The 113040-nt window shown below is 63.3% G+C and carries 114 protein-coding genes, 1 other RNA gene and 1 pseudogene (2 of these 116 only partly in view); 39 read left to right on the forward strand and 77 right to left on the reverse strand.

Annotated features, from left to right (window positions below):
- The 4 genes from hisG to RS897_RS05060 all read left to right on the forward strand — a co-directional run.
- Positions 1-647: the 3' portion of an ATP phosphoribosyltransferase gene (hisG, locus tag RS897_RS05045; protein WP_315835495.1), read on the forward strand. 331 nt of this gene lie to the left of the window's left edge; the window shows 647 of its 978 coding nt (coding positions 332-978); its start codon lies beyond the left edge, outside the window; the stop codon is at positions 645-647.
- Positions 648-802: 155 nt separating this feature from the next.
- Complete coding sequence (locus RS897_RS05050) at positions 803-1849, forward strand: glycosyltransferase family 2 protein (protein ID WP_315835496.1); 1047 nt, start codon at positions 803-805, stop codon at positions 1847-1849.
- On the forward strand, positions 1846-2700 hold the full coding sequence (locus tag RS897_RS05055) for a ChbG/HpnK family deacetylase (protein ID WP_315835497.1): 855 nt from the start codon (positions 1846-1848) through the stop codon (positions 2698-2700). The genes RS897_RS05050 and RS897_RS05055 overlap by 4 nt, the downstream gene beginning before the upstream one ends.
- 102 nt (positions 2701-2802) lie before the next feature.
- Complete coding sequence (locus tag RS897_RS05060) at positions 2803-3738, forward strand: DUF2076 domain-containing protein (protein ID WP_315835498.1); 936 nt, start codon at positions 2803-2805, stop codon at positions 3736-3738.
- Between the two features lie 219 nt (positions 3739-3957).
- Here RS897_RS05060 and RS897_RS05065 read toward each other — a convergent pair whose 3' ends face one another.
- From RS897_RS05065 to RS897_RS05075, 3 genes are all read right to left on the reverse strand, one after another.
- Complete coding sequence (locus RS897_RS05065) at positions 3958-4281, reverse strand: addiction module antidote protein (protein WP_315835499.1); 324 nt, start codon at positions 4279-4281, stop codon at positions 3958-3960.
- A 2-nt stretch (positions 4282-4283) separates the two neighbouring features.
- Entirely contained in the window at positions 4284-4580 is a 297-nt protein-coding gene (locus RS897_RS05070) for a type II toxin-antitoxin system RelE/ParE family toxin (RefSeq protein ID WP_315835500.1), read from the reverse strand.
- 327 nt (positions 4581-4907) lie between these two features.
- Positions 4908-5714 (reverse strand): L,D-transpeptidase, encoded by an 807-nt coding sequence (locus RS897_RS05075; RefSeq protein WP_315835501.1) that lies wholly within the window; start codon positions 5712-5714, stop codon positions 4908-4910.
- 327 nt (positions 5715-6041) lie between these two features.
- On the opposite strand from RS897_RS05075, the gene RS897_RS05080 reads away from it, so the two are divergent.
- A complete protein-coding gene (locus tag RS897_RS05080; RefSeq protein ID WP_315835502.1) occupies positions 6042-6797 on the forward strand; it encodes a protein phosphatase CheZ in 756 nt (251 codons plus the stop codon).
- Between the two features lie 105 nt (positions 6798-6902).
- On the opposite strand, the gene RS897_RS05085 is transcribed toward RS897_RS05080, so the two are convergent.
- Positions 6903-7430: a hypothetical protein gene (locus RS897_RS05085; protein ID WP_407654437.1), complete on the reverse strand. Its 528-nt coding sequence runs from the start codon at positions 7428-7430 to the stop codon at positions 6903-6905.
- Between the two features lie 413 nt (positions 7431-7843).
- Between RS897_RS05085 and RS897_RS05090 the strand changes: the two genes are divergently transcribed.
- The 4 genes from RS897_RS05090 (at position 7844) to RS897_RS05105 (ending at position 12822) form a co-directional block, all read left to right on the forward strand.
- Positions 7844-8140, forward strand: a complete 297-nt coding sequence (locus tag RS897_RS05090; protein ID WP_315835503.1) for a co-chaperone GroES — start codon at positions 7844-7846, stop codon at positions 8138-8140.
- Between the two features lie 152 nt (positions 8141-8292).
- Positions 8293-9939, forward strand: coding sequence for a chaperonin GroEL (groL, locus tag RS897_RS05095; RefSeq protein WP_315835504.1), 1647 nt, complete (start codon positions 8293-8295; stop codon positions 9937-9939).
- Positions 9940-10126: 187 nt separating this feature from the next.
- Positions 10127-11332 (forward strand): hypothetical protein, encoded by a 1206-nt coding sequence (locus RS897_RS05100; RefSeq protein ID WP_315835505.1) that lies wholly within the window; start codon positions 10127-10129, stop codon positions 11330-11332.
- Entirely contained in the window at positions 11323-12822 is a 1500-nt protein-coding gene (locus RS897_RS05105) for a phytoene desaturase family protein (protein ID WP_315835506.1), read from the forward strand. The genes RS897_RS05100 and RS897_RS05105 overlap by 10 nt, the downstream gene beginning before the upstream one ends.
- Before the next feature lie 3 nt (positions 12823-12825).
- Here the strand turns inward: RS897_RS05105 and RS897_RS05110 are convergent, their stop codons facing one another.
- Positions 12826-13242 carry an META domain-containing protein gene (locus RS897_RS05110; RefSeq protein ID WP_315835507.1) on the reverse strand — a complete coding sequence of 139 codons (417 nt, stop codon included), beginning with the start codon at positions 13240-13242 and terminating at the stop codon, positions 12826-12828.
- 158 nt (positions 13243-13400) lie between these two features.
- A complete protein-coding gene (locus RS897_RS05115) occupies positions 13401-15065 on the reverse strand; it encodes an L-lactate permease (protein ID WP_315835508.1) in 1665 nt (554 codons plus the stop codon).
- A gap of 295 nt (positions 15066-15360) precedes the next feature.
- Between RS897_RS05115 and RS897_RS05120 the strand changes: the two genes are divergently transcribed.
- Positions 15361-17103, forward strand: coding sequence for an ABC transporter ATP-binding protein/permease (locus tag RS897_RS05120; RefSeq protein WP_315835509.1), 1743 nt, complete (start codon positions 15361-15363; stop codon positions 17101-17103).
- Between the two features lie 145 nt (positions 17104-17248).
- Here RS897_RS05120 and RS897_RS05125 read toward each other — a convergent pair whose 3' ends face one another.
- The 6 genes from RS897_RS05125 to RS897_RS05150 form a co-directional block, all read right to left on the reverse strand.
- Positions 17249-18586 carry a chloride channel protein gene (locus RS897_RS05125; protein WP_315835510.1) on the reverse strand — a complete coding sequence of 446 codons (1338 nt, stop codon included), beginning with the start codon at positions 18584-18586 and terminating at the stop codon, positions 17249-17251.
- A 205-nt stretch (positions 18587-18791) separates the two neighbouring features.
- On the reverse strand, positions 18792-19754 hold the full coding sequence (locus RS897_RS05130) for a TorF family putative porin (protein WP_315835511.1): 963 nt from the start codon (positions 19752-19754) through the stop codon (positions 18792-18794).
- A 507-nt stretch (positions 19755-20261) separates the two neighbouring features.
- A complete protein-coding gene (locus RS897_RS05135) occupies positions 20262-20621 on the reverse strand; it encodes a hypothetical protein (protein WP_315835512.1) in 360 nt (119 codons plus the stop codon).
- 178 nt (positions 20622-20799) lie between these two features.
- The gene (glcF, locus tag RS897_RS05140; protein ID WP_315835513.1) at positions 20800-22116 is read right to left on the reverse strand and encodes a glycolate oxidase subunit GlcF; all 1317 of its coding nucleotides are present in this window, start codon (positions 22114-22116) and stop codon (positions 20800-20802) included.
- A complete protein-coding gene (locus RS897_RS05145; protein WP_315835514.1) occupies positions 22113-23348 on the reverse strand; it encodes an FAD-binding protein in 1236 nt (411 codons plus the stop codon). Before RS897_RS05145 ends, glcF begins: the two co-directional genes overlap by 4 nt.
- Before the next feature lie 14 nt (positions 23349-23362).
- A complete protein-coding gene (locus tag RS897_RS05150) occupies positions 23363-24856 on the reverse strand; it encodes an FAD-linked oxidase C-terminal domain-containing protein (RefSeq protein WP_315835515.1) in 1494 nt (497 codons plus the stop codon).
- Positions 24857-25412: 556 nt separating this feature from the next.
- Between RS897_RS05150 and RS897_RS05155 the strand changes: the two genes are divergently transcribed.
- On the forward strand, positions 25413-25766 hold the full coding sequence (locus RS897_RS05155) for a c-type cytochrome (RefSeq protein WP_407654530.1): 354 nt from the start codon (positions 25413-25415) through the stop codon (positions 25764-25766).
- A gap of 162 nt (positions 25767-25928) precedes the next feature.
- Here the strand turns inward: RS897_RS05155 and RS897_RS05160 are convergent, their stop codons facing one another.
- Positions 25929-26624, reverse strand: a complete 696-nt coding sequence (locus tag RS897_RS05160; RefSeq protein WP_315835517.1) for a TetR/AcrR family transcriptional regulator — start codon at positions 26622-26624, stop codon at positions 25929-25931.
- Positions 26625-26805: 181 nt separating this feature from the next.
- Between RS897_RS05160 and RS897_RS05165 the strand changes: the two genes are divergently transcribed.
- Positions 26806-27834, forward strand: a complete 1029-nt coding sequence (locus RS897_RS05165; RefSeq protein WP_315835518.1) for a hypothetical protein — start codon at positions 26806-26808, stop codon at positions 27832-27834.
- Here RS897_RS05165 and RS897_RS05170 read toward each other — a convergent pair.
- Positions 27831-28148, reverse strand: coding sequence for an AzlD family protein (locus RS897_RS05170; RefSeq protein WP_315835519.1), 318 nt, complete (start codon positions 28146-28148; stop codon positions 27831-27833). The genes RS897_RS05165 and RS897_RS05170 overlap by 4 nt on opposite strands.
- Complete coding sequence (locus RS897_RS05175; RefSeq protein ID WP_315835520.1) at positions 28141-28872, reverse strand: AzlC family ABC transporter permease; 732 nt, start codon at positions 28870-28872, stop codon at positions 28141-28143. The genes RS897_RS05170 and RS897_RS05175 overlap by 8 nt, the downstream gene beginning before the upstream one ends.
- 407 nt (positions 28873-29279) lie before the next feature.
- On the opposite strand from RS897_RS05175, the gene RS897_RS05180 reads away from it, so the two are divergent.
- The gene (locus RS897_RS05180; RefSeq protein WP_315838529.1) at positions 29280-30740 is read left to right on the forward strand and encodes an amidase; all 1461 of its coding nucleotides are present in this window, start codon (positions 29280-29282) and stop codon (positions 30738-30740) included.
- Positions 30741-30810: 70 nt separating this feature from the next.
- Here RS897_RS05180 and ftsH read toward each other — a convergent pair whose 3' ends face one another.
- From ftsH to tolQ, 11 genes are all read right to left on the reverse strand, one after another.
- Positions 30811-32733 carry an ATP-dependent zinc metalloprotease FtsH gene (gene ftsH / locus RS897_RS05185; RefSeq protein WP_315835521.1) on the reverse strand — a complete coding sequence of 641 codons (1923 nt, stop codon included), beginning with the start codon at positions 32731-32733 and terminating at the stop codon, positions 30811-30813.
- A gap of 269 nt (positions 32734-33002) precedes the next feature.
- Positions 33003-34055, reverse strand: a complete 1053-nt coding sequence (tilS, locus tag RS897_RS05190) for a tRNA lysidine(34) synthetase TilS (protein ID WP_315835522.1) — start codon at positions 34053-34055, stop codon at positions 33003-33005.
- A gap of 40 nt (positions 34056-34095) precedes the next feature.
- A complete protein-coding gene (gene ybgF / locus RS897_RS05195) occupies positions 34096-35106 on the reverse strand; it encodes a tol-pal system protein YbgF (protein WP_315835523.1) in 1011 nt (336 codons plus the stop codon).
- A gap of 153 nt (positions 35107-35259) precedes the next feature.
- Positions 35260-35769: a peptidoglycan-associated lipoprotein Pal gene (gene pal / locus RS897_RS05200; RefSeq protein WP_315835524.1), complete on the reverse strand. Its 510-nt coding sequence runs from the start codon at positions 35767-35769 to the stop codon at positions 35260-35262.
- 353 nt (positions 35770-36122) lie between these two features.
- A complete protein-coding gene (locus tag RS897_RS05205; protein WP_315835525.1) occupies positions 36123-37448 on the reverse strand; it encodes a dicarboxylate/amino acid:cation symporter in 1326 nt (441 codons plus the stop codon).
- A 224-nt stretch (positions 37449-37672) separates the two neighbouring features.
- Positions 37673-38356 carry an N-acyl amino acid synthase FeeM domain-containing protein gene (locus RS897_RS05210; protein WP_315835526.1) on the reverse strand — a complete coding sequence of 228 codons (684 nt, stop codon included), beginning with the start codon at positions 38354-38356 and terminating at the stop codon, positions 37673-37675.
- Positions 38357-38613: 257 nt separating this feature from the next.
- Entirely contained in the window at positions 38614-40947 is a 2334-nt protein-coding gene (locus RS897_RS05215; RefSeq protein ID WP_315835527.1) for a putative bifunctional diguanylate cyclase/phosphodiesterase, read from the reverse strand.
- A 191-nt stretch (positions 40948-41138) separates the two neighbouring features.
- Positions 41139-42452, reverse strand: coding sequence for a Tol-Pal system beta propeller repeat protein TolB (tolB, locus tag RS897_RS05220; protein ID WP_407654531.1), 1314 nt, complete (start codon positions 42450-42452; stop codon positions 41139-41141).
- A gap of 57 nt (positions 42453-42509) precedes the next feature.
- Positions 42510-43448 (reverse strand): protein TolA, encoded by a 939-nt coding sequence (locus RS897_RS05225; RefSeq protein ID WP_315838530.1) that lies wholly within the window; start codon positions 43446-43448, stop codon positions 42510-42512.
- A 16-nt stretch (positions 43449-43464) separates the two neighbouring features.
- Positions 43465-43923 (reverse strand): protein TolR, encoded by a 459-nt coding sequence (tolR, locus tag RS897_RS05230; RefSeq protein WP_315835529.1) that lies wholly within the window; start codon positions 43921-43923, stop codon positions 43465-43467.
- A gap of 77 nt (positions 43924-44000) precedes the next feature.
- The gene (gene tolQ, locus RS897_RS05235; RefSeq protein ID WP_315835530.1) at positions 44001-44714 is read right to left on the reverse strand and encodes a protein TolQ; all 714 of its coding nucleotides are present in this window, start codon (positions 44712-44714) and stop codon (positions 44001-44003) included.
- Between the two features lie 355 nt (positions 44715-45069).
- Here tolQ and RS897_RS05240 point away from each other — a divergent pair, with 355 nt between their 5' ends.
- A complete protein-coding gene (locus RS897_RS05240; RefSeq protein WP_315835531.1) occupies positions 45070-46005 on the forward strand; it encodes a DUF817 domain-containing protein in 936 nt (311 codons plus the stop codon).
- The gene (locus tag RS897_RS05245) at positions 45995-46618 is read left to right on the forward strand and encodes a ribosomal maturation YjgA family protein (protein ID WP_315835532.1); all 624 of its coding nucleotides are present in this window, start codon (positions 45995-45997) and stop codon (positions 46616-46618) included. Before RS897_RS05240 ends, RS897_RS05245 begins: the two co-directional genes overlap by 11 nt.
- Here RS897_RS05245 and RS897_RS05250 read toward each other — a convergent pair.
- Positions 46555-47547 carry a Na+-dependent transporter gene (locus RS897_RS05250; RefSeq protein ID WP_315835533.1) on the reverse strand — a complete coding sequence of 331 codons (993 nt, stop codon included), beginning with the start codon at positions 47545-47547 and terminating at the stop codon, positions 46555-46557. The two genes, RS897_RS05245 and RS897_RS05250, sit on opposite strands and share 64 nt — an antisense overlap.
- 273 nt (positions 47548-47820) lie before the next feature.
- Here RS897_RS05250 and RS897_RS05255 point away from each other — a divergent pair, with 273 nt between their 5' ends.
- Complete coding sequence (locus tag RS897_RS05255) at positions 47821-48480, forward strand: DUF6498-containing protein (RefSeq protein ID WP_315835534.1); 660 nt, start codon at positions 47821-47823, stop codon at positions 48478-48480.
- A 29-nt stretch (positions 48481-48509) separates the two neighbouring features.
- Here RS897_RS05255 and RS897_RS05260 read toward each other — a convergent pair whose 3' ends face one another.
- The 12 genes from RS897_RS05260 to RS897_RS05315 form a co-directional block, all read right to left on the reverse strand.
- The gene (locus tag RS897_RS05260; protein ID WP_315835535.1) at positions 48510-49313 is read right to left on the reverse strand and encodes a phosphate/phosphite/phosphonate ABC transporter substrate-binding protein; all 804 of its coding nucleotides are present in this window, start codon (positions 49311-49313) and stop codon (positions 48510-48512) included.
- The gene (locus RS897_RS05265) at positions 49313-50317 is read right to left on the reverse strand and encodes an ornithine cyclodeaminase family protein (protein WP_315838531.1); all 1005 of its coding nucleotides are present in this window, start codon (positions 50315-50317) and stop codon (positions 49313-49315) included. Before RS897_RS05265 ends, RS897_RS05260 begins: the two co-directional genes overlap by 1 nt.
- A gap of 2 nt (positions 50318-50319) precedes the next feature.
- The gene (locus RS897_RS05270) at positions 50320-51288 is read right to left on the reverse strand and encodes a Bug family tripartite tricarboxylate transporter substrate binding protein (protein ID WP_315835536.1); all 969 of its coding nucleotides are present in this window, start codon (positions 51286-51288) and stop codon (positions 50320-50322) included.
- A gap of 202 nt (positions 51289-51490) precedes the next feature.
- Entirely contained in the window at positions 51491-52498 is a 1008-nt protein-coding gene (locus tag RS897_RS05275; protein WP_315835537.1) for an LLM class flavin-dependent oxidoreductase, read from the reverse strand.
- Between the two features lie 181 nt (positions 52499-52679).
- Entirely contained in the window at positions 52680-53738 is a 1059-nt protein-coding gene (locus tag RS897_RS05280; protein WP_315835538.1) for a hypothetical protein, read from the reverse strand.
- A gap of 106 nt (positions 53739-53844) precedes the next feature.
- Complete coding sequence (locus tag RS897_RS05285; protein ID WP_315835539.1) at positions 53845-54507, reverse strand: sulfite oxidase-like oxidoreductase; 663 nt, start codon at positions 54505-54507, stop codon at positions 53845-53847.
- A 24-nt stretch (positions 54508-54531) separates the two neighbouring features.
- Positions 54532-55785, reverse strand: a complete 1254-nt coding sequence (locus tag RS897_RS05290) for a bifunctional alpha/beta hydrolase/OsmC family protein (protein WP_315835540.1) — start codon at positions 55783-55785, stop codon at positions 54532-54534.
- Between the two features lie 88 nt (positions 55786-55873).
- Complete coding sequence (locus RS897_RS05295; protein ID WP_315835541.1) at positions 55874-56026, reverse strand: hypothetical protein; 153 nt, start codon at positions 56024-56026, stop codon at positions 55874-55876.
- 61 nt (positions 56027-56087) lie between these two features.
- On the reverse strand, positions 56088-56810 hold the full coding sequence (locus RS897_RS05300) for a helix-turn-helix transcriptional regulator (protein WP_315835542.1): 723 nt from the start codon (positions 56808-56810) through the stop codon (positions 56088-56090).
- A gap of 208 nt (positions 56811-57018) precedes the next feature.
- A complete protein-coding gene (locus tag RS897_RS05305; protein WP_315835543.1) occupies positions 57019-57516 on the reverse strand; it encodes a DUF2852 domain-containing protein in 498 nt (165 codons plus the stop codon).
- A 110-nt stretch (positions 57517-57626) separates the two neighbouring features.
- Positions 57627-58304, reverse strand: a complete 678-nt coding sequence (locus RS897_RS05310; protein WP_315835544.1) for a TetR/AcrR family transcriptional regulator — start codon at positions 58302-58304, stop codon at positions 57627-57629.
- 157 nt (positions 58305-58461) lie between these two features.
- Positions 58462-59166, reverse strand: a complete 705-nt coding sequence (locus RS897_RS05315) for a glutathione S-transferase family protein (protein WP_315835545.1) — start codon at positions 59164-59166, stop codon at positions 58462-58464.
- A gap of 111 nt (positions 59167-59277) precedes the next feature.
- On the opposite strand from RS897_RS05315, the gene RS897_RS05320 reads away from it, so the two are divergent.
- A complete protein-coding gene (locus RS897_RS05320) occupies positions 59278-59610 on the forward strand; it encodes a winged helix-turn-helix transcriptional regulator (RefSeq protein WP_315835546.1) in 333 nt (110 codons plus the stop codon).
- Here the strand turns inward: RS897_RS05320 and RS897_RS05325 are convergent.
- The gene (locus RS897_RS05325) at positions 59588-60265 is read right to left on the reverse strand and encodes a TetR/AcrR family transcriptional regulator (RefSeq protein WP_315835547.1); all 678 of its coding nucleotides are present in this window, start codon (positions 60263-60265) and stop codon (positions 59588-59590) included. The two genes, RS897_RS05320 and RS897_RS05325, sit on opposite strands and share 23 nt — an antisense overlap.
- A gap of 97 nt (positions 60266-60362) precedes the next feature.
- Here RS897_RS05325 and RS897_RS05330 point away from each other — a divergent pair, with 97 nt between their 5' ends.
- Positions 60363-61007 carry a glutathione S-transferase N-terminal domain-containing protein gene (locus RS897_RS05330; RefSeq protein ID WP_315835548.1) on the forward strand — a complete coding sequence of 215 codons (645 nt, stop codon included), beginning with the start codon at positions 60363-60365 and terminating at the stop codon, positions 61005-61007.
- A 54-nt stretch (positions 61008-61061) separates the two neighbouring features.
- Here RS897_RS05330 and RS897_RS05335 read toward each other — a convergent pair whose 3' ends face one another.
- The 10 genes from RS897_RS05335 to RS897_RS05380 all read right to left on the reverse strand — a co-directional run bounded on the left by RS897_RS05335 (position 61062) and on the right by RS897_RS05380 (position 68189).
- Positions 61062-61625, reverse strand: a complete 564-nt coding sequence (locus RS897_RS05335) for a TetR/AcrR family transcriptional regulator (protein WP_315835549.1) — start codon at positions 61623-61625, stop codon at positions 61062-61064.
- Between the two features lie 14 nt (positions 61626-61639).
- On the reverse strand, positions 61640-62107 hold the full coding sequence (locus tag RS897_RS05340; RefSeq protein WP_315835550.1) for a nuclear transport factor 2 family protein: 468 nt from the start codon (positions 62105-62107) through the stop codon (positions 61640-61642).
- Between the two features lie 216 nt (positions 62108-62323).
- Positions 62324-62788, reverse strand: coding sequence for a tol-pal system-associated acyl-CoA thioesterase (gene ybgC, locus RS897_RS05345; protein ID WP_315835551.1), 465 nt, complete (start codon positions 62786-62788; stop codon positions 62324-62326).
- 2 nt (positions 62789-62790) lie between these two features.
- Positions 62791-63201, reverse strand: a complete 411-nt coding sequence (locus RS897_RS05350; protein ID WP_315835552.1) for an NUDIX hydrolase — start codon at positions 63199-63201, stop codon at positions 62791-62793.
- The gene (ruvB, locus tag RS897_RS05355) at positions 63198-64244 is read right to left on the reverse strand and encodes a Holliday junction branch migration DNA helicase RuvB (RefSeq protein WP_315835553.1); all 1047 of its coding nucleotides are present in this window, start codon (positions 64242-64244) and stop codon (positions 63198-63200) included. Before ruvB ends, RS897_RS05350 begins: the two co-directional genes overlap by 4 nt.
- Positions 64241-64654 carry a cytidine deaminase gene (locus RS897_RS05360; RefSeq protein WP_315838532.1) on the reverse strand — a complete coding sequence of 138 codons (414 nt, stop codon included), beginning with the start codon at positions 64652-64654 and terminating at the stop codon, positions 64241-64243. The genes ruvB and RS897_RS05360 overlap by 4 nt, the downstream gene beginning before the upstream one ends.
- 37 nt (positions 64655-64691) lie before the next feature.
- Complete coding sequence (gene ruvA / locus RS897_RS05365; RefSeq protein ID WP_315835554.1) at positions 64692-65309, reverse strand: Holliday junction branch migration protein RuvA; 618 nt, start codon at positions 65307-65309, stop codon at positions 64692-64694.
- Positions 65306-65815, reverse strand: coding sequence for a crossover junction endodeoxyribonuclease RuvC (ruvC, locus tag RS897_RS05370; protein WP_315835555.1), 510 nt, complete (start codon positions 65813-65815; stop codon positions 65306-65308). The genes ruvA and ruvC overlap by 4 nt, the downstream gene beginning before the upstream one ends.
- 25 nt (positions 65816-65840) lie before the next feature.
- Positions 65841-67214 (reverse strand): magnesium transporter, encoded by a 1374-nt coding sequence (gene mgtE / locus RS897_RS05375; RefSeq protein WP_315835556.1) that lies wholly within the window; start codon positions 67212-67214, stop codon positions 65841-65843.
- Between the two features lie 228 nt (positions 67215-67442).
- A complete protein-coding gene (locus RS897_RS05380) occupies positions 67443-68189 on the reverse strand; it encodes a YebC/PmpR family DNA-binding transcriptional regulator (protein WP_315835557.1) in 747 nt (248 codons plus the stop codon).
- A gap of 221 nt (positions 68190-68410) precedes the next feature.
- Here RS897_RS05380 and RS897_RS05385 point away from each other — a divergent pair, with 221 nt between their 5' ends.
- Together RS897_RS05385 and RS897_RS42230 are read left to right on the forward strand one after the other, a co-directional pair.
- Positions 68411-70165 (forward strand): methyl-accepting chemotaxis protein, encoded by a 1755-nt coding sequence (locus RS897_RS05385; protein ID WP_315835558.1) that lies wholly within the window; start codon positions 68411-68413, stop codon positions 70163-70165.
- 77 nt (positions 70166-70242) lie between these two features.
- On the forward strand, positions 70243-70698 hold the full coding sequence (locus RS897_RS42230; RefSeq protein ID WP_407654532.1) for a DUF695 domain-containing protein: 456 nt from the start codon (positions 70243-70245) through the stop codon (positions 70696-70698).
- Between the two features lie 258 nt (positions 70699-70956).
- Here RS897_RS42230 and RS897_RS42235 read toward each other — a convergent pair.
- The 6 genes and pseudogenes from RS897_RS42235 to RS897_RS05415 form a co-directional block, all read right to left on the reverse strand.
- Positions 70957-71331: pseudogene (locus tag RS897_RS42235) on the reverse strand (DUF4304 domain-containing protein); the annotation flags it as partial.
- A gap of 7 nt (positions 71332-71338) precedes the next feature.
- Positions 71339-72160 (reverse strand): TIGR00282 family metallophosphoesterase, encoded by an 822-nt coding sequence (locus tag RS897_RS05395; RefSeq protein WP_315835560.1) that lies wholly within the window; start codon positions 72158-72160, stop codon positions 71339-71341.
- A gap of 1 nt (position 72161) precedes the next feature.
- The gene (locus RS897_RS05400; protein ID WP_315835561.1) at positions 72162-72743 is read right to left on the reverse strand and encodes a 5-formyltetrahydrofolate cyclo-ligase; all 582 of its coding nucleotides are present in this window, start codon (positions 72741-72743) and stop codon (positions 72162-72164) included.
- A gap of 37 nt (positions 72744-72780) precedes the next feature.
- Positions 72781-72941: non-coding RNA, 6S RNA (ssrS, locus tag RS897_RS05405), on the reverse strand.
- Positions 72942-73056: 115 nt separating this feature from the next.
- On the reverse strand, positions 73057-73440 hold the full coding sequence (locus RS897_RS05410; protein ID WP_315835562.1) for a cell division protein ZapA: 384 nt from the start codon (positions 73438-73440) through the stop codon (positions 73057-73059).
- Entirely contained in the window at positions 73437-73763 is a 327-nt protein-coding gene (locus RS897_RS05415; RefSeq protein WP_315835563.1) for a DUF4164 domain-containing protein, read from the reverse strand. Before RS897_RS05415 ends, RS897_RS05410 begins: the two co-directional genes overlap by 4 nt.
- 303 nt (positions 73764-74066) lie before the next feature.
- Here RS897_RS05415 and tkt point away from each other — a divergent pair, with 303 nt between their 5' ends.
- From tkt to RS897_RS05455, 8 genes are all read left to right on the forward strand, one after another.
- Complete coding sequence (gene tkt, locus RS897_RS05420) at positions 74067-76055, forward strand: transketolase (RefSeq protein ID WP_315835564.1); 1989 nt, start codon at positions 74067-74069, stop codon at positions 76053-76055.
- A 172-nt stretch (positions 76056-76227) separates the two neighbouring features.
- The gene (gene gap / locus RS897_RS05425) at positions 76228-77235 is read left to right on the forward strand and encodes a type I glyceraldehyde-3-phosphate dehydrogenase (RefSeq protein ID WP_315835565.1); all 1008 of its coding nucleotides are present in this window, start codon (positions 76228-76230) and stop codon (positions 77233-77235) included.
- Between the two features lie 93 nt (positions 77236-77328).
- A complete protein-coding gene (locus RS897_RS05430) occupies positions 77329-78525 on the forward strand; it encodes a phosphoglycerate kinase (protein ID WP_315835566.1) in 1197 nt (398 codons plus the stop codon).
- A gap of 124 nt (positions 78526-78649) precedes the next feature.
- Positions 78650-79678, forward strand: a complete 1029-nt coding sequence (locus tag RS897_RS05435) for a class I fructose-bisphosphate aldolase (protein ID WP_315835567.1) — start codon at positions 78650-78652, stop codon at positions 79676-79678.
- Positions 79675-80379, forward strand: a complete 705-nt coding sequence (locus RS897_RS05440; protein WP_315835568.1) for a thiamine phosphate synthase — start codon at positions 79675-79677, stop codon at positions 80377-80379. The genes RS897_RS05435 and RS897_RS05440 overlap by 4 nt, the downstream gene beginning before the upstream one ends.
- Before the next feature lie 44 nt (positions 80380-80423).
- On the forward strand, positions 80424-81542 hold the full coding sequence (locus RS897_RS05445; RefSeq protein WP_315835569.1) for a tetratricopeptide repeat protein: 1119 nt from the start codon (positions 80424-80426) through the stop codon (positions 81540-81542).
- An 88-nt stretch (positions 81543-81630) separates the two neighbouring features.
- On the forward strand, positions 81631-82422 hold the full coding sequence (locus tag RS897_RS05450; protein ID WP_315835570.1) for an inositol monophosphatase family protein: 792 nt from the start codon (positions 81631-81633) through the stop codon (positions 82420-82422).
- 239 nt (positions 82423-82661) lie between these two features.
- Positions 82662-83135 carry a hypothetical protein gene (locus RS897_RS05455; RefSeq protein ID WP_315835571.1) on the forward strand — a complete coding sequence of 158 codons (474 nt, stop codon included), beginning with the start codon at positions 82662-82664 and terminating at the stop codon, positions 83133-83135.
- On the opposite strand, the gene RS897_RS05460 is transcribed toward RS897_RS05455, so the two are convergent.
- The 8 genes from RS897_RS05460 to RS897_RS05495 all read right to left on the reverse strand — a co-directional run bounded on the left by RS897_RS05460 (position 83107) and on the right by RS897_RS05495 (position 90467).
- Entirely contained in the window at positions 83107-84132 is a 1026-nt protein-coding gene (locus RS897_RS05460; RefSeq protein WP_315835572.1) for an SAM-dependent methyltransferase, read from the reverse strand. The genes RS897_RS05455 and RS897_RS05460 overlap by 29 nt on opposite strands.
- 40 nt (positions 84133-84172) lie before the next feature.
- Complete coding sequence (locus RS897_RS05465; RefSeq protein WP_315835573.1) at positions 84173-84973, reverse strand: DUF1295 domain-containing protein; 801 nt, start codon at positions 84971-84973, stop codon at positions 84173-84175.
- Between the two features lie 87 nt (positions 84974-85060).
- Positions 85061-85792: an aspartate/glutamate racemase family protein gene (locus RS897_RS05470; protein ID WP_315835574.1), complete on the reverse strand. Its 732-nt coding sequence runs from the start codon at positions 85790-85792 to the stop codon at positions 85061-85063.
- Positions 85793-85868: 76 nt separating this feature from the next.
- Entirely contained in the window at positions 85869-86750 is an 882-nt protein-coding gene (locus RS897_RS05475) for an ABC transporter permease (RefSeq protein ID WP_315835575.1), read from the reverse strand.
- Between the two features lie 4 nt (positions 86751-86754).
- Positions 86755-87642: an ABC transporter permease gene (locus RS897_RS05480; protein ID WP_315835576.1), complete on the reverse strand. Its 888-nt coding sequence runs from the start codon at positions 87640-87642 to the stop codon at positions 86755-86757.
- A 68-nt stretch (positions 87643-87710) separates the two neighbouring features.
- Entirely contained in the window at positions 87711-89033 is a 1323-nt protein-coding gene (locus tag RS897_RS05485; protein WP_315835577.1) for an ABC transporter substrate-binding protein, read from the reverse strand.
- 82 nt (positions 89034-89115) lie between these two features.
- Positions 89116-90108: an ABC transporter ATP-binding protein gene (locus tag RS897_RS05490; RefSeq protein ID WP_315835578.1), complete on the reverse strand. Its 993-nt coding sequence runs from the start codon at positions 90106-90108 to the stop codon at positions 89116-89118.
- 2 nt (positions 90109-90110) lie between these two features.
- Complete coding sequence (locus RS897_RS05495) at positions 90111-90467, reverse strand: hypothetical protein (RefSeq protein ID WP_315835579.1); 357 nt, start codon at positions 90465-90467, stop codon at positions 90111-90113.
- A gap of 201 nt (positions 90468-90668) precedes the next feature.
- Between RS897_RS05495 and RS897_RS05500 the strand changes: the two genes are divergently transcribed.
- From RS897_RS05500 to RS897_RS05510, 3 genes are read left to right on the forward strand one after another with little or no spacing between them, the layout of a single operon-like run.
- Entirely contained in the window at positions 90669-91709 is a 1041-nt protein-coding gene (locus RS897_RS05500) for a flagellar motor protein MotA (RefSeq protein WP_407654438.1), read from the forward strand.
- A 50-nt stretch (positions 91710-91759) separates the two neighbouring features.
- Positions 91760-92788: a peptidoglycan -binding protein gene (locus RS897_RS05505; protein WP_315835580.1), complete on the forward strand. Its 1029-nt coding sequence runs from the start codon at positions 91760-91762 to the stop codon at positions 92786-92788.
- Positions 92788-93246 (forward strand): GNAT family N-acetyltransferase, encoded by a 459-nt coding sequence (locus RS897_RS05510; protein WP_315835581.1) that lies wholly within the window; start codon positions 92788-92790, stop codon positions 93244-93246. The genes RS897_RS05505 and RS897_RS05510 overlap by 1 nt, the downstream gene beginning before the upstream one ends.
- Before the next feature lie 51 nt (positions 93247-93297).
- Here RS897_RS05510 and RS897_RS05515 read toward each other — a convergent pair whose 3' ends face one another.
- Positions 93298-95118: an ABC transporter transmembrane domain-containing protein gene (locus RS897_RS05515; protein WP_315835582.1), complete on the reverse strand. Its 1821-nt coding sequence runs from the start codon at positions 95116-95118 to the stop codon at positions 93298-93300.
- A gap of 209 nt (positions 95119-95327) precedes the next feature.
- Between RS897_RS05515 and rpmE the strand changes: the two genes are divergently transcribed.
- A complete protein-coding gene (gene rpmE / locus RS897_RS05520) occupies positions 95328-95555 on the forward strand; it encodes a 50S ribosomal protein L31 (RefSeq protein WP_315835583.1) in 228 nt (75 codons plus the stop codon).
- Between the two features lie 99 nt (positions 95556-95654).
- On the opposite strand, the gene rcdA is transcribed toward rpmE, so the two are convergent.
- Both rcdA and RS897_RS05530 read right to left on the reverse strand, forming a co-directional pair.
- Positions 95655-96164: a protease adaptor protein RcdA gene (gene rcdA / locus RS897_RS05525; protein ID WP_315835584.1), complete on the reverse strand. Its 510-nt coding sequence runs from the start codon at positions 96162-96164 to the stop codon at positions 95655-95657.
- Positions 96165-96476: 312 nt separating this feature from the next.
- Positions 96477-96668: a DUF1192 domain-containing protein gene (locus RS897_RS05530; RefSeq protein ID WP_315835585.1), complete on the reverse strand. Its 192-nt coding sequence runs from the start codon at positions 96666-96668 to the stop codon at positions 96477-96479.
- 143 nt (positions 96669-96811) lie between these two features.
- Between RS897_RS05530 and RS897_RS05535 the strand changes: the two genes are divergently transcribed.
- Positions 96812-97810, forward strand: a complete 999-nt coding sequence (locus tag RS897_RS05535; protein WP_315835586.1) for an NAD(P)H-quinone oxidoreductase — start codon at positions 96812-96814, stop codon at positions 97808-97810.
- A gap of 101 nt (positions 97811-97911) precedes the next feature.
- Positions 97912-100791: an EAL domain-containing protein gene (locus RS897_RS05540; protein ID WP_315835587.1), complete on the forward strand. Its 2880-nt coding sequence runs from the start codon at positions 97912-97914 to the stop codon at positions 100789-100791.
- A gap of 3 nt (positions 100792-100794) precedes the next feature.
- Here the strand turns inward: RS897_RS05540 and RS897_RS05545 are convergent, their stop codons facing one another.
- Complete coding sequence (locus RS897_RS05545; RefSeq protein ID WP_315835588.1) at positions 100795-101322, reverse strand: methylated-DNA--[protein]-cysteine S-methyltransferase; 528 nt, start codon at positions 101320-101322, stop codon at positions 100795-100797.
- Positions 101315-101926: a bifunctional transcriptional activator/DNA repair enzyme AdaA gene (locus RS897_RS05550; RefSeq protein ID WP_315835589.1), complete on the reverse strand. Its 612-nt coding sequence runs from the start codon at positions 101924-101926 to the stop codon at positions 101315-101317. The genes RS897_RS05545 and RS897_RS05550 overlap by 8 nt, the downstream gene beginning before the upstream one ends.
- Positions 101927-102053: 127 nt before the next feature.
- Here RS897_RS05550 and RS897_RS05555 point away from each other — a divergent pair, with 127 nt between their 5' ends.
- A complete protein-coding gene (locus tag RS897_RS05555) occupies positions 102054-102482 on the forward strand; it encodes a nuclear transport factor 2 family protein (RefSeq protein WP_315835590.1) in 429 nt (142 codons plus the stop codon).
- A 14-nt stretch (positions 102483-102496) separates the two neighbouring features.
- Here RS897_RS05555 and RS897_RS05560 read toward each other — a convergent pair whose 3' ends face one another.
- Entirely contained in the window at positions 102497-103144 is a 648-nt protein-coding gene (locus RS897_RS05560) for a YqgE/AlgH family protein (RefSeq protein WP_315835591.1), read from the reverse strand.
- A gap of 138 nt (positions 103145-103282) precedes the next feature.
- Between RS897_RS05560 and RS897_RS05565 the strand changes: the two genes are divergently transcribed.
- Both RS897_RS05565 and RS897_RS05570 read left to right on the forward strand, forming a co-directional pair.
- Positions 103283-104125, forward strand: coding sequence for a protein-disulfide reductase DsbD domain-containing protein (locus tag RS897_RS05565; RefSeq protein WP_315835592.1), 843 nt, complete (start codon positions 103283-103285; stop codon positions 104123-104125).
- 229 nt (positions 104126-104354) lie between these two features.
- Entirely contained in the window at positions 104355-104840 is a 486-nt protein-coding gene (locus RS897_RS05570) for a peroxiredoxin (RefSeq protein ID WP_315835593.1), read from the forward strand.
- 29 nt (positions 104841-104869) lie between these two features.
- Here the strand turns inward: RS897_RS05570 and rnhA are convergent, their stop codons facing one another.
- The 3 genes from rnhA to ispH are packed head-to-tail and all read right to left on the reverse strand — an operon-like array spanning position 104870 to position 107265.
- A complete protein-coding gene (rnhA, locus tag RS897_RS05575; RefSeq protein WP_315835594.1) occupies positions 104870-105319 on the reverse strand; it encodes a ribonuclease HI in 450 nt (149 codons plus the stop codon).
- On the reverse strand, positions 105316-106293 hold the full coding sequence (gene thrB, locus RS897_RS05580) for a homoserine kinase (RefSeq protein WP_315835595.1): 978 nt from the start codon (positions 106291-106293) through the stop codon (positions 105316-105318). Before thrB ends, rnhA begins: the two co-directional genes overlap by 4 nt.
- Before the next feature lie 12 nt (positions 106294-106305).
- Complete coding sequence (gene ispH / locus RS897_RS05585; RefSeq protein WP_315835596.1) at positions 106306-107265, reverse strand: 4-hydroxy-3-methylbut-2-enyl diphosphate reductase; 960 nt, start codon at positions 107263-107265, stop codon at positions 106306-106308.
- Positions 107266-107494: 229 nt separating this feature from the next.
- Between ispH and RS897_RS05590 the strand changes: the two genes are divergently transcribed.
- A complete protein-coding gene (locus tag RS897_RS05590; RefSeq protein WP_315835597.1) occupies positions 107495-108190 on the forward strand; it encodes a DUF1013 domain-containing protein in 696 nt (231 codons plus the stop codon).
- Between the two features lie 170 nt (positions 108191-108360).
- On the opposite strand, the gene RS897_RS05595 is transcribed toward RS897_RS05590, so the two are convergent.
- The 4 genes from RS897_RS05595 to RS897_RS05610 are packed head-to-tail and all read right to left on the reverse strand — an operon-like array spanning position 108361 to position 111751.
- Positions 108361-109137: a MetQ/NlpA family ABC transporter substrate-binding protein gene (locus tag RS897_RS05595; protein ID WP_407654533.1), complete on the reverse strand. Its 777-nt coding sequence runs from the start codon at positions 109135-109137 to the stop codon at positions 108361-108363.
- 54 nt (positions 109138-109191) lie between these two features.
- Positions 109192-109968, reverse strand: coding sequence for a MetQ/NlpA family ABC transporter substrate-binding protein (locus RS897_RS05600; RefSeq protein ID WP_315835599.1), 777 nt, complete (start codon positions 109966-109968; stop codon positions 109192-109194).
- Between the two features lie 21 nt (positions 109969-109989).
- Positions 109990-110655: a methionine ABC transporter permease gene (locus tag RS897_RS05605; protein WP_315835600.1), complete on the reverse strand. Its 666-nt coding sequence runs from the start codon at positions 110653-110655 to the stop codon at positions 109990-109992.
- Positions 110645-111751: a methionine ABC transporter ATP-binding protein gene (locus RS897_RS05610; protein ID WP_407654439.1), complete on the reverse strand. Its 1107-nt coding sequence runs from the start codon at positions 111749-111751 to the stop codon at positions 110645-110647. Before RS897_RS05610 ends, RS897_RS05605 begins: the two co-directional genes overlap by 11 nt.
- A 483-nt stretch (positions 111752-112234) precedes the next feature.
- Between RS897_RS05610 and RS897_RS05615 the strand changes: the two genes are divergently transcribed.
- A protein-coding gene (locus RS897_RS05615) for an aliphatic sulfonate ABC transporter substrate-binding protein (protein ID WP_315838534.1) crosses the window boundary here: on the forward strand, positions 112235-113040 show its 5' portion. The gene runs 121 nt beyond the window's last position; only the first 806 of its 927 coding nucleotides appear in the window; the start codon lies at positions 112235-112237; its stop codon lies beyond the right edge, outside the window.

Below are 113040 nucleotides of genomic sequence, written 5' to 3' on the forward strand. Positions count from 1 at the left end.
TCGACGTCCGCACCATGGCAGACCTCGATGATGTCACCACGGCGTTCCGTGCGCGGCACAACCGGCGGATGCGGGTGGCGACCAAGTACATCAACCTGACCCGGACGTTTTTCGCCGGCCATGGCATCGTCGACTATCGCATTGTCGAGAGCGCCGGCGCCACCGAGGGCGCGCCCGCCGTCGGCACCGCGGAACTGATCGTCGACATCACCACCACCGGCGCCACGCTGTCGGCCAACGGCCTCAAGGTACTCGACGACGGCGTCATCCTGCGCAGCCAGGCCAATCTCGTGGCCTCGCGCGACGCCGATTGGTCGGCCTCCGCACGCGAAACCGCGCGGATCATTCTCGACCATATCGCCTCGCGTGCCCGCGCCAATGCCTACAAGGAAGTCCGCACCCGCTTCACCGGCTGCGATGCCGCGCTGCTCGAGGAAGCCAGGACAAAATTCGGCGTTGTGTCGCCGTTCGGCGGCCCGACCTCGTCCGGCATGGTGACGCTGCACTGCCCGCCGACGCAGCTTTACGCGCTGGCGAGCTTCCTGCGTGACCACGGCGCCGACACGGTGTCGGTCGCGTCCCTCGACTATGTGATGGATCGCGCCAATCCGCTGTTCGCCAAGCTGGAAGCGTTCCTGGCGAGCTAGGCGTTCTTGGCGAGCTAGACGTGTTATGCGTAGCCCGGATGAGCGAAGCGATATCCGGGCTACGAGTTGCCGCCAACACACTTGCAGCGGGACAGGCAGCAACTACCATATGTGTATGAAATATGAGGCCCGGCGGGCATGCCGGAATGTGATCGATGATGCTTGGTGCCGACGTTTCCAATCTGACCGGTGATGCCCGTGCAGCCGCAGCTCACGGGCTGACCATCATCGTGCCCGTGTACAACGAGGCTGCGGGTCTGGCGTTGCTGCACGACCGGCTGATCGAACTCGCCCGGACCCTGAAGCAGCGTCACGGCCTTGCGGTCGAGGTGGTCTATGTGGATGACGGCAGCGCCGACACCACGCTGGCCATCGCCTGCGGCCTGCCGGCCACCGCGATCGACGTCCAGGTGGTGTCGCTGTCGCGCAATTTCGGCAAGGAAGCCGCCCTGATGGCCGGTCTCGACTATGCCCGCCGCGGCGCAACGCTGTTCATGGACGGCGACGGCCAGCACTCGCCCGACCTCGTCGAACGGCTGGTCGCCCACTGGATCAATGACGGTTATGACGTGGTCTATACCGCGAAAGCGCATCGCAGTAACGAATCGCTGCTCCGCCGCCTGTCGGTGCAGGGCTTCTACACGCTGATCAATTGGGGGGCCCGGCAGAAGATCCCGGAAGACGCCGGTGATTTTCGTCTGCTGTCGCCGCGGGCGACGGCGGCGCTGCGGCAGCTTCCCGAGCGCAACCGCTTCTTCAAGGGGCTCGCGAGCTGGATCGGTTTCCGCCAGCTCCGTGTCGACTATGAACCCGAAGCGCGTGCCCACGGCCAGACCTCGTTCAATGCCGGCCGCCTGATCGGACTGTCGATCGAAGGCCTGACCTCGTTTTCGGTTGCACCGCTGCGGGTGGCCAGCCTGCTCGGGCTGCTGTTGGCCTTCGCCGCCTTCCTGTTCGGCCTGTCGATCCTGTGGGAGACCTTCATCACCGGCAAGTCGGTGCCGGGCTATCCGTCGCTGGTGGTCGGCCTGATGACCATCGGCGGCGTGCAGTTGCTGATGATCGGGGTGATGGGCGAGTATATCGGCAAGATCCTGTCCGAATTGAAGGCACGTCCGGTCTATTTCATCGCCGAACACACCGTGAAGTCTGCAGAGCCGGAAAAATCCGCGAGCGACTCCGTTGGAAACGCCGCCGGATGAACCCGGCGCTGCCGCCACGCCGCATCTGGCTGTGCGCCGACGATTATGGCCTGAGCCCGGGGATCAATCGTGGCATCCGCGATCTGATCGAACGCCGGCGCCTCAACGCCACCTCGGTGATGGTGGTCGGGCCCGCGATCAGGCGCGACGAAGTCGAGGCCCTGAAAACGGCTGTCGCGACCGGTCCCTGCGCGATCGGCCTGCACACCACGCTGACCGCACCGTTTCATCCGCTGACGATGTATTTCCGGCCGCTCCATGGCGGCGTGTTCCTGCCGCTCGGCGCCATGCTGCGAACGAGCCTGCTGCGCCGGCTCGATCCCGAAATCGTGCGCGGCGAGATCGCGGCGCAGCTCTCGGCCTTTGCCGAACTGTTCGGCCGGCCACCGGATTATGTCGACGGGCACCAGCATGTGCAGTTGTTCCCGCAAGTGCGCGATGCGTTTCTTGCGGCCGTCAAGAAAGCTGCACCGAACGCCTGGGTGCGCCAATGCGGGCGAACATTGCCGCTGTCGCAAAAGCTTCAAAATCCCAAGGCGCTCCTGCTGGACGTCTTGAGCGCGCGTTTCCGCGTGCGTTGCCAGCAGGCTGGCCTTGCGTACAATCCCGGCTTTGCCGGCGCCTATGATTTCACGCAGAGCGTCGATTTCGGCAAGGTGATGCCGGCGTTTTTCGAAGGCCTTCCTGACAATGGCCTGGTGATGTGCCATCCCGGCTTTGTCGATGACGTTCTGATCGGTCTCGATCCGCTGACCGACCAGCGCGAACGTGAATACGCGTTCATCGCCGGTGACGACTTTCCACGGCTGCTCGCGGCGAATGTTATAACACTGCGTGAACCGGCCCCCTGAACGGCAGGCGTATTGTCGCATACAGAAATTTAATCTGCGGACCTCTTTTTGCGACACAAACCACACCTAGATTCCGTTGGCCTCACCTAGGAGGAGGACAGCATGACCCCGCAAGAACGCCACCTGATCGATGACCTGTTCGACCGGCTCACCGGTCTGGAGAACTCACCCCGCGATCCGGAGGCGGAGAAGGCCATCATCGAGGGCCTGCGCCGTGCGCCGAACGCCGTCTACGCCCTGGTGCAGACCGCGCTGGTGCAGGACGAAGCGCTGAAGCGCGCCAGCGCGCGCATCGAAGAACTGGAAGGCCAGGCACAGCCGCAGCAGGCCCCCTCGGGAAGCTTCCTTGATTCGATGCGCGACGCCGTGTTCGGCCAGACCCAGGCCCGCGGCTCCGTTCCCAATGTGCGGCCGGCCGATGCCGGCGGTTCGCGTGGACCGGTGTGGAACAGCGGCCAGGTGCTGAACAATGCCGGCATCAATAACCCTGGCAACGGTGGCGGATATGCCGACCCGCGCAACGCCGGATACGGCGATCCCCGCACGCCGCCCCCCGGCTATGGCGGCGGCGCGCCTGGTTATGGCGGCGGCGCTCCCGGCTTCCCCGGCGCCCCCGGCTTTGGTGGCGGTGCGCCAGGCGGCGGTGGCGGATCGTTCCTTGGCACGGCCGCAGCGGCCGCCGTGGGTGCGATCGGCGGATCGCTGATGATGAACAGCATTCGCGGACTGATGGGCGGCGGCAATCACCAGTCACTCGCCGATGGCGGCTCGCTCGGCGGCGGCCTGAAAAATCCCTGGAGCAGCGATCAGTCGAGCGGCAGCCTCGCACGCGATGCCGGCCTGAACGACATCGGCAAGGGCGGCAGTGGCGGCAACGACGGCTCTCGCCAAGGCTTGTTCGACAAGGCGTCGGATGACAATCGCGACACCAGGGACAACGACAACGATCGCAACACCTACGCGAGCAACGATCACGACAGTGACGATGACGACGACGACGGATTCGATTCCGATGGCGGCGACAGCGATACCGCCTGATCCCTTCGTCTGACTTGTTCGCATAAACAAACGGCCGCTCTCACGAGCGGCCGTTTTTGAGTCGATCCAGTCGATCGCAGGGAAGCTTAAGTTGATTACAGTCAAGCTCCAAAGGCCGCTGACATTTCGCGTGCGATCACTCCGGAAGACTGATCACTCACCCCGCGATCCATCCCAAGGAACGGCCGGCTTTTGATTCAGTGACGACGAACTTTGCCATCACACCACGGCTTTCTTCCTCGGCTTGGGCTTGGGTTTGGCCGGCTCTGCCATAAGCCGGATTCCCATGGCCCCGATGACCCGCAGGACGGTTGCGAACTCCGGATTGCCATTCTCGCCGAGCGTCTTGTAAAGCCCCTCCCTGGTCACGCCAGCGGCTTTAGCGACCTCGCTCATGCCCTGCGCTCGGGCGACGAGATTGAGGGCGTCACGGACTTCGGTGGGATCGCCATCGGTGAGAACGATGTTCAGATACTCCGCGCGCGCCTCCGGTGTGCGAAGGTGCTCGGCGGCGTCGAACTTCTTTAGTTTGCTGACTTTCATCCTCAGTCCTCCAATGCCTCCGCGATTTCCTTAGCCTTCCGGATGTCCTTGCTCTGGGTCCGCTTGTCGCCGCCGCAGAGCAGGATGACGACGGTCTTGCCGCGCCGAGCGTAATAAACGCGGTATCCCGGTCCGTGGTCGATGCGAAGCTCGCTAACCGCACCCCCGACCGACTTGGCATCGCCGAAGTTGCCAGCGGCAACCCGGCTGATCCGGCGAACGATCTGCAAGCGGGCACGCTGATCGTTCAGGGCCTCAAGCCAGTTGGTGAAGTCGAGTGTTTCGCGGACGTCGACCATGCAGCATGTGTAATCCATAGATTACAAACACGCAAGCGACATGTAATCCATAGACTACAAATCAGCCACGCCCGGATTGAGGCCCCCGCTGCAGCCGTCAGCGCAACTGCGGAAACTTGAAACGCGTTCAATCGGGCTTCGAGATTTCCGGCAGATTCTTCGAGCGCACTTGGACTCGAACCTGGGCCCCGCTGATTAAGAGTCAGCGGGCCCGCCCAACCGTTGTCGGCGCCCGTCAAGCAGATCCGCCCCACTCAGAGACGTCATTCACGTGGGCTCTGTTGCGCTTCTGTTGGATCTGCTGGTGCACACGTCGTGCACAATCCATCAGATCACGATCACCCGGGTGCCGACATTGACGCGGCCATAGAGGTCGATGACGTCTTCGTTGCGCATCCGGATGCAGCCGGACGACACCGAGGTGCCGATGGTCCAGGGCTCGTTGGAGCCGTGGATGCGATAGAGCGACGATCCCAGATACATGGCACGGGCACCGAGCGGATTTTCCGGACCGCCTTCCATATGCCGCGGCAGATCGGGCCGGCGTTTCAGCATTTCCGCCGGCGGCGTCCAATTCGGCCATTCGCGCTTGGCGGAAATCTGCTTCACGCCCGACCAGGTAAAGCCGGGTTTGCCGACACCGATGCCGTAGCGCAGCGCCCGGCCGTTGCCCTGCACCAGATAAAGGAACTTGCCGGGCGTATCGATCACGATGGTGCCGGCAGCCTCGCGACCGCTGTACTCCACCATCTGCTTCTCGTATTTCGGATCCATGCCGGGCCGCGCCGGCGCGTAGGACTGCTCCTGCGGCATGTAGGATGGTTCGCGCTCGGGCGCATAAAGCATGCGTTGATCGCGCCGCGCCGGCGTCATCTCATAACGCTGCGCCGGCTCGTAGCCGGGAGCCGGACCCGCGGCCCCGCCGCCGAACAGGAATTCGACGAAGCCGCCACCCATGGCGCGTTCATTGGCACGTTCATTGTAGGCGACGCGGATCGGCACCGGCGGCGGCGACCGATCGGCGCGCGTGACCATCGGACCGGGCAGGAAGCTGTCTTCGATCGCGAGAGCGGGAGAAGAGAGAGAGCCGAGCACACACGCGCCGGCAATGACAAGCTGGGATGATTTGAACATCGACGTACTCTGCACGTTTCGTCGGGACCGCGCGTGAATGCGCAACAAACGGGTGTCGTGAGACTCGCAATGTCCGAACCTCACGCCATCGATTAAAGATTCAAAACGCATCGGTTTGGTAAACAGAACCGGTCGCAGGATTCACCACGACCACAAGTCGGCGCTGTTCTTTCCGACAGCGTTTATTTTCGGTGAACGCCGCATGGCCATGGTTAATCGCTGGTATGCGCCGACGGCGCAAACTTTGCCGGACAAATGTTCCCGTGAACCCGGTGTTAAAACACCTTGCGCTACAACGCTCTCACCAAAAAGGGGTGGGGAGTTGTCATGCCAGTTCGCAAACGTTTTCGCATCGAGGAAGCCCAGTACGGCAGCACGCCGGCGGTGGACGCAGCCCCGGGCGATGTCATCCAATCGCACAGCGAGATCATGAACGAGTTGCGCGCCATTCGCGCGCAGATGGGCGCGCCGCATGGCGCGGTCGGCGACGACGGTATCACGCAGGAAGTCGCCGGTGCCCAGGCGCTGCTGCAAACCTATCGCGCGCAGATCGAGCAGTGCGAAAAGCTCAAGATCGAGCTCGACCTGATCCACGAGGCGATCAACCGCACCAAACAGGAGATCGCGGTCCTGCACGGCAAGAGCTTCGACGGCGACGAGATGGCGCGGGTGACCGGCGAGCTCGGCGCGGTGGTCGGCGGCACCGAGGAAGCGACCCAGCAGATTCTCGAAGCGGCCGAAGCCATCGACCAGGCGGCGAGCGCATTCAGCAAAGTGAAGTCGCCGGATCAGCAGGCGCAGTTGAGCGAAGACATCCAGGATCGCGTGGTTGCCATTTTCGAAGCCTGCAACTTCCAGGACCTGACCGGCCAGCGCATCAGCAAGGTGATGAACACGATGAAGTTCATCGAGCACCACATCAACGTCATGATGGAGATCTGGGGCGGGGTCGATGCCATCAAGGCGCATGCGCCCGCAATCATCGACGACCGGGTCGGCGACGCCCGGCTGCTCAACGGCCCGAAGGCCGTGGGCGACATCGGTCATGCGTCGCAGGACGACATCGACGCAATGTTCGGCTGACGGCAGACCGGCAACAAAACCCGAAGGGCGGCCATCGGCGGAACCGGTGGCCGCCCTTTGGCGTTCAAGAAGCAGAGAAAAAGATTCTGCGTGAGATGAACAGAATTAAGCGCGGGGCGCGCAGCGGACATACACCATGGTGCCGTAACGGCCGTTGGCATCCTTGTCGAGGAAGCGCGTGATCAGCACGCGGCCATCGAACGAGACGATCTCGCGGTCCTTTTCGCCGCCGGCCGGACCGGGGGGGCCGATGTAATTCTTGCCGCTGCGGCTGCCCTTGATGCGCAACTCCTGCGGCGTGGCCTCGTCGGCGAGATGCATGATGATGCCGCCGGAGGTCCCGGGATTGATCACATAAGGCTGCTTGCATTGGCCGCGCGCGGCATTCTCCGTCCGCAGCCTGTCGTCAGGCTTGTGGAAGGAGGCAAGCCCCCAGCGCCCCACGATTTCATCCGGACGAATGGTCCCGGGGATTTCCGGCTCGACCGCCGGCGCGGCCTGTTCCACCGGCTGTGGCGACGACCCGAAACCACCAAGACTCGGCATCGAGCCGGTACAGCCGCCGAGACAGGCCACGAGGACCGACGCGGCTCCCAGGTACGCGACGCCGCGCCCAAAACGTGAGGTTTCCATCTGATCCCCTGAAACTGACATCCCCGGTCGTACCCGGTCCCACCGGCATACGACGCTCAATCAAATCGGCGGCGCCCATCCCAGTGCCGCGATATGGTTTCCAGATCATCCTATAATGACATCACCAAGGCCTTAAACTCCCCGGCAGGGGATTTCTCCCGCCCAAGCCGCTCAAAGTGGGCGCTTAAAGACGCTGTCTTTCCCGGGGCCTATCGGCCTTTGCTTGACAGGATCGGCGGCAGGCCATATTTCCCCGGGCGCATAGTTAGCACTCTTGAGGCTCGATTGCTAAGGATGCATTCGGACCGCTCCGGCGGCTCGAAACGGCGGTTTCCAAGACTCCCAGTCCAGGCTGCCGCATCCGATCGGCTTTCGCGGGCCTTACTCCACTTCAGCAGACCAGAGGAACTCCCATGGCCAAAACGAAATTCCGCCCGCTGCATGACCGTGTCGTCGTCAAGCGCATCGACGCCGACGAAAAGACCAAGGGCGGCATCATCATCCCCGACTCCGCCAAGGAAAAGCCCTCCCAGGGCGAAGTCGTCGCCGTCGGCCCCGGTGGCCGCGACGAAGCCGGCAAGCTGACCCCGATCGACCTCAAGGCCGGCGACAAGGTGCTGTTCGGCAAGTGGTCGGGCACCGAGGTCAAGATCGATGGCGAGGACCTTCTGATCATGAAGGAAAGCGACATCATGGGCGTGCTGTCGTAAGCACGGGCTTTTTCCCCACCCTGACCGACAGTCTGCTGTCGTCGCGTGGGGTGGGGTTTCGTTTGATCCGATTCATTCACCGACTTGATCCTTCGAGATTCGGACACAGCGCCGCGTCTCGGGATCAAGACCATCATCAGGAGTAAGATTACATGGCAGCCAAGGACGTAAAATTCTCAGGCGACGCGCGCGATCGCATGCTGCGCGGCGTGGACATTCTCGCCAACGCCGTCAAGGTGACGCTCGGCCCGAAGGGCCGCAATGTCGTCATCGACAAGAGCTTCGGCGCTCCCCGCATCACCAAGGACGGCGTCACCGTCGCCAAGGAAATCGAGCTTGAGGACAAGTTCGAGAACATGGGCGCGCAGATGCTGCGCGAAGTCGCTTCCAAGACCAACGACACCGCGGGCGACGGCACCACCACCGCCACCGTACTGGCCCAGGCCATCGTGCGCGAAGGCGCGAAGTCGGTTGCCGCCGGCATGAACCCGATGGACCTCAAGCGCGGCATCGACATCGCGGTTGCCGCCGTGATCAAGGACATCGAAAAGCGCGCCAAGCCGGTCGCCTCCTCGGCCGAAGTCGCTCAGATCGGCACCATCTCGTCGAACGGCGATGCCAATATCGGCAAGATGATCGCCCAGGCGATGCAGAAGGTCGGCAATGAAGGCGTCATCACCGTCGAGGAAAACAAGTCGCTCGACACCGAAGTCGACATCGTCGAGGGCATGAAGTTCGATCGTGGCTACCTGTCGCCCTACTTCGTCACCAACCCGGAAAAAATGACCGCCGAGCTGGAAGACGCTTACGTGCTGCTGCACGAAAAAAAGCTCTCCGGTCTGCAGGCCATGCTGCCGGTGCTGGAAGCCGTGGTGCAGTCGGGCCGTCCGCTGCTGATCATCGCGGAAGACGTCGAAGGCGAGGCTCTGGCCACGCTGGTCGTCAACCGTCTGCGTGGTGGTCTCAAGGTCGCCGCCGTCAAGGCGCCGGGCTTCGGTGATCGCCGCAAGGCCATGCTGGAAGACATTGCCGTTCTCACCGGCGGCCAGTTGATCTCCGACGATCTCGGCATGAAGCTCGAGAACGTCACCGTTCAGATGCTGGGCCGCGCCAAGAAGGTGGTGATCGACAAGGAGAACACCACCGTCGTCAACGGCGCCGGCAAGAAGCCGGCGATCGAAGCCCGCGTCAACCAGATCAAGGCCCAGATCGAGGAAACCACCTCGGACTACGACCGTGAGAAGCTGCAGGAGCGTCTGGCCAAGCTCGCAGGCGGCGTCGCGGTGATCCGCGTCGGCGGCGCGACCGAGATCGAAGTGAAAGAGAAGAAGGATCGCGTCGAAGACGCACTCAACGCCACCCGCGCTGCCGTACAGGAAGGCATCGTTCCGGGCGGCGGCACCGCGCTGCTGCGGGCCAAGAAGGCCGTCGGTCGTATCACCAACGACAATTCCGACGTCCAGGCCGGCATCAACATCGTGCTGAAGGCGCTGGAAGCTCCGATCCGCCAGATCGCCGAGAACGCCGGCGTTGAAGGCTCGATCGTGGTCGGCAAGATCCTCGAGAACAAGACCGAGACCTTCGGCTTCGACGCTCAGAACGAAGAGTATGTCGACATGGTCGCCAAGGGCATCATCGATCCCGCCAAGGTGGTGCGTACCGCACTGCAGGACGCGGCGTCGGTGGCCGGCCTGCTCGTTACCACCGAAGCCATGGTCGCCGAACTGCCGAAGGAACCGGCAGCTCCGATGCCGGGCGGCGGCGGCGGAATGGGCGGCATGGGTGGCATGGGCTTCTGAGCCCGAACGCCCCCTTCCAATCGAACCTGCAAGGCCGCCTTCGGGCGGCCTTGTTTTTTGACCTAAGTTTGCCGCGGCGGCAGATTCGACGATCCCTGCAGCTCTGAACCGCAAAGAAATCACTCGCCTATTCAGCTCCATTTTGAGATTGTCGCCCCGCTAAAAAGCGAATCCCCTGAGGCATGACATGCGCGTGACGGGCCTTCACTCTCTGCTGATCCTTGCCACCGCATTCGGTGCGTCGCAGGCTTATGCCCAGGCCAAGAAGGATACCAAGGCGGCCCCGCCGGCCAATGAAGTCCGCTACTTCACCTCGATCGGCGGCATCATGGACGACCAGGCCGACAGCATCCTGAAAGAGACCCGCGCGGCGGGCAAAGTCACCGGCGCCGTGCTCGACGTCTGTTATCCGGCGATCGGCAATCCCGACCGCAAGGATCGTTTTGTCGCAACGCTGACGGTGGACGGCCAGAAGCTGACCGGCACCACGCAAAGCATGGACGGCAAACAGCCGGTGACGGTCAATCTGCTGCGCAAGTCGTCCGGGAACGGCGTCAGTTTCGACGGCAAGGTCACCATCGGTCCCGGCACGTCCAATATCTCATCGGCCGACAACACCGACATCAGCGAAAAGGAATTCAAGGAAGGCCAGGAAGCCGACGACGAAATCAGCGCGGCGCCTGCGGACTTCACCTCGGCCTCGCCGGAAGCCGTGGCGGTGCGCGTGAAGCCGGACGGCATTGCAGACTTCGTCAACAGCCTGCGCGGCCAGAACCTGGAGATTTCGCTGACCAGCCTGCTGCCGTCCTGCAGCGAGCTGCGCAAGGGCGAGCAGGTGATCCACATCAACATCGATCCGGAGCGGGCCACCGACTTTGTCGCCAAGATGAAATCGCACGCCGGCGTCATCGCCAGCGGCTGGACCAGCGGCAAGCTCGACATGGATCGCACGGTCCGCTTCGCCGCCGCCGACTGGCGCGACGGCAGCAAGGTCAACCGGGACAAGTTGACGGCAACGATTTCCGCCGTGATGGCCAAGGCCCTGTCGGCCAAGGCGCTTGCTCCGACGTGGAACGACAGCACCGGTGAGATCAAGCTCACCTTCAAGCGCCCCCACGCCGCGCTGCCCAGCCTCGGGCTGACGCAGACCATCGAATTCAGCGCAATGGCCACAAGCGACAAGCCGGGCGCCAGCGACAAGCTGCTGCTCTGGATCGGCTTTCCCTCGATCACCACCACCGATGAAAGCTCCGGCGCCAAGCTGAAACTTTCTGACGCGTCGGACACCGGCGGAGAGGAAAGCGTGCCGGTTGATGAGGGCGACACGGTCACGGCGATTGCGCGCGAGCTGAAGGCCCAGCGCTGGGATGCGGAAAACACCTCTTGGAAATAGCGCCATCCCGCTTGCCATCGCGTTATGATGTGGTCGTCGTCGGCGCCGGCCTTGGCGGACTGACGGCGGCGGCGATTCTCGCACGCGCGGGACGCAAGGTCCTGGTCATCGAGCGCAGCAATTCGGTCGGCGGCGCCGCATCGAGCTACAAGGTCGGCGACCTGTTCGTCGAAGGCTCGCTGCACGAGACCGGCAATCCGCGCGATCCCCGCGATCCCAAACATGAGGTGCTGACACGCGCCGGCGTGCGCGACGCCGTGACATGGACACCAACCGGCGCGTTCTACGAGGTGCGCGGCGGACCGATTGCAACACCGCTGACGCTGCCCGACAGTTTCGACGGCGCGCGCGAGGCGCTGCATCGTCGTTTTCCGGAAGCCCGCGATAGCATCGACCAAATCCTTAAAGAGCTGGAACTGGCCGCAGCGTCAACCGTGCGCAGCCAGGACAGCGGCGATCGCGACACCCTGCAGCAGAAACTTGATCGCGCGTTCGGCGACAACGAAGCGGTCAAATGCGCCCTGGCTGCCAACCTCTGCTACTATCACGACGATCCGGCGACGTTATCGTGGGCCTTCTTTGCGCAGGCCCAGGGCCAGTATCTCCTCAACGGCGCCTGCTTCGTCCATGGCGGCTCGCAACGGCTATCGAGCGCGCTGGCGCGTGCGATCCGGACGGCCGGTGGTGAAGTGGCGCTGCGCCGGAATGTGACGGCCCTCGCCCTCGCTCCCGGACCGGACGGCGGTTATCTCGTCAGCCACACCGCAAAGGACGGCAGCGGCCCGCAGACGGTCGCGGCCTCGCGCGTTGTCAGCAATGCGGCGCCGGAGATGACGGCGGCCCTGCTGCCGCAGGACCACGCGACGCGGCTGCGCGATCACTATGCGAAGCAACCGCTGTCGATCTCGCTGTTCGCGCTGACGCTGGGACTGTCGCAACCGCCACGCAGCTTTGGCGTGAGCAGTTACTCCACCCAACTGCTGCCCCCCTGGATGACGCGCCTGGCGGATTACGCACAGGCCGCAGCGCTGCTGGCCGATGAACCGACGGAGCGGATGCCGCCGCTGGCGATCGTGGACTATGCGGCGATCGACTCCGGTGTGCCCGCGCCGCCCCATGTGCTGTCGATCATCGGGCCGGACCGGCTGTCGAACTGGGATGCAGCCGACTACGAGGTCTATCGCGCCAAGCGTGCGCGCTGGCAGGACGCCATCATCCACTATCTCGACAGTCATTTTCCCGGTCTTGCGGGAGCTGTGACCGCGACATCGTTCAACACCGCGCTGTCGGTGCGGCAGTATCTGGGCGCGTCCGAGGGGGCGGTCTACGGCTTCGCGCCGATGCCACCGGCAGCCGATACACCGGTGCGTTCACCGCGCACACCGATCACCGGGCTCTATCTGTCCTCGGCCTATGCAAACGCCGGCGGCTACACCGGCGTGATCCAGGGGGCCGCGGACTGTGCGGATCTCATCCTGAGCGAAGGATGACGCTCAGTTCGAATTGAGATGAAAGCGCAACGTCCTGGCGCCGATGAACGAGATATAATCGCCCTGCCGCTTCCAATTGGTCGCCTCGCTGAGCGTCGCGATCAGCGCATCGTCCAGTTGCGCCTTGTCCGGCGGACATGCGCGTTCTTCCATCGCACCCGGCACGAACACGATGGTCTCGCCCGCCACCGAAAACTGGCCACGGCCGCCCTTGCACCACAGCTCGATGCGGGTTTCGCCGCGATCACCGATTTCAAGCGAGGGCACGCGTTTCGAGCCGGGCAACGGCCTGACGTCGAGGGTCATCTCCTGCCCGAACGGAAAGTCCTGGGCCTGCGCACGCGGCGCAGCGACGAGAACACCAATCGAGATCGAGATACATGCAGCAAGTGCCGAAAAAGATCGTCTGGAAAAGGTCATGACAATATCTCACCGGTTCGTATCCGCATTGGCGCTCCGCTTTAGCCAAGAAACTGCGTCGTTTTAGCGACACGCCCTTTCCGGAAGCAGAGCGCTCCACATAAGGAAATCCCCGCGACACAAGCCGCGGGGATCATCCTGGGAGAATCGATGCGGACCTACTTCAGCACCATCTCCGTGAATGGATACACATAGGCCTGCAGCATCACGAAAAGGCCGACCAGGCAGGCCAATGCGATCGAATGCCAGAACACGAAGCGCAGGATGGTGCCTTCGTGACCGAACCAGTTGGTCGCCGTCGAGGCCACGACGATCGACTGCGCGTCGATCATCTTGCCCATGACGCCACCCGAGGAGTTCGCCGCCCCCATCAGGATCGGTGACAGCCCCAGTTGCTCCGAGGTGATCTTCTGCAGGTTGCCAAACAGGATGTTCGACGCGGTGTCCGATCCGGTCAGCGCGACACCCAACCAGCCAAGCAGCGTGCCGAAGAAAGGATACAGCACGCCGGTAGCGGCGAAGGCGAGACCGAGCGTGGCATCGAGACCCGACAGCCGGGTCAGCGTGCCGATCGCCAGCATCGCCGAGATCGTGATCAGCGAATAGCAGCACAGTTTGAGCGTGCGGCCGTAGATGCCGACCATCTTGCCCGGCGAGATTCCCATGATGAAGCCGGAGATGATGGCCGCAATCAGCATGCCCGATCCGGTAAACGACAGATACTGGAACAGGAACTGGGCTCGCTCAGGCGTCGGCTTGGGAACGACAGGCGCGACCTTCATGATGATCTTATCGAGATCCGGAACGTCATAGTTCCAGCTGAAGATCGGATTCACTGCGGCCTTGAACCAGCCGGTGCCCCAGATCAGCAGGATAGCGCAAAGGATGATCCATGGCAGCAACGCCGACCAGAGTTCGGCCTGGGTCAACGGCGTCTTGTCCATCGCCTTGGCGGGCGGCGCGGATGCGGCGGAGTCGTCCCGTGTGCGCAGGGCCGGCGACAGCCACAAGGTCTTGGGTTGCCAAATCCTGAGGAAGCCGATCAGACAGGCCATCGAGATCAGCGAGGCGCCGATGTCGACGATCCAGGGATTGATGTAGTTCGAAATCAGGAACTGCGGAACGGCGAACGACACACCGGTCACCAGAATCGCTGGCCAGACCTCCTTCATGCCTTTCCATCCGGCGAACGCCCACACCACCCAGAACGGCACGATCAGCGAAAAGACCGGCAGCTGCCGCCCGACCATCGCACCGAGAATATAGGGATCGAGGCCGGTCACCGTCGCCAGCCCCTGAATCGGGGTGCCGAGCGCACCGTAAGCGACGGGCGCGGTGTTGGCGATCAGCGACAGGCCGGACGCCGCGAGCGGCGAGAAGCCGAGCCCGATCAGGATCGCACCGGTGATCGCCACCGGCGTGCCGAATCCGGACGCTCCTTCGAAAAACGCGCCGAACGAGAACGCGATCAGCAACAGCTGCAGCCGCCGGTCGACCGTGACGCCGCCGACCGCACGCTTGAGCAATTCAAACCGGCCGGTAGACAGCGTCAGCTGGTACATGAAGATGACGTTCAACACGATCCAGCCAATCGGGAAGAAACCGGAGACGGCGCCGAGAATGGTGGCGCGGATCGACAGTCCGGCCGGCATCGTGAAAATGAAGATCGCCACAAGATTGGCGACGATCAGCGCGATAATCGCCGCAATATGGGCTTTGACCTTGTTGGTCGCGATCAAGACCAACAGCGTGACCACGGGAATCGCGGCGGCGATAGTCGACAGAGCCGAATTTCCGAGCGGATTATAAATTTGATTCCACATCGTTTTTCTCCCCACGCATTTTTGATTCGCCCGACCGGCGTGGCTGGTCGAAACGATTTTGGGGTGATGCGGAAATCAGTGCAGATGGGCACCGGCCAACCACCTGGTCATGCCTGTATGGAGCCCGTCTTTGTTGGTTGATGTCTCGCTCCCCAGCCGTCGGCCCCATGCTAGGGTCTTAACGAAGGTCTGGACAAGATGTCGCACACCCCATGTCCTGCGACTTTAGTCGCATGGCGGTAAATTCTACTGTTATTTCATGGCTTTGTGGCCCATCCCCCGGAGATATCAATCTGTGAATAGCATCGGCTCGACGCTCACGACCATCTGGCGGATCGCCGCCCCGTACTTTCGCTCCGAGGACAAATGGGCCGGCCGGGCCCTGCTCGCCGCGGTGGTGCTGATCGAACTGGGGACCGTGGCCATCGATGTGCTGCTGAACCAGTGGCGCAACCGCTTTTACAACGCCCTGCAGGAGCACAACTGGGACAACTTCGTCAGCGAGCTGATCTATTTCAGCGTGGTCGTGACCATCTTCATCGCCATCGCGGTGTATCAGCTCTACCTCAACCAGTGGCTGCAGATCCGCTGGCGCAAATGGATGACGGAAAACTATCTCGGCGATTGGCTCGCCAACGCCAATCACTACCGGATGCAGCTGCAGGGCGATGCCGCCGACAACCCGGACCAGCGCATGACCGACGACGTCAAACTGTTCGTCGATCGCACCCTCAATATCGGCCTCGGTGTGCTGAACGCGGTGGTCACCCTGGTCTCGTTCGTGGTGATCCTGTGGGGTCTCTCCATGGCCGCACCGCTGCATCTGTTCGGGAGTGAGGTGTCGATTCCCGGCTATCTGGTATGGGCCGCGCTGCTTTATTCGGTGCTGGGAACCTGGCTCACCCACCTCATCGGTCGCCCCCTTGTGGGACTGGACTTCCGCCAGCAGCAATTCGAGGCGGACTTCCGCTTCAATCTGGTCCGGGTGCGCGAAAATGCCGAGCAGATCGCGCTGCTGAAGGGCGAGCCTGTGGAGCGCGAACGCCTGCTCAAACGGTTCGGCGCCGTCGTCGACAACTGGCTCGGCATCATGAGCCGCACCAAGAAGATCACGGCCTTCACCGCCAGCTACGGGCAGGCGGCGGTGATCTTCCCGTACGTCCTGGTGGCGCCCGCCTATTTTGCCAACAAGACCCAACTCGGCGGCATGATGCAGGCCGCCTCCGCTTTTGGCAGCGTCCAGGGCGCGCTGTCGTTTTTCATCAGCGCCTATCGATCACTGGCGGAGTGGCAGGCGGTGATCCAGCGACTGGACGGCTTCAGCCACACCGTGGCCGAAGCCAAGGGTCTTGCGTCCCAGCCAGACGGCCTTCATGTCGTGACCGATAGCGGTCGCGATATCCATCTCGACAAACTGACGGTCGCGCTGCCGCATGATCGGCCGCTGGTTTCGGTGAACGGTTTCCGGGTGCGCCCGAGCGAGCGGGTGCTGGTGACCGGCCCGTCGGGCGCCGGCAAGTCGACACTGTTCCGTGCGATCGCCGGCATCTGGCCGTTCGGCAAGGGGACGATTTCGATTCCCGCCGGCGCGAAGATGATGATGCTGCCGCAACGCCCCTATTTCCCGGTCGATACGCTGCAGGCGGCGATCGCCTATCCATCACGAAGCGACAGCTATCCGGCCGACCGGCTCCGGACCGTGCTGACGCAGGTGGGACTTCCGGCGCTGGCCTCGCGGCTTGGCGAGGAAGCCCACTGGAACCGGATGCTGTCGCTTGGCGAACAGCAACGGCTCGGCGTCGCCCGGGCTCTGCTCGAAGCGCCGGACTATCTGTTCCTGGATGAGGCCACCGCCTCGCTGGACGAGCCGTCGGAAGCCGCGCTCTATCGGTTGCTGCAAGATCAGCTTCCCGCCACCACCATTGTCTCAATCGGCCATCGCGCCACGCTCGATGCCTTCCATCAGCGCAAGGTCGGCCTGATCAAGACCGGGGACACGTTCGTGTTGCAGGACAGCGGCGGGGAGGCGAAGCTCTAGATTCTTGTTTTGACGCGTTTTCTTCACGCGAACCGGTATCCACTTCGCTCGAAAACGCTCTAGATTCTTGTTTTGACGCGTTTTCTTCGCGCAAACCGGTGTCCACTTCGCTGGAAAATGCTCCAAGGCGAAAAACGTCCAAGACCTACAATGTCAGACCGGGGATCGGCTTCTCGCGCGGTTCCCGGTCCGCGTGGGTTTTGAGGAACGATTTCGCCAGCGCATGATAGAGCCCTTCGGGCACAACCATCTTCGACGCCGCATTGGCGATCAACGCTGCCGCCATCAGCGGGATCACCATCGCGTGGTCGTTGGTCATCTCGGAGGTGATGACGAACGAGGTGATCGGCGCCTGCACCACCCCGGTCAGATAGGACACCATGCCGATCAGCACCAGCGCGCCGATCGGCACATGGGTAAAGACCAGGCTCAGATCCGACGCGAGGCCCGCGCCGATGGCGAGCGACGGCGCGAAGATGCCACCGGGGATGCCGCTGATCGCCGACAGCAGCGTGGCCGCGAGTTTCCAGGGGCCGAAGGCATGATCGACGGAACTGGTGGCATGGATGATGGCGCGCGCCTGCTCGTAGCCGGTGCCATAGACATGGTCGTGGCTGGCCAACCCGCATAGCGCCACCCCGAGCCCGCACAGCATGGCAAAGACCACCGGATGCTGCTTGATCCAGGCCCCGACCACACCGGGAAGTCCCCGGGCGAACAGGATCAGGATCCGGCTGAACAGGCCGCCCGCCAGGCCGCAGAGCACGGCGCACACCGGCACCACGATCCAGGCGCCGCCGAGCGGCAGCACCGCGGCGGTCGATCCGAAATAGTTGTAGTCCCCGACAACCGCGAGCGAGGTCAGACCGGCGGCGATCACCGCGCCAATGATCAGGCCGCTGGTCCGCATCTCGAACGAGCGACTCATTTCCTCGATTCCGAACACGATGCCGGCGAGCGGCGTGTTGAAGGCGGCAGCTACGCCAGCGGCCGCACCCGCCAGCAGAAATCCGGGTTGCCGGAATGGCGCCCACCGGCCGATCGCGAACATGATCGAGCCGCCGACCTGCACCGTCGGCCCCTCACGGCCGGTTGAGGCACCGCACAGCAGGCCGACCGTCATCACAATGATCTTGCCCAGCGCCACGCGCAACGACACCAGCGGCGCCCTGGCCTCCTGGTCCGGCAATCGCAAGGCTGCAATCACCTGCGGGATGCCGCTGCCCTGCGAGTTGGGGAACACCCTGACGGCCAGCCACAGCGCAAGACCGAACCCCAACGGGGTGACGAGCAGAGCCAGATAGGGCGAAAGGCTCAACACGCGACCGAACGCGGCCTGGGCATAGTCGGCGAGGAAGGCCATCAGGATGGCCGCAAGGCCGACGGCGATGCCGCCGAACAGGAACAAAGTCCGGCGCATCCAGCGCTTCAACGCGATCCTGGAACGAACACCCCAATGAGCGGCGTGGCGGCTGAAACTCATGCAAACGGGTCTAGCAATTGGCGGGCGTGAAGGCCCGTAAAATGCGCGGCATGCGGCGGCAACTCACGAGATCTCGGATTATGATCAAGCTATTGAACCAGCCCGACTTTCCAGCGGTCCAAAATCATTGTCCCGGTCAACGGTCACGGCAAAACAAAAGGGCGGCAGATTGCTCTGCCGCCCATGTTGGTCCGTGGAGGAGGACTTACTTCAGGTTGCTCGCCGCCGTCAGGTCAGCCGAGAGCTTGGCGACGAAGGTCGAACCGCACCACTTGGAGCCGACGCCGGTGGCGTTGTTCGGCTGGAAGCTGCCGTCGAAGGTGGCGCGGAAGTCGCTAGTCAGAGCGTTGCAATCACCCTTGGTCATGTCGGTGTCCGAGTAGCGCAGGTCCAGGGTGAACACCTTGTAGGTGAAGCCGATGCCGACGTTCCAGGTGTTGTAGTCCGCGAGGCGGATGTTGCCGTAGAACGCATCGGTGGTGCCCAGCCACTGGCGGCCGAACTCACCCGACAGGTAGGCGCCGACGCCCGAAGAGCCGAACCAGGTGCCCGGCGCAGTCGCCTTGGCGGTGACCGAAGCGTAGGTGCCGTCGGTGCCGAAGTTCAGGAAGTTCGGCGAATAGAACGCGTTGCCGCCGATGGCGAAGTAGTCGTTGATGGTGTAGGTGACCTTGGCATAGGCCTCGTAGTAGCTGACGTCCTTCTTCATGACGTTGCCGTTGACGAGGGCGTTCGCGCCGGGGGCGCAGAGAACGCCGCCGCCCTGGACCGCGTCGATGCACTGCCCGCCCGGATACAGGTAGCCCCAGACACCGAAGTCGAAGGCGAACGCGCCGAAGGTCGGGCGGATACCGCCGTAGATGTCCACTTCAGCGGAGGCGCGGTTGGCGAACGAGATGCTCGAGAACGACGTACCGGCGTACAGCTGCAGGTTCGGGTTGATGTTGTAACGCGGCTCGAAATAGGCGGTCACCGACGGATTGCGGTTCGACTGCGATACGCCACGGAACAGGTAATTGTTGGTGATCGACGCACCGAACGCGATGTCCCAGGGCGAGACGACCACCGGCGGCGGCGCCTTGGTGTACATCTTGGCGGGAAGATCAGCTGCGGAAGCCGTTCCAAATCCCAGCGCGAGCAATGCGACTGACAAAACCACTTTTTTCATGACGATCCCCATCATCGTTGATACTTCAGCCTCATTGCCGAGCGCCACGAAGGGCAAGGAACTAAGCGACTGCTGGAAACTCTTTCCGTCGCTACCATCGCGGGAATCTGGCGGAATCGTGAAGCAAAAATCGCATGCATCTGCCGACTTTTTAGGCGTTTTGGCCCTTTCGAAGTCGGTTGTTGGTGACTGTTGCATTCACAACACAGGTTTTGTCCGGAAAATTTTGCGATGCGGCGCAAAAGCCGAGATTACGGGCCAGACCCATTTCCATTCCGATCGAATCGAAACGGAGCTAACGCTCTAACCCAGGTTTGGCCTTCAGCCCCTGATTCGGGGGCTCGACGATTCCGGACGGCAACGCCCGCACACAGCTTCACAAGCCAAGGGCCGCAGCGTTCACGCTGCGGCCCTTGAATTCCGTCCCGTCATCCGTTGCGACGCGCTCTGTCCGACAGCACGCTGCCCGCGCAAGCCTGCGCGTGGCGGCGCCTGCCGCGGCCAAGCCTAACTGTGGTCGCCGCCGTCCGCGCTGTGCTCAGCAGCCGGAGCGCCCCACCCGCCCGATTGAACCGGGGTCAGGCCTTCATCCGCCTCGGGGGCCGGAGCCGGTGCCGGAGCGGGCTTCGGAGCGCGTTTGGCAGCAGCCTTCTTGGCGGCCTTCTTCGGCGCGGCTTTCTTTGCGCTCTTCTTGGCGGGCGCAGCTTTCTTGGCTGCCTTCTTCGCGGCTTTCTTCGGAGCCTTCTTGGCTGATTTCTTGGCCGACTTCTTCGCGGCCTTCTTGGTCGACTTCTTGGCGGCTTTCTTCGCCGCCTTCTTCACGAGTCTTTTCGCCTTCTTCGCCTTTTTCTTCTTCGCCTTCGCCATCGTAGTCCTCCTGTTGCCGCCGTCAAAAACAGAAACTTCAAAACAGATATTCAAGATCAGAACGCTTCACCTCCGGCGGGTGCCGATGCCGGCCTGGCTTTCATGATGGAGCCCCTGCCCCACCAAACCTCATGACCGGCATCGCGCGCCGAACACCATGATCGATCGCTGGCGCTGATCAGTTCAGGCTCGGACGAGGTCCCCCGGTCGCCCAGTCGAGCAGTTCGATGGTGTGCACCACTGGAACCGACGTGCCTCCGGCAATCTGCACCATGCACCCGATGTTGCCGGCGGCGATCACGTCCGGCTTCACTGTTGCGATGTTGGCGACCTTGCGTTCGCGCAATCGTCTCGCAATGCCGGGCTGCAGAATGTTGTACGTTCCTGCCGAGCCGCAACACAGATGACTCTCGGGCACATCTTTCACCACGAATCCACTCTTGGAAAGCAATTCTTTTGGAAGCTGCGCGATTTTCTGTCCGTGCTGCAACGAACATGCTGAGTGATAGGCGACGACGAGATCATTTTTCTGCTGCGGCCACGCGACATCGAGACTGCCGATATACTCGGTGATATCGCGGGCGACCTTCGATATGCGCGCGGCCTTCGCGGCATAGGCTTTGTCCTCGCGCAGCATGTAGCCATAGTCCTTGATGGTGGTGCCGCACCCCGACGTCGTGACGAGGATGGCATCGAGACCCGACCGATCGGTCTCCGCGATCCAGACATCGACGTTGTGCCGCGCGCGCCGCAGCGCATCGTCGTCACGCCCCATATGATGCGTCAACGAACCGCAGCATTGCTCATCCGCCACCAGCACCACCTCGATGCCCTGGCGGGTCAACAAACGAACGGCCGCTGCATTGATGCCCGGCGACAGCACTTGCTGGGCACATCCCTGCAGCAACGCGACGCGGCCACGCCGCTCGCCTTGCGCCGGAAACACGGTCCCGCCACGCGGGCCCGGAGGCGGCAATCGCCCCGGCGCCAAGCTCATCATCGCATTGATTCGATTAATTAAATTCGGATTTGCCGAATCTTTTTGGACATTTGGCAAAAGCGCCGCGAGAGGTTTGCCCAACCGCGCCAGCAGCATGCCGGCACGGAACACGCGGGGACGCGGCAACACGAATGCGAGCACGGCACGCAGCAGCCGCTCGGTCAGCGGGCGCGCATAGTCCTGCTCCACCTTCACCCGCGCCTGATCGACGAGGTGCATGTAGTTCACCCCTGACGGGCAGGTGGTCATGCAGGCCAGACACGACAGGCAGCGGTCGATGTGTTTGACGACATCCCTGGTCGGGCGCTGGTTCTTTTCCAGCATCTCCTTGATCAGATAGATGCGGCCGCGCGGGCTATCGAGCTCGTCGCCGAGCAGCACATAGGTCGGACAGGTGGCGGTGCAGAACCCGCAGTGCACGCAGGCGCGCAAGATCTTATCGGCTTCGGCGATGTCCGGGTCGGCGAGCTGAGCCAGCGAAAATTCGGTTCTCATGCGTCCCTGGTCATCCGGTTGCGGTTGAAAATAGCCTTGGGGTCGAAGCTCTGCTTGACGCGACGGCTCAGCGCCGCGAGGCCTGCATCATGTGGATGGAACACGTCCACCGCATTGCGTACGGTTTCGAGCGCGCGGACCAGGTTGGCGTGACCTCCGATCGGCGTCAGCCGCTGGCGCAGCAGGCCCGCATGGGCATCGGTCGCCGGCGGCAACGCCGCCCAGATCAGTCCGCCACCCCAGTCGTAGATCACGTCGCCGCCGGTCTCGCGCGCCAGCGCCTGCCCGAAGGCACCTCCCGCCGCCGGCGGACACACGATTCGCCACACCGGCCAGGCCCCCAGCGGGCCTGCGGCCGCGAACGGCACGACGTCCCGCAGCGCGGCCCAGAGCGGCTGGGATGCGGCATCGTCGACGGCATCGGCCGTGCCGAACGCTGCGAGCCTGTCGGCGAGTGAGCGCGCGCGATGAGCCACCGACGCCTTGATGCCTTCCAGCCGCAGCAGCGTGATCCCTTGTCCAGTCACATCGAGGTCGGCGAGGTCGTGGCCGCTGCCGCGCAGGACCGATGTGGGCACATGGGCGGCGCCCGAGACATCGAACGGCGACCCCAGGGCCGCGGTCATCGCGCGGTTCGCCGCAGCATCATCCAGGCCGCGCAGCACCAGCGTGGTCTCGCTTTCCGCCTTTGGCATCACCTTGATCGTGACCTCGGTCATCACCGCCAGCGTTCCCCAGGACCCGGCGATCAGCTTGCAGAGGTCATAGCCGGTCACGTTCTTCACCACCTTGCCACCGGCCTTGAAGGTGTCGCCAAACCCCGACACCGCCGTCGCGCCCAACAGGTGATCCCGTGCCCCGCCGGACTTGATCCGGCGCGGGCCGGCGAGCCCGGCCGCGATCATGCCGCCGATCGTGCCGGCACCTTCGGAGGTGCCCAGCAGCGCCGCGGTGTTCATCGGCTCAAAGGCGAATTCCTGATTCTTCGAATCGATCAGCGACTTGACGTCGGCGACCGGCGCGCCGGCCTCGACCGTGAGGATCAGTTCGCTCGGCTCATAGCCGGTCACGGCATTCAGCGCCGACAAGTCGAGCACGGCGTTGGTCGCCATCGGCAGGCCCACCGTGCGCTTGGTGCCATGCCCCACGATCTCGAGCGGCTGTTCGGCGTCCAGCGCCCCGCGCACGGCCTGCTCGACATCCCCCGCATCGCGCACCTTGAGAATATCCACTGGGCTGTCCGCTCTCAGAACCGGGGCAGGTCGGGAAAGGCGAGCTTGCCGCCATGGACATGGACGCGCCCGAGCTCCGCGCAGCGATGCAGGACCGGGAACACCTTGCCCGGATTGAGCAGCCCCTTCGCGTCAAAGGCGCATTTCAGCCGCTGCTGCTGGGCGAGGTCGACCTCGCTGAACATGTCCGGCATCAGGTCGCGTTTCTCGACCCCGACACCATGCTCGCCGGTCAGCACCCCACCGAGTTCGACACAGGTGCGCAGGATGTCCGCGCCGAAGGCCTCCGCCTTGTCCATTTCGCCGGGCTTGTTGGCATCGTACAGAATCAGCGGATGCAGGTTGCCGTCGCCGGCATGGAACACATTGGCGACGGCCAGCCCGTATTTTTCCGAGAAGCCACGAATCCGGGTCAGCACCTCCGGCAGCTTGCCGCGGGGAATGGTGCCGTCCATGCAGAGATAGTCCGGCGAAATCCGTCCGACCGCGGGGAACGCCGCCTTGCGGCCGGCCCAGAACAGCAGCCGTTCCTGTTCCGAGGTGGATATCTGCAGGGTGGCCTGGCCGCAGCCCTTGGCGATGGCCTCGACCCGCAGGATCAGCTCATCGACCTCCACGCCCGGACCATCGAGTTCGATGATCAGGAGCGCCTCGACATCGAGCGGATAGCCCGCATGCACGAAGGCTTCGGCCGCATGGATCGCCGGCTTGTCCATCATCTCCATGCCGCCGGGAATGATGCCGGCGCCGATGATCCGGGCCACGCACTCGCCGGCCTCCTCCACGCTGTTGAAGCCGACCATCAGCGCCCGGGCCGTTTCCGGCTTCTGTAGGATGCGCACGGTGATCTCGGTGATGACCCCGAGCAGTCCCTCGGAGCCGGTGATGATGCCCATCAGGTCGTAGCCGGAGGTCTCCGCGGCCTTGCCGCCGATCCGCAGCACCTCCCCGGTCATCAGCACGATCTCGCAGCCGAGGATGTTGTTGGTGGTCATGCCGTATTTCAGGCAGTGCACGCCGCCGGAATTCTCGGCGACATTGCCGCCAATGCTGCAGGCAATCTGCGAGGAGGGATCGGGCGCATAATAGAACCCGGCATGGGCGACGGCCTGGCTGATGGCGAGATTGGTCACGCCCGGCTCGGTCACCACGGCGCGGTTGTCGAAATCGATCTCGCGGATGCGCTTGAACTTGCCGAGCCCGAGCAGCACGCCGTCCGCAAGCGGCAGCGCACCACCGGACAGCGAGGTCCCCGAGCCGCGCGGCACCACCTTGATCGCGTTGTCGTGACAATAGCGCAGCACCGCCGACACCTGCTCGGTCGTATCGGGCAGCACCACCACCATCGGCGTCTGCCGATAGGCCGTGACCCCATCGGACTCGTAAGGCAGCATCTCGGCCGCGCTGTCGATCACGCCTTCACCGGGGACGATCTTGCGCAGGTCCGCCACAATGGCGGCTCGCCGGCCCAGCACCGCCTGGTCTGGCTCAGGCATTTTGATCGACATAAGACCTCTCCGCGTCGCTTTTTTCTAGTGACCCGATCGAATTGGATGTTCGCTCAGAGGTGATGCGAACGGCTGCTGCAAGCTTCGAATTCGGGGCACTCGAAACATCATGATACTACGATCTCGCGGGGTCTCACGCTCGCACATCTCATATTCGGACAGCGGTCGCAGCGAACAGATACGACTATGAGAATCGGAACACACGAGTGTCCCGCTTCGCAAGTTCGTTACGTTTTCAGCGAGCTCCATACGAACTTGCGAAGCGATAAGGACACTAGCAAATATATGATTCTAGTGTGCTTTATGAATGCGAAGTTCGTGAAAGCGTCTGCGGCACAGTCGCACGAACTTCGCGTTCAGCACACTAGAAGTTGATGCCGAATCAAGCACGTCCGCAGCAATTTGAATAGATCACCGCGCAACGGGCCGCATCCCGCTTGTGTGGAGCGGCACCGGGATGGCAGACTTCAGCGGCAACGACAAAGAGTTTGGGAGACAAGAAGTGACATCTGGAATGAAAGCTCAGGTTCTGTCCGCGTCGGTTCTGGCCATCGTCATGACCGTATCCGGCGGGACTGCGAAGGCACAGGACGTCGCCGCAGGCGAAACCTCATTCAAGAAATGCGCGCCGTGCCACGCCATCGGCGAGGGCGCAAAAAACAAGGTCGGACCGGAGCTGAACGGGCTGAACGGCCGCAAGTCGGGCGCAGCCGAGGGCTATTCCTATTCGGACGCCAACAAGAAATCCGGCATCACCTGGGATGAGGCCACCTTCAAGGAGTACATCAAGGACCCCCGCGCCAAGATCCCGGGCACCAAGATGGCCTTCGCCGGCATCAAGAACGAGAAGGAAACGGCCGACCTGTGGGCCTACCTCGCCCAGTTCGGAGCGGATGGCAAAAAGAAATAGGGCCACGTCGACCCATTGCACGTCGACCCATTGCATGCCGCCCCATTGGCAGGCTCAGGCCTGCCGCTGAGCGTCGGAAAACGGCGCGACTATCACCAATTTTAAAGACAGACGGTTTTGAAGACAGACAGCGCGACCGCCCTGGCGCGACGTCCCGCCGCTTCAGCCGGCCAGCACCGTGGTCTTGGTCGGCAGCGTCGCCTGGGCCGGCAACACGGCCTGAACCACCAGTCCCCGCGCCCGGGCATCCATCACGCCCACGGCACGCAGGGCGAGCAGCGTGACGGTCTGCACCACGTCGCGAAGCCGTGTCCGGTCATCCAGGTCGGTGGGCGCCAGAGGGCCAACCAGCGCCTCGTGCAGGGCGCCGAGCAGCGAGGTCGCCGCCAATTCGGTGTCCTGGGCCGGCAAATGTCCGGCGCGCACGGCGGCGTCGATCCTCAGTTTGATCTCGGCGGCGATCGACCGCCGGCTGGCGAGACGTGATTCGCTGACATCGACGTCCACCGGCTCGGCCAGAATGCCCCAAGCCAGCTTGCGGTGCGACACCACATGGACGGCAATCGTGGTCACCGCCGCTGCCAGCGCCGACGACGGACCGGGCGCCGCATCGGCCGCCCGGCGGATCGCGGTCAATTCGTCGTGCGAGACGTCGGCGATCAATTCGGAGATCAGGTCGGCTTTGGACGGGAAATAGCGATAAACCGTGCCCGCCGCGACATTGGCGCGGGTGGCGACAGGCGCAATCTGCACCGCGGCCATTCCGCCTTCGGAGGCCGCGTCGCGGGCTGCATTGAGGATGGCATGCCGACGCGCCGCGAGGCGACGCACGACCTGATGAGTGCGGCGATAAACCATTGAGTGTCTTGTCCCTTCTAAAACTGAACACCAATTCAGGACGGGTGACAAGATGGTCGGTTCGCACTGCAACATAAGTCGATTTGGATTGAACGGAAACGGCTGCTGAACTGACTGCAGTGCAGGTCGCAACAACTGGCGACCAGAGAGACGAACATTTCCGGAAGCGAAAAGATCCGACATGAAGCTGATTGCCGTCCCTTCTGCAGCCGTGCTGGCGACCTTGATGTGCGCCTTCGCCATCCCGGCCCATGCTGATGAGAAATCGTCGCCGCTGCCGACACAGATGCCGATCGGACAGCAGGCGTGTTTCGGCCGCGACTATGATGCGAACCATCTTGCGAGCCATCCCAAACAACGCGTGACCAGTCTCTATCTGTTTCGCGACTTCACGCCCGACACCAATTCCGAATTCGAGCCGGACAGCCCGGACTCGTTGCGGGAGAACGACGGCGTCGATGGCCGCATCGGTATCAATGCCTATGTCCGCTTGCGCGACCGCAAGGGCGTTTACTCCAACAGCTTCTCCTGCAGCAAAAGCGACAGCGGCGGGGTGTCCTGTGCGATCGACTGCGATGGCGGCAGCTTTCGACTGAAGAGCGCCGGCGAAAGTCTCGATCTCGCCAATGAGGGCTTTGTGGTGGTCGGTGGCTGCGGCTCCAGCGAGGAAGACGACAACAAACGCGAGGACGTGCGTCCTGGTGTGGACGACAAGCAATTCCGGCTGAGCCCGCAGCCGCTGGCGGCCTGCATCGCCATCCGCGATACGCAACGGCCGGCCTATGCGGCGCGCGGCGCGCCGATCCGGCAGCGGCTCGCTGCAACCGGCGCGTTGTGCTTCACGAAAAGCTACGACACCGCACATCTGACGAGCTATCCGCAGCAGCAGATCAGGCGCGTGGCGGTGCTGAAAACCGCCACCGATGCCGACAACGCACCGTCCTATCGACTGAGCTTCCGGATCGAACTGCGCAATGGTGACAGGCGGGAGAAGTCGGCGCACTGCTATCCGGACGGCTACACGTATCTGTGCACCAGCGACACCGACCATGACGGCGCGCACGAGTTCTATCTGACGCGCGCCGGCGACAATGACATCATGCTGCGCGACCGCCGTGGCGCGATGACGGCGATGCTGAAGGCCAAGGTCGGAGTCGACGACAAGATCTTCAAGCTGAGACAGGCGCCCGAGGCCGACTGCGGATTTTAGCCGCTGAAGCCGAGTGCGCGCGCCAGTGCGGCCACCGCCATGCCGGTGAACACCGCAATGAAATCGTTGCGACGGACGATGGTGACGATCATGGCCGCGACGATCGCGAACATCACCACCGCGCCGCCATTGACCGCGACCGGCAGCGCGGCCGCGACGATGATCGACCCCGGCAACGCCTCCAGCATGCGGCGAACCCGCGGGGTGATGGTGATGTAACCCATCAGCCAGTATCCACCGGCACGCGAAGCCACCGTCACCACCATCATCACCGCGAAGGCGATCATCACGTCCGAACGCAGCATGTCACTCATCGGCCATCAGCCCCGCGCTGACGCTGCCGGCGATTGCACCGGAGATGATGAACCAATAGCCCGGCACGAGCCAATGCACCGTCAGTGCGACGGTCCCGGCAATCACCCAGGGGATCGCACGCCGCGGACCTTTCCAGGCCGGCACCAGCATCGCGGCATAGAACGCCGGCATCACCAGATCGACGCCGTATTTTTTTGGATCGGCGAGCTGGCCGGCGAGCAGGAACCCCGGGATCGAGGAGACCAGCCACACCATGTAGAGGACGATGCCGCCGCCGACGAAATACCAGGCATTGGCGCCGCCATGCTCGCGATACCGCGTGGCGGCGAGCCAGCCACCATCGGTGACCAGCAGCATCGACGAATAGGCCTGCCATGCCGGCAACGTGCCGAACCACGGCCGCAGGCTGGCGCTCATCAGCGCGAAGCGGATGTTGACGGTGGTGGTGAGCAGCGCCAGCGTCGCGATGGTCGAGACCGTCAGCGTGTCGGGCCAGGACTGCACCGCCACGAACTGCGAGAGGCCGCCATAGACGATGGCCATCATCACCTCGACCTCGGCCAGCGTAAAGTTCTTCTGGGCGCAGAGCGCACCGAACGCCAGACCGAAGGCAAGCGTGCCCGGCAGCATCGGCGCGATGGCATAAATGCCGGGAATGATGCCGTCGCGCGACCAGTAGACGCGATGCACATGATGAGGCTGGAGATGAGGTGAAGGCTGCATGAGATCGGATTATCCAGCCCGTGAATGAAGCGGGAGGACCGATCAGTCAACGGCTTGCCGCGGGCGGCCGCCCTGCATTTCCGCATCGACGTTTCATGCCGGGCGACGACCGTCATCCGGGAGATTGCGCACGAGGCAGATTTGCGCGACAGGAGTACATGGGGCCACGCTTGGCGCGAAGTTGAAGCGATATCAGCACAAGCTGGATCAACCACGCATTGATATCTTGATGTCCTACAGAACCTGCTCAATGCCGTCGCAACTGACGATGGCAGACTATCGGGAGGACGGCCGTGCCCATCGACACCAACAGACGTCAGATCATCGTAGCAGCCGCCGCCGCAGTCGCCAGTTTTGCCGGCCCAGCCGCCGGCCAGCAGACGACCAACACCCAACCGGGAGACCCCATGCACGGACTTGAATTTGCGACGGTACGCGATCAGGTGGCCGCACTGCAGGCCAAAACCATCTCGGCAAGCGAACTGCTCGAACTGAGCCTCAGCCGGATCGACAAATTCGACGGCAAGGTCAACGCCATCGTGGCGCGGGACTTCGAACGCGCGCGCACGGCGGCGAAGGAGGCCGACGCCGCGCTGGCGCGAGGTGACCGCAAGCCGTTGCTGGGGGTCCCGGTCGCGATCAAAGAGTCCTTCAATGTCGCCGGCCTGCCGACCACATGGGGCTTTCCGTGGGCCAAGGATTTCATCCCACAGGAAGACGCGGTGCTGGTGACACGGCTGAAGGCCGCCGGCGCCATCGTGGTCGGCAAGACCAACGTGCCGGTCACCCTCGCCGACTGGCAGTCCTACAACGACATCTACGGCACCACGAACAATCCCTGGGACCCGGCGCGGACACCGGGCGGATCGTCCGGTGGTTCGGCGGCGGCGCTGGCGGCGGGCTATGTCGCGCTGGCGCTCGGCTCGGACATCGGCGGGTCGCTGCGGGTGCCGGCGCATTTTTGCGGGATCTATGCCCACAAGCCGTCGCAGACCCTGCTGCCCGGGCGCGGCCAGGTGCCGCCGCGCGCGCCCGCGCTGCCCGTGAATATTGATCTCGCCGTAGTTGGCCCGATGGCGCGCAGCGCCCGCGACCTGACCGATGCCGTCGATCTGCTGGCCGGTCCGGACACGGTCGAGGCAACGGCCTACAAGCTCGCGCTGCAACCGCCGCGCGCCGAGACGCTCAAGGGCTTTCGCGTTCTGGTGATCGACACCCACCCGCTGCTGCCGACGGCAGCGAGCGTCCGCACCGCGCTTGATCGGATCGCCGAGGGGCTCGACAAGGCCGGCGCCAAGGTGGCCCGCCAGAGCACGCTGCTGCCGAACCTCCGCCTGATGGCGCAAACCTACATGACGCTGCTGATGTCGATCTTCGGCGCCGACGTGCCGCCAAACGTCTACACCAGCATTCAGTCGGCCGTCGCCGGCATTCCTGCCGGCACCGATACGCCGGCGGCGTGGCGCGGGCGCGGCCTCGTCGCCAGCCACCGCGACTGGATCCAGGCGGACCGCGTCCGCACCGGCCTCAGCGCGCAATGGCGCGCCCTGTTCCGCGAGTTCGACGTGGTGCTGTGTCCCGTGATGCCGACGCCGGCTTTCCCGCACGACCATTCACCGGACCAGCGCACCCGGACGATCCAGATCGATGGCACGCCGCATCCCTATCAGGATCAGCTTGTCTGGCCGGGGCTGGCGACCTTGAACGGGCTGCCGTCCACCGCCGTCCCGATCGGGCATTCGCCCGAGGGACTGCCGATCGGCATGCAGATCATCGGTCCCTATCTCGAGGACCGCACGCCCCTCCGTTTCGCCGAACTGATCGAGCAGGAGTTCGGCGGGTTCACCGCACCACCGGGCTTTGCCTGAGGCGTCGAGAGCCCAAAAGAAAAACCGCCTGGCGCGGGGTGCGTCGGGCGGTTTTGACTGTTTTGAAGTGTTAGGCCTGCGGTTGCGGCTCGGTGCCGATATCCGGCTCCGGACGCGGACGCGGCTTGCCGGCAGGCGGCACGGCCGAGGTGCGCGGACCGGTCGGCTCGAGCACCGATTCCCGATTCGGCTTCTTGCCGTTGAGCAGGTCGATGATCTCGTCGCCCGACAGCGTCTCGAACTCGAGCAGGCCCTTGGCGAGAGCTTCGAGCGCGTCGCGCTTGGTGGTCAGGATCTCAGTGGCTTCCTTGTAACCGTCCTCGACCAGCCGGCGGATTTCGACGTCGATCTTCTGGGCGGTGGCTTCCGAGACGTTCTGGGTGCGCGACACCGACATGCCGAGGAACACCTCGTCCTGGTTCTCGCCGTAGGACACCGTGCCGAGTTCGTCGGACAGGCCCCAGCGGGTCACCATCATGCGGGCCAACCGGGTGGCCTGCTCGATGTCGGAGGCGGCACCGGAGGTCACCTTTTCCTTGCCGAAGATCAGCTCTTCCGCCACGCGGCCGCCCATCATGATGGCGAGCCGCGAGGTCATCTGCTCCAGCGACATCGACAGCTTGTCGCGCTCCGGCAGCTGCATCACCATGCCGAGCGCACGTCCGCGCGGAATGATGGTGGCCTTGTGCACCGGATCGGTCGCCTTGACGTTGAGCGCCACGATGGCGTGGCCGCCCTCGTGGTAGGCGGTCAGCATCTTCTCTTCTTCGGTCATGACGAGCGACTTGCGCTCGGCGCCCATCATCACCTTGTCCTTGGCGTCCTCGAACTCGCTCTGGGTCACCATGCGCTTGTTGCGCCGGGCAGCCATCAAAGCGGCTTCGTTGACCAGGTTCATCAGGTCGGCGCCCGAGAAGCCGGGGGTGCCGCGCGCGATGGTCTTCAGGTTGATATCCGGCGCCAGCGGCACCTTGCGGACATGCACCTTCAGGATCTGCTCGCGTCCCACCACGTCCGGGTTCGGCACGATGACCTGGCGGTCGAAACGGCCCGGACGCAGCAGCGCCGGATCGAGCACGTCGGGACGGTTGGTGGCGGCGATCAGGATAACGCCTTCGTTGGCCTCGAAGCCGTCCATCTCGACCAGCAACTGGTTCAGGGTCTGCTCGCGCTCGTCATTGCCGCCGCCGAGACCGGCGCCGCGATGACGACCCACCGCATCGATTTCGTCGATGAAGATGATGCAGGGCGCATTCTTCTTCGCCTGCTCGAACATGTCGCGAACGCGCGAGGCGCCGACACCGACGAACATTTCGACGAAGTCCGAACCGGAGATGGTGAAGAACGGCACATTGGCTTCGCCCGCGACCGCACGCGCGATCAGGGTCTTACCGGTGCCGGGAGGACCGACCAGCAGCAGGCCGCGCGGGATCCGGCCGCCGAGCCGCTGGAACTTGCCGGGGTCGCGCAGGAATTCGACGATCTCCTGCAGATCCTGCTTGGCCTCGTCGACGCCGGCGACGTCCTCGAAGGTGACGCGGCCGTGCGCCTCGGTCAGCATCTTGGCGCGCGACTTGCCGAAGCCCATCGCCTTGCCGGCGCCGCCCTGCATCTGCCGGGAGAGGAAGATCCACACGCCGATCAGGGCGATGAACGGCAGCCACGACACCAGCAGCCCCACGAACCACGGCACGTTGTCGCCGGGCGGGCGCGCGGTGATCGAGACCTTGCCGTCATACAGACGCTTCACCAGGCTCGGGTCGTTCGGCGCATAGGTCTGGAAGCTGCCGCCATTGGTGAAGGTGCCATGAATTTCCTGGCCCTGGATCACCACGTCACGGACGTGACTCTGGTCGACTTCCGACAGCAGCTGCGAGAACGAGATGTCCTGCGACGAGGCGCGTTGACCCGGATTCTGGAACAGCGTGAAGAGTGCCAACAGCAGCAAGACGATGATGACCCAGAGGGCGAAGTTGCGCAGATTGGCGTTCATTCGGATTCCTTCGTGGCTGCGCGGACCGCAACCGTATGTCCTTCAAAAAGCTTGGGTCGTCGACGCATTCCGCCGAGGCTCTCGCCGACTTATCAGTTTCCTGCCTCGTGCGCTGGGCAAAAGTTCCCCGAATTCGGAGCACCCGCTACAGGGATACAATCTAGGTGCCCGCCCGGCTACTGCCAAGGGAACCACTTGGGACTATTTAGCGCATTCTACCGCTATTCCAGGTGAAATAAGGGCGAATGGGGTGTCCGTCCCACCTGTGGTTAAGGTTTGCCACCGGATTTTGCGGTTTGGACCGGCCGGCGCGGCGGCGCGGCGCTCACGACAATCAGATTCCGGGCCAAACTGACAATCGCGCCGGCAAGGGTCTGCCTGACGGGAGCCATCATTTTACCGGCGGTGCGTGCCGCGGTCAGGGCACTCAGCAGCGCTTCGGTCTTGCCCAGTTCGGCCGGGCCTTCATGACCCGCCCGATCGATCGCCCGCATCAGCAGGCGGACACGAATCTCCTCGGGCGTCGTGAAAAAGCCTTCGGCATCGAATTCGGATCGCTGCGACTTGCGATCCACCTGGACCAGCGCGCGCTCGGCCGCGTCGGTGAGAGCCTCGAGCGCCACATTGGCGCGCGCCAGACGTGAGGCCAGCCGCGCCAGATTGCGCGCATCGCAGCCCTCCCGGGCGAGCACAGGCATCAGTGCACGCAGCCGCGGCCGCGTGAAGGCAGTGTCATGGTTGGTCGGATCGGTCGCATAGGCGATCTTCGCCTTGTCGAGGGTAGCTAAAAGACGCGCCTTGGGGACATCGAGCAAGGGCCGCACCAGCGTCACACCGTTGCGCTCCGACTGCCGCGCCATCGCTGCAAGCCCCACGAGGCCACTGCCCCGCGACAACCGCATCAGCACGGTCTCGGCCTGGTCGTCGCGGGTGTGTGCGGTCAGCACATGCACGGTGTCATGGTCGCGCGCCAGTCGCGCCAGCAGCCGGTAGCGCGCATCGCGCGCCGCCGACGGCACACCGGTATCCGGTTTGGCGCCGCGCCAGCGCAGGGTGTGATGCGCCAGACCGAGCGACGTCGCCAGGATCTTGACTGCGCGCGCCTCAGCCGCGGCTTCGTGGCGCAGGCCGTGATCGACCGTCACGACAATCAGCTTCGGCCCGCGCCTGATCGCCTTGCGCCAGCGTGCGGCCAAAACCATCAGGGCAACCGAGTCCGGGCCGCCGGAAACGGCAAGGACGATCGCTGGGAGATCCCTGAGGTCGGCGAAAAGCTGTCTGGCCTCAGTGGCGGTGATCGGCGTCGAATCGTCTCGAACCATGGCTATCCCGGAAAGTCGCTAATCGCCTTTCCGGATCAGTCTAGCACTTCACGCGTTTCTGTTCGCGATCGACGCCTTGCTTCACCCCGGCCGACGCACGGGGATACTTGCGCGCGACTTCGCCCAGCGCCGCACAGGCGGCTTCCTTTTCCTTAAGCGCGGCGAGCGACTGCCCGAGCCGCAGCAGGGCATCCGGGGCCTTCGCCGAGGTTTCGAACTTGGTCGTGACGTTCAGGAAGGATTCCGCGGCGTCGCGATAGCGCTGCCGCTGGAACATGCTTTCGCCCAGCCAGTACTGCGCATCGGCCATCAGCCGGTCGCTCGGATACTTCTGCACGAAATTGCGCATGGTTTCTTCCGCCAGCGCATAATCCTTGCGCTGGATATAACCGATGCCGAGATCAAACTCGTCCTTCGGCGTCGCTCCCGGCGGCAGAGTGGTCAATCCGCCCGGCGCAGCCGCGCCACCCGGAGCAGTGTTGGCGAGATCGAGCGGCTCGCCCGCCCCGCGCCCGCCCGGTGCACCGATCGGTGGGGCAGCAACCTGGGCATTGGGATCGATCGGCAACTGGCCGCCGCCCAGCGCCCGCGGCGCGCCCGGCGCGTTCGGATTCTGGTTCGGATCGAACGCATCGTTGCGCCGGCCGCCCTGCCTGACCGGAGCCGCCGACTGCTGGATTGGCGGCGGCGGCTGGTAGGTCTGTTGCGGATACGGTTGCTGTTGATAGGTCTGCTGCTGGGGCGGTTGTTGATAGGTTTGCTGCGGGGGCTGCGCGACCGGCTGATTGGCGGCAACGCCAGGCGCGGCTGGCTGGCCCTGCCCGGCCTGCAACTGCCTGATCTGCTCTTCCAGCTGGCGGTTGCGGTACTGCAACTCTTCGTTTTGTCCCGTGAGTTGGCGGATCTGGTTTTCCAGACGCTCGACCCGCTGCGGATCGTTGTCGTCGTCGGACATCTGTCCCGACATCTGCGCAACGGCATGAACGGGCAGCGCGATAGCCGCCATGATCACCATCAAGGTGGCGGCCAGCGTATGAAATTTGAATGACATTTTTGCCTGATCAATAAGGTTCAGTCGCAGCCGTTTATTGAGGCATGCACTACGCCGAAAATGTGGCTTTTACAAAGGGTCTGAGACCATCAGACACAAAACCGGCGCCCCTTGGGCGCCGGCAGCAATCACAGTCTCTCGATCTGGAATCGTTTACGAGCCGGCGTTCAGCACGGTGACCGCACGGCGGTTCTGCGACCAGCAGGAGATGTCGTTACACACCGCCACAGGGCGCTCCTTGCCGTAGGAGATCGTGCGCATCCGGCTCGGATCGATGCCGCGCGAGGCGAGATAGGTGCGAACCGACTGGGCGCGACGCGCACCGAGCGCAATGTTGTATTCGCGGGTACCGCGTTCATCCGCATGGCCTTCGATGGTGAAGGCATAACGATTGTAGGACTGCAGCCACTGCGCCTGCTTGTCGAGGGTCGCGATCGCCTGCGGCGACAGCTCGGTCTGGTCGCTTTCGAAGAACACGCGGTCGCCGACATTGACCACGAAGTCTTGCTGGCTGCCCGGGGTAGCCGCGCCCGCCATGGCACCGCCGTCGGCGCCGTTCATGCCATTCTTGTTGGCGCAGGCGCCCATCGACAGCGCCACGACCAGTACGGCGGCCAGCTTCAATCCATTGAATCCCTGGAGGATACGCATCTGATTCATCATTCCGGAGCCTCCACGCTCGCGTTCTACAACACCGCCCTGCGGCGATTCAGTCCTTATTTCAAGGCGCACTTGCGGCAGCAACGCCACACGCAAGCGAACTTCGAACTCGTGAGACCGGTCTACAGGGCGATGGTTAAACGAACGTTCCGTCAACCTTGATGAGACCTTGCCGGACCCGTTCAAATGCCCTGAATCGGCGTAAAGCAACTGGAATGGTTAATGGGTGGCAAATATGGCGCGACGGTGAAGCCCCGTCGCGTGGACGCAGGAAATCGCGACATGTGGCCGATCAGGCGCACATCAAATCGGCCGGAACTTGCGCGGCAAGGCCGAAAAGTCCTGAGATTTGAGATTCAGGACGCCGTCAGATCGACGGCGATGTCCCCGTTCAACACCTTGATTGCCTTGTCGCGGTCGAGATCTTTTTCCCAGGCCGCGATGACGACGGTGGCGACGCAGTTCCCGATCAGGTTGCCGACGGCCCGGGCCATGCCGATGAACCAGTCGACCGACAGCACCAGCACAAGGCCGATGGCCGGAATGGTGGGAACGGCATTCAGTGTCGCCGCAAGAATGACGATGGCCGAGCCGGGCACGCCATGGGCGCCCTTCGAGGTGACCAGCGAGATCGCCAGCACCAGCAGCAGATCGCCGGTCGACAGCGGCGTGTTGGTGGCCTGTGCGATGAAGACCACCGCCAGAGTCAAATACATCGAAAACGCGTCGAGGTTGAAGGAATAGCCGGTCGGGATCACCAGGCCGACCACCGACTGCTTGACGCCCATGGCCTCCAGCTTGCGCATCACCTGCGGCAACACCGCGTCCGACGACGCCGTCGCCAGCACGATGGTCAACTCCTCGCGCAGATAGCCGAGGAACTTGAAGATGCTGAGACCGGCCAGCCGCATCACGGCACCGAGCACGATCAGCACGAAGAACGCGACCGCGACATAGAACAACATGACCAGCGAGACGAGCTGCTTGAGCGATCCGACGCCGTAGCGGCCGACTGTGTAAGCCACCGCCCCGAGCACGCCGAGCGGTGCCAGACGCACGATCAGTCCCATTGCCTTGAACAGCACGCTCGATGCCGCTTCGATCACCCGTCCGACCGGCTCGCCCTTTTCGCCCACCAGCGACAGGGCAACGCCGAACAGCACCGCGAAGAACAACACCTGGAGCACGTCGTTACGCGCCAGCGCATCGAACGAGGTGGACGGAATGATGTTGAGGATGAAAGCGCTCAGACCGCCGCCCTGCAGCTTGTGGGCATTATCGGCATAGGTGTTGAGCGCCTTGGGGTCGAGGGTCGAGGTGTCGATGTTCATCCCGTGGCCGGGGCCGAACACATAAGCGAGAAGAATGCCGAGCGCGAGCGCCACTGTTGTCATGACCTCGAAATAGACCAGCGCCTTCACCCCGACCCGGCCGACTTTCTTCAGATCGCCGGTACCGGCGATGCCATGCACCACGACGCAGAACACGATCGGCGACACGATCATCGAAATCAGCTTCAGGAAGCCATCGCTGAAGAACTTTAGACCGATCGCGACATCCGGCCATGCCATGCCGATCACGATGCCCAGCAGCAACGCGACAAGAACCTGCAGAAACAACGACTTGTAAAGCGGAGCGGGTTTCGCCGACAGCGGCGGGATGGCAATGTCTGCGGTGGTCATGTCACGCGCACTCCGTTTCGAATTTTCAGACCATTCGAAGCAAGCCCTGTGCCATCGACGGCGTCAACCGCACCCGGTCCGGTGTGCTGGTCGAATCCGAAGTTCGCTCCGAAGCTGCGATTGAGTGATGCAAATTTCGGATTCGGGACACTCGCGCGATCTTGCCCGACCTCGGAACGGTGTCCAGGCCATCTCGCGAGGACCGTGGCCGAAGGATACGGGCTTCAGGAGCGCGGCGCGAGGGACGCATCGCCCATCGCAGGCTCGGAGAGCTGCATGATCGCTTCGGTCGCCGGCTCGAGGCGGCGCTCGAACAGCATGCGCCGCTCAAAGAAGGTCGACCGGAAATAGGGATAGCGCTCGAAGATCCTCTCGCGCACGACCGCATAATCGGCCGCCATCAGGCTGAGCGGTTTGGTCAGGGTCGGATAGCGCCGCGGCGCGCACAGCGCATTCTGCAGGAAGACCCGGCGATAGAACGCCTGATGCTCCCTGCGCACGGTCGCCGTGCCGATATCGGCCTCGAAATAGGCGCAGGCCACATAGCCAAGACGAACTGTCACATATGGCAATTCGGGAAAACGCTTGGCGCGAACGGGATCGGCGACGAACCGGTTCGGATCGACGATGATTTTCCCCTTGGCCAATTCCGGCTCCAGCAGATCGGCAAAAGCATCGACGGCCGGCGTGAGCGGATTATCCGGCGTCGCCACGCTGATCCGAATGGAGCTGGCGAGAACGCCGTCGACGTAAATACCGAAGATCCAGGAATTCCTGAGATCATCAAAGCGGTCGGTCAATCTGGCATCGGCCCGGGGTTCGATCGCACCTTCGTTCAGATAGGCACGATAGCGCAGCTGATAGATTTCCTCTTTGTCCGCGTCTGTTTCGGCAAGCCGGTAGTCCACGTGATTCAGGATATCCAGATGACGTTGTTGGGGATTTGTATTCGCGTGCACGACGGCACCACCTGCAATTGCATCCCGCACCATGCGAGCTTTCAGCCGGAACGGGTAAAATGTTAACGGTTTATTAACGCACCTGCAAAGGCCCCGTTCGTTTAGGGTTAGTGTTTAGGGTTAACCCACGCGGGTCGACCAATGGCTGAGATCGTTCCGGTCTCAGCTGCGGACCGGCCTGAAGCCCGGAAATCAAAGAGGAATCGTCAGGCCAGCGACCGTGTCGTCTCACCTGCCGATCGAACCTCCTTGAGGCGGCGTCCGTGAGAGGCATTCAGCAACTGGCGAATCTGATGTGCCGGAACGGGTGGGCTGAACAAGTAGCCCTGGGCCTCGGTGATGGTTCCCTCGATGCCGATCAGCTCGAGCTGGTCGTTGGTCTCGACGCCTTCCACCACGACGGCCATGCCAAGATCCGCACTGAGCCGCGCCACGCCGCGCAACAGCGTCAGCGGGCGATCCTTGTCGATTCCCTCCAGGAACGAACGGTCGATCTTGACCTTCTGCAGCGGGAAATTGTTGAGATAGCTGAGGCTCGAATACCCGGTTCCGAAATCGTCCAGCGAGATGCGCACGCCGGCGGCGCGCAGCTGCGCCAGCACATCCAGCGTCCACTGCGTGTTGCGCAGCAGTGAGGACTCGGTGATCTCGATCTCGAGCCGGTGGGCGGGCAGCCCCGAGACTTCGAGGGCGTAGCGGATATCGCTCAAGACATCGCGACGATGGAATTGCTGTGGCGAGAAATTGACGGCGACGCTGACCGCGGACGGCCACTGCATGCACTCCATGCAGGCCTTGCGCAGGATCCAGCGGCCGAGATCGACGATCAGGCCCATGTCTTCGGCCACCGGAATGATATCGGACGGCGGCACGAAGCCGCGCTCCGGATGGTTCCAGCGCAGCAGCGCCTCGCAGGTCGAGATCCGCCCCGACTTGAGGTTGACCAGCGGCTGATAGTACAGCTCGAACTCTTCATTGGCGAGCGCGTTGCGCAGTTCGAGCTCCAGGGTGCGGCGGGTCTCCACCGTCTGCGCCATTTCCTCACGGAAGAAACAGAACGTGCCGCGGCCGTCGCCCTTGGCGCGATAGAGCGCCATGTCGGCGTTTTTCAGAAGCACGTCGACATTCGCGCCGCTGGACGAGGTTGTCGCGATGCCGATGCTGGCGCCGATCTCGACCAAATGGTGATCGATCTCGTAACGCTCGCTCAGGCGGTTGACCACCCGGCGGGCCAGCGTGGCCGCATCCTCGATCGATTTGATCTTGTGCTGAAACACCACGAACTCGTCACCGCCGAACCGGGCGACGAAATCCTCCGGCCGCAGCATCTCGCGCAGCCGATCGGCCACCGTGCACAACAGCCGGTCGCCGCAGGGATGTCCGAGCGTATCATTGACCTGCTTGAACTGATCGAGATCGACGAATAGCAGCGCCGACAGCGCCGGGCCGGTCGAGGCCGAAAGCATGCGCTGAATTTCATTGCGAAAATTCAGCCGGTTGGGCAACCCGGTCAATTCGTCGAAGCGCGCCATGTGATTGATCTTGGCTTCCGCGCTGCGCCGCTCGGTGATGTCCTCAACCAGCGCCACCGTTCCGCCACCGGTCATCGGCTGAAATGTCCATTCCAGCGCACGCTCCGGGGTCGTGCCAGGGTCGAAAGTGGTGATGTTCGCCGCCCGGAAACCCTCGATTTCGGCGACGATGGCATTGGCGCTGGGCGCCGACAGCGTCTTGGCGATGACGCACGCCGCCGCAACCTCGCGTACGGTGGCGCCACGATGCACCAGGTCGCTCGACACCCGGAGCATGTCGGTGAAACAATTGTTCATGACGGCGAGCCGTCCGTCCGCGCCGAACATGCACAGGCCATTCGGCATGTTGTTGAGCGCCGTATCGAACTGCTCGGCGATCGAGGTGACGCGTTCGCTGGCGACCAGCGCCTTCACATAGACCTGCTGCAGACTGAGCGTGATGCGGCGAAGCCCGACGAAAAACAGCAGGTTCAGGAACGCAAACCCGACATAATAGATATCGCCGTGCAGCAGCAGCGCGAGCGACATCGGCCCGCAGGCCAGGATGATCTGCAACTGCGCGATGCCGGGGCGTCCATAATTACGGCCCGATCCCGCCGCCGTATAGGCGACGGTGACCGCGGTGCAGAGCATGTGGGCCACGGGATCGTCGCTGCCGAGCAGAACCACCAGGCACCAGATGCCGAGCGCGCTGGCATAGAGCCCGGCGCCGATCTGGTAGCGGCTCTCCCATTTTTCCGCTTCCAGCGCATCCAGCGGGACTTGCCGCTGCGCGTATTTGTGCATCTCGAAGGCACGGACCGTCCCGATCGCGATGATCAGGAGCGCGCAGGGCCAGAGCAGGTTGTTGCCGGTCTTGTAGGCCGTCATCACCGCCGCGATGGCTGCGCACAGCGCGCCGGCGAACATCGCGACCGAATTCTGGAATAGCGAATCGACCAACGCCGCATAGATCGCGGGCGTCAGCGTCTTTTCGCTCGGCACGTTTTTGAGTTCGGCCAGTTGCATGGGTTCGCGTCGTTTACGGGTGTCGACGCGTCCAGTCTTAGCCGCAGCTCATGAAGCATTCCTGAGGGAATATCGTTACCGAGAGGTATTCACGTTACCGGACGCCTCGGGAAATGCCCAGAATAACAGCAATATGGGCCGGCATGGTCGTGCCGGAATGGTCCGATCGGACTCGATTTTGCCAATTCTGTTTACGATAGCAGCGGCGACCAGGCCGGATCGGAGGCAAAACCGGGGGTGGGCAGCTTCAGTTCGTTGCGCCCGTCGATGCCGACCGTAAACAGCGAGGGGCCGGCGCCCTGATCGCGGAAAAACATCACAACGCGGCCGTTGGGCGCGAACGTCGGCCCCTCATTATGATAGCCCGACGTCAGCAGACGCTCCCCGCTGCCGTCCGGCTTCATGATGCCGATGGAGAATTGGCCGCCGCCCTGCTTGGTAAACGCAATGTAATCGCCACGCGGCGACCACACCGGCGTCGAATAGCTGCCCTCGCCGAACGAGATGCGCTGTGCCGCGCCACCGGTCGCCGGCATGACGTAAATCTGCTGCTTGCCGCCGCGATCGGATTCGAAACAGATGCGCGCGGCATCCGGCGAATAGGACGGCGAGGTGTCGATGGCCGGGGTATCGGTGAGCCGCGTCGTCGATTTGGAGCGCAGGTCCATTACGAACAGGTTGGAATTGCCGCCCTGCTGCAGGCTCATGATGATGCGCTGGCCGTCCGGCGAAAAGCGCGGCGCGAACGACATGCCGGGAAAATTGCCGACGATTTCGCTCTGACCGGTTTCGACGTTGCGGAGATAAACCCGCGGATCGCCCTGGCCGAACTCCATATAGGTGATTTCCTGGGTCGACGGCGAAAACCGCGGCGTCAGCACCAGGTCCTTGCCATTGGTCAGATAACGTACATTGCCGCCGTCCTGATCCATCACCGACAGTCGCTTGACGCGGCGCTCCTTCGGCCCGGTCTCGTCGATGAACACCACGCGGCTGTCGAAATAACCCTTGTCGCCGGTCAGCCGCTCATAGATCTGGTCCGAGATGATGTGAGCGATGCGGCGCCAGTATTCCGGCGAGGTAAAGTACTGCTGGCCGGTCAGCTGCTGGCCCGACACCACATCCCACAGCCGAAACTCGGCCTTCAGCCGCCCGTCGGGCTGCTTGGTCATGCGGCCGGTCACCAGCGCCTGCGCATTGATGGTGCGCCAGCTCTGGAATTGCGGCGCGGCATCGATGTTCGAGATTTTCTCGATGAACGCCGCCTGGTCGATCGGCGCGAACAATCCGCTGCGCCGCAGATTGTTGGTGATGACCTGGGAGACCCCCGCGCCCACCTCGCCGTCCGACGGCGAGCCGGCAACGAAGTTCGGGATCGCGATCACCAACGGTGCGATCTGTCCTTGCTGAACTTGCAGCTTTGTCTGCGCCTGCGCAAAGCGCGGCAGCAACAGGCCCGCCGCGGCACCGGCGCCGCCCATCAAAACATCTCGTCGCGAAAGCATCAGGGCGGGCATCGAGGAAAACGTCGTCGGCATTCGTCAGCTCATTCCAGTCAAAAATTAGCTTCGAAACATCGTTTTCGGATCAAAATCGATGTCCATGAATTTCCATTGTTCGTAAGTCTGGTCACGCAACATGTTGTACGGCTGGCCCTGCAACACCGCCCGCACAGCGGCATCCGCGGCCGCCTGGTAGCGCGGCGAATTGCCGTGAGACACCACTTCCGGCGGACCGGCGAGCCTGCGATCCGGCGTCAAGCGAATCCGCACCGTCACGAACAGTTCCTCGGGTTTCTCGGTGCCAGGCTGGATATTCCAGAGGCTCGCCAGCCGCGCCCGCATCGCGTCCATCTCGGACTGCGACAGGGTCTGCGCCGTACCGCGCGCCGTGCCGAGCGACGCGGACGCATTCAGCGTCGCACCGGTGATGGACTGGCGCGACGGATCGCGCTTGTCGATGAGGGCGGCGATCTTGGTCTGGTCGAACTTGTAGTCCTGTTTCGGTTGCGGCGGCTGCGGGGGAGCCGCCTTGGCCTCAGGCTTCGGCGGCGGAGGCTTCTTGCTGGTGTCCTTCTTGAGAGCTTCCGCGATCGGATCGACCTTCGGCTCCGGCTTCTTCTGCTCGACCGGCTTCGGCTCGTCCTTCTTCTCCGCCTGCTTCGGCGGGTCGGGCTTTTTCTCGACCGGCTTTTCCACCGGCTTGGGTGGCGGTTCTGGAGCTGTTGCCGTCACCACTTGTTTCTTGTCGTCGATCTTGCCGACCTGATCGTCCAGTGGCGTGGCGTCGGCGACCTTCTCGACCAGCGGTTTCGGGTTTTCCTTCTTGCCGGACTTGGTGCCGGCGGTGATCTTGGACAATTGATCGGCGGAGATGATGTCAACCGGCATCGACTCGGTCGGAGCCGCCTCGAGCGACCGCGTCGAGAACGACACGACGCCCCAACCGAGCACAAGCAGATGCAAGCCCACCGAGGCCAGCAGCGTCTTGTCGATCTCGATCTTGCCGATCTTCACGTCAGGTCCCCTGCTCGACCTCTGTCACCAGCGCCACGCGCTTGAAGCCCGCCGCCGACAGCCGCCCCATCACTTTCATGACCGTCCCGTAGTCGACCTTGCGGTCGCCGCGCACGAATATACGCTCGTCCAGGCCGTTGCGGGCGTCGGTAACCGCCTTCAATTTGGGCACCAGCTCGTCGATCGGAATTGCGGTGTCGTTCAGGAACACCTCGCCCTTCAGATTCACCGACAGCGTCAGCGGCTCCTTGTCGTTGTCGAGGCTCTTGGCCTGGGTCTGCGGCAGGTCGAGCGGCACGCCCACAGTGAGCAGCGGCGCCGACACCATGAAGATGATCAGCAGCACCAGCATCACGTCGACCATCGGGGTGACGTTGATTTCGGCCATGACATTGGCGCGACGGTGACCGCGACCACGCCGCCGTCCGCCTCCACCCGCACCTGCTGCGCCCATCCCCATCTAGCGGCTACCTCTGGAAACACCCATCCCGGACCACCCCGGCACCCTTCGTACGGATTCCCCAACCACGCACAATCTCATGCACGTTCATCGATCTGTCGTGACAGAATCGCAGAGAATTCGTCGGCGAACCCCTCCAGGCGCTGGGCCTGCTTGTTCACCTCGGACGAGAACTTATTGTAGAAAATAGTCGCCGGGATGGCAGCGATAAGGCCGATTGCGGTAGCGAACAGCGCCTCCGCGATACCGGGCGCCACCACCGCCAGCGACGTGTTCTTGGAGGCAGCGATCGATTGGAAGCTCGACATGATGCCCCAGACGGTTCCAAACAGGCCGACAAACGGCCCCGCGGAGCCGACCGTCGCCAGCACCAGCAGCCGCCGTTCCAGCCGCTCGACCTCGCGGGCGATCGATACGTCCATGACCTTTTCGATCCGCATCTGCAGGCCGGCGAACGACTTGGCCTGGCTTTCGAACGAGCGTTTCCACTCGCGCATCGCCGCCACGAACAGCGCTGCCATCGAATGGGTCGGCTTGGCGGAGAGGCCGCGGTAAAGCTCCTCGATCGACTGCCCCGACCAGAACGCCTGCTCGAAACGATCCATCGCCCGCTTGGTGCGCGCAAACAGAAAAACTTTGTCGATCGCGATCGCCCAAACCCAGACGGAACACGCCAGAAGCCCCAGCATGACGCCTTTCACGATCCAGTGAGCCTGCCAGAACAGAGCGATCAACGACACGTCGGCCGAGGCCATCGGCAGAGCCGACTGTGCGACGTCGGCTGGATTCATCGGCAATATCCCTTCAATTGGTCCACAGCGAATTTCATCTCCGGACCGGCCCGCAATGCCGGTCGATTGCGACGATCACACCTGACGCCAACTCGGGCTGCAAAGCCCGCACGCCGGGCCTCTTCACCAAGTCATTCATGTCGCATGGGAAAAGCCCATCCCGGAGCTTGCCCCCAATGTCCCCGGCAACATGTCAAAACAAGGGCTGTCGGCACGATTTCCGCCCCCTAACCAGACGCTCATCGTGGTTAATGCGAGGTTACCGTGGCACCGAAATGCGACGGTTTGACCATCCCCGCCAAGGCCTTAAAGTCCGGCCAGCCCCTCCCGCCCGTCATCAGACAGCGACGTTTCATTGAACATCCCGACGGATCAGCCGGCGTCCGCCGCCAGCCAATGGCCCCCGATTGCGCGCTTTATTGCCGGGGAGCGCCGGCTTGCCGCACGGATGGCCCGCACCCCCATCTCCGCTTTTCTCTATGAGTTCCTTCGGTTCGGCCTGAAACAGGCTTGGGCCTGCCTGTTCGGCGGTATCATGGTGATGCTCCTGATCGGAACGCGGTACGCCTATCCCGACTGGCTGCCGTTGGCGCGCTACGACTTCCTGTTCCTGAGCGCCCTGCTCGTTCAGGTCATTCTCCTGGCCAGCCGATTGGAGACGCTCGACGAGGCCAAGATCATTCTGCTCTACCACGTCACCGGCACGGTGATGGAGCTGTTCAAGACCTCGGTCGGTTCCTGGGTCTATCCGGAGCCCAGCCTTCTTCGTATCGGCGGCGTGCCGCTGTTCACCGGCTTCATGTACTCCTGTATCGGCAGCTATCTCTGCCGCGTGTGGCGCCTGTTCGATTTCAGGTTCAGCAACCATCCGCCGCAATGGGCTCTCGTCGTGCTGAGTCTCGCGATCTACGTCAATTTCTTCTCTCATCACTATCTGCCAGACATCCGGATCGGGCTGTTCGCAGCAACTATCCTGCTGTTTGCGCGCACCCGCATCTATTTCAAAGTCTGGCGCAGCTATCGGACCATGCCGCTGTTGCTCGGCTTTTTGCTGGTCGCGGTTTTTATCTGGCTGTCAGAAAATATCGGCACCTTCACCCGGACCTGGGTCTATCCAAACCAGATGCAGGTCTTGTCGCCGGTGTCCTTCGGCAAATTGGGATCGTGGTTTCTGCTGCAGATCATCAGTTATGCCATGGTGGCGCTGATCAATCCCCCGCAGCGCTTTGAGGCGAACGAAGCCTCCGTTCCCTCTGTGCCGCGACAGGACAAGCGCTTGAATGAAGCCTAGTACCGCCGATCTGAAGTCCCTGCACCACTTGCCGCAAACTCGTCCCAGGGACTTCAGATCGAAAAGCGGTACTAGAATCATAGATTTGCTAGTGCCCCTGATGCATCCGAAGTTCGTGTCAGAGAGTGCTGCGATGTATCACGAACTTCGGATGCGGGGCACTAGCCGCACGATCTACCTGCTGGTGTGCTGCCTTTTGATAGGCGCAGGGCTTCTCTCGCGTGCGCCCGTGTTGGGCTTGCCGCCGGTCGTCGCAAAGTCTTCCGGCTCGGTGATCTGGGGCGCGATGGTCTATGTCGCCGTCGCCAGCCTGATCCCGATACAACCGCTGCTCCGCAGGACCGCGATCACCGCTTTGATCGCCATCGCCACGGAATTCAGCCAGCTTGTGCACTTCGGCTGGCTCGACGCGTTTCGCCGCACCACGTTCGGCGTGCTGCTGATCGGCCGGTTTTTCTCCTGGTGGGATATCGTGTGTTACCTGGCTGGCATCGCCATCGCCATGGGCATCGACCGGTTGATGACTTCCAGGCGTCGACCGCCACGGGGTCACGAGCGATCAGTGTCGACGCCCCGTCCCACAAGCGGCTTGAGCAGCAGCGGCGAGAGATAGATCGGGAACTGGCTGAGCGCAAAATACAGCCAGGTCAGGCCCGGCAGGGCGCCATCGGTGGCCGCCATCATCAGACCCATGTTGCGCTGGCAGACCATCAATCCCAGCGCCATCGCCTTGGGACGACCCAAACCACGGAACACCAGGACCGTGAGCCCAAGCAGAACCAGGAACACCGCAAAGGCCAACAGCGTGAGGCCGAGCATCTTCAGCGGCTCCGCCCAAAAGGTGGCGGCGACGTTCTCCATCACGCCTGAGACGAACACCAGCAGCACCAGAATATTAAGGCCGTCGATCGGCTGCTTGTGACGCGCGATCGCCGCCGCGCCAGCCAGCCATCGGACCAGCGCCGCCACCAGAAGCGCCCCGCCCAGGATCGCCAGCAGCTTGCCGCCCAGCGCCAGTGGCGACAGCGTCAGCGCGCCGTCGAAAAAAACGTGGGCGAATATCGGCGCGGTCAGCGGTATCAGCGCCGTGCCGGTCACCAGTGTGACCAGCACCAGGGTCGCATCGAAGCCCATCAGCGCGGCAAGCGCGGGCGCCGCCATCATCGGCGAGGCCACCATCTGCAGCATCACCCCAAGAAAAAGACCTGGCGAGAGGGTGTTGAATCCCGTGCCGACCGAGATCAGGCCCGCGATCATCGGCACCACGATGGTGGTCCAGACGGTTGCGGCTATGACCAATCCGGGGCGCTTCAGATAGCCGCGCATGGCATCGGCATCGAGCCGCATGAAGGAGATGCACAACAGGATGAAGACCGCAGGGGTCACATAGGGTTTCAGGATCGCGCCCAGCGGCGGAACGGCGAGACCGATGAACACCAGCGCCGCGATCGCGCGCGCGCCCTGGCGGCCGATCCAGGCGAGCAGCCTCACGGGCAACAGGCCGATACGGGATGCGCTGATGCGGGGCGCGATGGACGGCATGGACGATTCCTCTTCAGCCGCCGCAAGGGGAAGATGGTGATCGGGTCTCGCGATGAGGTGATCGTCGACCGGGCCGCCTTCCGGCGGCAACGGTCGTCTCAGGACATGACGATGTGCCGCTCCGGACAGGAGCGCCACCACGATGTGAAGGCTGCACGATACGTCATGCGGATCGGTATGCCATCGCAGCAGTGCGATGACAATGTCCTCCCCGGCATGGGCATCATGCCCCGGTTCGGGCTAGGCTGTTCGCGACCCATCGCAGGCCACCGCATGTCCATCGTCCCCACAGCCGATCAGCGCGAAACCCGAGCCGGTCTGCTGCCGGTCGCGATCCTGATTGCCTCCAATCTCGTTCCGATCGCCGGAATCCTGTGGTGGGACTGGGATGCTTTCGTGCTGCTCAGCCTGTACTGGCTGGAAACCGCTGTTTTCGGCTTCTGGATGATCCTGCGAATCCTCGCCTTCTCGCAGGCGGGCAGCACCGGGGCGGGGCGAAGCCTGCTCTCCGCCGTCGGGCTCGCCGGCTTCTTTATGGTGCATGCCGGCATCTTCATGTCGGCGCACATGGTCTTCCTGTGGGCACTGTTCTCCGGTGCCTGGAAGGCGCAGCTCCATGACGCCCGCGATTTCATCCGCCTGATCGTGATCGGCAAGGGGCTGTGGCTGCCTTTGCTTGCGCTGTTTGTCGCGCGCGGCGCGGTGTTCGTGAACGATGTCGTCAACCGCTTCGTGTTCCGTCGCCCGCAGCCACAGCCCACCGGCACCGATGCCATTGTCGGTGGCTTCTACCAGCGCATCATGCTGATGCATGTCGCGATCATTGGGGGCGGTCTCGTGGCGATGCAGATCGGCAGCGCCGCGCCGCTGGTGGTGCTGGTGCTGCTGAAGACCGCCCTCGATATCCATCTGGAAAGGCGGCGCAGGCGCTGAAAACGCCGCGAGCGCGGCGCGGCCGGCCATCAGCCCGGCGCAAAAACACCTCTGGCATCAGCATCGTGGGCCCAGGATGTCAGGACCTGATAGTCGCCGGCATCGACCGCCGCGAAGCGTGACAGCAGAAGCGTATCGAGCGTCGCTATCATTGCCTGAGCCGTGTGGCACGTCAGAAGCGACTGGCGCAGCTGCGATACGATGTCGGCGTCGATCGATCGGGAAGCAACCAGAGGCGGAATCGGGGCCATTTCGGTTGACGCAACGACTCGTATCCGTGACGCGACATCCGGAGCGTGGCGCTTGAGCAGATCGTGAAACCAGGAATCCAGCGGCCCGACGTCGATCGTGCCGTCAATGATCGCATCGATCACGCGACGCGGCGTGATCAGCGGGCCGGTCCACCGCGCATATCCCGGCACGGAGTCCAGTTCGGCGAAGTGATGCCTGACGGCATTATAGCCCGATTGAGAATGCGTGACGGTCCAGCCGATACGTCCGCCGAACGTATTCTGCAATGTGACGAAGGGGCCGTCCGCACGAACGATGAAGTCCGTGCAATATTGTGGCCTTGCGGCATAACGCGCGGATGAGGGCACCGGTGCGGCAAGAAGCCATGGCCTCTCCGCGGCCGAAGCGAACGGAAATCCACACATCAGCACCGCGCCGAGATCATCGCGCGCCCACAGCGTTTCGAGAGGAGCGGGCGCGGCATGATCGACATAGTCCAATTCAATACCGGAGTTGGCAGACACCCAGCCGAACAGGGCCTGCCATGCGGCCTTCACCGCTGGCGTGGCCGAATACATTCGCGCGTTAACGACAAGCCGCATCACGCATAGCGCAGGCGATGGCCGATGCCGAGGCGCGCCGCCTTCTCCAGCATGGCATGTCCCAGCGCGATATCCGACAGCGAAAGGCCCCTGTGCCAGAACAGGATCGTCTCGTCATCGCGTTCACGCCCGCTCTTGCTGCCGGCGACGATTTCGCCGAGCTCGGCGTGCAGCGTCGCCTCGGAGAGCTTGCCCTGCTCCACATGGGCGCGCAGCGAACCGAACTGCCCCGATTTGCACTGGCCCCAGTCGTCCACCACCATCTTCGACATGATGTCGGTCAACGACAGTTCGACGGCACTCATCGTACCATAGGGAACCACCAGCGCGCCGGGCTTGATCCAGTCGGTCTTGAGCATCGGAGCCGGCTCGGGCAGGCGCGAGGCTTCCACCACGATGTCAGCGCCTTCGACGCAGGACTGCCAATCCTCCGTGGCCGTCACCGGCTTGCCGAGATCCCGCGCAAGGCGGGCCGCGAACGCGTCGCGGCTTTCCGGCCGGCGCGAATGCACGCGGATTTCCTCAAAATCGAACAGGTGATCGAGCAGCCGCACATTCCAGTAGGCCGTACCTCGAGCCCCGACGTGGCCGAGCACCCGTGCGTCCTTGCGTGCCAGGTGCTTCGCACCGATCGCCGTCACCGCTCCGGTGCGCATGTCGGTCAGATGGCTGCCATCGATAATCGCCTTCGGCACCCCGTTGCCGGGATCCATCAGCAGCAGCAGGCCGACCTCGGACGGAAGCCCTTGCTTGTAGTTGTCGACATAGTCGCTGATCACCTTGACCCCGGCAAGGTTGATCGGGGCGCGGAAGGCTCCGCGCAACACATTGAAATGCCCCATCACGGAAGCATCCGGCATGAGATGCATGCGCGGCTCGATCACCGTCTCCCGCCGGCCCTGTGCGGCAAGGCCCGTCTCCACGGCGGCGATGATTTCACCATCCGTCAGCGCGAGGGCCTCGACGTCGAAGGCGTTGAGATAATGCAGGTAGATGGGGGGCATGGTCATGGGGCGATCTTGATGTTGGAGTCATGAATGACCTTGGCCCAGCGCACGGTATCCGCGGCGATCACCTTGGCGAGCTCCGCCGGAGTGTTGCCCACCGGTTGTGCGCCCTGCGCTTCGAGAGCGGCGGCCGCCTCCGGCGCGGTGATCGTTTGGACCACACTGTTGCGGATCTTTGCAATAATCGCGTCGGGCGTTCCAGCTGGTGCCATCAAGGCATACCAGGAAACCGCCTCGAATCCCGGGATGCCGGCCTCGGCGATCGTCGGTACACCAGGCAGAACCCGGCTGCGCGCCGCGCTCGCAACACCGAGCGCGCGCAGCTCTCCGCCATCGATGAGCGGTTTCGCAGTCGACAGCTGCGCGAACATCATCGTGACTTCGCCGCGCAGAACATCAGTCAGCGCCGGCGCGACGCCACGGTAGCCGACGTGTGTCATTCGAATGCCGGCGGAACTCGCGAAAAGTTCGGCGGCGAGATGGGCAAGGCTGCCGGCGCCGGGGGTCGCGTAGGTCAGGTCCTTGCTGCGTCCCAGCGCGATCAGGTCCGCGACCGACTTGACCGGAGATCTGGCGCTGACGACCAGCACGTTCTCGACATTCGCGATCTGCGTGATCGGCGCGAACTGCTTCATGTCGTAGGGTAAATCGGGAAACAGCGATGGATTGACCGCGGCATTGCCGACCGGCACGAGGGCGAGCGTATAACCATCGGCGGGCGCTTTTGCGACAGCCGCCATCGCGATGTTTCCCGCAGCCCCGGTGCGGTTTTCGACCACGACAGCCTGCTTCCAATCATGGTTCAGCCGATCGCCGACAATGCGAGCCAGTGCATCCGGCGCGCCGCCTGCCGCAAAGCCGACAATGATGTGAACGGGATTCGATGGATACGCCGTGTCGTCGGCGAATGCGATGGACGTCGTACCGAGCACCGCGATGGCAAGCGCCGAGAGGCATCGGGCAATCATCAGATGGCCATTCCCTGGTGAGATTAACGAACGAGCTTAGCGCGTCGAACGATAGAAACGCACATCGCTCACGCGACGCACAATCAACTCTATTTTGGCCCTCGGAGCATGGTCAAGCTCGCCGTCGACCGCAGGCATTCTCCGGCACGAGTTCCGCCGCAACGACGCACGCACAGGTAGCAGCGCCGGCCCCGAGATGGGATCAATGCGAGGGCGACCCAAGAGGTTGCTTGATGGCCAGGTCGGCAAGCAGTTGGTAGGAGCGCAGCCGTGCACCGTGGTCGTAGATCGCCGACGCCACCATGATTTCGTCGACACCGGTGGCCTCGACAAAACGCTCCAGCCCGCGCCGCACCGTGTCGGGCGACCCGACGAAAGCATACCGCAGCATGCCGGAGGCCTGCTGTTTTTCAACCGGTGTCCAGTAGGTCTCGATATCGTCGATTGGCGGCTGCAGCAGGCCGCGGGTGCCGCGAAACATGTTGGTGAAGCTCTGCTGCACCGAAGTGAACAACCGCCGCGCCTCGGCATCGGTCTCGGCCGCGATCACATTCACACCGGCCATGGTATACGGCCGCTTCAGCTGTTCCGATGGCTCGAACTTCTCGCGATAGAGCTGCAGTGCCTGGATCAGCGCATCGGGCGCGAAATGCGAGGCGAATGCATAAGGCAGGCCGAGCATGGCGGCCAGTTGCGCGCCGAACAAACTGGACCCCAAAATCCAGATCGGCACATTCAATCCGGCACCGGGCACCGCCTGCACCACCTGCCCCGGCTGAGCCGGTGCGAAGAAAGCCTGGATCTCCAGCACATCGTTCGGGAAGTTATCGGAATTGTCCGCCGCACGCCGCAGCGCCCGCACCGTACGCTGGTCAGTGCCCGGCGCCCGGCCGAGGCCGAGATCGATGCGGCCGGGATAAAGCGATTCCAGCGTGCCGAACTGCTCGGCGATCACCATCGGCGCGTGGTTGGGCAGCATTATGCCGCCCGAGCCGACGCGAATCCGGCGGGTGCCGCCGGCGACATGGCCGATCACCACGGCGGTCGCCGCACTCGCGATCCCGATCATGTTGTGGTGTTCGGCGAGCCAGTAGCGCTGATAGCCCCAGTCGTCGGCATGTTGCGCTAGATCGAGGCTGTTGCGCAGCGCATCGGCCGGCACACCGCCTGCGGGAACCGGCGCCAGATCGAGGATCGAGATTGCGGGCAATGGGCGGGCTTTCTGCAAAGCGTGCGAATCAGGCGTTCGGCACTGGATGGAGGCAGGACTGAAGATGAGTCCGCCCCGCCGCCCGTGCAAGGCCGGCCAACCCGTGAAAATTCATACGAGGCCTGCGTGGTGCCGCCCACCGCTTGCGGCAAATTATCTCGAGGCTTTCGGCGGCCCGGGATCAGGGCGCCAGCACCGGCATGGTTTCCGCCCACAATTTGCGGTCGGCGCCGAGCACATAGACATGCTCGGCATCGATCGCCTGGAACGGCGGGACGCCCGTTTCATCCAGCAGATCGGAATCGACAAAGGCATGCGGCTTGTCCGGGCCTTCGCCGAGCCACAGGCTGCCGGCCTTGATCTGGACGTAGACCCAGCGCGGCCCCGCCGGCTGGAACGTCCGTACGTTGCCGGACACTTTGACCGGCTTGTCCTCACCGTGCTTGCGCCACAACTCGCTGCCGTTGGTCAGCACATAGGCGTTTTCGCCTTCGATACGAAAGTCCGCAGCGTCAGAACTGATCAACGATCGCTCACTGCCATTCCAGCGCCAGAGGTTGCCGTCCCGGTTCTTGATATAGGTCGTTGTGGCATTGATCGCCTGGAATGATGCAGCCTCGCTATCGAGTTGCGTCTTGTCGTTGCCGCGGATGCGCCAAAGCCGGCCGTCCTGGCCAAGCACAACCACGCTCTCGGCATCGAGCGGCTGAAACGCCGCAACATCCGTCTCGACCTGCTGGCGCGCGTCCGGACCGCTCACCCGCCAGAGCCGCCCCAGCGGATCGCGTGCATAGACTGTGGTGCCGTCCACGGCGCGGAATGAGGTCACCGAATCGAGCACAACTTGGCCGTCCTTGGTACCGGCGGTTTGCCGCCACAGCTTGCCGTCGGTGGTCTGGACATAGAGGAAGCCCGCGACCGCCTGGAAACGCGACACCGCACTCGCGAGTTCAATGCGGCTGTCGCGGCCAAAACCCTTTGGCGGTTGTGGCGGCGGGGCGGGTTTACCGGGAGCACCATCGCCGGCGCGCGCCCCGAACACATTGCGGCGCATGGCCGAGAGCGGATTCTGATTGAGACACCGGCGGAAGGCGATGATGCCCGAGGGGCTGGCGAAATCACCGGACAGCCGGGCGCATAACAGCCGCAACTGCTTGGTGCGCGCATCATCCTGGGCCCGAGCCGCAACCGGGAACACCAGTGTCACGGCCACGCTCATCGCAAAAAGCTTGCTTGTCACCGACGTGAAGCTCCCATGCCGCGATCCTGCAGCACGGCCTTATCTCGCAACCCTGCATCAAGCATCTCCCAGACGAGAGAGGTGTCATGGCCACGGTGAAGCGACGTCAGTCGTCAGAGTAGCGCTGCTCCTGCCACGGGTCGCCGCGATTGTGATAACCGCGGACCTCCCAATAGCCCGGCGCATCCTTGCCGAGGAATTCAATCTTGCGCAGCCACTTGGCGCTTTTCCAGAAATAGAGATGCGGCACCACCAGCCGCAGGGGACCGCCGTGATCGGCGGCCAGCGGCGCATCCGACCAACGATGCGCAAGCAGCGCATCCTCGGCGGCAAAGTCTTCGAGCGAGAGGTTCGTGGTGTAGTTATCAAAGGAATGCAGCACCACGAAGCCGGAGTTTGGCTTTGGTCGCACGACCTCGAGCAGGTCGCGCGTGGCGAGACCCTCCCATCGGTTGTCATAACGCGACCAGGTGGTGACACAATGAATGTCGGAGACAAACGTTGTCTGCGGTTGGGCCAAAAATTGCGCCCAGTCCCAGATCACGGGATTCTCCACCGCGCCGGTCACCTGGAGCCGCCATCGCTCCGGCAGGATATCGGGCGTGCCGGTCAGATCGAGGATCGGCCAATCACGGGTGAGATGCTGGCCCGGCGGCAGCCGCTCCTCCTCCGGCCGTGCGGTGCGCCCGGTCAGGAAGCGGCCTTCTTTCGCCCAGCGCTGCTTGCTGCGGGTCAGCTTGCTCGGCGAAGGATCGGTCTCGTCGTTCATCCCGGGACTCCCTGATGACAGCGATCAGCCGTGCTCGTCACAGGTCTTTTCCATATCCTTGAAATGTTGCTCAGCAGGTTCGGCCGACGTGGACGTCGCTCCCTTGCGCGTTTCCACCACCGATCCTCGTTCCAGCGTCCGATGCACCGGGCATTTGTTGGCGATTTCGATCAGCCGGTCCTGCTGCGCGGCATCGAGATCCCCTTCCACGACGATATCGCGCGTGAAGATGTCGCGCGGCTCCTCGCTGCGTTTGTGATGGTTGACGGTGACGCCGACCCGCTTCAGCGGCCACTTTTTCTGGTCCGCATACATGCGCAGGGTCATCGAGGTGCAAGCACCGAGAGCCGCACTCAACAGCTGATACGGTCCCGGCCCCGATCCGAGACCGCCAACATCCACCGGCTCATCGGCCAGAAGTCGCGCCCCACCAGCCTTGACCTCGACCTGGAATTTGCCGGCGCCGGTTTCGGTGACGACCACGGCATCCTCGCCCGTCACCTTGGCCTGCTCGGGCATGACCGGCAGATAACGCGAGGCCCAGGCAGCAATCACATCGGCAGCAAAGTCGGTGTCGGACGCCTGTGTCAGCAGGTGGTCGGCATGGTCAAGCGACACGAAACTCTTGGGATGGCGTGCGGCGAGAAAGATCGATGAGGCGTTCTCGATGCCGACGATCTGGTCGAGCGGCGAGTGCAGCACCAGCAGCGGCCGCTTCAACTGTGCAATGGTTTGCCCGGCTTCATGCGACCTGAGGTCCTCGATAAAGGAGCGGCGGATGGTGAAGGGCGTGCCGCCGAGATTGACCTTGGCTTCGCCACGCTCAGTGATCTCATCGAGCTTGTCGCCGAACAGCTTGGTGAGATGCGCGACATCAAACGGGGCGGCTAACGTCGCGACCGCGACGATATCCGGCAGTTGTGCGGTCGCCGCCAGCGCCGCGGCGCCACCGAGGCTGTGGCCCAGCATCAGCGTCGGGGTCATTCCTTTGGCGGCCATATGGGCGCTGGCCGCGATCAGATCACGCACATTGCCGCTGAAACCGCTGTCGGAAAGATCGCCCTCGCTATCGCCGAGGCCTGTAAAGTCGAAACGCAGGACGCCGATGCCTTTCAGCGCTAGGGCACGGCTGATCCGGACCGCGGCGCGAGACTTTCGCGTACAGGTGAAGCAGTGGGCGAACAGCGCATAGGTGCGCGGATCGCCATCCGGCAAATCCAGCTGCCCCGTCAGGCGCTGGCCTTCCGCGCCGGTAAACTCGAATCTCTGCGTGATCATGACGCCACCAAACTGTCATCGCCCGAGCACCGAGCGGCGGACGTCTTGCATCATGCAACAGTTTGGGCGGCGGAGTAATCGCTTTTGGTCATCCCCGAATGGCTTTGCGGCAGCTTGACAGGCGGCCATCTCCGTCGCGCATGTCGGCAAACAAGCGATTGGATAGTCCGGAGCGGTCGAAACCCCAGCGCAATTCACACCAGGCCATCAGCAGGCGAATCGCATCGACATATTGAAACATGATCTATTCCAGGTCTGTTCTTGGCATCGTGTTGATACCGGGATCATGCCCTGGAGCGGCGTCAGTTTCTGGCAGCAGCCCGCGTGTCGGCCGCCCGTCCCGGATGCATCGCCTCCTGCTCCCGCCACGCCTTCATCAACGCCTGACGGGATTTCGGATAACGCTCATCGAGTTCGGCGACATCCGTGATCCGGTCGGAGCGAAAATGGCGGAAGCTGTCGCGCTTTTCGCACCACGCCACCAGGAGGCGAACCGACTCGTAATAAATCAGGGCGATCGGCCAGACCACCCGGTCGGTCTCCCGGCCGTTTTCATCGACATAGGCAATCCGAAGCTTGCACTGGCGGCGAATCGACGCCCGGACAACGGTGGGATCGATGGTGTCTTCCACCGGAGACCGGGACGGAGCGCTGATCAGGCTGGCATTGTGGAGCGCCGCGGTGAGCGGCCCCGGCAACACGGCGGCGATTTTCGCCAGCGCATTCTCCGCGGCGACCGCAAGGTCCGGATCGGTCCGCTGCGACACCCAGCGCCCGCCGAGCGCCAGCGCTTCCAGTTCGTCCTCGGTAAACATCAGCGGCGGCAGGACGAAGCCGGGCTTCATCATGTAGCCGATGCCGGCTTCGCCATCGATCGGCGCACCGAGGGCGATCAGGGTGTCGATATCGCGATAAACGGTGCGTTTGGACACGCCGAGTTCGTCGGCCAGTGTGACAGCGCTGACGGCGCGGCGGTGGCGACGCAGCGCCTGAATGAGATCGAATAACCGGACGGAGCGAGACATTCGCGTAGTGTAGAGCCTTTTCCGTTCCGATAGAATCGGAACGGGGCTCTAGATTATTTTTTTGACGCGTTTTCTTCACGCGAACCGGTATCCACTTCGCTCGAAAACGCTCTGGTTACTGCGAAGAGCAATCCAGTTGGCTCGACACGAAACCGCCCGCTTGGCTGACGCCAGCGGGCGGTCGTCACAGCGTCAGGGTGTGGGGGCTTTATCCCTGAGGCTGGTCGTTGGCCGGCGGCGTCGGCCGCGTACGGTGCTCGGACATGAACTGGTCGAATTCGGCCTTGTCCTTGGCGTGACGCAGGCGATCGAGGAAGCCCTTGAACTCAGCCTGCTCTTCCTCGAGCCGGCGCAGGGTGTCCTGGCGATATTCATCGAATGCGCGGTTGCCGCTCGACGGACCGGCGAAACGGCCACCGCCGCCGAATCCGCGCTCTTCCATGCGGGAGCGCATGCGCTCCATCTTCCACTGCATCCGTTCCATCTTGTCCTGCCAGCGGCTCTGGCCGTTATGACTCCAGCAACCCATTTTTCTGCTCCCGAGTGTGAAGAAAAGAAGTGCGAGGCCGATCGGCCACCACATGATGAAACCCAGCACCGTCAGCGCGATCCATGCGGGGTGCCAGCCGGATTCGAGGAAACGCGGATGCCGCTGCTCCCATTCGGGGCGGCCCCAACGATTATTGAGGTGGGCAGTGTCGGACATATGCCTCTCCCAGATAACGGCAGCACCGCTGCCGTGAATGTAAATAACATTCACATAGATAAACCGTCGCCCATTTTTGTCAAGCTGGGCGCGGGGGCTGCGACAAAATTTCAGGGTTGGCCGGTTCCAGCCGTCGGCGGAGGCCGCTTCTCGGTCGGAAAGCCGAGCCCGCGCAAATAGATCAGCACGCCGGCCTCGAGCAGCTCGTCCGGCGACATCGGCAGTTTGCGCCGCGCCGCATCGCCGCGGCTGAACAGCGAGGCGATGCCGTGGGACATCGACCAGATATGGAGCGCCATCATCAGCGCCGGAGGGCGCATCACATTGGGCGGGGCCAGAGCGGCCAGGCGTTCCGCGGTCAAACGAATGATTCCGAAGGCACGCTCGCTCGCCGCCGCCAAAGCGGGATTCGCATCGACAGGCAGGCCGGATTCGAACATGGCGGAATAAAACGCCGGCTCGTCGCGGGCGAATGTCAGGTAGGCGCGGCCTAATCGTTCGAATGCCGTGATGGTGTCCGGACGGCCATCGTCCCAGGCGCTGGTGAGCACTTTTTCGAACTGCTCGAAGCCGCGCTGGGCGATGCTCGACAACAGTTCGTCGCGATCACGAAAATGCCGATACGGTGCCGCGGGGCTGACCCCAGCCGACCGCGCGGCCTCGGCAAAGGTGAATCCGCCGGGTCCCTTTTCGGCAATCAGATTGAGCGCGGCCTGCACCAGCGCCTCTTTCAGATTGCCGTGATGATAGCCGCGCTCGGGGCGGTCGCGATCTTTGCGCCAACTCATGTGAAGGGCTTTTACATGAGTTGCACCGGCCCGTCACGAAAAGCTTAAGTCCATGCCCGGCAAGCTGAACTTTGACTTGGGGGCACGGCCTAAGACTTGGGGGCACGGCCTAAGCCACGCCCCCAAGCGCCTGCGGTCCACAGTCGGACCATGCCGATCAAACAGCAGCGCCCTGGAGCACCTGCTTGAGGGGCACCAGCCCGGTCATCGCGGATGATTCGGGAACTGCCTCGCCGTCCTCGATCGCTAGCGCAAGGCGGACGGCCGGGTCCCGCTCCAGGCGGGATTTGAGGGCGCGGATCTTCGGGTAAACGCCGGGATCAATCGCCTGGTGGAAATCCGCCCATCGGGCGACGCCGACAAAGATCGCATCCGCCAGCGTCGGACGATCGCCGAGCAGATACGGGCCGTCGCCGATCATCGCCTCGAGCTGTTCGTGGCGCCTGGCGACGGAGCTGCGGCCGAACGTGCGCAGCGCATCACGGAACGCCGCGTCGGCCGTCTGCATCTCGAACGCCACCCAGAGCGGGCTGAACGCACCGGTGAAGCCCGTGTTCAGGAAGGCCATGACCTGATGCAGCCGATCGGCCTCCCCGCTTCCGGGGGCAAAGCTGATGCGGCGATCATGGTCGCGCGTTTCGAGCCACAGCGCGATGGCCATGGTCTCGGTTAGCGGCGATCCGTCGCCGGTGATCAGCACTGGCGTCTCGCGACGGCCGTTGATGCGGCCATAGATATCCGTCGTCATGTCGTCGGGCATCTGTACCCGCGACAATTGGTAGGGTTGTCCAAGCCATTCGAAGGCCGCGACAAGGCCCAGCGAGCTTCCCAGTGGGAAGCCCGTCAGCAGGACGGGTGTCATTGATGGTTTCTCCGTGAGTCCTGAAAGAGGATCACGCCGCGCGGCGAGCCTCGAATTTAGTTGCGACGGCCCTTATGTAAATGACGCACAAAAATGTAACCGGAGCCTGTGATGCTCGACGTGGTGTCGAACTGTCCGATCGAAGAGGTGATGCGGGTGCTGAGCGGGCGCTGGCCGACGCTGCTGCTGTATTACCTGAAGGACGGCGCCAAACGCTTCAGCGAATTACGGCGCGACAACCCGACCATTTCTCATCGCATCCTGACGCTTGAGCTGCGCAAGCTGGAGCGCGCTGGAGTTGTTGTGCGCACGGCGCACACCGGTTTTCCGCTGCATGTCGAATACAGCCTCAGCGACGCAGGCCGCCGCCTGGTGCCGCTGATCGATGCGCTCGGCGACTGGTGGAGCGATGCTGCGCCGATCAATCAGGCGACGTCAGCGTAGCGCCCGAACAGACGAAGTCGATCGTCCGTTGCGTAATGGCCTCGAGTTCCGGACGCGGGGTGCGGGCGCGGGCGCGCAGGGCAATGGTGTGGATGGTGGAGCCGACCACCTGCACCAGCAGCGCGACATCGGCATCGGACGGCAGTTCGCCACGCGACACGGCCAGTTCGAATAATTTGGCCAGCGCCTTGTCGGTAGAGGCGAGCGCGCGCAGCACGGTGTCGCGGATTTCCGGATCGGCCATCGCTTCCGATCCCGCGGTCATCACGGTGAAGCAGCCGCGCGGGCCGTTTTCGCCGGCGAGATAGAGATCGAGCGCGGTCGTAAAGATTCCCTCCAGCGCCTGGCGCAGCGACAACGCCGGATCGAACACTTTTGCGAACTGCTCGCCGACCTCGGCGCGATAGCGTGCATACGCCTTGAGGAACAGATCGCGCTTGTCGCCGAACGCACCATAAAGGCTGGGGCGGTTGATCCCCATGGCGGCGCTGAGGTCGTCCAGGGAGGTTGCGGCGAAGCCGCTGTCACGAAACGTATCCAGCGCGCGCGACAACGCGGCCTCCGGCTCGAACGCCCGCGGACGGCCCCGTTTCTTTGCTGACCGTTCTCCGGGCCTCACCTCGCCCGCAGACGGATTTTTATCTTTTTGTACCATTTCGCAAAAAACACCTTGACCCGATCTAATTTATGCGAGATGGTACAAAAATCAACCCGCAGAGGTCGATCACCCGCCGAAATAATGGAGACGCGCCATGGATCTGTACTTCTCCCCCCTCGCCTGTTCGATGGCGACCCGCATCGCCCTCTACGAAGCCGGTGCCGACGCCAGTTACATCGAGGTCGATCCCAAGACCAAGCAGGTGCTGCGCGACGGCTCGGATTTCCGCCCCATCAATCCGCTTGGCCTGGTGCCGACGCTGCGCACCGACGACGGCGTGATCCTGACAGAAAACGCCGCCATCCTGCAGTATGTCGCCGAACGTTTCCCCGATGCCCACATCGCATCCGACAACACCACCGACCGCACCCGGCTGCAGCAATGGCTGTGTTTCATCGGCACCGAACTGCACAAGGGCCTGTTCGTGCCGCTGCTGGACCGCAAGGCACCGGCGGACGTCCACGCCTACACGCTGAAGAAATACCTGTCGCGGCTCGATTATCTCAACAGCCATCTCGAAGGCCGCGAATTCGTGCTCGATCATTTCAGCGTGGCGGACGCCTATCTCGCCACCGTGCTGAACTGGAGCATGGCAACGCCGATGATCGACTTCAAAGCCTATCCCGCAGTGGTGGCCTATCTGGAGCGCATGCGCAAACGCCCCAGCATCGCGCGCGCGATGGCAGAAGAGCTCGAGCTCTACAAGGCCGAGATCGCCCGGCACAAGGCCGCCGCCTGATCCGCACGGCGCGACAATCCGACGACAACGATAACGGCGACGCCCGCGTCGCCGTTATGCTGTGTCCAGCAGCCGGCGTTGTGACGCGGCCAGTGCGCGGGAAAAGACCTTGGCATCGTCCAGCGCCCGCGTCAGCACCAGCGCGCCCTGAATGTCCAGCACCGCCTGCTCCGCCTTGTGGCGGGCAACGGTCTTGTCATTCCCCAGCCGCCGCAGGGCCGCGGCCAGCGCATCGATCCAGCCGACGAAATAGGTTTTGACCTTGTCGCCGAACGGGTCGCGCGAGGCGCCCAGCGCCACCACGCCGACCAGGCACACCCGCTGGCCGGAGCGGAAATAACCATCGACCGCGGCGAACATGTCGGCGATCCCCCGAGCGGGATCGGCCGATGTGCGCAGCGGCGTATAGACATGATCGACAAACCAGCGATCAATGGAGGTGAGCACCTCCATCGCCATCTGTTCCTTGCCGCCGGGAAAGAAGTTGTACAGGCTGCCCTTGCCGAGACCGGTGGCGTCGGAGATCAGCGCCAGTGTCGCGCCCTCATAACCATGGGCGCGAAACACTTCCGCCAGCAGCGGCAGCACGTCCGCCCGCTCCGCAACCGATCTTGCCATTCCCGTCCTTCGATTTACTTCGGATCGGTGCCGAGTCCCGGCACATCCGCCGGCCGCGCGCCCGGCGCCGGCCAATGGAACCGCCGCTCGCTTTCGCTGATCTTCACATCATTGATGCTGGCCTCGCGCCGCCGCATCAAGCCGTGCTCGTCGAATTCCCACTGCTCATTGCCGTAGGAGCGAAACCACTGCCCGGCGTCGTCATGCCATTCATACTGGAAACGCGCCGCAATGCGGTTCTGGTCGAACCCCCAGAGATCCTTGATCAGGCGATAGTCGTGCTCCTTCTGCCACTTCCGGGTCAGGAATTCGACGATGGCCGGACGGCCCACCAGGAATTCCGAACGATTGCGCCATGTGCTGTCCTCGGTATAGGCCAGCGACACACGCACGGGGTCGCGCGAATTCCAGGCGTCTTCGGCCATGCGGGCCTTCTGGGCGGCCATCTCTCTGGTGAACGGCGGAAGCGGCGGGCGAGACATGACAAGCTCCTTGCTCTGTACCGATAGGTACATCCATTGTACCTATCGGTACAGAGCGTCAAGCGCAAAATTTGAGCATGGCCAGGAGTCATTCCGGGGCGTCGCGGAGCGACGAACCCGGAATCTCGACGCCTCCAGTTCGGCGCACCTTCGAGATTCCGGATAGCCGCTGCGCGGCTTCCGGAATGACGTCGGTGAATCTGGAGAGGTTGAAGCTTATCCAGCGGCCTGATCGGCCTGCATGGCAACGCGCAGCGCCTTGGGGATGGGACGAGCGCGGCCGTCGGACACGAACGCCACTTTCACCCGCGCTTTCACCAGCAGATCGTCGCCGCGCCGCACCTCCTGGTCGAGGGTGATCGAGGCGCCTTTCACCTCCTGCGGTCCGGTTATCACCTCCAGCACATCGTCCATGCGGGCGGGCTTGAGATAGTCGATCTGCATGGCGCGCACCACAAAGGCGAAACCGGGCGCCTCGGCCTGCGCTTCCGCGAACAGCGCATGCTGGTCGGCGCCAAGCAGGCGCAGATAGTTAGTGCGTCCCCGCTCCATGAAGCGCAGGTAATTGGCGTGGTAGACGATGCCGGTGAAATCGGTGTCTTCGTAATAGACCCGCACTTGCATCACATGCCGGCCGTCGCGGATCAGCCCATCGAGCGAAGATACATCCAACGACGACATGGTCAGACCTTGCCCGCAGCCGCCAGCGGCAACACATGGTCGCGGGTCAGCGGCGCCAGCACGATATCGGGAGGCGCAAGCGGATCGACCCAGATCATCTCATCGATCTCGGCCCGTGGCGCGATTTCGCCCTTGACATCGATGCCATAGACGGCGGCCTTGACCCGCCGGCCCGGCTCATTGGCGGCGATCGCCTCGAACTCGCCGAGCGGCCGCGCCGAGCCACTTATCATGCGGCATCCCAGTTCTTCGTCGACTTCACGCGCCAGCGCCGTGACATCGTCCTCGCCGGCATCGCGCTTGCCGCCGGGCTGCATGAACGCCGTGGTGCCGCGCTTGCGCACCAGCAGCACCCGGCCGGCCTGGTCGCGGATCAGCGCCGCGACAACATGGATGGTGGAGGTACCGGTCATTCGTCCTCACTGCCGCCGAACAGGCCGAACTGCGAGGGATCGCGTGCCGGCTCGGCAATGCCGAGATGGCGGAAGGCATGCGACGTCAGCAATCGGCCGCGCGGCGTGCGCTGGAGCAGACCGCACTGAATGAGATAGGGCTCGATGATGTCCTCGATGGCGTCGCGCGGCTCCGACAGCGCCGCCGCCATGGTTTCGACGCCGACCGGGCCGCCGCCATAGTTCATCGCAATGGTGGTGAGGTAACGCCGATCCATGGCGTCGAGTCCTGCATTATCGACCTCCAGCGCGCCCAGCGCCCTGTCGGCGATGGCGCGATCGATCGCGGTCGCGTCCGCAACGGAGGCGAAATCACGCACCCGCCGCAGCAGCCGGCCGGCAATGCGCGGCGTGCCGCGCGCCCGGCGTGCGATCTCGTTGGCGCCATCCGCCGTCATACCGATGTTGAGCACGCGCGCGCCACGGGTGACGATCTTTTCCAGCTCTTCAATGGTGTAGAAATTCAGCCGCACCGGAATGCCGAAACGATCCCGCAGCGGATTGGTCAGCAGGCCCGCGCGGGTGGTGGCGCCGACCAGGGTGAATTTCGACAGATCGATCTTCACCGAACGCGCCGCCGGGCCCTCGCCGATAATCAAATCGAGCTGGAAATCTTCCATCGCCGGATAGAGCACTTCTTCTACCGCCGGGTTGAGACGGTGGATCTCGTCGATGAACAGCACGTCGCGCTCTTCGAGATTGGTGAGAAGCGCGGCGAGATCGCCGGCCTTCGCAATTACCGGCCCCGAAGTGGCGCGGAAACCGACGCCAAGTTCGCGCGCGACGATCTGCGCCAGCGTGGTCTTGCCGAGGCCAGGCGGGCCGACAAACAGCACGTGATCGAGCGCCTCGCCACGCTTGCGCGCAGCATCGATGAAAATCTGCAGATTGGCGCGCGCCTGCTGCTGTCCCACGAACTCGGACAGCATCTGCGGCCGCAACGAGGTGTCGCCAATGTCGTCGGCGCGTCGTTCCGGTGTAATCAGGCGCGGATCAGCGCTCACTCGCTCCCCCGCTTGTATTTGTTCGGCAGCAACTCGCCGATGGTGGTCACGGTCGGCGCCTTGCCGTTGGGCACGATGACGCGCGCCTTGGCGTCGTAGTCATGGATCAGCTCACGGCAGATACCGCAGGGTGACACCACATGGATGGCGCCCGGCTCATCGGGCTTGGGATGGCGGACCGCCACGATGGTCTCAATGCCGTGATCGCCGGTCTCGGTGATGGCGCGCCCGATCGCGATCGCCTCGGCACACACCGCGATGCGCCCGATATAGGCATCGATATTGACCCCGGTCACGATGCGCCCGTCGCGGGTCCGCATCGCCGCGCCGACCTCCTGCCAGTCGTTGCGATAGCGCTTGCCGATCGCGTCGGTTGCGGCGGCGATCAGTTCCAGATCTTGCTTGGTCAAGTCGTGAGCAGTCAGTTTGGGCACGCGTCCATATTCCCTACTTCGACAGTTCCTTCAAGCCGAGCCGGATCAATTGAGCCGTCTCCGCCCCTTCGCCGGCCGTGCGCGTGGCACTGGCGATCGCCGCCGCTGCCTGGGGCTGGCCGTACCCGAGATTGACCAGCGCCGAAATCGCGTCCGCCACCGGCTTCGGCGCACGATGATCGTCAAGCGCGCCCGACAGGTGCACCACCGCCGGATCGACCGTGCTGAACGCCGGCGCCTTGTCTTTCAGTTCGGTGACGATGCGTTCCGCCACTTTCGGGCCGACGCCAGGCGTGCGCACCACCGCGGCCTTGTCGCGCAGCGCGATGGCGTTGGCGAGGTCGGACGGCGGCAACGTCGAGAGCACGGCAAGCGCCACCTTGGCGCCGACTCCCTGCACGGTCTGCAGCAGGCGAAACCACTCGCGCTCGACATCGCTGCGGAAACCGAACAGCTTGATCTGGTCTTCCCGCACATAAGTCTCGATCGACAGCACCGCGGCCTCGCCCGGCGCGGGCAACGCCTGCAATGTGCGGGCAGCGCAATGCACCTGATAGCCGACGCCGCCGACATCGAGGATGACGTAGTCGTCACCGTAGGAATCGATCAGTCCCTTCAGCTTGCCGATCATGACGCCGCCACCCGCAGCGCCACGCTCTGGCGATGATGCGCATGGGTGATGGCGATGGCGAGCGCATCGGCCGCATCGGCGCTTTTCGGCGTAGCTTTCGGCAGCAGAATGCCGAGCATGACGCGAATCTGGTTTTTGTCGGCGTGACCGGCACCGACCACGGTTTTCTTGACCTGATTGGGCGCGTATTCCGCAACCGAAATCCCGAACAGTGCCGGCGCCAGCATGGCGATACCCCGGGCCTGGCCAAGTTTCAGCGTGGCCGCGCCATCCTTGTTGATGAAGGTCTGTTCCACTGCAGCCTCGAGGGGACTGAACTCGTTGAGCACGCGTGCCAAGCCCTGGTGAATGGCGAGCAGCCGCTCGGCCAGCGGCAGCGTCTCCTTGGCGTCGATCGAGCCGCAACCGACGAAAATCAGCCGATTGCCGTCGCTTTCAATCACCCCCCAGCCGGTACGGCGGAGGCCGGGATCGATCCCCAGAATACGAATCGCGCGCGAAATCATCGCCCATGATAACCCAAACGGAGGGTCACAACAGCGTGCCGCGCAGGATCACCAGCGCCACGCTGAAATAGATCATCAGCCCGGTGACGTCGACCAGAGTGGCCACGAACGGCGCCGACGCGCTTGCCGGGTCGAAACCGGCCCGCTGCAGCGCGAACGGCAGCATCGATCCCGCCATCGAGCCGAAGGTGACGACGCCAATCAGCGCCGCGCCGACCGTGAGCGCCACCAGGATCCAGTGCTCGCCATAATTGTAGAAGCCGAGCTTCTGCCAGAGCACGATGCGGAACATGCCGATCAGGCCCAGCATGGCGCCGAGAATGATTCCGGTGGGCAATTCGCGTAGCGCGACCCGCCACCAGTCCGACAGTTTGACCTCATGCAGCGCCAGCGAGCGGATCAGAAGCGATGTGGTCTGCGAGCCGGAGTTGCCGCCCGAACTCATGATCAGCGGAATGAACAAGGTGAGCACGATCGCCTTTTCCAGTTCGCCCTCGAAATACTGCATGCAGCTGGCGGTCAGCATTTCGCTGAGGAACAACAGACACAGCCAGACGCCACGCTTGCGCAGCATGTGGCCGAGCCCGATCTGCATGTAGGGCTCTTCGATCGCCTCCATGCCGCCGAACTTCTGCACGTCCTCGGTGTTTTCCTCGATAATCGCGTCCATGATGTCGTCGAAGGTGACGATGCCGCGGACATGGCCGGCCTTGTCCACCACCGGCACCGCCAGGAGATCGTGCCGGGTGATCAGCCGCGCGACATCCTCGCGGTCGGTCAGCGGCGTGGTGGTGATCGGCTTGCGCGATCCCGCCAGTGTCACGATGTTGGCCGTAGGCTCACCGGAAATCAGCCGGCGCAGCGACACCGCGCCGATCAGTCGGCGGGTGACCGGGTCCAGCACATAGATCGAATAGACGGTCTCGCGGGTGCGCTCGACCTGACGGATATGCTGCAGGGTCTGCTCGACGGTCCAATTGCCGGGCACGCTGACGAACTCCGTCGTCATCATGGCGCCGGCGGTGTTGTCCGGATACTGCAGCAGACCGGTGATCACCGAGCGGGACGTCTCGTCGAGGCCCTGCATCAATTCGGCCCGGACCGGCTCGTCCAGTTGCTGCACAATGTCGGCGGCCATGTCGGCCGACATGCCGGCGAGCAGCGTCACGGCGAACGGCCGCGGCAGCGCCTCGATGATTTCGGCGCCGAAATCGAGCTCCGGCTTGTCCAGGATGTCGACCGACGCCTCGGTCGGCAGCAGCGCCAGCACGTCGGCGGCCTGCTCCGGCGACAGCCGATTGAGGACTTCGACGTTGTCGGCGACCTCTTCGTTGATCAGCCGCGCAGCCACGAGGGCCGCATTGAAGTCGCCGTCGGAAATGGTGTGGGTATCCGTCATAACTCACCTGTGGGTCTGCCGGCAGCGGCAGGGTCGGGTGAGCTTGAAAAGCGCTCTCAGACCACCGCTGTCGGCAAAATAGATTGACTGTCGCTAGGCATGGTCGAGGGTTTCCGATGATGGAGCGTCGGTCGCGAGACGGCAACGCCCGCCGCTGACATGGTCCTTCAGCAGGCGGGCGTCAAGAATAAAATCGTCCGGACGACGTGCAGGATAACGTGATGGCGCTCAGGCACTCATCTTGTTGACGAGCGCGTCCGAGATCTCGAAGTTGGCATAAACGTTTTGCACGTCGTCATGCTCGTTGAGCAGATCCATCAGCTTCAACAGTTTCTCGCCGGCTTCGTCATCGACGGCGATGGTGTTCTGCGGCTTCCAGGTCAGCGCGGCCTTGCGCGGCTCGCCGAACTTCGCTTCCAGTGCCTTGGCGACCTGCTGAAACGAATCCGGGGCGGCGTAGACTTCATGGCCGCCCTCGCTGGAGGCGACATCGTCAGCGCCGGCATCGATCGCCGCTTCCAGCATGGCATCGGCCGACGCCACCGAGGCGTTGAATTCGACGATGCCGAGGCGGTCGAACATGAACGAGACCGCGCCGGTTTCGGCGAGGTTGCCGCCGGACTTGGTGAAGTAAGAGCGGATGTCGGACGCGGCGCGATTGCGGTTGTCGGTCAGCGCCTCGACGATGACGGCGACGCCGCCCGGGCCATAGCCCTCGTAGCGGATCTCGTCATAGTTCTCGCCGTCATTGCCGGCAGCCTTCTTCACGGCGCGCTCGATATTGTCCTTGGGCATGTTTTCCGCGCGCGCCGCGATAATGGCCGCCCGCAGCCGCGGATTCATGGCCGGATCGGGGGTGCCGAGCTTGGCGGCAACGGTGATTTCACGCGCCAGCTTGCCGAACAGCTTGGACTTCTGCGCGTCCTGCCGGCCCTTGCGGTGCATGATGTTCTTGAATTGGGAATGTCCGGCCATGCGGGGTCTCTCTGTACGATCGTGGAGTGCAGCCTGCCGATGCGGCGGATTGGAGCGCGCGGTTTATAGGCTCGGCCCCGCCGAAAATCAAAGGAATGGCACTGATTTAAGGTATCGAAATACAGAAATCGACCGGAAACGAGAGAGTTAACCCATAGGTTACGCGCCGATGAGATGGTGCGGATTAACCATCATTCGGCCCCGGGAACCGGTGTCTCTCAATGGCCTTTTCATTGTTCAGGAAGCCTGCCCCGACGGCGCCCGCGATGATGGCGGCCCCGGCGCCTGCCGCAGTGGCCGCAGAGATATCGCCCGCGGCATCGGGGAACGACTCAGCCGCGCAGATCCTGGAGCTGCTCGAGGTCGAACTGCAGGCCATGACGCGCCAGCTCGAGCGCGCCGCGACCTCAGTCGCCAGCGGCGCCCACTCCACGGCGGAAACCCTTGCCGCCATCCGTCAGCGGACCGAGACCCTGACCGGGCGCACCAGCCAGGCCCACTCGACCGCGGAAACATTCGCCCAGGCCGCCGACAAATTCACCGATTCGGCGAGCGGCATCGGGGCCCAGGTCCGCGATGCCGGCAAGCTCGCCGATGACGCCGCCACCGCGGCACGGGAGGCCAGCCTCAATGTCGATCGCCTGCGCGAATCATCCGCCGCGATCGGCAACGTGGTCAATCTGATCGCCAGCATTGCCAAGCAGACCACCCTGCTCGCCCTGAACTCGACCATCGAGGCGGCCCGGGCGGGCGAAGCCGGCCGCGGCTTTGCCGTGGTGGCCTCCGAGGTCAAGGCGCTGGCGGTGCAGACCCAGAGCGCCACCGAAGAGATCAAGCAGAAGATCGACGCCCTGCAGCGGGATGCCGCCACCTCGATCGAGGCGGTGCATCGCATCTCCCAGGCGATCGACGCGATCCGCCCGGTGTTCGCCCATGTCAACGACGCAGTCGCCGAGCAAGGCACGACGACCGACGACATGGCGCGCAACGCCGAGGCCACCTCCAGCTTCATCGTCTCGGTCGGCGACAGCGCCACCGATATCGACAGCGCGACCAAGGAAGCCGAGACCCATGGCGGCCGCGTCGCCGAAGCCGGGCAGAGCGTCCGCGCGCTGGTCGACAAGCTGAAGGCGCGCTGCGCGGTGCTGCTGAAGACCGACCCGAACCGCGAGCGCAAGGACGAGCGGCTGCCCTGCCATCTGCCGATCATGATCCGGACCCGCACCGGCGAGATCAAGGGCAGCGTCTACGAAATCTCGCGGCAGAGCCTGATGATATCGGGTAACGGCATCACGGCCTTCGCGCCCGGCGAAACCGTACCGGTGTCCACCGACGACCTCGGCGCGTGCAAGCTGCGTCTGGTCGAGCACACGGACCTGGGCGCGCTGATGCGGTTTATCGATCCCGATCCCGAATTGCGGGAAAGGATCGAGGACGCGCTGTTCCGGATTCACGATGAGAATACCGAGTGTGTGGCCCGGGCGATAGAGGCCGGGGCAAAGATCACCAAACGCTTCGAGGATGCCCTCGCCCGCGGCGCGGTCGGCGTCGACGACCTGTTCGATACGAGCTATGTACCGATCGCAGGGTCGGACCCGCAGCAATTCAGTACCAAATATCTCGGCTGGGCCGAACGCGTGCTGCCGGAGGTCCAGGAGGCGGTGCTCGCGATGGACCCGAGCATGGCGTTCTGCGCGACCGTCGACCGCAACGGCTACCTGCCGGTGCACAACAAGATCTATTCCCATCCGCAACGCCCCGGCGACGCCGCCTGGAACATGGCCAATTGCCGCAACCGCCGCATCTTCAACGATCCCGCGGGCCTCGCCGCCGCACAAAACACCCGCGCCTATCTGATCCAGAGTTACCCGCGCGACATGGGCAACGGCGTCAAGATCCGGATGCGCGAGATCGACGTGCCGATCCGAATCGCCGGGCGACACTGGGGCGGGTTCAGGACGGCATATAAGCTTTAGCCGCTTGGCATTTGCTCCTCAGACCCAAGATCAGCCGCGATCTGCAAAGCAGCATGTGTTGACGAAGGTCAATCGCAATGTCTCACGAAGAGATCCCTATCCCGGAGGAAACACACGTCTCACTGGAATTTAAGCAGTCCGACCTCCCGGGATTCGCAACCGTTAATTCAGCGCTTCAAGGATTTGAGCCCAAGATCTTCTTCTCGTGGCACCTCTCCATCCTGATTGCTTGCGAGCAGCTTATGAACCACCGGCTTCCCTCTCCGGAAGAACAGAGCCTGCTCTACGAATTTGAAAACAAACTTGATCCACTGATCAAAGCGAAGAGGAATGCTGTGTTCTTCGCCCGGGTCACGCACGATGCTTACAGAGTGCTCGTATGGCGTGTCCACAACCCGGAAATTGCCGATGCAATACTTCGCGAGATTTTGCGCAACAAAAAGTATCCACGCGAATTCGAGTATCGCATTGACGAAGATCCGAGATGGGAAAAAGCGGCTTGGTATTTGGACGGTATAGCCGTCAGGCATTAGCTCAGAGCAAATTCCCAGCCAGTTGCTCCCGGAGCCGCTCCGCAATGTACATTGCGGATACCTCCCAAGGCCTCCCAGAACAAGCATCCTCCAGCGCGCGAACGCGGTCTTCGCTTCTTCGATACGCTCCAAAGCCACAAGCAATCTCGCGAGATTGGATCGGCGTTCATATTCGGTCAGCCCTGGACCGCGATCCTGACGCCACAAAAGAATCAACGAGGCTGAGGAAGCCGCTTCGTCGATTCTCGGCAAAGCCTGCCCCATTAATCCTTCGACGATTTCATCGCATGTTGATCGCACGTCCCGTTCGTCACGCAAAGACCACCACACATCCGTCTGAGCCGGCAGCAAGCGTCCAAGGCGCTGGCGCCAATGGCAGCTCTCTGGCCGAAGCACTTTGGTGGCCGATGCCTCACTGAAAGCATCCGTGCGGAGCGCATCCACACTTATGCCCGTGTTAATCGTGAAGACAATCTCGTCTCCGCTGCTTTTCCGGTGCTTCTGAACTTGCAGAACGACGACGGTATCGTTCACTTTCCGAGAAAGAAGGCCATCAGCACCGACAAATCCCGCTGGCCAAAGATGTTTCACCAGACATTGCTTGAAATCTTTGAAGCTCTTGGCTGCTGACACAGTCTACTTAGGACCAGAACGTCGGCTGTGTCTGCTCCAGCCGTCCGCCGAGGCGCACCGGGGCGACGCGGGTGGCGAGGCCGGTGGTGTCGTCGGTCTCGAGCGCAACGCCGCTCAGCGTTGCGGGGCCATTGGCCGGCTCGAAGCGCGCCGACGGGATGCCGGTGAGGAACCGCTGCAGCGGCTCTTCCTTCTGCATGCCGATCACCGAATCATAATCGCCGGTCATGCCGGCGTCGGTCATGTAGGCGGTGCCGCCGGTGAGGATCTGATAATCGCTGGTCGGGATGTGGGTATGGGTGCCGACCACCAGGCTGACGCGGCCGTCGCAGAAGTGCCCCATCGCCTGCTTCTCGCTCGATGCCTCGCCGTGGAAATCGACAATGATGGCGTCCGCCGCCTCGCGCAGTGGACACGCCTCCAGCTCACCATCAATCGCACGGAACGGATCGTTGAGCGGCTCCATGAAAATGCGACCCATGGCGTTGATGACCAGCGCGCGCTTGCCGCTCTTGGTATCGATCAAGGCCGCGCCGCGGCCCGGCGTGCGCTTGGGAAAATTCAGCGGGCGGATCAGGCGCGGCGCACGTTCGATGAACACCAGCGCCTCTTTCTGATTCCAGGCATGGTTGCCGAGCGTCACCGCATCGGCGCCGGCGTCTATGAAATCCTGATAAATCGCCTCGGTGATGCCGAAGCCGCCGGCGGCGTTCTCGCCATTCACCACAACCAGATCGAGCGTCCAGTCACGGATCAGGCCCGGCAGACGATCGGTAATCGCAGTGCGCCCGGTCTTGCCGACGACATCGCCAATAAACAGAATCCGCAACTCAATGACCTCGTGTGTCGATGGTTTGGTGTTCGGTCACAATATAGTCGAGCCGCACGTCATGCGGCAATGCGGGAACGGCGGCTACCTGCTGCACGGAAAACGCCAGCCCTACCGCAACGATCGTCTTCATCCGGCGCAGTTGTTCGAACGTCCTGTCGTAATGACCCGCACCGTAGCCGATGCGATGGCCGGTGCGATCGAACGCCGCCAGCGGCACCAGCATGATGTCGGGCACCACGACCGGGGCATCGGCCGCAGGCTCGAAAATCCCCATTTGCCCGCGCACCATTGCCGTGCTTGGCGACCAGATCCGGAACAGCAGCGGCTGGTCGCGTGCGACGATCACCGGCAGCGCGAGCCGCGCTCCGCGTCGCGCGAGCGCCTCCATCAACGGCCTCGGATCGAATTCGCTGCGGATCGGAGAATAGCCGGCGACGGCTTGGCCCGACGCCACTTCAAGGGGAAACGCACGTGCAGCCACAGCATCAGCTGCGGCAAAGCGCTGCTGGGTTGTCAGCGCGTCTCGCCGCGCCAGGGCGGCGGCGCGCAAATCGCGTTTTGTCGGAGAGAGACCGGTCATGCGGCGTTATAACATGATCCGGAAAACCAGAATTAAGCGCGAAGCCACGATAACCGTTGAAGCGCTCGATCCCGGAGTTCCCTACGAAAGTAGGTGGGCGCCATATGACCGGGCCCACGGGCCCGGCCAGGGACAGCTCCCTTAAGGATCGATAAGGCCCCGGGGATATATGGCTCCTGACGAGAGACGCAGCTTCGCAGAGCCAATGTAGCGATGATTGTGCGCGCTCGCCACCCATCCTGGCGCCTTTGCAACAAATTAGATTGATGGTTCGTCTCACCGGCTGCGGGCGCACTTCGCGTGCAAAGTCGTATCACCCGATGGCGATGCCGCCGCCGAGCGTGCGGTTGAGGGTCTGCGACATTTTCTCCAGCCGCTCGGACGCCGAATTCAGCGCCAGCGAAATCGCCGACTGCGTCGCCTTGGCGCGCTCGGACGCCGCATAACGCGCGTCCTGCAGGGCATTGAGCTGCTCTTCCAGACGCCCGATGCGCTGGTTGGCGTCGAGCAGTTCGTCGGCGATCGTCAATGCGGCCATCACGGTGAGCCGCGCATCGCCGATTTCGCCGAATTTGCCGCGCAGGCCCTCGACCCGGCTTTCCATGCTGTCGGCGAGCTGCAGCAGCCTGCGCTCCTGGCCCTCCTCGCACGCCATGCGATACTGACGGCCATTGATGGTGACATTGACGTGGCTCATGTCGGCTCCTCGTTGTCGATGACAGCGCGGATGGTTTCGATCGCGACGTCGAGCCGTTGCGACACCTCGCGATTGACGCGCTCGAGTTCACGCGAGCGCACCAGCGATCCGTCAAGTTCATTGGCGAGTCGCGAACGATCGGTGCCGAGCGCCTGGATACGCGCCGCCAGTTCATCTTCATCACGATCGGCTTCCCGCCGCCGCTCTACCGCCGCTTCCAGTGCGTCCAGCGCAGCCGCAAGCCGCCGCGTGGCGGCTTCGACCTCGCTGGGCCCGCTGTTGGCTTCCGCATTGGCGTAGCCGCTAGGTGGACGATCGATCATGCGCGCCCCGAAAGACTCCCTCTGAAAATCAGACGAGGCAATAAAGATCGTGCCTCGGCAAAGATTTAGCTGCCGAAATTTACAAACTACCGCAAGCCAGCGCAACGTTGCGCAGAAGCTATGCACCGCTAAGCGGAACAGACTGGGGGACTTCGGTGTCGATATCAGGCGTTGTGCTTGGACTCGACGGATGCAGATGCTATTCCCCGGTTTCTGCGGAGATATCCGCCCTTTGCGGCGGATATTTCCTTTCCGCCCGCCATTCCACGGCGTTTTGCTTCATCTTCTGACAGGCTGGTGCCCATGACCGTCGATCATTCCCGTTTGGCCAACGCAGTTCGTGCGCTTTCCATGGACGGCGTCGAAAAAGCGAAGTCCGGTCATCCAGGCCTGCCGATGGGCGCCGCAGACGTGGCGACGGTGCTGTTCACCCAATTCCTGAAATTCGACGCCACCGACCCGAAATGGCCGGACCGCGACCGTTTCATCCTGTCGGCCGGCCACGGCTCCATGCTGCTGTATTCGTTGCTGTATCTAACCGGCAACGCGACCATGACGCTGGACCAGTTGAAGAATTTCCGCCAGCTGGGGTCGCTGACGCCGGGCCATCCGGAGAATTTCCACACCCCGGGGGTCGAAACCACCACCGGCCCGCTCGGCCAGGGTATCGCCACCGCGGTCGGCTTCGCTCTGGGCGAACGCATGCTCGCGGCCGAATTCGGCAACGAGGTGGTCGATCACTACACCTATGTGCTGTGCTCCGACGGCGACCTGATGGAGGGCATCAGCCACGAAGCGATGGCGATGGCCGGCCATCTCAAGCTGTCGAAGCTGATTTTTCTCTATGACGACAACGGCATCTCCATCGACGGACCGCTGACCCTGACCGACAGTGTCGACCAGGTGGCGCGCTTCAAGGCCCATGGCTGGAATGCGGTCCAGATCGACGGTCACGATCCCAAGGCGATTGCCGACGCAATCACGCAGGCGCAAAAGTCCGACCGGCCCTCGCTGATCGCCTGCAAGACCACCATCGGATTCGGCGCCCCGACGCGGGCCGGCACCTCCAAGGCGCACGGCGAACCGCTCGGTGCCGAGGAACTGGCCGGCGCCAAGAAGGCGCTGGGCTGGAATTACGGCCCGTTCGAGGTTCCTGACGATGTGCTGGACGCCTGGCGTGCCGTCGGCAAGCGCGGTGAAGGCGCCCACACCGACTGGCGCAAGCGTTTCGAGGCGCTCGCCGCCGACAAGCGTGGCGAATTCCAGCGCCGCGTGATCGATCGCAAGCGTCCCAGCAGCCTCGACGCCACCGTGGCCAAATTGAAGGAAAAGCTGGTCGCTGAGGCACCGACAGTTGCCACCCGCAAGGCCAGCGAAATGGCGCTGGAAGCGCTGGTCAATGAGGTCCCGGAATTGCTGCTGGGATCCGCCGACCTCACGCCCTCGAACAACACCCGCACCAAGGGCCTGAAGGAAATTGGCCCGGGACAGTTCGCTGGGCGCTACATCCATTATGGCATTCGCGAAATGGGCATGGCGGCGGCCATGAACGGCCTTGCCATCCATGGCGGTTATGCACCGGCCGGCGGCACTTTCCTCTGCTTCACCGATTATGCCCGCGGCGCCATGCGCATCTCGGCGCTGTCGCGCACCCCGGTGGTCTACGTGATGACCCACGATTCGATCGGCCTGGGCGAAGACGGGCCGACCCACCAGCCGGTGGAACATCTGGCATCGCTACGCGCGATGCCGAACATGCGGGTGCTGCGGCCCGCCGACGCGGTGGAAACCGCGGAATGCTGGCAGATCGCGCTGGAACGCACCGACGGACCGACGGTCTTGGCGCTGTCGCGCCAAAACCTGCCGCCGCTGCGGACCACCAACAGCACCGCGAATCTCAGCGCGGCCGGCGCCTATGAACTGGTCGCCGCTGACGGAGAGGCCGAAGTCTCACTGTTCGCGACCGGCTCGGAAGTCTCACTCGCGGTCGAAGCCCAGAAGCTACTCGTGGCACGCGGCATCAAGGCCCGCGTGGTCTCGGTCCCCAGCCTGGAACTTCTGCTGGGCGCCACCGAGACAGCCCGCGGCGCCATCATCGGCAAAGCACCGGTCAAGGTGGCCATCGAAGCCGCCGTGCGCTTCGGCTGGGACGGTGTCATCGGCCACGATGGAATCTTCATCGGCATGCACGGATTTGGCGAAAGCGCCCCGGCCAAGGACCTGTACAAGCACTTCGGCATCACGGCAGAAGCCGCGGCCGACGCTGCAGCCGCGCGGCTGGGCCGCAAATAACACAGTCGGGTAACACCCTTGGGGCAAAGCCCGGAGGCATGCTTGGCGGAAGCCCCTCCATGTTCCGATAAACCTTTCGGAACATTGGAACTTCTTATGCATTGCAACACGGGGCCATTCGGGGCAAAAAACGCCGCATAAACCCCCATCTTGAGAACAAGGAGATCAGTGAATGGCAATCCGGGTCGCGATCAATGGGTTTGGCCGCATCGGCCGCAACGTCCTGCGGGCGATTTATGAAGCCAAGCGCACGGATATCGAGGTCATTGCAGTCAACGATCTCGGTCCGGTCGAGACCAACGCCCATTTGCTGCGCTTTGACTCCGTGCACGGCCGCTTCCCCGGCGAAGTGACGGTCGACGGCGATTCGATCGATATCGGCCGCGGCAAGATCAAGGTGACCGCGGTCCGCGATCCCTCGACGCTGCCCTGGAAGGAGCTCGGCATCGATATCGCGCTGGAATGCACCGGCATCTTCAGCGCCAAGGCCAAGGCCTCCGCCCATCTGACCGCCGGCGCCAAGCGCGTGCTGGTCTCGGCCCCGTCCGACGGCGCCGATGCGACCATCGTGTACGGTGTCAACCACGACAAGCTGAGCAAGGAGCACCTGGTGGTCTCCAACGGTTCCTGCACCACCAACTGCCTGGCACCGGTGGCCAAGGTGCTGAACGACACCGTCGGCATCGAAACCGGCTTCATGACCACGATCCACGCCTACACCGGCGACCAGCCGACGCTGGATACCATGCACAGCGATCTCTATCGCGCCCGTGCAGCGGGGCTTTCGATGATCCCGACCTCGACCGGCGCCGCCAAGGCGATCGGCCTGGTGCTGCCCGAGCTGAACGGCAAGCTGGACGGCGTCTCGATCCGCGTTCCCTCTCCGAACGTCTCGGTGATCGATCTCAAGATCGTCGCCAAGAAAACCACCACCAAGGAAGAGATCAACGAAGCGATCAAGCGGGCGGCGGCCCAGGAGCTGAAAGGCATCCTCGGCACCACCAGCCACCCCAACGTCTCGATCGACTTCAATCACGATCCGCACTCCGCCACCTTCGCCTTCGACCAGACCAAGGTGCAGGGCGGAACGCTGGTGCGCGTGCTGGCGTGGTACGACAATGAATGGGGCTTCTCCAACCGCATGGCCGACACGGCCGTCGCGATTGGCAAGCTGATCTGACGAGACCAGAAGATGTCCGGTGCGCCCCCAGCCACCGGACATTTCTCTTTGTTAGGCTCTTTTTAGAACCGCAAGATTCAGGGCGTGGTGAGTATGACGAAGTCGTTCCGAACCCTCGATGATGTCGACGTGAAGGGAAAGCGCGTGCTGGTGCGCGTCGACCTCAACGTGCCGATGGACAACGGCAAGGTGACGGACCTGACGCGGCTGGAGCGCATTGCGCCCACCCTCACCGAAATCTCCGGCAATGGCGGCAAGGTCATCCTGCTGGCGCATTTCGGCCGGCCCAAGGGCCGCGATCCCAAGGACTCGCTGAAGCCGGTGGCGGCCGTGCTCGCAGACCTGCTCAAAAAGCCTGTCGCGTTCGCTGACGACTGCATCGGCGACGCTGCGGAAAAAGCCGTCGCCGCCATGACAGACGGCGACATCCTCTGCCTGGAAAACACCCGCTTCCACAAGGAAGAGGAAAAGAACGATCCGGCGTTCGTTGCCGCATTGGCCAAGCTCGGCGACATCTGGGTCAATGATGCCTTCTCGGCCGCGCATCGCGCCCACGCCTCCACCGAAGGCCTCGGCCACACCCTGCCCGCCTATGCCGGCCGCACCATGCAGGCCGAACTCGATGCACTGTCGGCGGCGCTGGAGAAGCCGACCAAGCCGGTGATCGCAATCGTCGGTGGCGCCAAGGTCTCGACCAAGCTCGATCTGCTGGAAAACCTGGTGGCCAAGGTCGATGCGCTGGTGATCGGCGGCGGCATGGCCAACACCTTCCTGCATGCGCAGGGCGTCAACATCGGCAAATCGCTGGCGGAAAAGGATCTGGCGCCGACGGCACTGCGCATCCTCGCCAAGGCTGAGACCGCGAACTGCGCCATCATCCTGCCGGTGGACGCGGTGGTCGCCTATCATTTCGCGGCCAATACACCGTCCCATGCCTACGGCCTCGACGCCATTCCCAACGACGGCATGATCCTCGACGTCGGCCCGCTCTCGATCGGCCGCGTCAATGCCGCGATCGACGACGCCGCGACACTGGTCTGGAACGGCCCGCTCGGCGCCTTCGAGCTGAACCCCTTCGACAAGGGCACGGTGGCCGCCGCCAGGCACGCCGCCGAGCGCACCAAGGCCAAGAAGCTGGTGTCGGTGGCCGGCGGCGGCGATACCGTCGCCGCGCTGAACCAGGCCGGGGTTGCTGAGACCTTTACCTACGTGTCCACCGCCGGCGGCGCTTTCCTGGAATGGATGGAAGGCAAGCCGTTGCCGGGCGTGGACGTGCTGAGGACAAAATGACGCGGCGTTTCCGATCGGGACGACACGCGCTATAAATCCTCGGCAACGGACGTCTGCCGCCCCGGAATCAACTACTTTCGCAGTCATCAACGCACGCATCGTTTCGACAAATCAGGAGACCCCGATGAATCTCGCCGACCTCAACAAGGTAGCCCGAGCCATGGTTGCACCAGGCAAAGGCATTCTTGCAGCCGACGAATCCTCGGGAACGATCAAGAAACGCTTCGATGTCATCGGCGTGGAATCCACCGAAGACAGCCGCCGCGATTATCGCGAGATGATGTTCCGCGCCAAGGACGCGATGACCAACTACATCTCGGGCGTGATTCTTTATGACGAAACCATCTGGCAGAAGGCCAAGGACGGCACGCCGCTGGTCAAGGTGATCGAACAGGCCGGCGCGATCCCCGGCATCAAGGTCGACGAAGGCACGCAGGCGCTGCCGGGCTGCCCGGGTGAACTGATCACCGTCGGCCTCGACAAGCTCGCCGAGCGACTGAAGAAATATTACGAGCAGGGCGCGCGGTTCGCGAAATGGCGCGCGGTGATCGATGTCGGCAACGGCATTCCGAGTGCAACTGCCATCCATACCAATGCGCACGCGCTGGCGCGTTATGCCGCACTGTGCCAGGCCGCGCAGATCGTGCCGATCGTCGAGCCGGAAGTGCTGATGGACGGCGATCATGACATCGACCGCTGCTACGAAGTGACCGAACACGTGCTCCGGAAAACCTTCCAGGAGCTGTACGAGCAGCGCGTGGCGCTTGAAGGCATGGTGCTGAAGCCGAACATGGCGATCGCCGGCAAAAAGAGCCCGAAGCAGGCGTCGGTCGCGGAAGTCGCCGAGAAGACCATCAAGCTTTTGAAGTCGTGGGTGCCGAGCGCGGTGCCCGGTATCGCTTTCCTGTCGGGCGGCCAGTCCGACGAGGACGCCACCGCCCATCTCGATGCGATGCACCGGATCGGCGGGTTGCCGTGGGGTCTCACCTTCTCCTATGGCCGCGCGCTGCAGGCCGCGCCGCAGAAGGCGTGGTCCGGCAAGGCCGAGAACGTGGCCGCGGGCCAGCAGGCCTTCACCCACCGTGCGCAGATGAACAGCCTCGCCAGCAAGGGCGAGTGGAAAGCCGACCTGGAAAAGAAGAAGGCGGCGTGAGCACGAAGCCGAAATCGGCCCCGCCACGACCGGCGCCGCGACTCTATCTCGCGACACCGGTGGTGGAGGATCCCTCGGCCCTCGTGACCGTGCTTGCCGATCTGCTGGACGGCAGCGATGTCGCTGCCGTGCTGGTGCGGCTGGCGCGGACCGACGAGCGCACCATGACGGAACGCGCCAAACGCCTGGTGTCGCCGATCCAGCGCGCCGACGTGGCCTGCCTGCTCGACGGCCAATTCCTGCTTGATGGCAATGTCGCCATCGTTGCCCGCGCGGGCGCCGACGGGGCGCACCTGACCGGCATCGAGGCCCTGCAGGAGGCGCTGCCGACCTTGAAGCCCGAACGCATCGCCGGTGTCGGCGGACTGATCACACGTCACGATGCCATGCTGGCGGGCGAATCCGGCATCGACTACGTGCTGTTTGGCGAGGTCGATGCCGACGGCAAACGGCCGTCGATCGAGGCGATCGCCGAGCGGCTGCAATGGTGGGCTGAACTGTTCGAGCCGCCCTGCGTGGGATTTGCCGCAACGCTGGACGAAGCCGGCGTCTTCGCCGCCGCCGGCGCCGACTTCGTGCTGGTCGGCGATCTCGTCTGGAGCGACCCGCGCGGCCCGCGCGCTGCCTTGATGGACGCGCGGCAGGCGATCGGGCAGAATCCGGATGGCACGTTCGGCAGGGCTCTGGCGCAAAACGTGTAACCGCGCCCAATATTTGCCATGAGAATGAGGGGAAGACGTCCGGGATGACAATCCTGCGTGCTGGGCTGCTTGCATCGTGTTGCGCCGTGCTGACGCTTGCGCAGGCCGATGGCGCGCGTGCGCAGATTTCGCTGACTCCGCCCGGCGTGCAACAACAGCCCGCGCCCAAAGCGGCACCCAAGGCTGTCGCACCCAAGGCTGCCCCGAAGGCTGCCCCCCAGGCCGCAGCGACGGCCAAACAAGCCGCCCCGGCGAAGAAGGCCGCACCGCCTCCCGCAGCCAAAGCCCCGGCGCAGCCGGCCGCAACCGCGCCGGCGCCGGACGATCCCAATGTCGATCTTGCCTATGGCGCCTATCAGCGCGGCAAATATGGCGAGGCGCTTCGGATCGCGACCGCGCGCGCCAACGACAAGGGCGACGTCAGGGCCATGACGCTGCTCGGCGAACTCTATGCCAACGGCTTCGGCACCAACCGCGACGATGCCAAGGCCGCGCTCTGGTACAAGGCGGCCGCCGACCGCGGCGACCGCGAAGCGATGTTCGCGCTGGCCATGTTCCGTATCGCCGGACGCGGCGGCCCCCCCGACCGCGGCGAAGGGGCGAAACTGCTGGCCTCCTCCGCCAAGCTCGGCAAGGCAGCCGCCGCCTACAATCTCGGCCTGCTCTATCTGGAGGGACAGACCTTTCCGCAGGATCTCAAGCGCGCCGCCGAACTGTTCCGGCAGGCGGCCGATGCGGGCAGCCCGGAAGCGCAATACGCGCTGGCGACCTTCTACAAGGAAGGCCGCGGGGTGGAGAAAAATCCCGTCGAGACCGCCAAATTGCTCAAAGCCGCCGCCACCGCCGACTATCTCGACGCCGAGGTTGAGTACGCCATCGCCCTGTTCAACGGCACCGGGACGCAGAAGGACGAAGCCGCCGCCGTTCAGTTGCTGTGGCGCGCCTCCCGCCAGGGCAGCCCGATCGCCCAGAACCGCCTGGCGCGGGTGCTGGTGGTCGGCATCGGTGCTCCCATCGACAAGATCGAAGGCCTGAAATGGCACCTGATCGCCAAGTCCAAGGGCAATGGCGACCTGATGCTGGACGCGGAACTGGACAAGCTGTCACCCGAAGACCGCGCCAAGGCCGAGGCCGGCGCGCGCCGCTGGCTCGGCCGCAAATAACGCCCGAAATAACGCACTTGACGCCATCGCCTGCACAGGGCACCCACAACCTCCGCCCCAGCCCCCTTTTATTGCGACGAAACGAGCCATGATCCCTTCAGCCCTCATCAATGTCATGGTGAAAGCCGCCCGCCGCGCCGGCCGCAGCCTCAAGCGCGACCTCGGCGAGATCGAGAACCTGCAGGTGTCGCTGAAGGGCCCGGCCAACTACGTCAGCAATGCCGACAAGCGCGCGGAAGAAATGCTGTACACCGATCTCGCGAAAGCGCGGCCGGGCTACGGCTTCCTTGGCGAGGAAGGCGGTGTGCGCGAGGGCACCGACAAGAGCCACACCTGGATCGTCGATCCGCTCGACGGCACCACCAATTTCCTGCACGGCATTCCGCAGTTCGCGATCTCGATCGGACTGCAGCGCGATGACGTGCTGATCGCCGGCGTGATCTACAATCCGGCCAATGACGAGCTCTACATTTCCGAACGCGGCAAGGGCGCGTTCCTGAACGACCAGCGGCTGCGCGTCGCCGGCCGCAAGCAACTGCATGACTGCGTGATCGCCTGCGGACTGCCGCATATCGGACGCGGCGACCTGCAGCACGGCCTCAAGGAACTCGCGACCATGATGCCGAAGGTGGCGGGCCTGCGCCGCTTCGGCGCCGCCTCGCTCGATCTCGCCGCCGTCGCCGCCGGCCGGCTCGACGGTTACTGGGAGCGCGACCTGCAGCCATGGGATCTGGCAGCCGGTATGCTGATGATCCGCGAAGCCGGCGGCACCGTGTCCGGCATGCTGGGCAATGACGACCCGCTGAAGACCGGCCATGTGATCTGCGGCAATGAAAACATTCACCGTGAACTGGTGAAGGTGCTGAAGGCCGTTGGCTAAAGCTTTCTGATAGGCCCCCTGAATACCGCTCCGCCTATCCGGAACCACAGACGACCCCATTGACCTGTTCCAGCGTCAGGGCACCCCCGCGTCAGCGATCCGTTGATCGGCGAAGTTTCACAGCATAAACTGAAGCCGGATTCGACGGGCTTGAATTAGCGGGCTTGAATTAGACGGGCTTGGACCAGGCTTGGACAATGCAGCCAGACATTGCGAAAACGCCATTGAATCGGTGGATCGTGAACGCCGGACTTGTTGCCGGCCCATCCATCGTCCTGATCGTGGGCCTGCTGGCATGGCAAGCCCGTGATCCGCTCGACCGCTTCAAGGTGGTTGCCGTCGTTCACGATTCGACGAAGCCGCGGTACGCCGCGATCTACCATTATGACCATGCCAACGGTTCGTCTTCGGTGACGGCGGCGTGGATTTCGTCCGGCAAGCCTCCCGTCGTGGGCTCGACAAGCCGCCCGCGTGGCGGTCCGGCGCTGGTCTGGCCGGGGCAGCGCGATCAATTGCAGATGCGGTGGGAGAAGGACAATCCCCGCCTGGTCGCGGAGATCGATGGTCCGGCCGATGTGCGCAGCGGTGAGCAGTTCGCCAATTGCTACTACGATGACGGAGAAACGCCGTCGCTGATCTGCGTCGATGCGAAACAGATCGAGGTGCGTCCCATCAAGACGGAGCTCACGCGGCCTTCAGCGAATAGTGGCTGACGCCCCATTCCTCTCCACCCGCATGGCCGAACAGGCCCGCGGTAGCGAGGAAGAACCAGCGCCAGCGCCGCATCCATAACCGCGTATCCTCGCCATAGACCGGCCGCAGGATGGCTTCGATCTCGGTGCGATGCGCGTCGAAATTCGCCAGCCAGTCGCGGGCCGTGCGCTGGTAGTGCGCCCCGCTCCAGCGCCATTCCTGCTCGACTTGGAACAGATCGGCATATTGCCGGATCAGCCGATGGCTCGGCATCACCCCGCCGGTGAAGAAGTGCTGCGCGATCCAATCCTGCTTGTCGGCGCGATCGAACAGATAGGCGCCGGCGCGATGGGTGAAGATGTGCATGAAGAATCGGCCCTGCGGCTCAAGCCAGCCGCGCAGGCGCGTCAGCAGTTCGCGCCAGTTCATCATGTGCTCGAACATCTCGACCGAAACGATGCGTGTGAATTTTTGCGCTGGCTCGAACACGTTCATGTCGGCGGTGACGACCTCCAGGTTGCGCAGCCCGCGCGACGCCGCCTGGATTTCGATATGCACTCGCTGCGACTGCGAATTGGACACCGCAACGATCCGCGCCCGCGGAAATTGCCGCGCCATCCACAGCGACAGCGAGCCCCAGCCGCAGCCGAGTTCAAGGATACTCTGCCCGTCGGCGAGCCCGGCTCGGCGCACCGTCTGCCGCAGCGCCTCTTCCTCCGCCTCCTGCAAACTGGTGCCCGCATCCGCATAGAAACACGAGGAATATTTGCGGTTGGGCCCGAGCACCTTGGCGAAGAACGCGGCGGGGACTTCGTAATGCTGCGCATTGGCGTCACCGGTGTGTTCGGCGATGGCGCACGCCGTCATCTGGCGGGCAAATGCCGCATCGGTTTCGAGATTGCCGCCGGCCAGCTTTTGCGCCGTTCGCGCGCACATCGCCTGGATGCCAGCGCGGATGACGACATCAGGCAGCGGGGTCCGCTCCGCGGTGTCGATGATTTTCGCGATCATGCTCATGAATAACTCTTGGGTGGCTCTTGTGACGGATGATGAGGATTCAGGCGCGGGGCGGCAGCGGAAAGAACTTGCTGGTGCGGGCCTGGTAGGCGCGATAGGCGTCGCCGCGGGAATGACGCATCTGCTCTTCCAGCGGCGGAATGCCGGTGACGTGAACCAGGATCCAGTACATGACGAACGGCGCCGGCACAGCCGCCAATCCCCAGGGGTAGTCGGGAGACAGCGCAATCACCGGATAAGCGAGCCAGCCGAACCATTGGAAAAAATAGTTCGGATGCCGCGACAGCTGCCACAGCCCGATGTCACAGACGCGGCCTTTGTTGGCGGGATCTCCGCGGAATTGTTTCAACTGTGAATCGGCCACCGCCTCCCCGGCGATGCCGGTCAGCAGCACCAGGGCGCCGACATAGTCCTGCACCCCAAGCACCTCGCCCGGCAGATGTGCGGCCACGAAAATGGCTGATACCAGCGGCAGAGAACCGAGCGCCTGGTTCTGCAGGAAGATGAACATTTTCCGCCGCGCATCCGCGCCCCACTCCCGCGCGAACCGGGCATAACGCGGATCATCAGTGATGGCGGACGAACGGCGCGCGATATGACTTCCGAGCCGCAGCGACCACAGCGCCACCAGCAGCGCGACAAGCCATTGCCGTTCGTTCGGCACTCCCCCGCCCAGCGGCCACAACGCACCGCCCGCGCCGATCAGGCCCAGCGAAAAGGTCCAGATGGTATCGACCCAGCCGGAATTGCCGGTGCGCTGCTGCACCAGCCAGGCCAGCGCCATAAGCACGGCGAACACCGTCGCCATGACCAGCAGCGCGACCAGATAGGACATCAGCATTTTTGGACCTCGCCGGCAGACCACCGTATCTCGGTTGAGATACGCGGACGCCGGATGGTCGGTTTCACACCGATGATCGCGCCGAGGCTACGGCGCAAACCTGGCGAAGGCGCCCGTATAGGTCTTCTTCAGCGGTGCGGCATAACCGCCGAGCTTGGATGTCTGCGCACCCAGGCGCGCCAGGGCTTCGACCAAGGCCACCGCGCTGGCCACCCCGTCAACGACGGGCAGCCCGTGCGTTCGGGACAGCTCAGCCGCCAGATCAGCCATGCCGGCACATCCCAGCACAATCGCCTCGGCCCGGTCCTCACGCTTGGCGGCTTCGATCTGGTCCGAGATTTTGGCGCGGGCACCGGAGGCCGGATCTTCCAACGCGAGAACCTCGACATCCGCCGCCCGGACACGACCGCAACGCGCGGCCAGCCCATAACGATGCAGGTTGTGCTCCAGCACCGGGATCGAGCGGGCGAGCGTGGTGACCACGGAAAACCGGCCCGCGATCAGGCTCGCCACGTGATAACCAGCCTCGCCGATGCCGATCACCGGCGTGGTGCAGATGGAACGGGCTGCATCGAGGCCGGTGTCGTCAAAACACGCGATCACATGGCCGGCGACACCATCGGCCTCCGCCGCCCGGATGCGAGCCAGCATGCCGGGAATCGCGAAGGCCTCGTCGTAATAGCCCTCGATCGACACGGGGCCCATCTCGGGCTGGTCGGCGACGATCTCTACACCCGGCCCCGCCACCGCGCGCGCCGCGGCGGCGATCTTTTGCGTCATCGAGGTGGTGGTGTTGGGATTGACGATGTGAATCTTCATGACGTTTCCGGATGCGCGGGCTCGCCTTGATATCGGAGAGCTGGGATCGGCGAGCTGAGATCAGCGAGTCGGGAGACTATAGCATTCCCGAGCCGGCATCCGAGCCGTGGCGGGACTGTCGGCGTTGCAGGAAGCCGATCACGAACAGGGCCAGCCCGATGGCGAGGAAGGAGACCCCCGTGGTCGCCGTACCCAAAGCGTAGATGTCCGGGTTGGTCACCGTGGTGGTCAATCCCTGCAGGTCAAGCGGCAGGGTGTTGACCGGGCCGATCGCCTGGCTGGAGCGGGCGATTTCGTCCCAGGACAGCGTGAAGCCGAACAGGCCGATTCCCACCACCGACGGCAGGATCATCGGCAGCACCACATGGCGGAAGGTCTGCCAGGGCGTCGCACCGAGGTCGCGTGCGGCCTCTTCATAACGGGGATCGAAACGATTGAAGATGGCGAACATGATGAGCAGGCCGAACGGCAGCGTCCAGGTCAGGTGCGCCGCGAGCCCCGAGGTCAAAAGCCCCATCGAGGTCGAGAAATTCTCGTCGATGAAGGTCTTGAATCCGTCATCGATCAGCCGGAATTCGAGGGCGATGCCGAGCGAGGTGATGATGGACGGCACGATCAGCGACGCGATCGCGACATAAAAGATCACGGCCTGGCCGACGAATTTCTTGCGGAAGGCCATGCCGGCCGCGACCGAAATCGCCACCGTCAGGACCGCCACCATCAACCCGAGCTTCGCCGAGCGCACGAAGGCCGCGCCGATATCGATGATGCCGTTGCCGCCGGAGAACAGCCGCTCGAACCAGTACAGCGACACCCCGTTCATCGGAAAGGTAAGACCACCATCCGGGCCCTGGAATGACAGCACGAAAATCGCGATCATCGGTCCATACAGAAACGCCACATAGGCGGCGAAGAGTGCCGCCAGCACATAGAAGCTCCGTGAGCGCCCCTCTCGCATCGCCTCAGAGCTCCCTGCGGATATCGACAAGCCTGGTCATGGAAAAAATGATCATCATGGTGGCGGCAAGCAGGATCACCGCATTGGCGGCGGCGGCGGGAAACTGGATGGCATCGAGCCGGGTCTGGATGATCTTGCCGGCGGACGCGATCTGCTGGCCGCCCATCACGCCGATGGTGATGAAATCGCCCATCACGATGGTGATGACGAAAATCGAGCCGATGACGATGCCAGGCTTCGACAGCGGAATGATCACATTGACCAGGGTCTGGAAGCCTGTGGCGCCGGCGTCATAGGCCGCCTCGATCAGGCTCTTGTCGATGCGGATCATGGAATTGAAGATCGGCACCACCATGAAAAACGTAAACAGGTGGACGAAGGCGAGCACCACCGAGAATTCGGAAAACAGCAGCCACTCCAGCGGCTGATTGACGATCTTTGCCTCCACCAGCGCCTTGTTGACCAGCCCGTTGCGGCCAAGCAGCGGAATCCAGGCGATCATCCGGATCACGTTCGAGGTCCAGAATGGAATCGTGCACAGCAGTGAGAGGCCGATCTGCCATGACTTCGACCGGACGTGGAAAGCGAGAAAATAAGCGACGGTGAAACCGATCACCAGGGTGATCGACCACACCAGGAAGCAGAATTTCAGCGTCGAGCCGTAAGTCCTGAGGATGGTGCAGAACTCCGGCAGCTGCTGCAGGCAGCCCTCGAACGTATCGGTGTAGCCGCGGCCGGAGAAGATCGGCAGCATTTCATAGTCGTTGTAATCCCAGAAACTGACGATCACGACAAACAGCAGCGGAATCAGAAAGAAGGCGAGGAAGACCAGCGCCATCGGCCCGGCCTGCAGCCAGGCGACAACGTTGCGGCGAACTGAACTCTGGTGCATTCCCTGCTCTTTCAAACGAGATGCGCCGCCCGCACGACAGTGCGCGGGCGGCGATCATTTTCTCATCATCAGGCCGCGATGAACTCATTCCACTTGCGGACCATGTAGTCGTTCTCGTCCATCACGGCATTCCAGCAGGCGACGCTGCCCATGCGATCGTCATAGGAGCCGCCGTCGCGCACCGTGCCGGCCTTTTCCAGCAGCGAGCCGTCGGGACCCTTGATGTCCTTCTCGGCCGGCTTGCCTTCCATCCAGTACGCCCACTCATAGGGCTCCATGCTCTTCTGCGCGGTGGAGAGCACCGCCGAATAGTAGCCCTGGCGGTTGAGATAGGCACCGGCCCAACCGGACAGGAACCAGTTGACGAACTCATAGGCCAAATCGAGCTTGGCGCCGGACACGCCCTTCGACACGCAGAAGCCGGTGGCCCAGCTGCGATAACCTTCCTTCAGCGGCTGGAACACGCAGGGGATGCCCTTCTTGCGCACGGCGGTGACCGCGGGCGACCACATCGACTGGATCACCGTCTCGCCGGACGCCATCAGATTGACCGACTGGTTGAAGTCGCTCCAGAACGCACGGAACTGGCCGGCCTTCTTCGCTTCGGTCAGGAGCTTCATGGTCAGGTCGATCTCGGCCTTGGTCATGTTGCCCTTGTCGGCATATTTGTATTGACCGGTCGCCTCCACCACCATGGCCGCATCCATGATGCCGATGGAGGGGATGTTGAGGATCGAGGCCTTGCCCTTGAACTCGGGATTGAGCAGTTCGGCCCAGCTGCTGATCGGCCGCTTGATCAAATCAGGCCGGATGCCGAGCGTGTCGGCGTTGTAGACGGTGGGAATCAGCGTCACGAATTCGGTCGGGGTCTTGGAGAACACCTTGGAATTCTTGCCTTCGAGATACAGCACCTTCCAGGGTGCGGTGCCCTGATCGCCGATCTTCTTGCCGTTGGGCAGGTGTCCCTTGGTGAACACCGGCGTGATGTTGTCGAACTCTTTGATTTTCTTGGCGTCGAGGGCGAGGATGTTGCCCGACGGCACCAGCTTCTTCAGCGAGAAATATTCGGTGTCCAGCACGTCGAAGGAATTCGGCTGGGTGATCACGCGCTTGGTGACGTCATCGGTGGTCGCGGTGATGTATTCGAGCTTGATGCCGGTGTCCTTCAGGCATTGCGTGCCGATCAGGTCGCCTTCATTGACGCCGGTGCCGAGATAACGCAGCACCTTCGGCTCGGCCGACATCACATAGGGAAAGCCGGTGATGGCACCGGAGCCGGTGGCAAGGCCGGTGAAACCCGCCGCGCCTTTCAGCATGGTGCGGCGGCTGATGCCGGATGTTTTGCCGGACCTCTTGCTGTCAGACGGCTTGTTGTCAGAAGGTTTGCTCATCTCGTCAGTCTCCTTGTGTTTGAAAACGCTTTTTGTGTTTGAAAGAGAACGGTCGCTTTGCCGCGCAAAAACGACTGCCGTGTCAGTCAAGTGCATGCGCCGCGTCCGGCACCCAGCCGGCCAGCACGCTTGCGCCGACCTCGACCGGGTCGCTGTCGAAATCCGCTTCCGTCAGTTGCGCCGCAAGATCCGCGCCGCCTCCGGCCTTCAGGCTCACCAGCACATAACTGCCCTGGTATTCGATCTGGCTGACGGACGCGGAAACCGAGGAGCCGTCCCAGACGGTGCCGGGGCGCGCGAGACGCAAATGATCGGCTCGCACGGCAATTTTGCCCGATGCGGTGTCGATCACATTGTGGCCGCCGATGAAGCGCGCGACGAATTCGGTCCGCGGCCGCTTGAAGACATCGCGCGGCGTGCCGGTCTGCTCGATCCGTCCGCCGTTCATCAGCACGACGAGATCGGCCAGCGCCATGGCCTCTTCCTGGCCGTGAGTGACATGGATGAAACTGATGCCCAGCTCGCGCTGCAGCCGCTTCAGTTCGGCGCGCATCTTGACGCGCAGGAATGGATCGAGCGCCGACAGCGGCTCATCGAGCAGCAACATCTGCGGCTCGGTGACCAGGGCGCGCGCCAGCGCTACGCGCTGCTGCTGGCCGCCGGAGAGCTGCGCCGGCAGGCGCGCCGCGAAGCCGTCCATGGCGACGAGCCTGAGAACATCCATCGCCTTTGCGTGGCGAGCCGGCTTGTCGATGCCCCGCATCTTCAGGGCGAACGCGACATTGTCGAGCACCGAGAGATGCGGAAACAGCGCATAGGACTGAAACATCATCGCCGTGCCGCGCTTGGCCGGCGGCAGGTCGGTGACATTGGTCGCCCCCAGGATGATGTCGCCTTCGGACACCGCCTCATGGCCCGCGATCATCCGCAGTGTCGAGGTCTTGCCGCAGCCGGAGGGCCCGAGCAGACAGCAATAGGTGCCGGCTGGAATTCTCAGATCGATGCGGTCGACAGCGACCGTGCTGCCGTAGCGCTTCGTGACCGATGCGAGTTCCAGCGCCGCAGGCAGAGGCATGATCACTCCCTGATCGAGTACGCGCCCGCCTGTCCGAATGTCGCAGGAGCGGTCAGGCAGCTTGCCTGAGAGGCATTCGCAAAGTCCATGCCATCCGCATCGGCTGCCGGATCATCTCGAAACCCACCAAATTCGATCCATTCTGCTGCAAAGCGACAGGTGACCGCCTCAAATTCGGGCAAATCGAACACGAAGCAAGCATGGACCGTATACAATTCAGGGTGGACCGGCGCCGGCTGCGCACCCGCTGCAAAGCAGAGGAGGAGGTGATCACGACCGTGGCCTGGTGATTGCTGCATCGCGCAACGCAGACAATCATGCGCTGTGCCCGCAACGGACAGACGTTGTCGGGAAACCATGCTGTCACCGAGTGTTGATATGGCTGCGAGACGCGCAGGACCAAAGTGGGTTTCGGTGGATGGTCCGTCGATCCGACCGGCAAGACCTTCGGCCGCCTTCCCTCTCGCCGCCGCTGTGCCATATTGCTGACCGACAGGATTTCCGGCGCAAGTAACTTCTGATCAGACCAAGAAACTTCAGACCAGATGGCAAGAGCAGATATGGCAAAACCAGAGATGGCGTCCCGCTCCTCCTCCCGCTTCGCGGACGAAATCGCCCCCACCAAGCTCTCGTCACCCCGGATCTTCCTGGTCCGCATGCTGGTGTTCCTGATTCTGTGCTCCCTGGTGCTGGTGGTGCTCTATAAGCAGATCTGGGCCGCCTTCCTCGCCAATCCCGGCCTTAATGCGCTGATTGGCGCGGTGCTGGCGATCGGCATCATCCTGTCGTTCCGCCAGGTGATCCGGCTCTATCCCGAAGTCGCATGGGTCAACAGCTTCCGTATCGCCGATCCGGGCTTGGCGATGGATCGCCGGCCCAAACTGCTGGCGCCGATGGCGGCGATCCTGGGCGACCGGGTCGGGCGGATGAGCATCACCCAGCAGACCATGCGGCATCTGCTTGATTCCATCGCCACCCGGCTGGACGAGGCGCGTGACATCTCCCGCTATATGACCGGGCTCCTGGTGTTTCTCGGCCTGCTCGGCACCTTCTGGGGCCTGATCGAAACCGTCGGGTCGGTGGGCAAGGTGATCGACGGGCTGAAGGTCGGCGGCGACGCCGGGGCTGTGTTCGACACCCTGAAGGAAGGTCTCGCCGCGCCGCTGAGCGGCATGGGCATTTCGTTTTCGTCGTCGCTGTTCGGCTTGGCCGGCTCGCTGATCCTGGGCTTTCTCGATTTGCAGTCGAGCCAGGCGCAGAACCGGTTCTATACCGATCTCGAAGACTGGCTGGCCAGCACGGTGCGGGAATATTCCACCGAACACGGGAGCCCGGCCATGGCCACCGCCGTGATGGCCACGCCCGAAGGCACGGAAATGCGCGGCGCGATCGAGAAGCTGCGCACGACCGTCGAAGACATGGGCTCAAACCGGGCCACCACCACGGCAATGGCCAACCTGGCCGATGCCATCCAGGGCCTGGTCGCCCACATGCGCAGTGAACAGCAGATGATCCGCGAGTGGGCCGACAGCCAGGGCGAACAGAACCGCGAGATCAAGAAGCTGCTGGAGCGCATCGCACGGCAGCCGGAAAAGAACTGACGCGGCGCAGGCACTCCGCGCTCGCTGACTGACCAAGGAGATCGATCGACATGGCGCTTGCTCGCGGACGCCGCTCCGATCCCGGCTTCAATTACTGGCCCGGCTTTGTCGACGCCTTGTCGACATTGGTGCTGGCCATCGTGTTCCTGCTGTCGGTGTTCCTGGTGGTGCAGTTTTTCCTGTCCCAGGAGGTCAGCGGCAAGGACAAGGCGCTGGAACGGCTGAATGCGCAGATCGCCCAGCTCAACGATCTGCTGTCGCTGGAAAAACTCGGCAAGCTCAATCTGGAGGACCAGATCGGCCAGATGCGCGCCGGCCTCGCAGTGGCGGAAGGCGAGCGCGACCGGGTCAAGGGCCTCTATGACGGCCTCGCAGCCAGCGGCAACGACGCCGCGGGGCGCGCCGGCGAACTGAACAAGGCGCTGGACTCCGAGAAGCTGCTGTCGGGCCGCGCGCTGGCGCAGATCGAGGTGCTGAACCAGCAGATCAGCGCACTGCGCCGGCAACTGGCGGCGCTGGAGTCAGCGCTGGATGCGTCGGAGAAGAAGGACAAGGATTCGCAGACCCGGATCGCCGATCTCGGCTCGCGGCTCAATGTCGCGCTGGCGCAGCGAGTGCAGGAATTGACGCGCTACCGCTCCGAATTCTTCGGGCGGTTGCGCGCGATCCTCGGCGCCCGGCCCGACATCCGCGTGGTCGGCGACCGCTTCGTGTTCCAGTCCGAGGTGTTCTTCGACACTGGACAGGCGCTGCTCTTGCCGGAGGGCCGCACCGAGCTGGACACGCTTGCGGACGCGCTGGTCGATCTGGACAAGAAGATCCCGACGGAGATTGCCTGGGTGCTGCGGGTGGACGGCCACACCGACGTGCGCCCGATCTCCAGCCCGCAGTTCAAATCGAACTGGGATCTCTCGGCGGCGCGCGCCATCTCGGTGGTGCAATATCTGGTGTCCAAGGGCGTCTCGCCGCAGCGGCTGGTCGCCGCCGGCTTCGGCGAATTCCAGCCGCTGGATTCCGCCGCTACCGAAGACGCCTACAAGCGCAACCGCCGCATCGAGCTGAAGCTGACGGAGCGGTGATGGCCGCCGCCATGCCGGCTTCGCTTCGTGCTTATCGCGCCGAGGATGAGGACGCCGCCATCGCGCTGTGGCAGCGCACCTGGCAGCTGGCTTATCCCTCGATCGATTTTGCCGCGCGGGTGGCGTGGTGGCGGGAGCGCTGGCGCAACGAGCTGGTGCCCGCGGCGGACATCGTGGTGGCCGAACAGAATGGTGTGCTCGCGGGCTTCGTCACCATCGACCGCTCCGGTTATCTCGACCAGCTGGTGGTGAGCCCCGAGGCCTGGGGATCGGATCTCGCGGCAACGCTGGTGGATGAAGCGAAGCGATTGTCACCGACCGGCATCACACTCTTGGTGAATAACGACAATGCCCGCGCCATCGGATTTTACCGCAAGCACGGCTTCATCGACGACGGCGACGACGTCAATCCGGTATCCGGTCGCCCGGTAAAGCGGATGCGGTGGAATCCTTCTTAAGCGAGCATGATCTTTTCGGAAAACCGGTGCCCACTTTTCCGGATCATGCTCTTAAATGCCTTCAAACTGCAGCCGCGCCAGCTTGGCATAGAGGCCGTTGGCGGCGACCAGCGAGCTGTGGGTGCCCTGCTCGACAATGCATCCATTGTCCATCACCAGAATGCGATCACATGACAGCACCGTGGCGAGGCGATGGGCGATCACCAGGGTGGTGCGATGGCGCATCAGGTCTTCCAGCGCGGTCTGCACCAGGGTTTCGCTCTCGGCATCGAGTGACGATGTCGCTTCATCCAGCAGCAGCAGCGGCGCGTCGCGCAGGATGGCGCGCGCAATCGCAATGCGCTGGCGCTGGCCGCCGGACAGCGTGACCCCGCGCTCGCCGAGCTCGGTCTCGAACCCCTTGGGCAAGCGGCGCAGGAATTCAGTGGCGTGGGCCTGCTCGGCGGCGCGCTCCACCTCGGCGTCGGTCGCGTCGGGACGCCCGAAGCGGATGTTGTCGCGCGCGGTGCCTGAGAACACGACGGTGTCCTGCGGCACCAGCGCCATCCGCGCACGCAGATCCTGTGGCGTGACATCGCGGATCGGCACGCCATCGAAACTGATGACACCGCCGGCGGCGTCGTAGAAGCGCAGCAGCAAATGAAACAGCGTGCTCTTGCCCGCGCCCGAGGGGCCAACCACCGCGACCTTTTCGCCGGCGCGGATGGAGAACGACACGCCGTCGATCACCTTGTGCTCGGGACGGGTCGGATAAGCGAAACGAACCGCATCGAAGGCGATGTCGCCGCGCGCCGGCTGCGGCAGCGCGCGCGGGCTCGCTGGGGCCGCGATTGCGGGCGTCACGCGCATGATCTCGAACAGACGCTCGGAGGCGCCGGACGCCGCCGAGATCTCGCCCCAGACCTGGCTGAGTTCGCCAAGCGCGCCCGCCGCAAACGCCGCATACAGGATGAACTGGCCGAGCCGGCCGGCGCTGATCTGCCCGAGCAGCACATCGTGCGATCCGATCCAGAGGATGGCGACCACGCTGGAAAAAATCAGGAAGATGACAATGGCGGTCAGCACCGCACGGGCGCGGGTGGAAGCGCGCGCCGCCTCAAAGGCGTGACCGACCTCGGTGCCGAACCGCGTCGCCGCCAGCCGTTCGTTGGTGAAGGCCTGCAGGGTGCGGATCGCACCGATCAATTCGGAAGCGTAAGAGGACGCCTGCGCCAGCGTATCCTGCGCACCGCGCGACAGTTTCTGCACCCGGCGTCCGAACGCGACCAGCGGCAGCACGATCAGCGGAATCACCGCAAGCACGAAGCCCGACAAGCGGGGACTGGTCACCACCATCATGGTGGAGGCGCCGAGGAACAGCACCAGGTTGCGCAGCGCGATCGAGACCGAAGCGCCGACGGCAGATTTGATCTGGGTGGTGTCCGCGGTCAACCGCGATACCAGTTCACCGCTGTGGCTGACATCGAAGAACGCCGGCGACAATGATGTCAGGTGATTGAACACGTCGCGGCGCAGATCGGCGACAATCCGTTCGCCGAGCGTAATCACGAGATAATAACGGGCGGCACTGGCCAGCGCGAGCACCGCCACCACCACGATCATCACGCCAAAGTAACTGTTGATCATCTCGACGCCGGACGGGCTGAAGCCGAGGTCAATCATCCGCCGCACGGCGATGGGCACGGCCAGCGTCGCCAGCGAGGCAATGATCAGGGCGACCAGCGCGCCAAGCGCTTGACCGCGGTAGTGCACCACATAGGGCCAGAGCGCCAGCAGCGGGCGCAGCCGGACGCCGCGGGCGGGCTTTTTGGCCGCATCATCGACCGCCGCCGTGGCCTGGCCCGGCAGGCCGCTTTGTTCAATCGCACTCATTTGCAGGTCGCTGCCGTCCCTTGGTCGTCCGCTCATCCCAGGGCCCTCAGATAGGCCGGACGGAGGGCTGAGGCAAACCAAGATGATCCCGGCGCAGCCGCCTAGGACAACTTGTCTCCGGGGCCGTCCTGCGTTATAGAGCGGCCCAAATTAGCCCCGAAAATCCGGAAATTGCTGAAAAAGCGCTTCGCGCGCCAAAGGGATATGTGATGAAAGCCGAAATTCACCCGAATTATCATAACATTAAGGTCGTCATGACCGACGGGACGGAGTTCACCACGCGCTCCACCTACGGCAAGGAAGGCGACACGCTGAACCTGGACATCGATTCCAAGTCGCATCCGGCCTGGACCGGCGGCACCCAGCAGCTGCTCGACCGTGGCGGCCGCGTCTCCCGGTTCCAGAAGAAGTTTTCGGGCCTGCTCAAGAAAGACTGAGCCGGTTCCCCGGGCTTTTGGCCCAGAACTTTCGCCCCAGAATACGAAAACGCCCCGGTCAGCCGGGGCGTTTTTCATTTGGGGATTGGGAGGCGGATTTTACCGCTCGAACGCCGCTTTGAGACGATCGAGCTGCGGCATCAGCGGATTGCCCATCGGGATCTGCTCGGCCGACACATGCATGCTGGTATCGAGCCGGCGCACCTTGGACTGCAACGCCATCGAACGGTCGATCAGTTCGCGCAGCGCTTCAGGCAGCTTCTCGATCATGTCCTGCCCGCCGGGATCGGCCGCGGTCAGCTTCACCTTGGTCTTCTCGCGGTTGGCTTGCGCCAGCGACATCTCGCCTTCCTTCACCGCGCGATGCAGCAGCAGCCATGACGCCAGCTGCATCAGCCGTGTGGTCAAACGCATGCTCTCGGTGGCGTAGGTGAGACTGACGGAGCGCTCCAGCACCTTGGCCTCGTTGCGGCCGGCGCCGTCGAGATAGGCGGCGGTCTCCTCGACCAGATCCATGCCTTCACGAAACAAGGTTCCGAACGCCGCGGAATTCGTCAGCCGCTCGCTCAACAGCACAAGGCCGGCTTCGCTCTGCGAATTCTCCGACATGGTTAACGCCTCACTCTACTCACACGCAAAAATATGATGAACAAATCATTGCGCGCCCGCAGGCGAGAGTCCAGTCACGATGATGACGACCGTTGAATATGGTTTCCAACGACGTGACGGAGGTAACTACCGACCAAAAAAGAGCCGCCGTTTCCGGCGGCTTTTAAAGTTGATAACAGGGAGGCGTCAAACAGAGTGGACAGGAGCCACTCGGTGTCCAAAGCTGGACAATCAAGTAATGAAGGAGAAAGCTTAATCTACCGTAAATGAACGGTTTCTTTCAGCTTTCGTTTACGCCCCGCGCGCGTTGCGTCATGATTTGAAGAACTGATTGGCGGCGTCGCGTGACGCACGTTTTTTGCCGAGCGCCGTTTGCAACCGCTCGATTTCGCTGCCGAGCAACGCGATGCGTTCATCGAGTTCCTCCACCGACAACAGCGAGAGATCCTGTCCGATCTCATGGCTGACTTTCTTCTTCGGCCGGTCGTCGTCTTCCGCTGCCATTTGCTCCTCCGAACTGGAATAATCCGGTCAATTTTACGAGACTTGATCGGATGTCGTTATTGCCAGCCCTCCCTGGGCTGACTAAAGCAGGCTCACCCCAACATAGCCGCGTCCGCCGCAGGGACCAATCCAAGGACCAGATCATGGACAAGCTGCCCGCCCAAATGACCGTTGTCGGCATCAGCAAGCCGGGAGGACCCGAGGTCCTGGTGCCGGAGACGCGGGCGCTGCCGCAGGTCGGGCCGCACGACATCCTGATCAAGGTGGCGGCCGCCGGCGTCAACCGTCCGGATGTGGCGCAGCGCAGCGGCGCCTATCCGCCGCCGCCCGGCGCCAGCGACCTGCCCGGCCTGGAAGTGGCCGGCGAAGTGGTGGCGCTCGGCAAGGAGGCCACGCGCTACAAGATCGGTGACAAGGTGATGTCGCTGGTCGCCGGTGGCGGCTACGCGCAGTATTGCCTGACGCACGAGACCCACGCGATGCCGGTGCCTGATGGCTTCACCATGCAGGAAGCCGCCGCCACGCCGGAAACGCTGATGACGGTCTGGCACAATGTGTTCGAGCGGGGTGGACTGAAGGCCGGCGAAACCCTGCTGATCCATGGCGGCTCCTCGGGCATCGGCACCATGGCAATCCAGCTCGCCAAAGCCTTCGGTGCCAAGGTGATCGTCACCGTCGGTTCGCAGGACAAGGCGGACGCCTGCCTCAAGCTCGGCGCCGACCGCGCCATCAATTACAAGACAGAGGACTTCGTCGCCGCGGCCAAGGCCGCCACCGACAATGTCGGCCCCAATCTGATCCTGGACATGGTCGGCGGCGAGTACATCGAGCGCAACTATGACGCCGCCGCGATGGATGGCCGCATCGTGCAGATCGCTTTCCTCAGCGCCCCCAAGGCGACAGTCAATTTCGCCAAGCTGATGGTCAAGCGCCTGCACCACACCGGATCGACACTTCGGCCCCGAACGGTCGCCGACAAGGCCGCCATGGTCGAGGCGATCACCGCCAAGGTGCTGCCGCTCTTGAAGGCGGGTCGGGTCAAGCCCTTGATGGACAGCACTTTCCCGCTGGAAAAAGCGTCCGAGGCCCACAAGCGGATGGAATCCAGCCAGCATATTGGCAAAATTGTGCTCACGGTTTGAGGCGTCCCGGCGCCCTGATAAGCCCGGGAAAACGGCGTTAACCCTTGGTTTTACTTCATATTTGTGCCATTGATCGCGCATCTTAACGCGGAGTTCAGACATTGCGGTTGATCAGGTGCCTCGCGCCTCTGGCGCTGGGCCTCATGATGCTAGCTGCCGCGCCGGCTGCGCGCGCTGTCGACGCAGTCAGCGTTCGCGGTGATGCGCCTGCAATCGATCTCACCGCGATCCTCGATCATCAGCACAGCGACACCGACCGCATCCAGGTCTCGACCGCACCGGGCACCGACGGCATCGTTCGCCGCATCGAGGTGCGCGCCCGCGAGGGTGGCCAGAACTGGGTGGTGTTCGCGCTCGCCAACAACACCGACGACCAGCTCGACCGCCTGATCGTGGCGCCGCATTACCGGATCGTGTCGTCCGGACTGCTGTGGCCCGATCTCGGACTGTCGCGCATCGCCACCATCACGCCCTCGACCGGCGACCGGCCCGAGCGGCAGGACAGCGCCACCGCCGACATCTTCCGCGTCACCCTGGATCCCGGCTCCGTCATCACCTTCGTGGCCGAACTGCGCACCGACAAACTGCCCCAGCTCTATCTGTGGGAGCCGGAAGCCTACAAGGACAAGGTCAACTCCTTTACGCTCTACCAGGGCATCGTCATCGGCATCTCCGGCCTGCTGGCGCTGGTGCTGACGATCCTGTTCGTGGTCAAGGGCAGCATCATGTTCCCCGCTGCTGCGGCGCTGGCATGGGCGGTGCTCGTCTATATCGGCGTCGACTTCGGCTTCTGGGGCAAGGTGCTGGACATGTCGGCCGGCGCCGAGCGGGTCTGGCGTGCCGCGGGCGAGGCCATTCTTGCCGCCACGCTGCTGGTGTTCCTGTTCGCTTATCTCAATCTGTCGCGCTGGCATGTGCGCTATTCGCACATCACGCTGGGCTGGCTGTTCTTCCTGGGATCGCTGGTGGCGCTGGCGCTGTTCGATCCCGCTGTCGCTTCCGGCATCGCCCGCATCTCGCTGGTGATGATCGCGTTCGCCGGCTTTGCGCTGATCGTCTACCTCTCCACCCATGGCTTCGACCGCGCGGTTCTCTTGATCCCGACATGGTTCCTGCTGGTGGTCTGGGTGGTCGCGGCCGGCATGACGGTGGCGGGCAACGTCACCAACGACATCGTCGGCCCGGCCCTGCTGGGCGGCCTGGTGCTGATTGTGATGTTGATCGGCTTCACGGTGATGCAGCACGCCTTTGCAGGCGGCGGCGCCACCCAGGGCATCGTCTCCGATGTCGAGCGTCGGGCGCTGGCGCTGGTCGGCTCCGGCGACCTGATTTGGGACTGGGACGTCTCCGCCGACAAGGTGTTCACCAGCCCCGAGACCGAAAGTCTGCTCGGGCTGAAGCGCGGCACGCTGGAAGGCCCGGCGGCGAAATGGCTCGAAGTGCTGCATCCGCTGGATCAGGATCGCTTCCGCGCCGCGCTCGACAGTGTGCTCGACCAGCGCCGTGGCCGGCTGGTGCAGGACTTCCGGCTGCGCACGCCCGACGGCCACTTCATGTGGTTCGCGCTGAAAGCGCGCCCGGTGGTCGGTTCCGACGGCGAAGTGTCCCGCGTGGTCGGCACCCTGACCGACGTGACCGAGATCAAGAATTCCGAAGAGCGGATGCTGCACGATTCCGTGCATGACAACCTGACCGGCCTGCCGAACCGCAAGCTGTTCATGGACCGGCTCAATGCCGTGGCGAACTTCGCCAAGACCATGCCGAACATGCGACCGACCTTGATGGTGATCGACCTCGACCGCTTCAAGCAGGTCAACGATTCCGTCGGCATCGCGGTCGGCGACTCCATCCTGCTGACACTGGCGCGGCGGCTCACCCGCATCCTGAAGCCGCAGGACACGCTGGCGCGGCTTGCCGGCGACCAGTTCGGGCTGATCCTTTTGTCAGAGCAGGACGCCGCCCGCATCACCGCCTTCGCCGAGACCATCCGCAAGACCATCCGCGCGCCGATCGCCTTCAACGACCGCGAGATCTTCCTCACCGCGTCGATCGGACTCGCGCTGAGCGATCCGCAAGCCGCGCTGACCGACGAGATCATCAAGGACGCCGAGCTGGCGATGTATCATTCCAAGCGCATCGGCGGCGATCGCATCGACGTCTACAAGCCGGCGATGCGGGCGCGCAAGACCGACCGGCTGACGCTCGAGTCCGAGCTGCGCCGCGCCATCGAGCGCGAGGAAATCACCATTCTCTATCAGCCGATCGTGCGGCTGGAAGATCGCTCGATCGCCGGCTTCGAAGCCCTGGCGCGCTGGGATCATCCCAAGCTCGGCCGCATGTCGCCGAGCGAGTTCATCGGCATCGCCGAGGAAATCGGCCTGATCGTCGATCTCGGCCTGTTCGTGATGGATCGCACCGCGCGGCAGCTCGCGCTGTGGCAGCGCGCGATGCGCTCGACACGCGAGCCGGTGTTCGCCAGTGTCAACGTCTCCTCGCGGCAATTGCTGCGGCACGATCTGATCCACGACATCCGCACCGTGCTGTCACGCTCGGCGGTGGCACGCGGCACGCTGAAGCTGGAATTGACCGAATCGCTGGTGATGGAGAATCCGGAGCACGCCGCCCAAATGCTGCAGCGGATCCGCGAACTCGGCACCGGGCTGTCGCTGGACGACTTCGGCACCGGACATTCCTCGCTGTCCTATCTGCAGAAGTTTCCGTTCGACACCATCAAGATCGACCAGTCGTTCGTCCGCACCACCAGCCGCGGCACGCGCCCGGTGATCCTCAAGTCGATCGTGGCCATGGCTCACGACCTCGGCATGGACGTGGTGGCGGAAGGCGCTGAGACCGACTCCGACGCGGTGGAACTCTACCAGCTGGGCTGCGAATACGCCCAGGGCTTCGCCTTCGGCGAGCCGATGGACGCGGACGCAGCAACGCGGCTGCTGACCGAAGAGCGGTTGGAAGCGGCGCAGTAGACCCTAACGCGCTCGCACCTCAAACAGGCCCGCCGCGGCGTCGTCCACCAACGCCCCTTCGTGCCCGAGCAGGAACCGCTTGGTCTCGATGCCGCCGCCAAATCCTGTCAGCGAACCATTGGTGCCGATTACCCGGTGGCAGGGAATGATGATGGGCAGCGGATTGGCGCCGTTGGCGGCGCCCACCGCGCGGACGGCGGCAGGGCGTCCGATGCGAACCGCGAGTTCGCGGTAGGTCGTGGTGACGCCATGAGGGATCGACTGCAGGGTGGTCCAGACTGCGTTCTGGAACGCCGTGCCGCTCAGATACAGCGGCAACGTGAACGTGGTGCGCTTCCCTGCGAAATACTCGTCCAGCTGCCGGCGGACCTTCGGGAAGCCATCGGGATCATGACGCCAGCCGTCGCGCGGATGGTGGACACGGCTGCCCGACTGGAAGCTGAGCAGGTGCAGGCTTTCGGCGTCACCGGCCAGCAGCAGACGACCGATCCGCGTCTCGACATAGGTGTAACTGACGACGCGTTCAAACACGGGCTTCCACCTGCGTGACGGGGCGCCGCTGACGCGGCGCCGGCCGAGGAGCGCGCCGGCGAATCTCCGAGGGCGAGCGACCATAGAGGTCACGGAAGGCCGCGTTGAAGCGCCGCAGGCTCTTGAAGCCGGCGCGAAAGGCCACTTCCGTCATGCTGTCGGCGGTCGTGTCCAGCAAGCGCTTGGCGCGCTGCAGACGCACCGTATTCGCTGTCTGCAGCGGACTGGCGCCGACGTACTGATCGAACAGCCGCGCCAGATGCCGCGTGCTGACGCCGAGGCGATCGGCCAGATCCGCGACGGAGCCGCGATCCAGCGCACCGCGCGCGATCAGTTTCAGCGCCCGCTCGACCGTCGAGCGGGTGCCGTTCCAGGCCGGACAGAATGGCGCGCTCTCGGGCCGGCAGCGCAGACAGGGACGATAACCCGCGCGCTCGGCCGCGCTCGCCGTGGGATAATAACTGCAGTTCCTGGTCAATGGCTGCTTCACCCGGCAAACCGGCCGGCAATAGATGAGCGTCGTCTTCACCGCGGTGAAGAACACCCCGTCGTAGGCGGCGTCGCGCCGCAGGCGCGCAGCATTGCAGATCTCGAAGCTCAACATGCGTTAATTGTAGACCGAAAGGCCAAGCGTGCCACCCGATTTGCGATGATCATGTCCGTTTCCGGCGAGCGACATTGCGGCCGAAATCTTAGATCTCGGCGGTCACAGCATGGAACAGGAGGCCTACATGGAATCATCGGCAAGCAAGGCAGCGGTTATGGAGACCTGGACGGCCTTCGCCAGCCGGAACATCGAACAAATCGCAGCCGTCTTCACACCTAACGCCGAGTGGATCGCGCCGAAGGGCAACGCGACCGCGGTCGCGCTGCATCACACCGACCACATGGTCGGCGCCGATCAGATCGCCCGCTTCATTGCGGTGGAAATGCATAAATTGTTCGGGAGTGTCGACATCCAGTTCCGCGGCGTTCATGCCGACGGCAGCACAGTGATTGTCGAAGAGCGGATGCAAGCAACTCTGTCGAACGGAAACGCCTACGATGTGGCGTATTGTTTTGTGTTCGAACTCGAGGGCCGGCTGATCAAGCGGGTCCGGGAATACATGGACACATTGCAGGGCTGGCGCATGGTGTTCGGATCAGAGGCTCTGCTCTGAAGCCGGCAGGCCGGTCAAGCATGCCCGGCTTCATTCGACAGCATCGCCAGATCGATGCCGATCTTCTGCAACGCTTGCTGGTATTTGTCTTCGATGTCGCGCCCGAAGATCAGATTCGAATCGGCAGGGCAATGCAGCCAGCCATTGTCCTGGATCTCGCTTTCCAGTTGCCCCGGCGCCCATCCCGCATAACCCAGTGCGAGGATGGCGTGGCGCGGACCCTTGCCTTTGGCGATGGCTTTCAGAATGTCGAGTGTTGCGGTGAGGCACACACCATCATCGATCGGCAGCGTCGCGTCCTTGATGAAGAAATCGCTGGAATGCAGCACAAAGCCACGTCCGGTTTCCACCGGACCGCCCTTCATCACCTTCATGGCCTCGGCCTGCGCCGGCAGCACGATCTGGTCGGCCTCATCGATGATATCGAGTTGCACCAGGAGCTCGGGAAAATCGATACTGCCCGCGGGACGATTGAGAATGATGCCCATCGCGCCTTCGGACGAATGCGCGCAGACATAAATCACGGAGCGTGCGAATCGCTCGTCGTCCATGATCGGCATCGCGATCAGCAGCTGACCGTCCAGATAGCTGCTAGCCGTCTCGCTCCCGTCCTCCGGGACGCGGATCTTGTCGAATTTCGGCCTTTTTCCGACCCTGTCCATTCGCAGAGGACTTTCTCTGTATACGTGCATCCTGATATTGGGTGCACCTTATGTCAATCAATCGCCGGACTTGCTCCCCGGAAATGGATCACAACCAATTCAAGTGTTTCACGTCCAACCGGACTGTAAAGACGTCACATGGTCGTATTTGTTCCATTTCGCAACCTCTTTGGCCGCCTGCTCGCGGTGGTCCTGCTGGCGGGCTTCGCCGGCAGCCCGGTCGCGGCCCAGGATGCGTCACCCTGGGTCACCGATCAGCATTCGTCGCTGCGACTGATCGCAGGCTCCCGCAATGGCGGCGTGCTGCTCGGCGGGATCGCCTTTCAGCTGCAGCCGGGATGGAAGACATATTGGCGCACCCCCGGCGATTCCGGCGTTCCGCCGCGATTCGATTTTTCGGCTTCGGACAATGTCGAAGCGGTCACCGTGTTGTGGCCCGCGCCGATGCAGTTTCCGGATGGCGCGGGAGGCACATCATTCGGGTACCGCAAGCAACTCCTGCTGCCGTTGCGGATCATTGCAAAAAAGCCTGACAAGCCGGTGACGCTGCGCGCCGAAATCAACTACGCCGTCTGCGACAAACTCTGCGTACCTGTCGACGCGAAGACCGAAGTTTCATTTGTCAGTTCGGCCAGCATAGAAGATTCATCATTGACCGCGGCACTTGCGACTGTGCCGCAGCCCGCGGAGATCGGCGCGGCCCATCCGCTGACCATTCGAAACGTCGAGCGCGACGGCAACACCGTGTTTGTCGATGTTGTCGCACCCGGCGACAAGGACGCCAGCCTGTTTGTCGAGGGCCCGACGCCCGACTGGGCGCTGCCGCCGCCCAAATTGCTGGAGCGGACCCCCGCCGGACTGCAGCGCTTTTCATTCGATCTGGAAGGCCTGCCGTCGGGCGCGAAAGCAGACGGCGCGGCCCTGAAACTGACCCTGGTCGGCGACGGCCGTGCCTTTGAGTTCGTCACATCCCTGAAATGAAGGAGCTTACCTGAATTGAAGGGGCTTGCCTGAATTGAAGGGGTTTGGAAACCGGGCTTCGTCCGGCGATTGCGCGGACCGACAGCCATGGTATGACTCCCGCGCGATTATCAATGAATTGCGGGTGGTCCGATCGCGAAATCGGGTGTCCCCTTCAAATCCCGCCCAAGAAACTTTGGGGGGTTTTCGGGACCTGTTTTTCAGGACTGCGCGCCAAGGGAGCTTTCAGATGACCATCAAGATCGGCGACCGCCTGCCTGAAGCCAAATTTCGCATCATGACCGGCGAAGGGCCGCAATGGAAAACCACCGACGACGTTTTCAAGGGCAAGAAGGTCGCCCTGTTCGCCGTTCCCGGCGCATTCACCAACACCTGCCACAAGATGCACATGCCGAGCATCACCATGAACGCCGACGCCATGAAGGCGAAGGGCGTCGACACCATTGCGGTGACGTCGGTGAACGACGTGTTCGTGATGAAGGCCTGGAAGCGCGACACCGATCTCGATGACAAGACCGAATTCCTGGCCGACGGCAATGCCGAATTCGCCAAGGCGATCGGCCTGGAGCTCGACGCATCGGGCAACGGCCTCGGCATCCGCTCCAAGCGTTATTCGATGCTGGTCGAAGACGGCGTGGTGAAGACGCTCAACCTCGAACCGAACCCCGGCGCGGTCGAAGTCTCCGGCGGCGACACCCTGCTCGGGCAGCTCTGAGACAGCTTTGAGACCAGTGTTGGCGGCGACTACCTGATCGCCGCCAGCCCTTCGCGAGCCAGTTGATCGACACGCTCGTTCTCGGCGTGGCCGGCATGGCCCTTGACCCAGTGCCAGCGAACCTCGTGTTGTCGCAGCGCCCCGTCGAGCCGCTGCCACAGGTCGACATTCTTCACCGGCTTCTTGTCCGAGGTGCGCCAGCCGTTCTTCTTCCAGTTGAAGATCCAGCTGGTAATGCCCTGGCGCACATACTGACTGTCGGTGGTGAGATCGACCACCGCCGGTTTCTTCAGCGCTTCCAGCCCGGAAATCGCCGCCATCAATTCCATGCGGTTGTTGGTGGTGTCGCGCTCGCCGCCCTTCAGCTCCTTTTCGAGCTCGCCGAAACGCAGGATCACACCCCAGCCGCCCGGGCCTGGATTTCCCGAGCAGGCGCCGTCGGTATAGATCTGCACATGGGGCCGCGCCGTGTCGTTCACGCAACAAGCCCTTGTTCGACGCCGTAATCGCGGATGCTCTTGACGCCCTGATGGAAACGCAGCTTGCGCAGATATTCCTGAGGATCCTTCGGCTTCACCAGCGCGCCAGGCGGCACATTCAGCCAGTCGACGAACCGCGTCAGCAGGAAACGGATCGAGGCGCCGCGCGCCAGCAGCGGCAATGCTTCCTGCTCCTCGATCGACAGCGCGCGCACCCGGTTATAGGCATTCAGAAACGCACGCGCCTTGGTGACATTGAACGAGTGATCGATCTCGAAACACCAGGCGTTGAGGCAGATCGCAACGTCATAGGCGAGGATATCGCTGCAGGCGAAATAGAAGTCGATCAGACCTGATAGCTTGTCGCCCAGGAACAGCACGTTGTCGGGAAACAAGTCGGCATGGATCACACCGGTCGGCAGCGTACGCGGCCAGGCCTTTTCCAGATGGTCCAGCTCAGTGGCCAACAGATTGCGCGCGCCCGCCTGCAATTCCTCGGTCCGGCCCTCCACCGCGGCGAACAGCGGCCGCCAGCCGGCAACCGACAGCGCGTTGGCGCGGGTCATTTCGAAACCTGCACCGGCCAGATGCATGGTGGCGAGCGCGTCCCCGACGACCGTGCAATGCTGCACCGTCGGCCGGCGTGGCCACACTCCTTCGAGAAACTCAATGATCGCCGCCGGCCGGCCGGCCAGCGTGCCCAGCGCATCGCCGCTTCGTGTTGTCATCGGCTGCATGCAGTGCAGGCCATGCGCAGCCAGGTGCGTCATCAGGTTGAGAAAGAACGGCAGGTCGCCGGCGGCGACGCGCTTTTCATACAGCGTGAGGATGTAGGTGCCGCGCGTGGTGTGCAGCAGGAAATTGGAATTTTCCACGCCCTCCGCAATGCCCTTGTAGGACAGAAGTTCGCCGATGTCGTAATGCGAAAGGAAGTCCGCGAGTTCCTCGGCGGACACATCCGTGTAGACCGCCATGTGAATTGCGCCCTACTCTGCCGCCGTGACTTGCCGCAGCGGACGCGGCAGCGGGAAGAACTCGGTTTCTTCCGCGGCGGTCACCGTCTCCACGCTCAGCTCATAGTGCTCGGCGAAAGCGCCCATGATCTCCTCGACAATCACCTCCGGCGCGGACGCGCCTGCGGTGATGCCGAGCCGGGTGATGCCCTCGAACATGCTCCAGTCGAGTTCGGACGCACGCTGCACCAGCACGGCGCGCGGGCAGCCCTCACGCTCGGCGACTTCGCGCAACCGCTGCGAGTTCGACGAATTCGGCGAGCCGACCACGACCATGGCGTCGACCAGATGCGCGACCTTCTTGACCGCGAGCTGACGGTTGGTGGTGGCGTAGCAGATGTCTTCCTTGTGCGGACCGGCGACCTTGGGGAAGCGCTCCTTCAGGGCCCGGACGATCTCCTTGGTGTCGTCGATCGACAGCGTGGTCTGGGTGATATAGGCGAGCTTGGTTTCGTCCTTCGGCACGAAAGACGCGACATCGTCGACCGTCTCGATCAGCGACACGGCGCCGGCCGGCAACTGGCCCAGGGTTCCGACCACTTCCGGGTGACCGGCATGGCCGATCAGGATGATTTCACGTCCGCGCTTGAAATGGATCTCGGCCTCGCGATGAACCTTGGTCACCAGCGGGCAGGTTGCGTCCAGCGAGAAGAAATTGCGCCGTTCCGCCTCGCTCGGGATCGCCTTCGGCACGCCATGGGCGGAAAACACCACCGGAGCGTCGGTTTGCGGGATTTCCTCGAGTTCCTCGACGAAAATCGCCCCCTTGGCCCGCAGGCTCTCCACCACATAGCGGTTATGGACGATCTCGTGGCGCACATAGACCGGCGCGCCGTAGAGCGACAGGGCCCGTTCCACCGTGTCGATGGCACGGACCACGCCGGCACAAAAGCCGCGAGGAGAACAAAGGTAGACCTTGAGCGTCGGTTTCATGGGCTGCAGCGGCTTTTTTACCAGGATTCGTGCTGAAATTGGCTACAAGGGAATTGGGCCGCTCTTGTGTCCATGTCAAGTGCGGTGGCCCGCTTAAGCGACATGCGAGGCCTTAAACCATTGCAATTTTACCCCTCGGCGGACTATATAAGCGCCAATTCCCGTCATCGCTGATGACCACTGGTTTCGCCCCCAAAAACAGCTGGGCGAAGCACAAAGGAGATTTGCCATGAGCAACGCCCCGCTGATGCCGAAAGCAACCGCCGTGTGGCTCGTCGATAATACCGCTTTGTCGTTCGATCAGGTGGCTGATTTCTGCAAGATGCATCCGCTGGAAATCCGCGCCATCGCGGACGGCGACGCCGCCCAGGGCATCAAGGGCATGGACCCGATCTCGTCGGGACAATTGACCCGCGAGGAAATCGAAAAGGGCGAGAAGGACCAGAATTACCGCCTCAAGCTCGGCGAATCCAAGGTCCGCCTGCCGGAAGCCAAGAAGAAGAAGGGCCCGCGCTACACCCCGGTGTCGCGCCGCCATGAGCGCCCGAGCGCGATCCTGTGGCTGGTGCGCAGCCATCCCGAGTTGAAGGACGCGCAGATCATGCGCCTGGTCGGCACCACCAAGACCACGATCGCGAGCGTGCGCGACCGCACCCACTGGAATGCCTCGACCTTGACCCCGATGGACCCGGTGACGCTGGGCCTGTGTTCGCAGATCGACCTCGATTTCGAGGTGCAGCGCGCGGCCAAGGAAAAGCCCCAGGTCGAGCAGTATGGCGGCGCCACGCTGCTGCCCGCCTCCGAGACCACGCGCAAGGAAGCCGAGCAGGAGCAGGCCACCCGCAAGGACGACTTCGACGATGCGGCCGTGTTCGCCAAGCTCAAGACCATCGGCGGCAACAAGAAGCAGGACGACGACGAATAAGACGTCGCCCGGCTGGACGATCAGTTACAAAAAAACGCGGCGAGTCTTCTCGCCGCGTTTTTTCTATTCCTGGATGTAGCCCGGATGAGCGAAGCGACATCCGGGTCAAGCGTCAGAGATTTTTCCCGGATATCGCTTCGCTCATCCGGGCTACGATGTTCGGATCCGCCTCACCAAGCCGGCAGCACCGCGCCCTTGAACTTGGTCAGGATGAACTCCTTGATCTCGGGCGTCTGGTAGCTTTCCACCAGCGTCTTGACCCAGGGCTTGTCCTTGTCGGCGGCGCGCACCGCGATCAGGTTGGCGTAAGGTCCCTTCGGGTCCTCGCGCAGGATCGCGTCCTTCACCGGATCAAGGCCTGCCTGGGTGGCGTAGTTGGTGTTGACGGCCGCCGCATCGACGTCATCGAGGGTGCGCGGGGTCTGCGCGGCATCGATCTCGGTGATCTTCAGTTTTTTCGGATTGTCGACGATGTCGGCGACGCTCGGCTTGAAGCCGACGCCATCCCTGAGCTTGAGCACACCCTTGTCCTGCAGCAGCAGCAGAACGCGGCCGCCATTGGTCGGATCGTTGGGGATCGACAGCGACGCGCCCTGCGGCACTGAATCCCAGCTCTTGTGCTTCTTGGAATAGATGCCGATCGGGAAGTTCACCGTGTAGCCAACCGGCTCGATCTTGTAGCCGCGGTCGACCTTCTGGTTGTCCAGATACGGCTTGTGCTGGAATGAATTGGCCTGCAGGTCGCCGGCGTTGAGCGCCTCGTTCGGCACCACATAGTCGGAGAATTCCACGATCTGGATATCGAGCCCCTTCTGCGCGGCAATCGGCTTCACAGCCTCGAGAATCTGCGCATGCGGACCCGGCGTGACGCCGACCTTGATAGCCACACGATCCTGGGCCGTTGCAGCACCGACAACACCGAGCGCGAGAGCCGCGCCGGCCAGCATCTGAAAAATTCTACGGTTCATCATCATCCTCATTATGTATGGAAGCCTGCGCGCTCACCAGGTCGCGATATAAGTGCCCTTGAAACGGGTCTCGAGAAACTGCCGGACCGGCTCCGAATGATACGCCGAAATCAGCTGCTTCACCCAGGGCTTGTCCTTGTCTTCCTCGCGGACCGCCAGAATATTGACCCAGGGGCCTTCCGCGCTTTCGCGGGCGATCGCATCTTTCGCCGGATTGAGGCCGGCCTGCACCGCGTAATTGTTGTTGATCGAGACGAGATCGACATCCTGCAGCGAGCGCGGCAGCTGCGCCGCGTCAAGCTCAACAAATCGGAGCTTTTTCGGATTGTCGACGATGTCGGCGATGGTCGCGGTGACGCCCGAGCCATCGCGCAGCTTGATGGCGCCATGCTGCGCCAGGATCAAAAGCCCGCGCGCGCCGTTGGACGGATCGTTGGCGATCGCCACGCGGGCGCCCTCAGGCAGCTCGGCCAGCGACTTGTATTTTTGCGAATAGACCCCCTGCGGCGACGCAATGGTGTTGGCGACCTTGACGATCTTCCAACCGGTTTTAGACAACTGGTTCAGCAGATAAGGTTCGTGCTGGAACGAGTTCGCCTCGAGATCCTTCTGCGCCAGCGCCTGGTTGGGCACCACATAGTCGGTGAACTCGATCACCTTGATGTCGAGACCGCGTTCGGCGGCAACCTTACGCACCACATCGAGCACTTCGGCATGGGGTCCTGCGGTGACGCCCACCCGGATGGTTTCGGCTTGCGCTGGCGCGGCCAGCGCGGCAACGGCAACGAGAATGGCAGCAACGAAACGCATGAATTGATCCCCAGATCCCGATCAGGAACGACGCGAGCGCTTGTCCAGGCGCCGCGCGACGGTGTCGCCGAGCGTCTGCACGCCCTGCACCAGCGCGATCAGCACCAATACGACGGTCAGCATCACATCCGGCATGAAACGCTGATAGCCGTAACGAATACCGAGGTCGCCGAGACCGCCGCCGCCAACCGCACCGACCATGGCTGAATAACCGAGAAGACTGACCGCCGTCAGCGTCAGAGCCAGAGTCACCGCCGGCAGTGCTTCCGGCAGCAGCACCTTGCGCACGATCTGCAACGGCGTGGCCCCGAAGGCGCGCGCCGCCTCGATCAGGCCCTGATCGACCTCGCGGATCGCGGCTTCGACCACCCGGGCGATGAAGGGAATGGCGGCGATGGTCAGCGGCACCGTGGCCGCCGCGGTACCGATCGACGTGCCCGCGATCAGCCGCGTCAGCGGCACGATCGCCACGACCAGGATGATGAAGGGCGTCGAACGGGTGGCGTTGACGATCAGCCCGACGACCCGGTTGACCCCAGGGACCGGAAATAGCTCGCCCGCCCGGCTGGTGGCGAGAAAGATCCCGAGCGGCAGGCCGATCAATGTGCCGAACAGGCCAGCCAGCCCGACCATAGTCAGGGTGTCGAGGGTCGACCAGGCGATCATGCGAATGAGTTCAGGCGACATAGCCAAGGTGCTCCACGGTGTTTCCGCTGCTTTCGAGCTGCGCGGTAATCCTGGCTGTCAGGTCGGACGATGCGGGGACCGAGACGATCAGCGTGCCGAACGGATGGCCGGCAATCATCTCGACCTGCCCGGAGATGATATTGACGTCGATATCGAAGGCGCGGGCGATCTGCGACAGCAGCGGCTGCGCTGCCTCGCTGCCCCGGAAAGAAACATGCAGCACCGCCTGGCCGCCTGGGGGCGGCGCGGCCACGAGCTTGGCCAGCAGCCAGTCCGGCGCGCGGCTGCCGGTGACCGAACTGACGAAGCGTTTGGTCACCTCGTGTCGAGGCGAGGCGAACACCTCATAGGTCGTGCCCTCTTCCACGATCCGGCCATGCTCCAGCACGGCGACGCGATCGGCCAGCGCCTTCACCACCACCATCTCGTGGGTGATGAACAGGATGGTCAGGCGCAGGTCCTTGTTGATCTGCTTCAGCAGCGCGAGAATCTGATCGGTGGTTTCCGGATCGAGCGCAGAGGTCGCTTCATCCGACAACAGCACCTTGGGGCTGGTGGCCAGCGCGCGGGCAATGCCGACCCGCTGTTTCTGTCCGCCGGACAATTCGGCGGGATAGCGATCGCGCTTGTCGGCAAGGCCGACCATGTCGAGCAGCGGCAGCACCGTGGCGGCGATCTTGTTTTTGGCGACGCCGGCGATCTCGAGCGGCAGCGCGATGTTCTCGAACGCCGTCCGCGACGACAGCAAGTTGAAATGCTGGAAGATCATGCCGATGGAGCGGCGCGCCTGCCGCAAGCCGCGCTCGTCGAGTGCGGTGATCTCGGTGCCGTCGACCACGACGCGTCCCGTGGTCGGGCGCTCGAGGCCGTTGATCAGCCGGATCAGCGACGATTTGCCGGCACCGCTGCGGCCGATCACACCGACGATCGCGCCATCCGGCACGGTCAGATTGATGTCCTGCAGCGCCTCGACGGCGGCATTGCCTTTTCGCGCCGGATAGGTTTTGCCGACACGCTCGATCGTGATGCCCGATCGTGTCTGAAGCGGCGGAGACTCCACAGGCACTCCCGCGAGCTGGGACCAAGGTGCATTCATCGTAGACCGGTTTTCGTTGAGGTGAAGCCGAACGTTGCAGAAACGCAACGCTCATTCGCTTAGCCAGAAACCAGCCTTGCCGCAATGCACCACAACCACAAAGCAATACATTGGCCCAACGGGCCGCAGGATCGGAAGAATCTTTCAGATGCGCCGGGTGACGCGATCATCACGTCCTACAAGGTAAAATCCGACCGAAAGATCGCGGCCATTGCCACCGCTGGGATTGAATTTGTTTCGCGAACACGGCCGCGCGCAGAAGGAAACCCGCCCTGCAAGCGGGAACTATGGAAACTCATTATCCGCTGGATTTCCTAAAATCACCGCGTGGCCCGCTGAATGGTTTTTGGTCGTGACATCTCACCGTGTAGATCGTCATCCGACCAAGTTACGGGGCCCGTTACACCAGCCCGACATGCCGAGGGATATCGGACGATGAAGCGACAGATCCATTTCTATGCGGCGGCGCTGCTTTTGACCGCGATGGCCCTGCTGACGGCCGCGCCGTCATTCGCGCAGGACAAGGCCTCGGATCAGATCCGCATTGGATTGCAGAAATCCTCGACCCTGATCGCCGTGCTGCGCGCCAACGGCGAACTCGAGAAGGCGCTGGCGCCGCTCGGGGTCAAGGTGACGTGGCATGAGTTTTCCAGCGGCCTGCCGCTGCTGGAATCGCTCGGCGTCGGCAATCTGGATTTTGGCGCCGACGTCGCCGACACCGTTCCGATCTTTGCGCAGGCGGCCGGATCGAAATTGGCCTATGTCGCCGAAGAGAGCGCTTCCCCCGCGGCGCAGGCCATCGTGGTCTCCAGCGAGTCATCGATCAAGACGCTGGCGGATTTGAAAGGCAAGAAGATCGCCGTCACCAAGGGCGCCGGCAGCCACTATCTGTTGCTGGCCGCGCTCAGCAAAGCCGGACTTAATTTCAAGGACATCTCCCCAGCCTATCTCGCGCCTGCCGATGGCCGCGCCGCGTTCGTCAGCAACAATGTCGACGCCTGGGTGGCGTGGGATCCGTTCCTGACCAGCACACAGCGGCAATCCGGCGCCCGGACGCTGGCGGACGGCAGCGTCGGCCTTGCGAGCTACAAGCGCTACTATTTGGCCTCGGAAACGTTCGCGGACCGACGCGGCGACGTGCTGAACATCGTGGTCGAGAAACTGCGCGAAATCGGCAAATGGGTGAAGGCCCATCCGAAGGATGCGGCGACGCTTCTGGCCGGCCTCTGGGGCATCGATGCGGCCACCGTCGAGGAGGCCAACAGCCATCGCAGCTATGGCGTCGGCAC

Origin of the sequence: Bradyrhizobium prioriisuperbiae (assembly GCF_032397745.1) — a bacterium.
GTDB classification, from domain to species: Bacteria; Pseudomonadota; Alphaproteobacteria; order Rhizobiales; family Xanthobacteraceae; genus Bradyrhizobium_A; species Bradyrhizobium_A prioriisuperbiae.

Excerpts from the sequence above, each read along its gene's own strand:
- RS897_RS05495 (WP_315835579.1), bottom strand. The coding sequence starts at position 90,467 with ATGGTTTCCCGACAACGTCTGTCCGTTGCGGGCACAGCGCATGATTGT.
- ispH (WP_315835596.1), bottom strand. The coding sequence starts at position 107,265 with ATGAAACCGACGCTCAAGGTCTACCTTTGTTCTCCTCGCGGCTTTTGT.
- RS897_RS05050 (WP_315835496.1), top strand. The coding sequence starts at position 803 with ATGATGCTTGGTGCCGACGTTTCCAATCTGACCGGTGATGCCCGTGCA.
- glcF (WP_315835513.1), bottom strand. The coding sequence starts at position 22,116 with ATGAGAACCGAATTTTCGCTGGCTCAGCTCGCCGACCCGGACATCGCC.
- gap (WP_315835565.1), top strand. The coding sequence starts at position 76,228 with ATGGCAATCCGGGTCGCGATCAATGGGTTTGGCCGCATCGGCCGCAAC.
- ybgC (WP_315835551.1), bottom strand. The coding sequence starts at position 62,788 with ATGTCGTCGTTGGATGTATCTTCGCTCGATGGGCTGATCCGCGACGGC.
- RS897_RS05060 (WP_315835498.1), top strand. The coding sequence starts at position 2,803 with ATGACCCCGCAAGAACGCCACCTGATCGATGACCTGTTCGACCGGCTC.
- RS897_RS05610 (WP_407654439.1), bottom strand. The coding sequence starts at position 111,751 with ATGAATGCACCTTGGTCCCAGCTCGCGGGAGTGCCTGTGGAGTCTCCG.
- RS897_RS05530 (WP_315835585.1), bottom strand. The coding sequence starts at position 96,668 with ATGGCAGCGGAAGACGACGACCGGCCGAAGAAGAAAGTCAGCCATGAG.
- RS897_RS05380 (WP_315835557.1), bottom strand. The coding sequence starts at position 68,189 with ATGGCCGGACATTCCCAATTCAAGAACATCATGCACCGCAAGGGCCGG.
- RS897_RS05065 (WP_315835499.1), bottom strand. The coding sequence starts at position 4,281 with ATGAAAGTCAGCAAACTAAAGAAGTTCGACGCCGCCGAGCACCTTCGC.
- RS897_RS05450 (WP_315835570.1), top strand. The coding sequence starts at position 81,631 with ATGATCCCTTCAGCCCTCATCAATGTCATGGTGAAAGCCGCCCGCCGC.
- RS897_RS05180 (WP_315838529.1), top strand. The coding sequence starts at position 29,280 with ATGCACGGACTTGAATTTGCGACGGTACGCGATCAGGTGGCCGCACTG.
- RS897_RS05320 (WP_315835546.1), top strand. The coding sequence starts at position 59,278 with ATGCTCGACGTGGTGTCGAACTGTCCGATCGAAGAGGTGATGCGGGTG.
- RS897_RS05295 (WP_315835541.1), bottom strand. The coding sequence starts at position 56,026 with ATGTTTCAATATGTCGATGCGATTCGCCTGCTGATGGCCTGGTGTGAA.
- ftsH (WP_315835521.1), bottom strand. The coding sequence starts at position 32,733 with ATGAACGCCAATCTGCGCAACTTCGCCCTCTGGGTCATCATCGTCTTG.
- RS897_RS05330 (WP_315835548.1), top strand. The coding sequence starts at position 60,363 with ATGGATCTGTACTTCTCCCCCCTCGCCTGTTCGATGGCGACCCGCATC.
- RS897_RS05445 (WP_315835569.1), top strand. The coding sequence starts at position 80,424 with ATGACAATCCTGCGTGCTGGGCTGCTTGCATCGTGTTGCGCCGTGCTG.
- RS897_RS05410 (WP_315835562.1), bottom strand. The coding sequence starts at position 73,440 with ATGAGCCACGTCAATGTCACCATCAATGGCCGTCAGTATCGCATGGCG.
- RS897_RS05490 (WP_315835578.1), bottom strand. The coding sequence starts at position 90,108 with ATGCCTCTGCCTGCGGCGCTGGAACTCGCATCGGTCACGAAGCGCTAC.
- RS897_RS05125 (WP_315835510.1), bottom strand. The coding sequence starts at position 18,586 with ATGAGTTTCAGCCGCCACGCCGCTCATTGGGGTGTTCGTTCCAGGATC.
- RS897_RS05215 (WP_315835527.1), bottom strand. The coding sequence starts at position 40,947 with ATGCAACTGGCCGAACTCAAAAACGTGCCGAGCGAAAAGACGCTGACG.
- RS897_RS05335 (WP_315835549.1), bottom strand. The coding sequence starts at position 61,625 with ATGGCAAGATCGGTTGCGGAGCGGGCGGACGTGCTGCCGCTGCTGGCG.
- ybgF (WP_315835523.1), bottom strand. The coding sequence starts at position 35,106 with ATGTCATTCAAATTTCATACGCTGGCCGCCACCTTGATGGTGATCATG.
- RS897_RS05100 (WP_315835505.1), top strand. The coding sequence starts at position 10,127 with ATGCGCGTGACGGGCCTTCACTCTCTGCTGATCCTTGCCACCGCATTC.
- rcdA (WP_315835584.1), bottom strand. The coding sequence starts at position 96,164 with ATGTCGGAGAATTCGCAGAGCGAAGCCGGCCTTGTGCTGTTGAGCGAG.
- RS897_RS05135 (WP_315835512.1), bottom strand. The coding sequence starts at position 20,621 with ATGGCGAAGGCGAAGAAGAAAAAGGCGAAGAAGGCGAAAAGACTCGTG.
- RS897_RS05300 (WP_315835542.1), bottom strand. The coding sequence starts at position 56,810 with ATGTCTCGCTCCGTCCGGTTATTCGATCTCATTCAGGCGCTGCGTCGC.
- RS897_RS05290 (WP_315835540.1), bottom strand. The coding sequence starts at position 55,785 with ATGATCACGCAGAGATTCGAGTTTACCGGCGCGGAAGGCCAGCGCCTG.
- RS897_RS05115 (WP_315835508.1), bottom strand. The coding sequence starts at position 15,065 with ATGTGGAATCAAATTTATAATCCGCTCGGAAATTCGGCTCTGTCGACT.
- RS897_RS05165 (WP_315835518.1), top strand. The coding sequence starts at position 26,806 with ATGAAGCTGATTGCCGTCCCTTCTGCAGCCGTGCTGGCGACCTTGATG.
- RS897_RS05090 (WP_315835503.1), top strand. The coding sequence starts at position 7,844 with ATGGCCAAAACGAAATTCCGCCCGCTGCATGACCGTGTCGTCGTCAAG.
- RS897_RS05385 (WP_315835558.1), top strand. The coding sequence starts at position 68,411 with ATGGCCTTTTCATTGTTCAGGAAGCCTGCCCCGACGGCGCCCGCGATG.
- RS897_RS05475 (WP_315835575.1), bottom strand. The coding sequence starts at position 86,750 with ATGCGAGAGGGGCGCTCACGGAGCTTCTATGTGCTGGCGGCACTCTTC.
- RS897_RS05480 (WP_315835576.1), bottom strand. The coding sequence starts at position 87,642 with ATGCACCAGAGTTCAGTTCGCCGCAACGTTGTCGCCTGGCTGCAGGCC.
- RS897_RS05270 (WP_315835536.1), bottom strand. The coding sequence starts at position 51,288 with ATGATTGCCCGATGCCTCTCGGCGCTTGCCATCGCGGTGCTCGGTACG.
- RS897_RS05535 (WP_315835586.1), top strand. The coding sequence starts at position 96,812 with ATGGACAAGCTGCCCGCCCAAATGACCGTTGTCGGCATCAGCAAGCCG.
- RS897_RS05595 (WP_407654533.1), bottom strand. The coding sequence starts at position 109,137 with ATGCTGGCCGGCGCGGCTCTCGCGCTCGGTGTTGTCGGTGCTGCAACG.
- ruvC (WP_315835555.1), bottom strand. The coding sequence starts at position 65,815 with ATGATTTCGCGCGCGATTCGTATTCTGGGGATCGATCCCGGCCTCCGC.
- RS897_RS05160 (WP_315835517.1), bottom strand. The coding sequence starts at position 26,624 with ATGGTTTATCGCCGCACTCATCAGGTCGTGCGTCGCCTCGCGGCGCGT.
- RS897_RS05285 (WP_315835539.1), bottom strand. The coding sequence starts at position 54,507 with ATGAACGACGAGACCGATCCTTCGCCGAGCAAGCTGACCCGCAGCAAG.
- pal (WP_315835524.1), bottom strand. The coding sequence starts at position 35,769 with ATGATGAATCAGATGCGTATCCTCCAGGGATTCAATGGATTGAAGCTG.
- tkt (WP_315835564.1), top strand. The coding sequence starts at position 74,067 with ATGACCGTCGATCATTCCCGTTTGGCCAACGCAGTTCGTGCGCTTTCC.
- RS897_RS05170 (WP_315835519.1), bottom strand. The coding sequence starts at position 28,148 with ATGAGTGACATGCTGCGTTCGGACGTGATGATCGCCTTCGCGGTGATG.
- tolB (WP_407654531.1), bottom strand. The coding sequence starts at position 42,452 with ATGCTTTCGCGACGAGATGTTTTGATGGGCGGCGCCGGTGCCGCGGCG.
- tilS (WP_315835522.1), bottom strand. The coding sequence starts at position 34,055 with ATGGTTCGAGACGATTCGACGCCGATCACCGCCACTGAGGCCAGACAG.
- RS897_RS05305 (WP_315835543.1), bottom strand. The coding sequence starts at position 57,516 with ATGTCCGACACTGCCCACCTCAATAATCGTTGGGGCCGCCCCGAATGG.
- groL (WP_315835504.1), top strand. The coding sequence starts at position 8,293 with ATGGCAGCCAAGGACGTAAAATTCTCAGGCGACGCGCGCGATCGCATG.
- RS897_RS05600 (WP_315835599.1), bottom strand. The coding sequence starts at position 109,968 with ATGCGTTTCGTTGCTGCCATTCTCGTTGCCGTTGCCGCGCTGGCCGCG.
- RS897_RS05080 (WP_315835502.1), top strand. The coding sequence starts at position 6,042 with ATGCCAGTTCGCAAACGTTTTCGCATCGAGGAAGCCCAGTACGGCAGC.
- RS897_RS05250 (WP_315835533.1), bottom strand. The coding sequence starts at position 47,547 with ATGCCGTCCATCGCGCCCCGCATCAGCGCATCCCGTATCGGCCTGTTG.
- RS897_RS05070 (WP_315835500.1), bottom strand. The coding sequence starts at position 4,580 with ATGGTCGACGTCCGCGAAACACTCGACTTCACCAACTGGCTTGAGGCC.
- RS897_RS05350 (WP_315835552.1), bottom strand. The coding sequence starts at position 63,201 with ATGACCGGTACCTCCACCATCCATGTTGTCGCGGCGCTGATCCGCGAC.
- RS897_RS05175 (WP_315835520.1), bottom strand. The coding sequence starts at position 28,872 with ATGCAGCCTTCACCTCATCTCCAGCCTCATCATGTGCATCGCGTCTAC.
- RS897_RS05415 (WP_315835563.1), bottom strand. The coding sequence starts at position 73,763 with ATGATCGATCGTCCACCTAGCGGCTACGCCAATGCGGAAGCCAACAGC.
- RS897_RS05400 (WP_315835561.1), bottom strand. The coding sequence starts at position 72,743 with ATGACCGGTCTCTCTCCGACAAAACGCGATTTGCGCGCCGCCGCCCTG.
- RS897_RS05515 (WP_315835582.1), bottom strand. The coding sequence starts at position 95,118 with ATGAGTGCGATTGAACAAAGCGGCCTGCCGGGCCAGGCCACGGCGGCG.
- RS897_RS05055 (WP_315835497.1), top strand. The coding sequence starts at position 1,846 with ATGAACCCGGCGCTGCCGCCACGCCGCATCTGGCTGTGCGCCGACGAT.
- RS897_RS05470 (WP_315835574.1), bottom strand. The coding sequence starts at position 85,792 with ATGAAGATTCACATCGTCAATCCCAACACCACCACCTCGATGACGCAA.
- RS897_RS05265 (WP_315838531.1), bottom strand. The coding sequence starts at position 50,317 with ATGCCCCCCATCTACCTGCATTATCTCAACGCCTTCGACGTCGAGGCC.
- tolQ (WP_315835530.1), bottom strand. The coding sequence starts at position 44,714 with ATGAATCCAGCCGACGTCGCACAGTCGGCTCTGCCGATGGCCTCGGCC.
- RS897_RS05465 (WP_315835573.1), bottom strand. The coding sequence starts at position 84,973 with ATGCTGATGTCCTATCTGGTCGCGCTGCTGGTCATGGCGACGGTGTTC.
- RS897_RS05315 (WP_315835545.1), bottom strand. The coding sequence starts at position 59,166 with ATGACACCCGTCCTGCTGACGGGCTTCCCACTGGGAAGCTCGCTGGGC.
- RS897_RS05605 (WP_315835600.1), bottom strand. The coding sequence starts at position 110,655 with ATGTCGCCTGAACTCATTCGCATGATCGCCTGGTCGACCCTCGACACC.
- RS897_RS05075 (WP_315835501.1), bottom strand. The coding sequence starts at position 5,714 with ATGTTCAAATCATCCCAGCTTGTCATTGCCGGCGCGTGTGTGCTCGGC.
- RS897_RS05555 (WP_315835590.1), top strand. The coding sequence starts at position 102,054 with ATGGAATCATCGGCAAGCAAGGCAGCGGTTATGGAGACCTGGACGGCC.
- RS897_RS05110 (WP_315835507.1), bottom strand. The coding sequence starts at position 13,242 with ATGACCTTTTCCAGACGATCTTTTTCGGCACTTGCTGCATGTATCTCG.
- rpmE (WP_315835583.1), top strand. The coding sequence starts at position 95,328 with ATGAAAGCCGAAATTCACCCGAATTATCATAACATTAAGGTCGTCATG.
- RS897_RS05155 (WP_407654530.1), top strand. The coding sequence starts at position 25,413 with ATGACCGTATCCGGCGGGACTGCGAAGGCACAGGACGTCGCCGCAGGC.
- RS897_RS05325 (WP_315835547.1), bottom strand. The coding sequence starts at position 60,265 with ATGGTACAAAAAGATAAAAATCCGTCTGCGGGCGAGGTGAGGCCCGGA.
- ruvA (WP_315835554.1), bottom strand. The coding sequence starts at position 65,309 with ATGATCGGCAAGCTGAAGGGACTGATCGATTCCTACGGTGACGACTAC.
- RS897_RS05500 (WP_407654438.1), top strand. The coding sequence starts at position 90,669 with ATGGCAAAACCAGAGATGGCGTCCCGCTCCTCCTCCCGCTTCGCGGAC.
- tolR (WP_315835529.1), bottom strand. The coding sequence starts at position 43,923 with ATGGGGATGGGCGCAGCAGGTGCGGGTGGAGGCGGACGGCGGCGTGGT.
- RS897_RS05130 (WP_315835511.1), bottom strand. The coding sequence starts at position 19,754 with ATGAAAAAAGTGGTTTTGTCAGTCGCATTGCTCGCGCTGGGATTTGGA.
- RS897_RS05310 (WP_315835544.1), bottom strand. The coding sequence starts at position 58,304 with ATGAGTTGGCGCAAAGATCGCGACCGCCCCGAGCGCGGCTATCATCAC.
- RS897_RS05245 (WP_315835532.1), top strand. The coding sequence starts at position 45,995 with ATGAAGCCTAGTACCGCCGATCTGAAGTCCCTGCACCACTTGCCGCAA.
- RS897_RS05485 (WP_315835577.1), bottom strand. The coding sequence starts at position 89,033 with ATGAGCAAACCTTCTGACAACAAGCCGTCTGACAGCAAGAGGTCCGGC.
- RS897_RS05340 (WP_315835550.1), bottom strand. The coding sequence starts at position 62,107 with ATGTCTCGCCCGCCGCTTCCGCCGTTCACCAGAGAGATGGCCGCCCAG.
- RS897_RS05430 (WP_315835566.1), top strand. The coding sequence starts at position 77,329 with ATGACGAAGTCGTTCCGAACCCTCGATGATGTCGACGTGAAGGGAAAG.
- RS897_RS05085 (WP_407654437.1), bottom strand. The coding sequence starts at position 7,430 with ATGGAAACCTCACGTTTTGGGCGCGGCGTCGCGTACCTGGGAGCCGCG.
- RS897_RS05460 (WP_315835572.1), bottom strand. The coding sequence starts at position 84,132 with ATGAGCATGATCGCGAAAATCATCGACACCGCGGAGCGGACCCCGCTG.
- RS897_RS05255 (WP_315835534.1), top strand. The coding sequence starts at position 47,821 with ATGTCCATCGTCCCCACAGCCGATCAGCGCGAAACCCGAGCCGGTCTG.
- RS897_RS05505 (WP_315835580.1), top strand. The coding sequence starts at position 91,760 with ATGGCGCTTGCTCGCGGACGCCGCTCCGATCCCGGCTTCAATTACTGG.
- RS897_RS05150 (WP_315835515.1), bottom strand. The coding sequence starts at position 24,856 with ATGTCGATCAAAATGCCTGAGCCAGACCAGGCGGTGCTGGGCCGGCGA.
- RS897_RS05590 (WP_315835597.1), top strand. The coding sequence starts at position 107,495 with ATGAGCAACGCCCCGCTGATGCCGAAAGCAACCGCCGTGTGGCTCGTC.
- mgtE (WP_315835556.1), bottom strand. The coding sequence starts at position 67,214 with ATGACGGATACCCACACCATTTCCGACGGCGACTTCAATGCGGCCCTC.
- RS897_RS05550 (WP_315835589.1), bottom strand. The coding sequence starts at position 101,926 with ATGTTGAGCTTCGAGATCTGCAATGCTGCGCGCCTGCGGCGCGACGCC.
- RS897_RS05435 (WP_315835567.1), top strand. The coding sequence starts at position 78,650 with ATGAATCTCGCCGACCTCAACAAGGTAGCCCGAGCCATGGTTGCACCA.
- RS897_RS42230 (WP_407654532.1), top strand. The coding sequence starts at position 70,243 with ATGTCTCACGAAGAGATCCCTATCCCGGAGGAAACACACGTCTCACTG.
- RS897_RS05510 (WP_315835581.1), top strand. The coding sequence starts at position 92,788 with ATGGCCGCCGCCATGCCGGCTTCGCTTCGTGCTTATCGCGCCGAGGAT.
- thrB (WP_315835595.1), bottom strand. The coding sequence starts at position 106,293 with ATGGCGGTCTACACGGATGTGTCCGCCGAGGAACTCGCGGACTTCCTT.
- RS897_RS05560 (WP_315835591.1), bottom strand. The coding sequence starts at position 103,144 with ATGGACAGGGTCGGAAAAAGGCCGAAATTCGACAAGATCCGCGTCCCG.
- RS897_RS05260 (WP_315835535.1), bottom strand. The coding sequence starts at position 49,313 with ATGCGGCTTGTCGTTAACGCGCGAATGTATTCGGCCACGCCAGCGGTG.
- RS897_RS05565 (WP_315835592.1), top strand. The coding sequence starts at position 103,283 with ATGGTCGTATTTGTTCCATTTCGCAACCTCTTTGGCCGCCTGCTCGCG.
- RS897_RS05570 (WP_315835593.1), top strand. The coding sequence starts at position 104,355 with ATGACCATCAAGATCGGCGACCGCCTGCCTGAAGCCAAATTTCGCATC.
- RS897_RS05205 (WP_315835525.1), bottom strand. The coding sequence starts at position 37,448 with ATGACCACCGCAGACATTGCCATCCCGCCGCTGTCGGCGAAACCCGCT.